Below are 97899 nucleotides of genomic sequence, written 5' to 3' on the forward strand. Positions count from 1 at the left end.
CTCTATTCGTCGGCAGCGTCAGATGTGTATAAGAGACAGTTATAACTGATGTCCCGAAGCCGGTGGCTTCAGTGGCTGCTACCTGTGCCCAGCGCTTTGTGACTGCTGTTATGAGCACCCTTGAAATCTTGATCGGAAACGCTTCTGCATATGTATCTTCAATTTCTACTCCATTGATTTCCATGAAAATCCCCTAGTTTACTTTTCATTATTAATTATTATAATATCCAGGCTTGACATTTGTGCTTGAAATCTGCTACAAATTAGCATGTTTTAGCATATTCTTAATCCAGCACAGTCCAGCATAATGCATTATTTTCTTTTAGCCTGCTTTAGATATTTTTGAACTATTTATGCTGTGTTCGTGCTGTGTTCGAATTGTTTCTGCTATGCTGGTTGTTCATGCTCAGTTGGATTGTTTATGCCGTACAGAAAAAGTCACATAATCGCAGCGTTACTTAATCTCAGGCATACACTTAAAGTTTTATGGTACTTTTATTTTCGATGGTTTAATTAATCGGTTTAATCGGTTTAATCGATTAGCTAATGAATGTCTATTATAATATTTATATCAAATATATAATTTTTCAAAGAAAAGAACTTAAAAAAAGTTGAGTATTATGTTAGGATGAATCAGAAAATAGAATTAGGAAATACGTTCTGCCAGATAAACCATAAATAAATTGTAAAGAAAATTTTAAAAAAGAAGGTATTTTTAAGGATTTTTATTGGTTTTTAAGGATTTTTATTGGTTTTTATTAGTTTTTATTAGTTTTTATTAATTTTTATTAATTTTTATTAGTTTTTATTAGTTTTTATTAGTTTTTAAGGTCCTTCTAAGGTCTTTCTTATTCTCATATTACTTTATCCCCTCTGAGAACTGTCTTTATGAGGAGGTCGCCAGTAAAGGTATCAAATATTATTGTACGTCCATAGTTTTTCCCTATATCTTCAGCTATGATTGACACTCCCAATTTTGTCAGGGTTTCTTTCGCACTCTTTATGTTTCTCTCACCTATATTCATGTGTGAGTTTTCGAACATGCTTGCTCCCCCGACAATTTTTGCTTCAAGTTTTTTTCTGGAACCACCTTTTTTTATTATTTCGTCCACCAGGTACTCTATTCCTGCGTCTGTAAATTTGGCGGGATTATCCTTTATCCTTGCTTCTTTTATATTCGGAAGCATGGTATGAAGAAGGCCTCCTATTTTTTCCTGCCTGTCATAGAGGGTTATTCCCAGGCAGGAACCCAGTCCGGAGGTTTTAATTTTTACAGGGCTTCTAACTATTGCGCAGTCCCCTATACCCACCATAACTATGCCTGAATAGGCCAATCTGTAAAAACCTCCTGATGATTTGCTCATAATTTTTCATAATTTGATGGTTCATATTCGGTACAGGGTGTTTGATCAATCATTGAATTAATTTTTTTTAATAGATGGTTCAGAGATTCCGGATCAAGTAAAGTCAATATATTTCCGTTAATTTTATTTTCTTTTATGAGGAACTCTGCATCAAGTATAAGTGCAAAATCTGCTATGCAGCTCATCTCTGTAACTGCTGAATTGAAAATGGAGTCAGACATATCATATGCTGCGTAAGGTGTTGAAATAGAAAGATTGAGTTTCAAAAATTTCGCAAGGGAAGTTATGTAGGTTCCTGCCAGGATATGGCTAACTTCTTCAATTAAAGACAGGTTCATAGGATTTGTCAGGTCCCTTTTTTCTTCTTCACCTGAGAGGGTCAGGCAGAGACTTCTTGCACTGTTTTCAGGAAAAAAGACAAGGATATAACCATTGAGATCATCTTTGATACGCATTAATGTACCTAGTACCGGTAACTCTGAAAAGCCTGCTATTTTCGGTATATTTTCGATTAATCCAAACTTCGTATCGAGAACTCTGGTACAGACAAGACTGTTTACGAGTCTGGAAAGAGAAACAGCTGAGTTTCCGATCCCTATGTTTCCTATCTCTTTCAGTGCTCCGTATTCAAATTCGCTCAAGCTTCTTATCTTTTCCATGAATGTCCCCTTTAATTCTCTTCAGGTCTTTCAGGTCTTTCAGGTCTTTCAGGTCTTTCAGGTCTTTCAGGTCTTTTAGATCTCTTTAATTATTCTAAGTTTCTTTTATATACAGTCGTTCTCTTGCATTGTAAGGCTTAAAACGGTTTGAGGCGGTTCCCAGCAGTGTTTCTGCTTTTCCTATCACAAAGAACCCTCCTCTGTTCAATGCATTATGAAAATTAAGCTGCAAATGTTCCTGAATTTCTTTTTTAAAGTATATCATGACGTTTCGGCAGATTATAAGGTCAAAATGGTTTGTACAGGATTCTGATATCATATCCTGGCGTTGAAAACGTATCATACTTCTTAACTGGTTGGAAACCTGGTATGTCTCCCCCTGCTGTACGAAATAGCTTTTTATTATACTGGCATCCACATTTTTAAGCACATTTTCACGGTAAACCCCTTTTCGGGCCTTTTCAAGGCTGAAATTGTCAATATCAGTACCTATAATGCTTATTCTATACTTCTCGAAGTCTCTTCCAAGAACTCTATGCAGCAAAATAGCAAGAGAATAGGCCTCTTCTCCTGTTGCACAGCCTGCACTCCAGATACGGATTGATTTTACAAGTGAATCTGATTTGGATTTTATCAGAAAGGGAATAACTTCTTTTTCAATTACTCCAAAGGTTTCCGGGTTTCGGAAAAACTCACTGACGTTTATGGTAAGGGTTTTAATGAGATTCTCATGTTCTGCTGAGTTCTTTTTCAGCAGCCTGAGGTATTCTTCGTAATTCTCTGAATTGGTAGCTCTGACCCGAACGTTAATTCTACGCCTGAAATGGGCTTCTTTATATTGCTCACAGTTAAAACCAGTACTTTCCGTAATCACTTTTTTTAATAGTTCAAATCCCGGGTCTTCCTCGAGATTTCTGCTCGCCTTTATTTTATCTTCAACTATCTGTCTTCTCTCTCCGTTTACTTTTACTGCTTCTCGACTTGCTTTTACTGCTTCTCGACTTGCTTTTATTCCATCTTTACTTCCTTCTACTCTCTCTTCATTTCCTTTTATCCCATTTTTACTTCCTTTTAATCTCTCCTCATTTCCTTTTATCCCATTTTTTCTTCCTTTTATTCCTTCCTCACTTACGTTTATTCCACCTTTATTCTTCATTCATTTTTATCCCATTTTTACTTCCTTTTACTCCTTTTTCACCTGTAATTTCTCTGCTGAAGATTATTACTGGCGTTTGCTGAAGATTATTACTGGCATTATTAGTCCCTTGAATTAAGATTTCAGATTATGGAGTTAACATCAAGAATTAAAATGACACTCCCGTCTCCCATAATTGTTGCTCCTGCAAATCCCCGGGTTTTTTCCAGCAGCCTGCTTTTAAAATTTTTTATAATCACTTCCTGCTTTCCAAGCAGTGAATCTACAACGAGTCCTATATATCGTCCGGCTTTTTCCACTATAACAATGATCAGACTTTCTTCTTTCTGGACAGCAGGCAATTGAAACAACTTACGCAATCTCAGGAGAGGGAGCGCTTTTTCGTCTATCACAATAACCTCTTCACCCCTAATATGCCGGACTTCTTCTTTCCTGACTGAGATACTTTTTATTATGCTGGTGAAAGGAATCGCATATCTTTCCACCCCGACCTTTACAAGCATAGCCTGATAAAGAGCGATTGTTATGGGCAGCCTCAGTTCGAACTTCGAGCCGGATCCGGGGTTTGACTCTACTTTTACGGACCCTCCCAGACGTTCAATCCGGTTCTTTACAACATCCATTCCAATTCCTCTGCCTGAAAGATCTGTGACTGCGCTGGCAGTACTGAGTCCCGGTGCAAAAATTAGCTGTATTGCTTCTCTTTCCGAAAGCTGTTCAGCTTCCCCCCTTGAAATGAGTCCTTTTTCCAACGCAGCTTTCCGGATTTCTTCTGTGCTTATTCCTCTTCCATTATCTTCTATTTTGATAAGAACATAATTTTGCTGCTTTGAAGCTGTAATCATTATAGTGCCGCTTTCCTCTTTCCCAAGCTCCCCACGTTCCTCGGGAATTTCTATTCCATGGTCCACTGCGTTTCTTAACAGGTGCACCAGAGGGTCTCCGATTTCTTCCATAATAGCTCTATCGAGCTTGATTTCTTTTCCTTTTATTATAAAGTTAATTTTTTTATTTTGCGCCCTTGCAAGATCCCTTATCATTCTAGGAAAAATATTGGTTATATGATCCAGAGGAATCATTCTGATCTCTAACACTTCTTCCTGAAGCTCCCTGGTTAACTTCTGAAAATCGGAAAGTGCAAGCTCCAGATCCTTTGATTTCGATTCCCCCGTAAGCTCTTTTACCCTGCTTCGATTGATTACGAGCTCACCAACAAGATTCATCAGTTTATCTAACTGTTCCGTGCTGATCCTTGAACTCTGTATCCTTGTAACCCGTGTCTTTGAATCCTGTATCTTTGAATTCTGTATCTTTGAATCCTGTATCTTTGAATCCTGTATCTTTGAATCCCGCATCTTTGAATCCAGTATCTTTGAATCCTGTATCTTTGAATCCTGTATCTTTGAATCCTGTATTCTTGAGTTTTGCATATTTTTTACTTTGAAATCCAGTCCAGAGTAAGTAAAGCTTTTCTTTTCTTTTAGTTCCTCATTTATACTTTCGAGTTTCTTTTCTTCTTCTCTTTCTTCTTCTCTTTCTTCTTTTTCCTCTACTTTTTCCTCTATTTTTTCCTCTATCTTTTTGTCTGCAGAAAAGGACTCGAATTCACTTTTTAGAGGGAGAACTTCTTTTGAGGAATTATTTATATTCCTGAGAGTTTTCAGGACTTCTACTGCATCAGGATAATACTTATTACCTTCACTTCTATCGTTTTTTCTCTCTACGGTTTTACTTTCCATGCCCTTGCATACATTTTCAACAAGTCCCTCCAGAGCATCCAGACATTCGAAGATGATATCAATTAAAGAAGAATCAAGGGTTAGCCTTCCCGTACGGAACCTGTCAATAAGGCTTTCCATTTCATGTGTTAGTTCGACAATCTGCTTGAACCCCATGGTCGCAGCCATGCCTTTGAAAGTATGGGCTGCACGGAACATTACATTCATCTGCTCCATATTTTCAGGGTCCTGTTCGAGCTCCAGCAGGGAATCACTGATCTCTTTTATATTTTTCTCAGATTCCGATCTGAAAATGCCTATATATTTTGACATATCCATGATTTTCCCTGCCTTTTATAGTCCTGAGAGGTACCCGGATTTCCGAAATGTTTTAAATTTTTTATCTCTCTTTACTTTCTCTTTACTTTCTCTTTACTTTCTCTTTACTTTCTCTTTACTCTCTCGTTATCTTTTTTCCTTTGTTTTTTGTCTTATTTTTACTTTTTACTTTTCCGGTTAATTCGCTTTTTCAGGCTAATCTTGCGGTAAATAAAAGATATTCTATTTTTAACTTCATTCTACGATTCTGATAATTTCTTCAGCCATTCTGTCCAGAGGGAGCACGAGGTCTGCCAGGTTTCGCCTTACTATTTCTCCGGGCATTCCGTATACCACACATGAACTCCGGGCTTCTGCGATTACTTTGCCCCCCATTTTTTTAATCTCTTCAGCTCCATCTGCTCCATCGCAGTTCATTCCTGTAAGGACAAGGGAAATAACTCTGGATCCATAAACCGGTGCAACTGATCTGAAAAGGACATTTACTGAAGGTCTGGACCCCAGTTCTTTAGGGCTGCAAGATAAATGTACTACTTCTTCTTCAAGGCCGTTTACTTTATTTCGTACAATTTCCATATGATAATTACCCGGGGCTATAAGCACAGTTCCTTCCTCTACTCTATCCCCTTCCTGTGCCTCTTTTACCCTGAGAGCTGACTTTTCATCAAGCCTTTTTGAAAGAGATGCTGTAAAACCCGGGGGCATGTGCTGTACTACAAGAACTGCAGCTGGAATCTCAGCGGGAAGTGAGCCTATAAGTTTTTCCAGGGCCCGTGGACCTCCTGTGGACGCACCTATCGCCAGTATATTTCTCACAGAGGTTACTTTCTCCCGGAGCCTGTTATCTTTCTTCTCCTCTTTCTTCTCCCCTTTCTTCTCCTCTTTCTTCTCCTCTTTCTTTTCCCCTTTCTTTTCTCCTTTCTTCTCCCCTTTTTCCGGATTCCAGGGTTCTAAATCTCGCATGCACTCCAGGTTTTTAAGGTTAGCTTTTGTAGCTGTCCTGACTTTCCTGCAAATTTCCTCTGCCATTTCAGGCATGCTCTGACTGAGAACACCTGAGGGCTTTTCGATTACATCCACTGCTCCGTACTCAAAAGCTGTAAGGGTAATCTCTTCAGCTTTTTCCCCCAGAGCTGACACTATTATTACTGGAGTCGGATATTCTTTCATGATACGGGAAAGAGTCTTAAGACCGTCAAGAACAGGCATTACATTGTCCAGAAGTACTACATCGGGCCTAAGTTTCTTGATTTTTTCAAGACCGTCATTTCCGTTGACTGCCGTTCCGATAACCCTTATCTTCGGGTCTTCTTTGAGAATATCGGAAAGAACCTTGCGAATTAAAGCAGAATCATCTACTATGAGTGCGCGGATAGTCATCTCAAGCACTTTTTTGTTGAATCGGTTTATTTAAAATTCGTTTTTATTTAACTCAAGTATTTCGATTCACTCTGTCTTGATCCAGAACTCAGTTACGTAATCTAAAAACTAACTGTTTAATCCAATAATTGAATACTTAATCCGGTAATTGAATGCTTAATCCATAAATTAGATATTTAATCTAAAATTAATCTAAAATTAATCTAAAATTCAGATATGTAATTAGAATCGGATGCTTAACTTAATGCTCTTCAGTTAATTTGGCTCAGCAATTTTTTTGATTACATCCAGCATGCCATCTGGCTCAAAAGGTTTTACTATGAAACCCATGGCACCTATTTTAATAGATTCCGTTATCAGAGCCTGCTGCCCAAGAGAAGAGCACATTACCACTTTTGCATCAGGGTCCATTAAAAGAAGTTTTTGCAATGCCTCTTTCCCATCCATATCTGGCATTATTATGTCCATTAGCACAAGGTCAGGTTTTACCTCTAGGTATGTCTGAATTGCTTCTTCTCCATCACCTACCTCAGCAACCACCTCGTGTCCGTGCTTTAAAAGAATGTCTCTGATTACCATCCGCATAAATTCGGCATCGTCCACGATCATTACTCTTGCCATCTATTTGCCTTCTTTTATTTTTTATTAAGTGAGTGACAATATCTTTATGACAATGTCTTATGTGACGATATTTGTTCGATTGTATATTTGGAACCACCCTGAAGTTATCTGACCACTTAATTTCATTTTTGAGAATACTCAGAGTTTCAGAATAATAATGAATTCTATTGAAGCAGTCAACTGAAGGATTCCTATTGAAGCAGTCAACTGAAGGATTCCTATTGAAGCAGTCAACTGAAGGATTCCGATTGAAGCTATTAATCAAATAACTTTTGTCAGAGTACACATAAGGTTAACGCAATTGATTAACGCAAGTTTTTTTGCTAACGTAAGTCTTTCTTGTTAATATGAAAAAATATATGCGAGACGTGCTATATTAAACTTTTTTAATTATCTTTCGCAAATTATCTAGCTTTAAACCCGTCTCTATTTTGGAATGGTTGCATGTTAACAAAAAGTTTCTAAAAGTTTGTTAAGTTTTAAAAATCCTATTTAAATTTATCAGGGTCTGTTACTGCATAGAATAACTTCTACAGGGTTGAAGGTGCTTGTTTTCATACCATGCGTAGAATCAACTTTTCCTGGAGACACATCAATATAATATAAAATGTTTTCATCCTCACTTTATATATTAAAACAGTGGTATAAATATTAATAAATAACTTTATATTCTACGGGAATTCATACTATCTTTATTAAGTCGGGGAATTTACTGCTATCTGCTATATCGTTATGTAAAGGATCAACACTGGGAACTGAATGTCTTCTTTTTGTCACTGAAATCCACTTATTTGGTGTTAAAATTTAGTTGTAAGTGTTTGAGTGCCAGCCTGCAAATTCCAACCGATTTGCCTTCAAATCTTACAAATTATGTTCAGAAATGTAATATATAATGGAAATTTGCTTGCGATAGAAAATTTATCAGGGTATTTAATAGAATTTTTTCTAAGATAAGTGAGGATAAAATATTCCATATAATTAAGCCGTTTATCTGTTCCCACCAGTAAAATTCGTTTCACAAAATAACCCCCTATAAGAACGATATCTCTGTAAGAATAGCATCTCTGTAAGAAGGATATCGTTCAGAGGAAGGATATCGTTCAGAGAATTCTTAAGCAAGCACAGGAGTTGATCAAATGCCTGAAATCCTGATCGTTGAGGATAACCTGCTTAACCTTGTCATTGAAGCTGACCTTCTGAAATCATGCGGATATGATCCGAAGAAGGCAAAAAACGGCTTTGAAGCACTGGAAGTTCTCAGTAAGGTCAAAGTTGATCTTGTACTGATGGATATGGAACTTCCAAAGATGCATGGACTTGAACTGCTTCAACGGATAAAATGCAACCCTGATACACGAAGCATAAAAGTGGTTGCTGTCACAGGACATTGTGATCCTGAAAGTGAACAGGAATTCCTAAAAGCCGGATGTCATGCTGTCCTTTCCAAACCCATAAATTTTGATATTTTTGGATCGCAGGTCAAAGAGTTCCTTACAGTAACGAGTTCTTCACTGAATTTTCCTGAGTAATATCTCCAGAAGGAGTATTCTTGATGAATGCCGAACCTCCAATTCTCCTATTATTTGAGGTTCTTACTCTTTTCAAGAATCAGGAAATTTATGAATTCTTAAATAATCTATATTGAGCACTAGTTGGGAAATCTGGATAAAGACCTTTATAGTTCGGTTGCAGGAGAGAAAGGGCGCAAAGGCGAAGAAGCTGGAATCACGGGTGAAAAAGATGTACAAAAGCACAAAGATGGGGCATGTGGTGATAGGATTTGCCCTTCTCCTCGTTTTGATCTTTTTTGTAGGTTATACGGGTTATCAAGGCATGAACGAAGTCGAGGAGAAGAGCCGTGCTATCCAGAATATGACTTTTATCATGAATAATATGCAGGGCGCCCTGCAAGCAGAGGAAAGCTACATTATTCACGGCGATCCTGCTTACAAAGAAGAAGTTTATTCCCATCTTAACCTTGTGCCCACACAGGCAGCGATATCCAAAGAAATATACATAGGCTATATTGATCCTGCGAACCGCGACCGGATGGATTTAGTTCTTGCAGCTTCCAGCGATTTCAGGGAAGCTTTTGACAGATATGTTGAAGCAGATGACGAACAGGCATATGTGAGAGACAATCTGACAATATATAGTGAAACTCTACTAAAAAACGCAGATGAGCTTTCTAAAAATCAGATGACTCAGTACAGAGAAGAGTTCGAGAAGGGCTATTCAAATGAAACTCTCGAGAAAAAGTTCTCCAACGCCGAGAGCGCTCAGAGGATCATTGTATTGACAATGAAAGCCAGAAACGAGTATCGAAATTATGCTATGAGTCCTGATCAGCAATATGCAGATAAGTTTGATACTTTTATGGAAGAGATTATTGAACTTTCTACAGACTTGAACGGACGAATGGAAAGGCCGGAAAATATTGCTGCAGGAAAGGAAATACTTACAAGTGCGGAAAATTTCCAGGATGATTTCGAGCGGTTTAAAGCTCTGGAAGAAAGAAAAGCGATCGAAGAGGCAAATATGACAGATATAGCTGCGCAGGTTGGAGAAGTAGCTACAGCTGCCAGTGCTGACCAGAAAGTAAAACTGGATACACTGATCGTGAACTCTATAAATAAGATATTTCTGGTCACTTTTCTTTCAATGCTTATTGGTGCTTTCCTTGTTTTTGTGATTTTGAACATCTACAGAAAGCCTATCTACGAATTGCTTGAAGCTGCTGACAGGATCTCTGGAGGAGATCTTGATGTTGATATTAAAGGTTCCTCGAGAAGCGAGATCTTCCAGCTTTCAGAGGCTTTTAAAGCAATGGTTGAAAACCTGCGCAGCTTGATTAAAGAAATTCAGGGAGGTTCACTGCGCCTTGCCACACTTTCGGAAGAAATATCTGCCTCTTCCGAAGAAGTGGCATCTGCATCAAGGAGAATTTCAGAAACCGCAGCTGAAATCTCTAACGGGGCAGAGATGCAGAGTACAAAAATTGTTGATATAACTCATGCAATGCAGGATATGACCCACAATATCCAGGAAGTTGCGGATAACACCCAGAAAGTTTCTAAAAGTACAAATCTGGTGAATGATACCGTTCGTAATATCGGAAACGTTTCCAGAGATGTCCTGTTTAAGATGAATCTTATCAGTTCTTCTGTTGATGAAACTGAAGTTGTTATCAAGGAACTTGACTCCAAGTCTCAGCAGATCAATGAGATCATAACGCTGATAACCAGAATTGCAGACCAGACCAATATGCTTGCACTGAATGCCGCAATTGAAGCTGCAAGGGCAGGCGAACACGGCAGAGGATTCTCTGTTGTAGCCGATGAAGTCCGTAAACTTGCCGAAGAATCCGGAAGCGCAGCCAAAAATATTTCCAGGCTGATTGATGAGATCCGGGAGAGTATCAGTGATACAGTGGAAAGCATAGAAGCAAGTAAAAAGAATGTGAAGAACGGCTCAGTATCGGTTAGTGAAGAGGTTGAGATGGTTACCGGAATCGTCTCCACAATCAATGAAATCACAAATATGATAGAAGACGTTGCAGCTGCTACAGAAGAACAGTCCGCATCCATTGAAGAAATTACCTCTACACTGGAAGATATATCCTCTATATCGGAGCAGTCCGCTGCAGGCACCCAGGAAACTGCCGCAGCTCTTGAAGAACAGAGTGCCTCAATGTCTGAGCTTGCCAGCATGGCGAATGATCTCTCTTTGCTTGGGGAAAATATGAAAAAAGCCACTGAAAAATTCAGGCTTGGCAATTCAAAAGGAGAGCCCGAGAATATTGCTGACTAAATATTGCTGACTAAATACGGCTGGCTAAATATTGCTGACTAAATACGGCTGGCTAAATATTGCTGACTAAAGTACGGTTAGCTAAATACGGTTGGCTAAATATAGAGGGTTAAAATCCTTAAATTGGCCTGAGGGATTAAAATGTTTGAGGAAACAGCAATAAAGGAAGATCCTACACTTCCAGAAGAATCGCTTCAGTTAGTGGTTTTTGAACTGTCAGGAGAAGAATTCGGAGTCAATATCATGCAGGTCTCCGAGATCATCCCGGTTTCAAAAATCACTCGCGTTCCTCAGGCGCCGGAATGTATAAAGGGACTAATTAACCTGCGAGGAAAAATTATCGTAGTAATAGATCTCAACAGGCGCCTTGGTTTCAGCTCCAAAGAAAGGGACAGTCTGTCCAGAATTATTATAGTGGAAGTCAGGGATACAATTATAGGAATGCTTGTAAACTCCGTAAGTGGGGTGTTGAAACTGCCTATTACTTCTGTTGAACCGACTCCAGATATGATTAAATCGAAAATTAATGCAGAATATCTGATCGGAGTCGGGAAAAAAGGGAACAGGCTTCTTATCCTCCTGAACCTTGCAAGGGTACTTGGAGAAGAGGAAATTGACGAACTCAGCCAGCTTTCTTCTTCCTCTTCCTCTCATTCTTTTGAGCAATTTCCTGAAGGGGATATTTAAAAATTTATCCTTAAGATCTGACTGATGAATACTATCTATTGTCGATAATTCCTTGTTTATGATTTCAGAAGAATTTTATGATTTCAGAAGAATTTTATGATTTCAGAAGAATTTTATGATTTCAGAAGAATTTTATGATTTCAGAAGTGATTTATAGCTTCAGAATAAATTTCAACGAATATGCACCCTGTCCTTATTTTCCTTTTCGCCCTTATAGCCATACTGCTTCTTACAGCAAAACTCAGGCTTCACCCTTTCCTTAGCCTTGTCTTTGTATCTCTTTTCATAGGAGTGCTTGCAGGAGAACCTATGGGGGCAGTTGAAGCGGTAACGAAGGGACTTGGTAATGTTTTTTCCCGTTTTGCTATCATTATCACCAGTGGTAGTATCATCGGACTTCTGCTCCAGAAGAGTGGTGGAATGTCTTTAATAGCTTCTGACATTATGCGTTTTTCCAGAAATCCCCTGCTTGCCCTGAACATTCTTGGTTTTCTTTTTTCCGTGCCAATGATGTGCTATATCCTTGCCTATGTCATCTTTATTCCGATAGCAAAAGAGTTGGCTACCAAGCTTAATTACCCCCCCATTTCCACTGCAACTGCACTTGCACTCGGGGCTGTTGCCTCATTTAATCTGGTATATCCTTCCCCTGTAATTATTTCGGCAGCAGAAGAACTTTCAGCAAATACGGACTCACTCATTCTTCTGGGATTTTTTATCGCTGTTCCTACTTCTACTGCAGGTTATCTCTACGCCAGAAGATTGGGGAAGACTGAAACCGCCAGAGTTTCCGAACACGATAATCAGGGACAAGCTCAACCAGAATTTACAGAAATTACAGAAACTCCACAAAAGAAGAAGACAGGAGTAATGCAGGAAAAAGGTATCGAAGTGCAGAGAAAAGATGGAGTACAAAGGAAAGATGGAGTACAAAGGAAAGATGGAGTACAAAGGAAAGATGGAGTGCAGGGAAGAGATACTGGAAAGTCAGGCAGGCTTGAAGCTTATGCACCAATCTTTCTTCCTTTGCTTCTTATCCTTTTCCAGGCTGGCTTTGAGCATCCCCCTCTTCTGTTTTCTTTTCTGGGAAACCCAAATGTTGCCCTCCTTATAGGAGTTCTTCTCTCCATTTTTTCCAGCCGGGCGCTGGGGTTGGAAATGGTCAGGACCCTGGTTGAAAAAGCCGTAAGGAGAAGTGGTGTTGTCCTTCTTGACCTGTGTGGGGGAGGAGCTCTTGGTGCAACTCTTGCCATGACAGGAGCAGGAGAAGCCCTTGGCAGGTTTTTCCTGCAGATTAACCTTCCTCACATCCTTGTTCCTTTTCTTGTTGCAGCAGCCCTTCAAACCGTGCAGGGGTCAAGGGTTGTAACAATGCTTGTTGCGCCATCCCTTTTGCTTCCTCTGGTTCCGGAACTTGGGCTTCCTGCGGAGATTCTGATCCTTGCAATGGCGTCAGGTACTTTCGTGATTTCGCATGTCAATGATCCATTCTTCTGGATTTTCGGAGAACTGGCAGAACTTGAACCCTCCGAGGTTTTCAGGGCAAATACTCTCGGGGGCGCTCTGATGGGCGTGGTAAGTTTCCTGCTGGTTTCCGGCGTGTATGTTTTCTTCTACTGAATTTTCTCATACCTGCTAGTTTCGCTAGTTTCATACCTGCTAGATTTCTATTCTTGCCGGTTCTTTCATATTTTTTATGTTTTTTATACTTACTGAGTTTTTCATACTTGCCGGTTTTTTATACTGGAACCTAATTCCTTCGATTTTAATGCCTTTCATTTTTTACCGGAGGTATATTCCGGTGAGCTCTAAGTTTGATATACTACAAATATATATTTGTAATTTGGTACATGACAAACAATAAATACCAGTTTTTTATATTTATCTATATGAATGAGCAAAATTATCCTGATTTTACGGGCCTTGAGCTCTCTCCGAGAAAGGCAGATTACCTCAAGTTTATTTTTGAAAAAAGAGGCACTGTAAAAACTACTGAAATTTCCTCCTGCCTGCAGGTCGACCCTTCAACAATAAGCAAGACCTTAACTGAACTTGCAACTGCTGGCTACCTGAACCATGTTCCATACAGGGGTGTGGATCTGACAGAAATGGGAAAGGCATATGCAGAATTTCTTGTCCGGAGACACAGGATTTTGAGTCTTCTCTTTACTCATTACGGCCTTTCGACAGAGGATGCATGTGCTGAGGTTTCTCGCTTTGAAGCTTTTGTTTCCAGGGATGCGGTAAACAAAATCTGCAACTCAATGGGTCATCCGATGGTCGGTGTATGCGGAGAAATAAGCCACGAGAAATGCTTTCATGAGGAGCATTGTCATTAATTGCCAGCATGAATGGGGAGTTGAATAAAGCCTTTGATCCGGTTTTGAGATAAAGTTGGGTTAACCCCAAGAAATCTTGTATATGAGTTAAATTATTGGGTATATCCCAAATTTATCTTCCTTATTTCATCCTTATTTCATCCTTATTTCATCCTTATTTCATCCTTATTTCATCCTTATTTCATCCTTATTTCATCCTTATTTCATCCTTATTTCATCCTTATTTCATCCTTATTTCAGTCTTATTTCAGTCTTATATCAGTCCCTTCCAGAAATGAAACTGATTGAAGCAATGAAGTAAAAATGAAAGTGAAAAAACAGGAGCTCAATTATGAAATTAAAAATCATACCTATATTAGTACTTTTGATTGTTGGTCTGAGCATTTTTATCAGTGGGTGTACAGATGCCGGCGATTCCGGAGATAATAAGACTAAAGAACAGGAAACTGAAATGTCAGGAACGGACGAGCCCACAACAGTTGCCGTAAGTGTTGTTCCCCTGGCTGAATTTGTAGAAAAAGTCGGAGGAGATAAAGTAAAAACCGTTGTCATTATCCCTCCCGGAGCAGATCCTCATACCTATGAACTTTCTCCAAGGGAAGTCCAGGAAATTAGCAAAGCCAGCATGTTAGTGACAGTCGGGGTTGGTATGCCCTTTGAGAAAGTCTGGATTGACAAATTCGAGACCATGAATAGTGGCACTCTGATTGTAAATTGCTCCAAAGGGCTCGAACTGAGAGAGCTTGAGAAACATGATGAAGAGCTTGAAGCCGGGAACAAAGAAGAAAGCGATGAGGATCATGAAGGACTGGATCCCCACATCTGGACATCTCCTGCAAACGCAAAAATGATGGTCGAAGATATTTATGAAGGCCTTGTGGAACTAGACCCTGAAAACAAAGCTTACTATACTCAAAATAGAGATGCTTACCTTGAAGAGCTGGATGCTCTGGATGCGAGGATTCGGGAAAAGCTGGAAGGAAGCGAGGAAAGAAATTTCATGGTTTATCATCCATCCTGGGGATATTTTGCCGCAGATTACGGGCTTACTATGATTCCTGTTGAGGTTGAAGGAAAAGAGCCGAGTGCGCGGGATCTCGCGAAGCTCATAGATCTTGCAAAGGAAAAGAAGGTCAAGGTTATCTTTGTCCAGTCTCAGTTCAGCCCGCGGAGTGCGGAAGTTGTAGCCCAAGAAATTGGCGGCGAAGTTGTGGCTGTTGACCCTCTTGCAAAGGATTACATTGCAAACATGGACAACGTGTCCGATGTCTTTGCCAGAAACCTTGTGTAAAATCAGTATTCAGGTTCTATAGCTAAATATAAAAAGAACATAATTCGGGATAAGATAAAAACGATAGTCTGAAGGAAGGGTAATGGAGAAGGTTATAGAGCTAGAGGATGTCTGGGTCCGCTACGGAAACCAGACAATCCTTGAGGCCGTAAGTCTGGAATTAAAAGAGCCCAATGGGTTGCTTGGGATTATTGGACCCAATGGTGGGGGAAAGACCACATTTCTCAAAGTGCTCCTTGGGCTTTTGAAGCCCTATAAAGGCAGCGTGAAACTCTTTGGGAAGCCTCCGGAAAAAAGCAGAGACCTTGTAGGGTATGTCCCTCAGTACAAAGGTTTTGACTTTGATTTTCCGATCAGTGTCTGGGAAGTCGTCCTGACAGGCAGGATGAGCCATACGGGTTTTCTGAAAAAGTACAGTGACGAGGACAAAAAGGCTGCTGAAGAGGCTCTGAAAACAGTGGAAATGTTCGACCTTAAGGACCGGCAGATAGGCCAGCTCTCGGGTGGGCAGCGGCAGAGGGTTTTTATTGCCCGTGCTCTTGCAACGAACCCTAAACTCCTGCTTCTTGACGAACCCAATACCGGGCTTGATCCTCACATGCAGGATGAACTCTACCGACTCCTGGACAGGCTCAAGCAGGAAATGGCAGTCATTATGGTCACACATGACCTCAGTGCAGTTTCTGTCTATGTGGACAGGATAGCCTGCCTGAACCGCACGCTTCACTACCATAACTCAAGAGAAATCTCGGTTGAGGACCTGGAAGCCACCTACCAGTGCCCTGTCGAACTAATTGCTCATGGAGTGCCCCACAGAGTGCTGGAAAGGCACAAAGGGAGTTCCTGAAGATCAAGATTGGGTTCGAAAAAAGTCTCTCAAGGAGAAATAAAAAATGTTTGATCTTCTGCAATATACTTTTATACAGAACGCCCTTATAGCCGCAATTCTTGCAAGCGTTGCCTGCGGAATCATAGGCGCCTACGTTGTCGTCAAAAAGATCGTCTTCATCAGCGGTGGGATTGCCCATGCCTCTTTCGGAGGGGTCGGGCTTGGTTATTATTTAGGGATAAACCCCATGTTCGGAGTTCTTCCTTTCAGCTTGCTTTCCGCTCTTGTCATGGGCATCGTAAGCAAGAAATCTAAAATCCCGGAAGACAGTGCAATAGGCATTCTCTGGTCTCTTGGAATGGCTCTGGGAGTTATTTTTGTCTATCTTACTCCCGGATATGCCCCTGACCTGATGACCTACCTCTTTGGAAATATCCTTACGGTTCCCCGGCTTGACCTATACCTGATGCTGGTTCTTGATATCGTCATAGTGGGTGCGGTCTATCTGTTCTATAAGGAATTTCTCTCTTTATGCTTTGACGAAGAGTTCACAACTGTACAGGGTGTCCCTACCGAAAAGCTCTACCTTCTCCTGCTCTGTATTATTGCCCTTACAATTGTTGTCCTTATCAAAGTCGTGGGAATTATCCTTGTGATCGCCCTTCTGACCATTCCTGCTACTCTGAGCCGCAAATTCACCAATAACCTGAAGCGGATGATGCTTATCTCCATTGTCTTCGGGATCGTGATCAGTGTTACCGGAATAGGCCTTTCATATGCTCTGGATGTTCCATCGGGAGCCACTATTATTCTTGTACTGAGCTTTGTATATGGGTTTGTAGCTTTCGGGATGGATATACTCGAGAGCAGGCATGTTTCGAAGAGCTGAAAACATGCCGTTGTTTTTTAAAGGTTTTTTGAACTTGTCGGCACCTCTATTATAAGTGTATTTAGTGAACATGTCTGACTGTTCACTAAAAGTTCAAAAATAAATTAAGGTTCAAAAATAAATTAAGGTTCAAAAATAAATTTTTTCTGAGATTAATTCTAATGTACAGGACTCGGGCATGAGGCTCAGATATATATTCTATCATCTTTCAGTATATTCTGCACTTTCCAACTTTCTTTTCGCAGAACTAACTGCAACCAACTATAAAATTATATTTCGTTAGTTTTATTAAGACATAATTTTATATATGGTAAAATGCAAGAAGCCTAATTGTTAAATCAAGTTTATTTTATACGACTTCAGGATCAGAACTGCAAGATCAGCATCTCTGGAGTTAATTGGTAATGGAAAAACGGAGTCCAAAATGGAATTCAAAAACGGAGTCCAAAGCTCCATGTGAAATGCCACAAAGCCGCTTCTAGTGGGGAAGCGATGCACTTGTAGCAGGTTAAGGCAGCCTGCACAGGGCATATAGTACTTGGATGCACTTCAACTGATAAACTTATGCCACCTCCATAACAAGCCAGCAGGTGTATCCGAAAGCCACCTCTAAAAGGTAAAAGACTGGTTCCGTTGCTATAAAGCGGAAATAGCCAGATCCACCTATTAAAATATAAACCCTTAAATATAAACGTCATACCAGGGTGATAAAATGGACCGTGAAACAACCCGGGATCAAAATATTGAAGAAAACGAAACATTTGATGGCGAAAACCTCAATCTTCCGGATATCCTCCTTCCGGAAACCGATAATGTGCTATATTCAATCCTAAACTCCTTAAATCAGAACATCGCAGACTTTTATACGTTTGTGAAATTCAACAGCTACCTCTCTGAGGGTCACCTCAACGTTGAGCTGCTTAAAAGAAGCATGGGTATCCACAGGGACTTTACAGCTCTTTTCCTGCACACCAAAGAAGAACTGTTATTTACCTATCCGGAATTCATAGAAAAGACAGAAAAGCTGCTGTTTAAAGGTGAAGTTGGTACCGACTGCATAAAATATACACACAGGGTATGCAGAGCAATAAGTGATTATAAGATTGCCCTTCACAGAGAAGGTTATTTGCCAGACCTTAGAAGGCAGCTGCCCTTAGTTGACATTTAATCCTCAGGCAGCTTACTTTTTTCTATTTTTTTTCGATTCAATTTCACTTCTACACTTCTTCTCTTTTTGCCAACGTCTAAAATTTTGTAAAAGATAGGTTTTACAAACCTGAGCTTTGTAAAATCCATGCTTTGTAAATTTAAAATTGATCTAAATCTAAATCTTTTTAAGGAGCTAAGATCCACTTAAAAATTTTGAAAAATATACACAAGCTCTTCTGTTTTTGATTTTAGTTTCATACTTTCTGATTAATTTACAGTACCTCTGGAGACTTATATCCAATTTTCAGTACATCCGTAGTCTTATATTTAGGAAAAGATATTTGGCGTACAAGGCATCTGTGAAAAAACGATATCCTAAAAAACGGTGTCTTGAAAAACGATATCCTAAAAAACGGTGTCTTGAAAAACGATATCCTAAAAAACGGTATCTTGAAAAACGATATCCTAAAAAACGGTGTCTTGAAAAACGATATCCTAAAAAACGGTGTCTTGAAAAACGATATCCTGAAAAACGATATCCCTTAAAAACGGCACAAAACGGAATCTTTGAAAAATGGTGCTTAAAAAACGGCATTACAAAACAGATGCCTATACCATTCGATGTATAAATCTTTTTTAGGTTTAGTTAGTTTCGAAAGTAGTTATATGTCTTTGTTTTTTAACGGTTTAACGCCTCTAACGCCTCTAACAATCCCTCGTTTTTCCTCGCTTGCTGCTCTTTGAAATGGACCAAAACAGACAGCACATTTCTTGCATATCTTTTCTTGAGCCGAGAATAAAAATGTACAATTAGATGAAGGCTTAATTCCCTCATCTAATTTTTTTCTAAGCCTAGTTCTCTTTTAATGCTTTTTTATCTGATTCGCTTTGTTTTTACTTCCTTCTATACAGGAATATTGCAGCAAGTAGTCCGACTGCACCATAAACGATTTCAAACCCAGGTATACCTGCGCTTTCCTGCTCTGGTTCCTTTTCAACATCTGCTTCGGCACTTTCAGTGTTTTGTTCAAAGTTTTTAATATCAGGTCCAAGCTGCGTTTCAGTGTCAGTTTCTTTCCATGTAGTTTCGTTCACTTCAACGTTTTTGGTAGGTTTAGAGATGATACGGGCGTGACCAGTGCCACCATTACTGTGGTGGGCGCTACGAGTATCACCACTGCTATCACTATCGGCTGAGCTAAGGACGATCAGTTGTTGTACACTGCTGCTTTCATCAGGAATTTCGTTGCAACTTACTATTGCCGTATTTTCGATAAATCCGTCCCCACCACCGTTACTGTTAATATCGTCCTGGGTTAACGTATAGTTTCCGAAGAATTTCCATGTCTCTCCCGGATTCAACACTCCTGAGTCAACATCGTCTCCAGTCGGCCCTGTCAATGTAATCATCGGGTCACTTACTGAAACTCCTGTTAGGTTCGCGCTGCCTTCATTCTTCACCATTATCTGATATTCTATTATGTCTCCAGCTTTGTTGACTATACTATCTCCGGCTTCATCAGCTCCGATTATTGATTTGTATATAAAATAATCCGGGTTCCCTTCTGTCGAATCATCTCCTGTTGAATCATCTCCAGTCGAATCATCTCCTGTTGAATCATCTCCTGTTGAATCATCTCCTGTCGAATCATCTCCTGTGGATGCTTCTATCAGTACCCTGGCACTGTCACATTTTGGCTCCAGCTGATCACAGTCTACCATTGCGACGTTATCGATGTATCCATCACATCCCCCGTTGGTGTCTATGTCTTCCTGCGTTACCGTGTAGCTGCCGGTATATGTCCATATCTCTCCTGCATCCAGAACTCCATCGGCATCCTTTGACTTTGTTGGCCCTGTTAGAGTTTCAATTAACTTGTCTGTGACAGTTACATTTGTCAGGTCGACATCTCCGGTGTTAGTCACTGTTATCCGGTAGGTTATGATATCTCCTGCCTTTTTTACACTGGCTTTCGATCCACCGCAATTTACGTCTGTAATGCACTTTTCTATTCTATATGCCGGACCGGGTTCGCAAGCCGAAGTTACTTTTATAGGTGCTGTTTCACTGTCAGATTCGGTTTCCAGTTGGTCGGAGGATGCGGTTGCCGATGCGACTTGCATAAATGGTGCCGCATTGGACATGATCAGCATCACTGAAAACATCAGCGAAAAGAGCGAATATATCCTGTTTTTTCTCATCCAATGGTTGATGGATAGCATGGTCATCCCCACAAAGCTTGTAATATTCTTTCTCATTTATTCACTTCCAGATTTTCTTCTCAAAATTTGAATCTATATTTAGAATTAATCTCAAAAAAATCAACATTTGTCGAAAAGATAATCTAAGCTGGACAAACACCAGTTTTTAATTCCTCACTCCTTATTGAATAAATTTTGGAAATAATGTTGAGACTAAATAAGTTTAGAAAATCATTTTTTTGAACAGTAAAACCAAAGTTAAACAAATTCTAATTTCTTATTCTTTTTTCCCTTCCCATTGAATCTTTAATCGTCAGACTTATTGTATTTTATTGTACAATACTAATGACAATATTAATTATAAGATACCTTGTAATATATAATTTTAGATCTAAAATATTTGATATAATTTAGTCTGTTTTTTAGGATTTTAAAGCTTTATTTTTGCTTTTTAAGAGCTTTTAAATGTTTTTTCCATTCTATTTTTTTTGAATGTTTCTTTTTTTCGATCTTAAAAACTCTTTATCTAATCTTTATTTAATTCACATTGTCATGGAGGAAAAAATCAATTTTTTTTCAAATGATGTTTATGATTTTAGTTTTTAAAATTTTGACACAGCTCAGCAATATCTCTCCCCTTATAAGGCAAAAAACCTGAAAAAAAGACGAACGTTTCCTTTTAAATAATCATTCTTGACTAAACTTGGGATGATTAAAGGGGGGTCGAATCAAAAAAGTAACATCCAGAAATCATACCCTGATGATCTAAAAAATCAAAAAGATTAAAAAAACTCAATAAAAAAAATAAAAGTAAAATAAAAAAGTAGAACTTCAGTTTTTACTGAAGTCCGTAGTGTTTTATGTTCCAGTCTGCAGCGGCCTGGATCTTTGCGATTTCTTTGTCTCCGCCTTCCATGGTGAAGAGGTGTTTGAACCGCTTCTGGGCTCTGAGGTATTCCTCGACAGGCCTTGGGTCCTTGACTTTTCTGACCTGGGTGATCTCGCCGTTTTCCATTTCGTACATCGGCCAGAGGCAGGTTTCGACTGCGAGTTTTGCAAGTTCGATGGTCTTGGAGCCGTCAAAACCCCAGCCAGTTGGACAGGGAGCGTGGGCGTGGATGTAGGTCGGGCCCACAGTTTCGGTGGCTTTCTTGACTTTCCTGATCATGTCCCGCGGGAATCCGATTGAGGTTGTGGCCACGTACGGAGAACCGTGGGCTACCATGATAGCGGGCATGTCCTTCTTCGGGCGCTGGTTTCCAAAGGAGACTTTGCCTGCAGGGCTTGTCGTTGTGGAAGCGTCGAAGGGGGTTCCGGAGCTTCTCTGGATCCCGGTGTTCATGTAGGCTTCGTTGTCTACACAGACGTAGGTGAGGTCGTGGCCCCGCTCAAAAGCGCCTGAAAGGGACCGAATCCCTATGTCCATTGTCGAGCCGTCGCCGCCGACTCCGATGACCTTGGTGTTTCCTTTCCTGCCGAGGGCCTTAAGAGCTGCCTCGACACCTGATGCCACTGCGCCTCCGTTTTCGAAGAGGGAGTGTATCCACGGGACCTGCCAGGCAGATTCCGGGAAGGGTGTAGTCATAACTTCCAGGCAGCCTGTTGGGTTAATGATGATGCAGTCCGAGCCTGCGCCCATAAGCATGAACTTTGCGGCAAGGGCGTCACAGCAGCCTGCACAGCCCCTGTGTCCCGGAGCAAGGTAGGTTTTTGGTGCGGGTTTACTCATAGCAATTCCTCCCTGACATCAGCAAACTGGCTTTCAACCGTAATTCCGTCCTTTGCGACTTTCTTGGCTTCTTCTATGATCTTGCTGACAAGCTCCATGCGTACATCTCGGCCGCCATGGTTTAAGGTGTAGCCGATAATCGGGATATCGCACCTGCTGTTGTACATGCAGCCCTTGGTCTCGGTAAAGAGGGCACCTTCGTTGGTTCCGAGGGAGATGTTCTTGTCGAGCACGACCACAACATTGGCTTTTGCCAGTGCCTTTCTTATCTGCATCTTCGGGAAGGGCCTGAAGGACCTGACTTTCAGGATACCGATCTTCTCGCCCTTTGCCCTGTACTCGTCAACTACATCCTTGAGGGTGCCCACAAGGGAGCCCATGGCCATGATTACAACTTCAGCATCTTCAAGCTGGTAACCGTCGATAAGGCCTCCGTGATCCCTGCCAAAGATCTCTGCGAATTCCTTGGAAACAGCCTCGATCTTCGGAAGGGCCGCCTGCATTGCCTTTTCCTGCAGGTATCTGAATTCGGTGTAAGTCGAGGGGTCTGCAAAGGCTCCGAAGGTCATCGGGTTTTTGGGGTCAAGCACATATTCCGGCTCATATTTGGGCAGGAACTCGTCGGTAAGGTCCTGCTCAAGCAGCACCACGGGTTCGTAGACGTGGGAGAGGATAAACCCGTCCATACAGGCCATGCCCGGCAGGAGCACATCTTTGTCCTCTGCGATCTTGAAGATCTGAGGGATCATGTCTGCTGCTTCCTGGACATCCTCGGCATAGAGCTGGAGCCAGCCAGTATCCCTCTGGGAAATTGCATCCTGGTGATCGTTCCAGATATTGATCGGGGCGCTGACTGCTCTGTTTGCCACGGTCATGATGATGGGCATCCTCATTCCTGCGGCGTTGAAGAGTACCTCGTGCATGAGCAAAAGCCCCTGGGAGGTGGTTGCGGAATATGTCCTTGCTCCGACAGCTGCTGCTCCCACAAGGGCAGAAATTGCCGAGAATTCGGATTCCACGTTGATGTATTCACAGTTCGGGATTTCCCCGTCTGCTATAAACTGAGATAAGTCCTCAACGATATGGGTCTGAGGGGTGATAGGATAAGCGGAAATCACATTTGGACGGGAGACCTTTGCTGCATGGGCAACTGCGTAGGAGCCTTCCACGACGACCATTTTGGCCTTGTCAGCTGAATTGAGCGGCATTATTTCTCCTCCAGAATCATTTCAATTGCATCTGCAGGGCATTCATTTGCGCAGATGCCGCATCCCTTGCAGTAGTCGTAGTTGTATTCGAAAAAGCCGTCTTCTTTGAGATGGATTGACATGTCAGGGCACACAATCTCGCAGATTCCGCATTTGGTACATTTTTCGTAAATATATACGGGACGGAAGTTTCTCCAGCCTCCGGTTTTGTTTACCAGGGTTGATCCCGGTTCACAAACTCCTCCTATTGGGATCTTCATGCTTCTCTCCTCCTGATAAGCTCATAGGCTTTCTGGATAGCCTGTGAGTTCTTTTCGGCTACTTTGCCGGAAAAGCGGTCCCTTACGGCTTTCTTAATGGATTCCACATTGATCTCTCCGGTCGCGCCTGCAAAAGCTCCCAGGAGGACAGTGTTCACAATAGGGAGGCCTATGATGTCCATTGCCACCTTTGTGGCGTCCACGGTCATAACCCTGGCTTTTGTGTCAAGTTTCAGGCTCTCCGGCTTTTCGGTGGTGTTTACTATGATGACTCCATCATCTTTTATCCCGCTTGCAACATCAACGGTTTCAAGCAGAGTGGCATCCTGGACAATAACGTAATCCGGGGCGTAGATCTGGCTTCGGAGCCTGATAGGACTATCACTGATTCTGGTGAATGCCTGCACCGGGGCACCTCTGCGCTCTACCCCAAAAGCGGGGAAGGCCTGGCTGAATTTTCCGTCTTCAAAAGCTGCAATGGAGATCATTTCAGCCGCAGTAACAGAACCCTGGCCTCCTCGACCGTGTATTCTGATTTCCTTCATCTGGATTCTCCTTCTAAACGCGGTTTTAATTTAATGTTTTTCTAATATTTTTCGTTGTTTTCGGCAGTCTGTATGGCACCTTATAATTTAGTTGTCGGCACACTGCTGTTAATCGAGTTAACCTGATGTTAATCTCTATTAATTCTTGTCAGATTAGGAACTCCGTACCTACCCTTGTACGGGTCCGTATCTGGTTTTTTTCTTCAGGCACCACTGCAATATGCAAAAGCAGATTTGCAGTAATTCGAAACTTTGGACGGCAAATTGTTAACCTGAAAGTATTCATAATTAATGGATCATAGGTATCTCGAGTGTAATATATTTTCAATTATATGTTTACGCCGTTTTGTGCCTGATAGTTCATGGATAATTGTGTAGATTATTATTAGTTTTTCGGTGAAAGTCGAAAAATTGTTTATATATACTTCTAACTCCTAATTATTTTTTAGATGTTTTATTATTATTTTTCACCGGTTAACATGTCTCCTAACCATGTTTTTTACTAATACTGTTGTAAACAATGTTCATTTCTAAAAAGATAAGATCTTTTAATATTTTTTCTGGCAGGAACTTCTCATCAGTTCAGTTATGGCCTTTCCATCCGTCAAACCATTCATTTTTTCCCTGACCTGCCGCGAGCCGGGCAGTCCTTTGGTAAACCAGTGTGCGTGCGTCCTGAGGTTTATGGATGAGAGCAGGTTGTGTTCCTCAAGGAGGGCAATATATTTTTCAAAATCCTCCAGTTGCCGGGACTGCTCATTCGCTTCAAGTTTTTCACCGGTTTCCAGGTAGTGCCTGATCCTTCTGAAAATAAAAGGGTTTCCCATTGCTGCGCGACCTATCATAAGCCCGTCACAGCCTGTCAGTTCCAGAGTTCTTTCTGCCGACTCCTCATCCCTTATGTCCCCGTTTGCAATAACGGGAATCGAAAGCTCATTTTTGACGGCCTTTATTTCTATAAGGTTCGAGCTGCCTGAGTACATCTGTGTTGCTGTTCTGCCGTGCACGGTCAGGGCCGAAGCCCCTGCTTTTTCTATCAGGCGGGCAATTTCAAGAGTTTTTTCCTCTCTCCCAAGGAGGCGGATCTTTGCGCTGACAGGTGTCTTCAGGGCATCTGTAAGCTCTGAGATTATTGCATAGATAAGTTCCGGAGAATTGAGGAGAGCTGAGCCGCAGCCAGCTCCTGTGATGCATCTTGCGGGGCAGCCCATGTTAATGTCTATAACTTCAGGACTGTATGCCTCTTCAATAATAAGTGCAGCTTCCCTCAGTTTCTCAGGGCAGCCTCCCACAAGCTGAACCCCGAAGGGCCTGTCTTCAGGAGAACTCAGCCCTCTAATAAAAGATTTCCTGCTTTCATTGAGCAGGGCATTTACATTGATCATCTCTGTGTACGTCAGGTCAGCTCCGTACTGCCTGCAAAGCAGTCTGAAAGCCAGATTTGTTACATCTGCCATAGGTGCAAGGAGAAGGTTTCCGGGAAGCTCTGTCCCGCCAATTTTCAGTTTTTTAAGTTTCATGTTTCTTATGATTTCAGCTGTTTTTTATTCCTTATCTTCTGCTTTATCCATTTTTATTTCTAATCTCTTACCTGCTACTTCATTTTAAATTAATTCTATTTTTTAGGCTTATTTTCAGTTTAGATTCACTTATAGTTACGGTCTACTCTGATTTGTTAAAGCTCAAAAAGATTTCGCAAAAACGTACGGAAAAGGTTTGAACAACTGCCGAAGGTGAAAGTTTGAGGGACTATTCTAAAGTGAAACTATTTGAAAGTGAAAAGAATAGAGAAATAAGTTCAGATTAAGGAATAAATAGACAAATAAGAAACTATCTGAAGGAAAATAAGTTAAAAACAAGATGCTTGAACCAGATATTAAAAATCTGGTTCAGGATCTTTATGAAGAGTACGGAAGTTGATTGAAGTTAAATGTACAGCTAAGAGATTATACAACTCAAGAGGCTCATGAAAAGAAAAGCCTGATATGTCCAAGATAGGGAATCCTGTATCTTGCAACCCCTATTACCCATTCATCCTTCACAGGCACATAGTAACTTATCTGTCCTTCCTGATCAAAGTGCTTGTTGGTCACAGGGTTATCTCCTTTGGTAATGTATCCTGAGTAAGGGGCAGCAGGACCGTTTTTCCACATAGGTTCTCCGGCTTCAACCCTGTACATAGCTCTATGTATTATAGGAGTTGTACTTTCCTGCCCATAGGGTCGATAGAGGATCACGTCTCCGTAGTCACCAAAGGTCATATAGCCTGAATCTTTCCCATCCTCATTGGTAACAAGAGCAACTCGATCGATGTTTTTGATGAAGATAATATCTCCTACCTGCATATGCGGCTCCATACTTCCGGACTCCACTGCGACCATGGGTGTCCAGAGCCCGAACGCCAGTTTGGAAAGAATCATAAAGGCTATCAGGACAGCCGCAACTGACAGCAAATCCTTTCCAAGGGAAACCAGGAAGCTTTCTTCCTCCCGGGTACTGTTTTGTGTATTAGTTTTGCTCATAGTAAGCCTTTATTCCCTTTATCTTATTCTTCTGGTACTGTATTAAATTTCATAAACCCTCAGCAGGAAACCTGTTAAATCTTCAGATTTAGCGGGTAGTTGACTTGATATGTATTGCCTGTGCCAGCATTTCATCAGCTATGTAATTTATATTTTTGTATGAATGTCACTCTCACGCTTTTAACTGTACATGACTTTTTTGTTTTATTATACGACTCTTTTCAGTATATTTGCCTATACAATTTGTTTTTATCCTATATTTAACTTACAATTTATCATCAGGTTATGATATTTTTATATGCAACTCCTGAAAAAATAGACTGAAATTCCATGGAATCCGAATAAGTTGTTTAGATATCTGAGTTGTTTATAGATCTAAAGTTGTTTAGATATCTGAGTTGTTTAGATATCTGAGTTGTTTAGATATCTGAGTTGTTTAGATATCTGAGTTGTTTAGATATCTGAGTTGTTTAGAAATCTGATTATGCCGATACCTGGGAAAAATTATGATGTTCAGGAAATTGAGTTTCTGGAATGCTTGCATGTTCCTGGCAGTCTCCGGTGGTCTTAATATTTTTTCAACGCTTTCGAAGTGGTCTGGATAACAACAAACATTGGCTCTAAGGTTGACAACGAAGATAAACATCCAATCAGAATCTAAAATACAATTCTGTTGATAGGTTATTCTCACGAGAATAAAAACTGATAATACTTTCTAAAAATATATAAATGTTATTTTGCTGGCATCGAAGCAATTTTGTATGTGTTTAGTTTTTATATTTTAAGTGGGTCTTTGCCTTAAATCTTTTTGACCTCAGGTTGATTGATCTTAGGTTAAATTAGGTTCAACAGACGCTGGTATCCATAAGGCCAGGTCGAGAAAGTCAGGTAGGAATTATGAATGAGATCGATATTGTACGGGCAGTTATAGAGGAAGGGTACCAGATAAGCCCGCAAGCCGTAGAACTAATCAAATTAAGTAATTCCCCTGAAAGCCTTCTGAAATATATCCTTTCAACTATTGATGACTGTGTTTTCGTTATTGAGCCTGAACATGTCGACCTGAAGGGCTTTAAAACTTCTAAAACGGTTTCCGGGCCTATCTCTGGAACATCTCCCGGGACAGTTTCCCAAATAGCTCCAGATAAAATTTCCTCTCCTGCCTTAGAACCTGCAGACTCTCACATTGTAAACGCTTTTGACTCTGCTTTGGATGCCCTTAAGGAACCAGAATCTTTCTCAAGTGTTGAACCGGATATGGTTTCATCGGCTGAAGTCTCGGACTCCAACCTGAAGACTAAACCTTACATTCTTTCTTCTCAGGGTTCTGATTCTATTTCTAATTCTATTTCTGATTCTATTTCTGATTCTATTTCTGTTTCTGATTCTGTTTCTGATTCTGTTTCTGATTCTGTTTCTGATTCTGTTTCTGATTCTGTTTCTGATTCTGTTTCTGATTCTGTTTCTGATTCTGTTTCTGATTCTGTTTCTGATTCTGTTTCTGATTCTATTCCTGGATCTCTTTCCAATCCCTTTTATCCTTCTGCTTCTTCAAGAAGTGTAGATAAACCAGTTTCCTCTTTTTTCGGGCATGCAGTTTCTCCTTCCACCTCTAACCGTGCTTCCAGGGAAGATTCTCTTTTTTCAAATCATGGAAATTCTTTTCCTTCGAGTTCCAGGAACGAGGAAGTCAGGTATCTTCCAGGCCGCAACCCTGTTACCGTGCTTTCCGACATCACCGGGCATTCGACCTGTGTTGGGGAGTATATGCAGTTTGTGCAATATTTCAGAGACAGGTACAGCCGGCTCTCTGAGATCATCCGGGGCAGGATGAATGCACGCCCTATAGAGAGTTTGAAAAGGAGGAGTTTTCGCCGCGGATCAGACGGAAACACTGAAGAGATATCCATTATAGGGATGGTTTCTGATATCAGCACCACCACCAACGGACACAAAATCTTTTCTATTGAAGACCCTACAGGTTCTTTTTCAGTTCTTATCCGAAATAGCGACAAGGAACTCTTTGAGCTGGCTTCGAAGCTTCTTCTGGACGAGGTCATAGGGGTAACAGGCTCGGTTACTAATGACGGAAAGCTTATGCTTGCCACAAAGCTCCTCCAGCCTGATGTTCCGAACAGTGTTCAGCGCAGGACAGGAAGCCACGGGAAAGCCGTACTTATTTCGGATGTTCACGTGGGCAGTTCTCAGTTCCTGGAAGACTCCTGGCTGGATTTTCTGGACTTTTTGAAAGGAGAATCTGACTCAGAAGACATGCGGGAGATTGCAGCCCAGGTCCGTTATCTCGTTGTTGCAGGAGACCTCGTGGACGGTATCGGGATTTATCCTGACCAGGAAATGGAACTGGATATTCTGGATGTCTATGAACAGTACAGGAAAGCAGCAGAGTACTTCAGAGAAGTTCCTGAACACATCCACGTGATCATAAGCCCTGGAAACCACGACGCTGTACGTCAGGCAGAACCACAGCCTGCCCTGCCTGAGAGGATCTGCGCGGATTTCCCGTCGAATGTCACCTTCGTAGGCAACCCTGCTCTTGTGGACCTTGACGGAGTTCGAATCCTTATCTACCACGGCAGGTCTATTGACGATCTGGTGGCAAGCGTTCCTGGCGTCTCGTATCAGGAGCCTGCGGGTGCAGTCCTTGAAATGCTTAAGCGCAGGCACCTGGCTCCAACGTATGGGAGCAGGGTTTCCATATCCCCGGAGAAAAAAGACTACTTTATAATTGACCCTGTTCCGGATATCATTCATACAGGTCACGTCCATACCCTGGGAGTCCAGCGATACAAAAATGTCCTCCTGGTCAATTCCGGGACCTGGCAGGCGCAGACTGAGTTCCAGAAGCGTGTAAACCTGATGCCTGTGCCAGCCAGAGTTCCGGTTGTGGATCTTGCGGATTTTGACGTGAAAATCCTGGCATTTGATTAAGTCCAGGTCCGAAAACTCAGATCCGGTTAATTCGGTAGATTGTAAGGGCAGATAACCTCTTCTCAAAAAATTTCGATCAGCCCTATGACCCATAAATTCTTCATTTCTTTAAATCTCCATTTCTCTAAATTCTCTGGCCCTATGAAGTTCTCTAAAATTATTTTCCGATCCTTATATATACCACAAAGATTTAATATTCGGAAAATGCCTCTTGAAGAAAAAAAGGAAGAAAAGGAAGACTCCGGGGAAAAGTTTCCGGAAGTCCAGGGAGAAAACCGGGATGAAGAGCAGACCTCTCTTCCCTTTGATATCCCTGATTTTACAACTCTCCTGAAGAAACAGGGTTATGCCCTTGCAGGCCGCCATTCAGCAGTAAAGACCTGCCTCTGGCTCAGGCATGCAATGAATGACCAGGGTTTCTGCTATAAGTCCAGGTTTTATGGAGTTCAGTCCCACCGCTGCCTCCAGATGACCCCGACTCTCATTTGCAACCAGCGCTGCCTTTTCTGCTGGCGTCCGACTGAGGTCCCGGTTCCTGCGCCCGGGGAGTGGGATTCTCCTGAAAAAATAGTTGAGGAAAGCATCGCCTGTCAGCGCAAGTTGATCACAGGTTTCGGTGGCTCTCCAAATGCACTCAGGGAACGCTGGTTGGAAGGCAATGAACCGAATAACGTTGCAATCTCCCTGTCCGGAGAGCCAACTTTTTACCCTTACCTTCCTGAACTTATCGAAGAATATGATAAGAGAGGGTTTACTACCTTTCTGGTTACAAACGGAACTGTCCCTTCAATGCTTGCAAAGGTCAACCCTTCTCAGTTATACATGAGTCTCGATGCTCCGGATCTTGAGACCTACCTCAGAGTCTGCCAGCCAAAATCTCCTGCCCTCTGGGACAGGATTAACGAGTCTCTGGATATTATGAAGGAGAAACGCTCAAGAACAGTCATCCGGACCACACTGGTCAAGGGGGAAAATATGTTCAATCCGGAAGGTTATGCCAGACTAATTAAAAAGGCCTCACCGGATTTTGTGGAAATAAAGGCTTACATGCACCTTGGGTTTTCACGCCTCCGTCTTGACCGCTCTGCCATGCCAACCCATGCAGAGGTGCTGGAGTTTTCAAAAGAGCTTGCAAAGCATCTGGGGTACGAGATCACAGATGAATCAGATATCAGTCGGGTTGTCCTGCTTTCAAAGGACGGAAAAAAGTCTCCTGTGAAAAATATTTCCTGCCTGGATTAAACCCTGATTTGCGAATCTTTTTTTACCTAACCTTTTTTCTGTTTTTCTCTATTTCTCCTTTGTCCGGAAGCGAATTCTAAAGTAGAGATCAACGTACAGGAAATCTTTTATAGTCGCATGAATATATAAAACAAGTCTGGGATAGAAACAAATATAAACCTAAGTTTCAATTAGGATATCGTCCCGGCAGGGGTTAATCCAATATTAATTTAAATCAAGGCGTTAATTCTTATATACAGTTTGAGTAAGATTATGTCTCATATTATGTCTCATATCTAGTGCGATCAAAAGAATGCGAAACCTGGCAGGTTTATGCAGCATAAATACAAGCTTTAGCGACTTGCTGAGATACCGGTTTCTAAAGGGTGTATTTCTCACTCTAAGGTTCTTCGTGTTCCAGGCGGTTTTTATACCCGGATTTCGGGTGAGACAGGAGCTCACTGTGTGATTATCTTCATCAAATCCTCCAGTTATCCGTTGTATGCCAACCGACATGCTAAACAAATATCATACTGAATACCTAAATTTGCTATGATGCCGGATTTGATAACTTTTTATCGAAAATCTGCACTGGATCCAGGAATCTCAAACTAAGTTAAACAGACCTAACCCGTTCACCTTAAGTTTGCCAGCTTGAAGATTAGCTTAAAAAGCTCAAATCTCAAATCTCAATTTACTACCAGACTCACGATAATAACGAATCTTACTGCCTTATTCATCGGGGAATTCTTAAAATGACTGAACAATCCGCACACGACAAGTACGAATTTAAAAAGAAGCTTGAGGGCCTCAGGAATAAGAAAGGAAGGAGCACGGAGCTTATTTCCCTTTATATTCCTGCTGACAAGCAGATTTTCGATGTTACAAACCAGTTAAAAGACGAGCACGGACAGGCTGCAAATATAAAGTCCAAGCTTACGAAGACGAATGTGCAGGGAGCAATTGAGTCTCTGCTCTCAAGGCTCAGATACCTGGACAAAGTACCTGAGAATGGGATAGTGTACTTTACAGGAGCTGTGGATATCGGAGCCAACAAGACAAGTATGGAAAGCGAGGTAATTGTCCCTCCTGACCCCATCACTGTCTACAAGTACCACTGTGACTCATCTTTCTATCTTGAGCCTCTTGAGGATATGCTTAAGGATAAGAACACCTTCGGGCTTCTGGTTCTTGACCGCAGGGAAGCAACCGTAGGGCTTCTGGTCGGCAAACGAATCCAGGCTTTCCGCAACCTTACCTCAACGGTCCCGGGAAAGCAGAGGAAAGGTGGTCAGAGTGCCCATCGTTTCCAGCAGCTCAGGCTCATTGCAATTCATGAGTTCTACAAGAGGATAGGAGATGCTGCAAGTGAGATTTTCATGGCTGTAGACCACAAGGATCTCAAAGGCGTCCTGATAGGAGGCCCCTCTCCGACAAAGGAAGAGTTCTATGCGGGTGAGTTCCTGCACCACGAGCTCCTTAAGAAAATCCTTGGGCTCTTTGATACGGCATATACCGATGAATCAGGGCTTTCCGAGCTTGTTAACGCCGCAGAGGATAAACTCAAGGACCTTGAGCTTATGGGAGAGAAGAATGCCGTCAGAGACTTTTTCAAGGAACTGATTGCCGATTCGGGTAAGGTAGCTTACGGGGAAGCCCAGGTCAGGGCAAATCTCGAGATCAATTCAGTGGATGTGCTCCTGCTCTCCGAAGACCTGCGTGCAGAAAGGGTAACTACGAAATGCAGTGTCTGCGGATATGAAAATAAGTGGACACGGCGCTGGAAACCGGGAGAACCTGCTCCCACAGCTGGGAACTGTCCCAAATGCGGCTCGTCCCTTGAGGTTACGGATGTTACGGACATTGTGGACGAATTCTCAGAGCTTGCCGACAAGAGTAATTCAAAGTTGATCTTCGTATCCACTGACTTTGATGAAGGTTCCCAGCTCATGAACGCCTTTGGAGGCATAGCTGCAATTTTGAGGTACAGTACTGGAATCTGATCTCACTCAGGGGCAAGGTCCCCTATCCAGTAATTTTACCCAATACTTTTTTTAATTAAATTGTCCTTAGATCAGTGGATCAGAAGTTGGTAAATTAAAGTATGTCTTAAAGGCTATCACATTAATCAGATCAGTAGATCAGATCAGTAGATCAGAATTTGACAGATTAAATCTATCACATAAGAATTTCATTAAAGACTTTTAGTTTTTTACGGTAATTTATACAGGTGATTTATCTTGTTCCTGGAACTCAAAAATCAGGCTACATTAATCTTAAAAGAAGCTATCCGAAAGGCCGGGTTTGAGGTTGAGGATTCCGAACTTCAATTCGAAACCTCTTCCCATGCTGACCTTGCGAGCAGAGTCGCCTTCAAGCTTGCAGGCAGGCACAAGCAAAACCCAAAAGAGCTTGCATCCCGTATAGTTTCTGCAATTGAAATTCCTGAAGGCTCATATATAGGAGAAGTGAGTGCCGCAGGTCCTTACATTAACTTCCTTGCGGGCAGGCACTACCTGGACAGAACTGTAACTGCTGTCCGGGTAGAAAAAGAAAAATTCGGTTGTGGGGCTCCAAAGGACAGAATACTCCTTGAGCATACCTCGGCAAACCCGAACGGCCCCCTTCATGTAGGGCATATCCGCAACTCGATTATAGGGGACACTCTTGCCCGCATCCTCAGGCGCGCAGGGTACGATGTGGAAGTCCAGTATTATGTTAACGACATGGGGCGTCAGATTGCGGTAGTTTCCTGGGCATGCGAACGCTTTGAGCTTGACCTTTCCAGAAAGTCTGACTCCGCAATTGCTGATGTATATATCAAAGCCAATGCCGAGCTGGAAAAAACCCCTGAATATGTAAAGGAAATCGATTCCCTTATGGAAAAGGTTGAAGCCGGGGATGTCAGGACCATTGAACGTTTTGAGAAGGCAGTTTCCCTGGCTGTTTCCGGGATCAAAGAAACCCTCCTCCGCTTAAATGTCGTTCATGATAAATTCGTAAGCGAATCCAGTTTCCTCAAATCCGGGGCAGTGCACGATATTGTCGAGCGCATCAAGGCCACCGGTAGGACAAAGACGGACAAAGGAGCCCTTGTAGTTGACCTTTCGGATTACGGGTTTGAAAAGACCCTTGTTATCCAGCGCTCGAACGGCACCTCCCTTTACACAACCCGCGACCTTGCCTATCACGAATGGAAAGCCGAGCAGACAGACCGTATAATTGATATCTTCGGGGCAGACCACAAGCTTATTTCCGGCCAGCTCAGGGCTACGTTGAACTCAATTGGAATCAAGGAGCCTGAGGTCGTAATTTTTGAGTTCGTCTCTCTCCCTGAAGGCTCAATGAGTACCCGCCGCGGACAGTTCATAAGTGCAGATGACCTCTTTGACAGGGTAACTGAAGCTGCATTTGAGCAGGTAGAAACCCGCCGCCCCGAAGCCTCAGCTGAGTTTAAAAAACAGGTTGCAGAAATGGTCGGAATAGGAGCAGTGAGATACGATATAGTCAGAGTCTCCCCTGAAAAATCCACAGTTTTCAACTGGAAAGAAGCCCTGGATTTTGAGAAGCAGGGCGCTCCCTACATCCAGTACTCCCATGCCCGCGCCTGCAGTATCCTTGAGAAAGCAAAAGAGGAAGCAGCCTGGGACCCTGCAGAAGAGATTAACCCCTCTCTCCTTGTCGAGGACAGCGAAATCGATCTCATCAAGAAAATGGCAATGTTTGACAGCATAATCGACCATGGGGCCCGTGAACTTAAGCCTCACGTCCTTGCTATCTATGCCCGCGAACTTGCCGACGCCTTCAACCAGTTCTACCGCTTTGTCCCGGTCATCGCAGCCGAGGATGAGGGGGTCAGGGCCGCAAGGCTTGCCCTTGTGGATTGTGCAAGGATTGTACTTGCAAACTCTCTTGATACTCTGGGAATAGGTGCTCCGGAATCAATGTGAAAAAGAATAGAGAAAGCGGAAGTGACAACGAAAAAAAGAGAAAAAAGGAAGATAGTATAAAATATTCTTTTTCCCTTTCCTTTTTTCTTTATCCTCTCTATTTTTTTATTTTTATTTTTGATTCTCCGTTTTTTATTTCCCTTTTTTTATTTTTATTTTTGATTTGCTTTTTGGTTTGCCATTTGAAACACTATTAAATAGAAACAGTAACAGTAGTTTTGTACTCAACATCTCTAGAAAAATATAAGATCTTTTATAGCAAATTGATAGTACTCTACAAAGTACCGTTGCAGAGATAAGTATGATCACAATAAATGAAACTTTTCGGACATTCTTGAGTGAACAGGAAGCTTGTTTAAAGCCTGATGCCTTCATGGACTGTGAAGATGTGATTCTTCTTTACGAGGAATTCCTTGAACTCAGTGCTGAAGATTATCTGTCAGAAGAAGACATGGCTCTTTGTGCCGCCCGACCTGAACGCGAAAACAAAAATTACTTTGATGTTTTTGGCCCTGAGCATCTCAGCCCCGTCGGAATTAAGGATTTCCTTGACGATTACGTGGTTGAAGTAGGAGGAGGTAAAAAATTTATCGGGACAGCTGCAAAGGTTCTCCAGAGCTTTTTTGAATGGGCCCGGGAAAAGGGTTACATTGAAGAGAAAGCTTTTGAGGCAAATAGAGAAGTCCTTGCAAAGTACAAGAAAAGGTATTGAATATCTGAAAAATGGGATTTCTTGCTTTTCAGTAACCTATTGTTAGGTAGCCGCTTTATTTTTTCTTTTTCATTCATTTATTCTTCTTTTTCATTTTGGTTTTATATGGGGGAAAATCACTTTCAAAGGTTATAGTTGGAGGATGTATGTTGACAGACGAAGATGAAAGGGAATCAAATAAAGAAACAAAGAAATAGAAACAAAGAAATAGATTCTACAAGCCAGAAAAGAGATCGAAGAAGGCAGGTAAATTTCTCTGCCTGCCTTTTTCAAACCTGAGAATTAATTTTGCTCCGCTTATGTTTTTCAAGTTCTACTAGAATTTCATTAAAGAGGCCTTTTTGCCGGGAAACCAGCCCGCTTCATAACCTTCTTGCTTCTGGGCGAATAAGCTTCTCCCTTGATGCCTGCCAGGTATTCCAGAGCACTTATTCCGTTCACTGACAGAGGGTACTTTTCTTCGTTTCTGTATTCCATAATCGTTTTCAGTAGTGGATATTCTTCAATAGTTTCGTTCTCATATCTGGAAATTTTAATTCGAAGTCTCGAGATAAGAGGGTTTTCAAAGTATCTTCCCCATACCGGGTTATTCACTTTTTCATCATAGTAGCTGTGAATGAATGTACTGTAATGAAGGAGTTTTTCATACCTTGAGCGCTTTTCCAGGATCTTGAGGTTCAGTATATCGGTAGTACAATCGATTTTTTTAAGTATCTCCAGATCCCCTGAATACAGACAGTCTCTGGCATATTTCTTGTAGAGGTCCTGGTTTATTCTGTATTTTATCGGAACTTTCAAAAAGAAGTTGATCAATTCTGTGTCCCAGAACGGAATTCTCCACCCAAATCTGAAAAACTCATAGGCTCTGACTGAATTGATAATAAACTTTGCCTGTCTTTCGTTAAAATCAAAGTATTCTATTGCGTTTGCAAATGTTTCATTATCTTTGATTTCCAGTCCGGATGTTGATTTGCTTATCCTCTGTTTGAAGATGTTTTCAAGCTCCTTCTCACAAGGCCATTTCCAGAGATTATAATGTTTTTTCAAGGACGCTGCCAGATAGGCTTCCGAATTGAAATCCGCGGAATTGTCGAGGCAGTATGGAGGAATATGGCTGCCTGCAAGCATATCTCCACTGTGTCCGGGGATGAATACTGAATTTTCTGGAATCTTCCCCTGAACCTTCAATTCTTTTACTGCCGGAAAGTCCTGCATATGTGGTAGGGATGATAGGTTTCCAGCCCATATCCGGAATAAGTCGGCTTCTTTTGAATTATAACATTCACGCCATTTTTTCGCTGTGTATTCTACGAAAAACCACTCATATCCGAGGGCTTCTGCAACTTGTTTGCTTATCTCTGATTCTCGGCTGCCCTTCCTTCCATAACTCATACATATTACATCATTAACTCCAAGCCTTTTCAGCATTGCAACAATGATGCGCGAATCAAGCCCCCCGCTTAAAGGTACTACCAGCCGCTTTCCCTGCTTGCTGGTGCTGTCTATAAGCCTTGAGAAGGTATTTACAAGGGTTTTGTCCAGCATCTCAAGTAATTCGGTCTCAGGCAGTTCGTAGTAGTCTCCATGTAAAAATCTGAAGTAACAACAGGATTTCAGACTCTTTTCATTTTTCTGATAATTTAAAAATTCCCCGTTTCTTATCTGCTTTATGTCTTTAAAGAGTGTCTCATTACCTGTTACGTATCCTGCAACCATGAACTCTGCTGCATTTTCCTCATTCAGGTGCTGGTTAATTTTATCTTTTAAATAGTAGGCGCTGTCTGATACAATAAAATTGTTTTTTGTTTTTATATAAAACAAAGGAATGCTTCTTGTTTTATCAACAGCGCAAAGTATGGTATTTTTAGTTTCGGCAACAAACGCAAACTCCCCATTTAATTTCTTGAGAAGATCTCTGGTTTCTTTTTCCTTGCCCTGCCCCTCTTTACAGATTAAAGGGGATATCAACTCAGCAAGTTTTTCCGGACTCAGGAGGTTATTCTCGAAAAAGATGTTTCCTTTTAGATAACATCTGGCTCCCTTAAATTTTACTTCTTTCCAGGGATAATATTCATTCAGTAACTTTATTTCATTTTTCATCGTTCATACCCCCAAATTGGACATTTTACAGTATGTAATAAAAGTCAAAGCTCTCTGCTGTGTACCTGAAAATAATTTTTTCTTACAGCCACTTCGTAAGGAAACTTTTAAGCTGTAAGAAAAAAGGTTACTGTTTGAAAAAATGTTCCGGTATGAAAAAATGATATTAAGTAACCCTGTCCGTGGCAGCTGATTGGATAAAACAGAAGTTATTTTCTGCATGCGCAAAAGCAGACCAGGTATCGTTATTGCTCCAGATACTTCAGAGCTACAACTTATTTTAGCTAAATATCTGACAGGCACATTCAGAGTCTGTAAGATGGTGTTTACTGATACATATTTTATAGTGTTTCTTATTAATTTGGACATCATGTCTCCAGCTTTAAATTTCGATGGCTCTAAATAAACTATAAAGCCGGGGTTTTGTTGCATCCAGGTATAGTTTGGTATTTTTCTCGTAGTGTATTTTGGTGGTTTTCTGTACCCGGATATATCTGGTCGAAGACACATTTTTGGTTGAATTCTGAGGATTATTTCAACAATATCAGGAAAGGGCTGAAAGTATGGGATTTTATTCTTGATCTGGTTCTTGATCCAGTTCTTGATTTGGTTCTTGATCCAGTTCTTGATTTGGTTCTTGATCCAGTTCTTGATTTGGTTCTTGATCCTGTTTCCTGGGTCAGTCTCTGGAAAACTTAATTTCCGAAAAAACTCAGTTTCTGGAAGCTCTTCTTTCTGGATCAGTTTCCAGAAATGACCTCAAAGAAGCATCTTTATTTTTTCCATAAAGTGATGCGTCTTTTATGGAGTTACATATACTCTTTTTTATTCCAGTTAAAGCCATATACAGCTATTTTCCCCCAATCAAGCCTTAATTTATTTCCCTTTAATTTTCTCATTTTTCTTATAGGAAACTTTTAAGGGAATATTTCCCTAAATTTCTCTTTTATTATATAATCTTCAATACTTTAAATTTATTTCTATACTAAGCTAGTTAAATAATTTATACTTTCTTATTTTTAGAAACCTCAGGATCCATTCTTTAATTAAAAAAGCTTCAGCATCCATGCTTTTAAATTTATTATTCAGAGTAATTCCAATACTTATAATACCCGATCTGTCTTACATTACACATATGCAGGACATCACTTTTATCGACGGAGGCAGCCTTCCCACACCTGAGGGTCTCACGAGGGAATGGGTGAAAGTTGCAGCTGAAAACCGGGACGAGGACGAAAAACTCTTTTCTCTGGTAAGGGAGACTTTCCAGAGAAAAATCGACGTTGGAGTGCACGTTCCTACTTATCCGCAGTTTCGGGATATGATCGGGCAGTTTCTGGACATAATCAAAGATGAAAAGAACTGTTATGAGCCTTATGTGGTAAAAGAGGAGCACGCAAAAATCCTTGAACTGGAGATAATTGACGAGGTTGCAAAGCAGTACCGAGAAGAGACAGGTGAAACTCTGGGGGTTAGAGTTTGCGTTGCTGGCCCTACGGACCTGTACCTTCAGGCTTTCGGAGCAACTGCTTTTTCAGATGCATATCATATCATGGCTCTGAATATCGAGAATTTCATAAAGCAGGCTTTTAAAGCTGCGAAAAATTTCAAAATCAGGGTTATTTCTCTGGACGAACCAAGTCTTGGAATGAACGATAGAATCCAGTTTTCTGACTCTGATATCATCTCTGCCCTTACCCTGGCTTCTACCTACGCGCGAAAACAGGGAGCAGATATGGAAATCCATCTGCACTCTCCATTAAAGTATAAACTTGTTTGCGAGACCCCTATCAATGTTATCGGGTTTGAGTATGCTGCAACTCCCTCTTACATAGATCTCATGGACAAAAAAGTCCTGGAGGATTCGAATACTTACATAAGGCTCGGGGTCTCGAGGACTGATATTTCCAGCCTTATGGGCATGGTTAACGAGACCTATGGAGTCAATGCCTGGAAGGAAAAAGAGTACATGCAAAAGATTATAACTGACATGGAAACGCCTGAGGTCATTAAAAAGCGGCTTGAGAAAGCCTCTTCTATTCTCGGGGACCGCATAAAATATGCAAGTCCGGACTGTGGGCTGGCATACTGGCCTGACCCTGAACTTGCTTTCAGGCTGCTTGAGAATACCGCAAAAGGCATCAACGCATTTAATGCAGAAAAGAAGCAGCTCCTATAACGATTCTCCCTGGTTAATGAATTTGTTTCACGGGAATTTGCTCTGAGAGGTAAATTCCCCGGTTTTCCCATCTGTCTTTTTATTATTTTACTGTCTTTCCAATAATGCTAAATTCTTAAAGGTATACTAAGAGGGCATGCAAGAAATCATCTTTGACGATATCGGAAGCTATCCCCTCCCTGAAGGAGTCGGCAAGGAATGGGTCCGAAACGCCTTTAAAACAAGAGCAGAAGATGAGAAACTCTTTACTGTAATCAATGATGCCTTTCAGCAGAAAATCGATGCAGGCGTAGAGGTCCCTACTTATCCTCAGTACCAGGATATGAATGAACAGTTTTTGAAGGTTATCCGGGACTCTAATTGTACTGAAAGCCCCTTTGAGGTAAAACTGGAGTGTGCAAGGATCGAAGAGCTTGAGGCTCTGGAAACGGTTGCAAAAGCCTATAAAGAAAAATTCGGGGAAACCTTAAAGGTCCGGATCTGTGTAACCGGTCCAACAGAACTTTACCTGAAGGAATTCGGGGGCACCCGGTATACGGACATATATTCTCTTTTTGCAAAAAACGTAAACAAATTCGTCCGGAACTCTATGAAATCTGCAAAACATTTCAAGATAGCAACAGTTTCAATTGATGAGCCAAGCATAGGGCTGAACCCTGAACTTGCCTTTGAGGAGAACGATATAGTCTCTGCCCTTACCGAAGCCTCCAAGGCAGCGAGTAAGAGGGGGGCTGATGTGGAAATCCATCTTCATTCACCCCTCTACTACAATTTTGCCTGTGAGACTCCTACAATCAATGTGATAGGGGTGGAGTCTGCAGGCACGCCTTCCTATCTGGAGCTTATTGACAAAAAAGTGCTTGAAGACACGGATTCTTTCCTGAGGCTCGGAATCGCAAGAACAGATATCTACTCCCTGGCAGGGGTCCTGAATGAGAAATACTGTACCAACGTCTGGAAGGATCAGCAGTATCTTCCCGAAATTGTTACACAACTGGAAACTCCGGCTGTTATTGCAAAAAGGCTGAAGCTGGCTTATAGGCGGTTTGGCGGCCTGATAAAGTATGTGGGTCCTGACTGCGGTCTGGGCGCCTGGCCCAATCAGAGGATAGCTTTTATCCTGCTTTCGAACGTTGCGCAGGGCATCAGGGATTTCAGGGAAAGTTGTTAACCCTGAAACCATTTCTTTTTGATAAGTCAACCAGAAATATTCAGAAAACTCTCTTAACTATATCCAGGTCAGCCCTCATTTTTCTTTCCAGTGGAAACTCTGCTAGATCCTGTAAATCTCATAAAATTAGTCCACTGATGTCAAAACACAGTAGAAATAATGGGGTGTTTTTTCAGGCGTCTCCGATAATTTTCAAAAATTTTCTGGTTCAGATCAGCCTTCTGATTAAGTTTTTGTTTTTTGCTTCCGCATGACTTTTCCTGTCTTCTGGCTTCATGAGCTTCTTTTTTAATTTTACAAGTTACTCATTCAGCCTTCCGCGTCTTCTATCTATGTCGTCCATCATGTCCAGCATTTTACGAATGGAAGTTCGGATAGCATCAGACTGGCTGACGAATTTTTTGTTATCTCCCACATGCCTGTTGAGGTCATCCAGAAGTTCCTGAGGGATTTCAACACTTACTTTTGGCATCAGGGTCGTACTCCAATATTTTTTTTGATTTCGAATTTTGTCTTTCTGGTTGATAACTTCTTCCTTTAACTCTTATTTCTCTCTTCCATATTCGATTGGTTCTGGCTCGATTGGTTCTTTTACTGGGAGAGGGTTTCAGAAAGGTCTTTAGAGTTGTTTAGAAAGATATCTGTTAGAGTTGCATAGATCTGAGAGTTGTACAATGCTTAGGAGAGCATAGGGCATAAGGTTTCTCCTCAGCATACTGCTTAAGACTTCAGAAACACTCTTTAGCCGGGTTATCTGAATCATCTGCGGCTAAGATTTAAAGAGTCGGATAAAGGTTTGAAACAGATTTCCGAAAACGAATTCTAAGAAAGAAAACTATAAAAAGAGATTAGTGAAATTAGCGGGCTCGAAGGGATTTGAACCCCCGGCCTATGGATTAAGAGTCCATCGCTCTGCCTGACTAAGCTACGAGCCCACGCATTGTAGTTCTCATTTTATGAGCGACTCTCACAATGTATTTCAATTATTTATAGGTTGCGCTTAAGGAAGCACTCAATACATTTTTTAGAAAATGAACGCAGAGTTTTTTTATGCGTTCCCTTAAGATCCGGACGAATCTTTCTTTTATATGGACACATTGCTTTTTATAGAAAAACTGCTTTTTATTGCGGGCAGTTTTATTTTTTATATTATTTATTAATGACTGTCATTACTTATTGTGTTTTTGAAGTAAGAATCCTGAACTCTAGAAATCAATTTTCAGATAATCTCCCAACTTCTTTACTTTTCTTTTTTGAAATGTATTAAAGCAAAATATTATATACAAGCGGATATGAGTATGACCAATTAATTAACTTATCTGAAGCTCTATTGGGGATTAGTTCACCGTAATAGATTAAGTAGAATGCGTACTTCCTAAATTTGGTTTTTCAAGTTTGGCTTGTTAAGTACTGTTTTTACTCTTTTCTGTTCTATCGATGGAGCTTTCATAAGCTGATTAAAAAAGTCAAAGGAATGAATCTAATGTTTAGAGAAGAACGTATTTCTGTGCCCGTTGAAGAGGGCGAAACTTACGACGTAACTATTCAGGATATCGCTCGCCAGGGAGACGGCATCGCCCGTATCGAAGGCTTTGTAGTTTTTGTCCCGAATACAAGTGTTGGCGACGAAGTCCAGATTAAGGTCGAAAGGGTACTTTCGAAATTTGCATTTGCAAGCGTTGTCGAGTAAGTTTGGGTTGAGAAATCAGTTAATTATGTTAAGTTTTAATTAAAGTAATATTAAAGGAATGATTTATAATGTTCAGAGAAGAAAGTCGCTCAGTCCCTGTCGAAGAGGGCGAAGTTTATGATGTTACAATTCAGGATCTCGCTCGCCAGGGAGACGGCATCGCTCGTATTGAGGGTTTTGTAGTCTTTGTTCCTAACACCAGTGTTGGAGACGAAGTCCAGATTAAGGTCGAAAGGGTTCTTCCCAAGTTCGCATTTGCAAGTGTCGTCGAGTAAGTGTGGGTAAAAGAATCAATTTAATTAATGCTAAAAATTAACTCAAATAATTAAGGAATGGTTTTCATGTTCAGAGAAGAAAGTCGCTTAGTCCCTGTAGAAGAGGGCGAAGTTTACGATGTTACAATTCAGGATCTTGCTCGCCAGGGAGACGGCATTGCTCGAATAGAGGGCTTTGTAATCTTTGTCCCAGGCACCAAAGTCGGCGATGAAGTTCGCATTAAGGTCGAAAGGGTACTTCCGAAATTTGCATTTGCAAGCGTTGTCGAGTAAGTGCAACCGAAAAAACGGCTCTGTTACGCCAAATATTACTAAATTAAAGGAATGATTTTAATGTTCAGAGAAGAAAGCAGCCCTGTTCCTGTTGAAGAAGGCGAAGTCTACGATGTTACAATCCAGGACCTTGCCCGCCAGGGAGACGGTATTGCCCGCATAGAGGGCTTTGTAGTATTTGTCCCGGGCACCAAGGTCGGCGACGAGGTCAGGATCAAAATCGAAAGGGTACTTCCCAAATACGGTTTTGCCAGCCTCGTTGAGTAAGCAGGACAATTTAATATAAGGACAATAGGACTGAAAAATCATAAATAAAGCATTTTTCAGTCTTTTTGTTGCTAATTTCAGATATTCTCACTAATTTCCGGCTTCCAGAATGTGTCGAAATCTCTTTTTTTCAGTCTGCTCTTCCTGGTTTAGTTTCCTTTGTTCATACATTAACCTTTACCAATCTTTGTTGGGACCTCCAATAGTGAACATTCGATGCTATTATATAATAGGTGTTCAATCATACTTTGAAATCCAATTGACAAAGTTTTTCCCGATGTCTTAAAAACCAGTTGTTTGCGGCTTTCTTTGATTGATAGTCGGGGACAGTAACCCAGAGTGATTTTTAATGATGCGCTTTATCAAGTACCACCCCCGGTCTAACACTTATGTGATTGAAAAAAGAGCTTTTTTTGAAGAGGACCTTATGCTGAACGGCAATGTTATTGTCGGGCAGGAAGTGAAGTTCTGGAAAAGTCTCACCGTATCGGGCAGGCTTGAACTCGGGAAAGGTTCGATTATTCAGGGCAATGTGAAAGCCGAAAGTGCCCTTATCTCTGCGGCAGCAAAAATTCTAGGGAGTATAGAAACGGTTTCCGAACTTGTTCTCCTTGACAGAGCAAGGGTAAATATTGCGGCCTGTGAGGGGGACATCCGTGCAAGACCTGGCTGCTCTTTCGGTTCAGTAAAAGCGGGAGGGACTCTTGAGCTTGTGGGGAAGGTTGCCGTGAAAAGAGTAGAGCCGCTAACAAAAGTAATTATTCGGGCCGAACAATGATCTTCGATTTGTTCACGATTTATTCGCACCTTTTTCAGTAAATTCCTCTTTAGCAGCTTCCTCTTTTTCAGTAAATTCCTCTTTAGCAGCTTCCTCTTTAGCAGTTTCCTCTTTAGCAGTTTCCTCTTTAGCAGCTTCCTCTTTAGCAGTTTCCTTTCCTTCAAGCCTTCAAGGAGCTCCTTCTTCGATAACTTCCTCTTGCAACTTCGATAACTGCACTTTTTTCAACAATTTACCTGCTGAACCGTTCCTCTTCCAGAAGTTTGAGGACATGATCCCTTAAACTGTTTACTTCCGGACTTGTGCGGCTACGTGGGCGTGGTAAGTCCACCTTTACAATCTCCTTTACCCTTCCGGGCCTTGAGGTCATAACCACTATCCTATCAGAGAGGAAGACAGCTTCGTCCACGCTGTGCGTTACAAAAATGAATGTTACATGTTTTTGTTCCCATATCTTCAGGAGTTCATCCTGGAGTACATTTCGAGTCTGGGCATCAAGAGCTCCGAAGGGTTCGTCCATAAGGAGGACCTCAGGCTCGTTAGCAAGAGCTCTTGCAATGGCTGCTCTTTGCTGCATACCTCCTGAGAGCTCGTGTGGATAACTGTTTTTGAACTGGCCCAGACCCACAAGGTCCAGGTACTTTTCCACCTGTTTCCGGGCTTCGCTCTTTTTGATTCCCTGCATTTCCAGCCCAAAGGTGATATTATCTATAACGGTTCTCCATGGAAAGAGAGAATACTGCTGAAAAACCATGCCCCTTTTGGGATCAGGGCCTGTTATAGGAACTCCATTGAGTGTAATCTCCCCTGAGGTCAGGGTCTCAAGCCCTGCAGTTATCCGGAGCAGTGTTGTCTTCCCGCAGCCCGAAGGGCCGAGTAGGCAGATAAACTCTCCATCCTGCACATCAAAACTTATGTTAAGCAGAGCTTCGGTCCCGTACCCCTCTTCTTTTTTTCCGAAGATCCGCGAAACCTTTTTTACACTTACTTGCCCCATTTTATACCACAGTTCCTGATTTCCATTTTAACATTTTTTCATCCACATAGTATCTGAAGAAGCGGTCTATTAAAAGACCTATGAACCCCAGCAGGAGCATATAGACGAGTACAAAATCCATCCTGTGCAGGTAATAATTGTGCCATATCTGGTAGCCGAGCCCCATGTTGCTGACTCCGAACATCTCTGCAGCTACAAGGCACATCCAGCCTACACCCATTGCAATCCTGATTCCTGCAGCAATTGAGGGCATGGCTGAGGGAATCGCAACAAAGCGGATGAGGTCTATGTTCCGGTTACAACCGAGAACCTTTGCTGCCTCAACATAAACCCTCGGTACATTTTTGAAACCCGTATAGGTATTGATGATAATGGGAAAGATCATTCCTGCAAACACAACAAAACCTGCTGCCTGATGGGTAAGCCCGAACCATATTATTGCAAAGGGGATCCAGGCAAGAGGAGGAATCGGACGCAGGATTTCTATTATAGGGTCGAGTGCCCTGTTTGCTGCTTTGAACCATCCCATGGCTATTCCCAGAGGGATTCCGAGTATAAACGCAGCAGCAATACCAATTGAAAAGTGAAGTAAACTTGTCAGGGTATCCATAAAAATTAGCCCGTTTTTGACAATCACGGAAAAAGCGATTACCACATCATAAAAACTCGGCAGAAGCAATTTGTTCTGTACGATCCTATCCGCGACAAGTTGCCATACAGCAACTACGAATATAAGTGATAATGCTTCAACGCCTTTTTCTTCAATTGTTTTTATGAAATTAATTTTCATGTCTTATTAAAAGGATTCTTAGTTTTTTATCTTTCCGGCAGTTTTCCGTTTTTAGAACAAATTGGAGTTCAAACTGCCCCTTCTTGTAATAGAGGCAGTTGAACTTATCTCAAAAATTTTCTTTAAAACTCTTTTTTATTCCTCTTTTACGGTTGCTTCGTAGAAGCTGGTGTCAAATATTTCTTCTTCTGTCAGATTTTTCTCGTTATATTTGAGTTCATACTGAATGTTAGCATACTCAACAGTTGAGTTTTCAATCAGTGCAGGATCTGTAATCCAGGCTCCATCCCATTCCTCAAGAGAAGTCTTTACAGTTTCAAGATCTGTAGTAGTCTTATTTGAATATATCTGGGCAGCTTCATCGATGTTTTCCGTGTTGTATTCGGTTGCCTTGATATGGGTCTTCACAATCTGCTCCACAAGATCCGGATGTTCTCTGATAAGTTTTCCACTAACCAGGAGCACACAGCAGGCATGGTTTGGACTCATCTCTCCAGATTGTACGATAGTACGCCCATTACCTTCTTCTTCGATAATTGTGGGGGAGGGGTGAGGCAGGAATACCGCATCAACCTGCTTGGCTAAGATAGCAGTAACAGCGTCTCCGGGGCCCATTGGAATGATTGTTACATCTTTCTCAACGTCAAGTCCATTTTTCGCGAGCCAGTCTCTGAGCAGGGTATCCTGAATTGTTCCTGGTGGGAAGGTGGCGATTTTGAGTCCCTTCAGGTCTTTAGGGCTTTCATACTCGTTCTCAGGCCTGAGAACCAGACTTGAGCCATTTATCTGGACAGGTTCAATAATCTTTGCATCAAGTCCACTGCTAAGGGCTTTAATAGCAGGGGCTGCCCCAACATAGGCTACGTCCAGATCTCCAGCCATCATAGCCTGCATTTCAGGAGCGCCTGTTGGAAACTGGTATTCATTTATTTTTTTAATTCCGTAAGGTGCAAGATCTTCTTGCCACCATCCTTTCTCATAGGCAGTCATGTATGCAATCTGGTGGGTACTCGGCTGGTAGCCGATGTTCAGTTCAGTAATTGCAGGAGCCTCTCCAGTTACGTTTTCATCCGTATCGTCGGATACACAACCGGATATGAATATAGATGCTACCAGCAACAAAGTCAGGATAAGTATGCTTGATTTTCTCAAAACTTCACCTCAATAATTATCTCTTCTAACAATAATATCTCACCTGCTAAATAAGATATACTGGGATCGGGTTTTCTTCGGGAAAATCTGCAGGTCTTTTCCCCTTTTTTTGTTGACTTTTTAAAAGGCCTTTTACAAATATGTTTAAAAAGCCCTTCCCTCTCCTCCCATTCTTTCATTTTTTGCTTGAAAGAACAATTCCCGTGATAATAAATTGTATTCCCTTAAGTATTAATATTCTTTGAAATTTGCTATATATAGTTTCTCAAATGCCTTCTTATTATGACCCAAATGTATTAATACATCTGGAGATATTTCTCATTCAGGAACAAAACTCCGGTGAAACGTGAATCCTTTATGCATATATCACAAATATACAAATTATTTATAGTGTACGAGGTTGAATTTTTATGAATGTTGCAGACAAGGTCATTAAATCCGCATTCGAGTCCGATGAAGTGTTTCAGAAAACACTTTCCGCTGTAATTAAGGAGGACCTTAATCTGACTGCCGTGGATTTTGCGAAAAAAGCAAGTATCCCACCGAGTACCCTTTATAAGATCCTATCGGGTAACCGGGATCCCAATATCAAAACTCTCCGCCAGATTGTAAAAACGATCCGTGAAATTAAAGAGTCCGACAGCGGAGACTTTATCGCCGTAATTGCTGCCCGCTCGGTGCTCGATAACATCGTTGAGACGAAGAAAAAGATCGGTGGCCGGCTTGTCACCATCAGGGAATACTCGGCAACATCTATGGAAGAAGCAATTATCTCAGCCGTAAATGCCGAAAGAGACGGAGCAAAAGCCCTGGTCTGTGCCCCAATCGTGGGTCCCACCGTGGAAAAAATACTGAACATCCCCGTCACAACCATCGCCCCGAAGAACAGCCTGATAGATGCCATCGAACGTGCGATCAAGAAGATGGAGTGAACGACCTGCTCAATCTAAATATTTAAAATAAATTACTTAATAATCGAATCTCTTTTTTAAAAATAGAAAAAAACCCGCGTTTTTCAGTTAACGCGGGAATTTAAATTCTTTTTTGTTTGAGTTTCCTGTTCTCTCAGCTTTTCTATTACTTTTACTACTTTTACTTTTTCAGGTTTGCCGACCTTATAAGTTCATCTATCTTTGCCTGCATGGTTGCTGCATTCCAGCCGCCTTTGGTAAACATGTAAGCCATCCCGCCGCCCAGTAACAGGATAATAGTTATCAGGGAATAAAGCAGCATAGAAGACTTTTCTTTTACCGTATAGGTGGCCTCCTGCCCTCCTATTTTTACAGTATAGGTGCCTGGTACCTCTTCACTGTGTTTGAAGGTTACTGGTGTGCTTTCTCCTATATCAAGGGAAATCTTCTGTGAATCAACTGAACTTCCGTTCACAAACAGTTCCACGTCGTATTCCCCGGCAGCATTACCCGTATTTTCGGCATCAATAGTGATTGTTGTTTCCTTTCCTGCTCTGACCTCTATGGGGTCAATTACCAGGTTGGAGAACTCGAAGATAGCTTCATAGTCCTTCACATCGACTTCAACGCTCTTGTCAAGGAATCCCTCTCTGGCAGCGCTTATTTTGATTTTGCCGACGTCTTCCGTGGTGAACGTAATCTTTCCGTCGGATCCGGTTTTTCCAAGGGCTTTACTATTGATTGAGACGTTTACACCTTCAACAGGGTCTCCACCAATTGTTTTTAATGCCTCTATGGTAATCGTATCTCCCTTATACACTGTTTCAGGAGAGACATTGAGGCTCATCTTCTCTTTCGGAGGAATGACTTTTGCGTTCTTGTTTGCGGTGGTGTACCCGTCCTTTTCGGCGGTTATCTTAAAGGTCCCTTCCTTTTCTGCAGTGTACTCAACAATTCCATCTGCATTGGTTTTGCCTGCGCTAGCCGTGTCAACTTTTACGTTGACGCCTTCGATTGGATTTTCACCTGCATTCACCTTGATCTCAAAAGTGTCGCCTACAATAATCTCATCAGGCAAACTTATCTTGAGTTCCTTGCTGGCTCCGCCTTCTGTTTCGACTTCAACTAAGGGGTAGAACCTGAGGGTGTTGGAATCAGCTGTCTTGAACTTGACGTCGCCCATAATGTCAATGGTATCGTCATCACCAAGCCCGATATCATCATCGTTCTTCATTGTGATGCCGCTTTCTGAGACGCTGGTGATCTCCATCTCGTCGAAGGTATCCCCATTATTGATTTCAATATAATCATCCGAGATCTGGAAGATTCCCTGTGTGAAGACAGCAGAGGTCTCCTGGCTTGCAAAAACCGTGCCGAAATGGACAATAATTATGGGTACGTCTTCTGCTTCTCCGAGTGTCGTTTCATAGATGTAGTCCTGGCCAGAGGTGATGAAATCATCGTCTACCACGTCTCCGTCCTTTTCAAGCTGTACCCAGACAGATTCTCCATTAACATCGACTTCTTTGATCTTCAGAGAATAGCCTTCCTCAAGCACAAGGTCAGAACCCGAGTACATGGACTCTTTGTCGTCGCTGTCTGTAAGGACTTCGGCAAGGACATTATCCGAAAGAACACTCACATCATTAATTTTTCCTTTGACGGTACCTTTTGGATATCCTGCAAAGTATTTTTCTGCCATGAACCCGACAACTGTGAAATTGCCCCACTCGGAATGTTCAAACTCAACAGGTTGGGGTGAGGACGTGTAGATCAGATTTCCTGAGGGGATTTCTCTGCCATTAAACTGCTTGATTTCCAGCTGTTCGGTTCCTATTCCCTCATCTATGTTGTAATAGAAGCCTTCAAAGTTGTAGGGCGTCCAGGTTGGTAGAGAGTCCCCAGCGGCATCTTTATCGTAGACTGTTCCGCGCAGTTCGTAAGTTCCTGCCTCTGAGGTATCAAGGACCGGGGCAAAGCGCAGTTTGCTGTCATCAGCCACCTGAATCTTTATCTTGCCCATAAGGTCGATAGTGTCACCTTTGTCAAGGCTTATATCGTCCTCATTCTTCATTCTTATTTCACTGCTGCTAAGGGATGTTACTTCCATTTCCCCGTAGGAATCTCCTTTTGTAAGTTCCACATAGTTGTCCGAGACCTGGAAGAGGCCCTGTATGAAGACCGCCGAGGTCTCCTGGCCTGAAAAAACCGTGCCGAAATGGGCAATGATTATGGGTACGTCTTCTGCTTCTCCGAGTTCTGTTTTATAAACATAGTCCTGTTCCGAAGCGATGAAAGCGTCGTCCACCACGTCTCCGTCCTTTTCAAGCTGGACCCAGACGGATTTTCCATTAACATCGACTTCCACAATGTTCAGGGAATAACCATCTTCAAGTACAAGGGATTCTCCTGTGTATGCGGACTTTTTATCATCACTGTCGATCAGGATCTTGGCAAGTATACCGTCGGATATCAGGCTTACATCATCGTTTATAACAGAAGAGTTCGTTTTACTGTAACCTGCGAAGTATTTCTCTGCCATGAATCCTATTACCTGGTATGAACCCCATTTCCCGTATTCAAACTCGGTTTTAGTAGGTCTTGTGATGTACTCGATGTTTCCATCTTTTATGTTTCTACCTATGTCCTTGATCGTCATCTCTTCAGAGGACACTCCGGTATCAAGGTCATAGTAGAAGCCTGAGTAGCTCTGAGCATTCCATGTGTATGTAGTGGCCATCCCAAGGCTTTCATCCCAGATCCTGTTCCCGCTTGAGTAGTACTTGGACTGGACTTTTACAGTCCATGTTTTTGTCGATGAAGAATAAGTGTTGCTGGGGTCGCTGACCACTGCTTTAAGAGTGTACTCGCCGGAAGTGTCTCCTTTAAATGCATATGAAGCAGAAAGTCCTTCTTGGGGCCCTTTCGTTTCGTTATTGACAAACCATTCAACCTTTATATTCTGGCCATTTGTAGAATTGACATAGAAATTCCTGGTCACTCCCTGAGCTACTTCAACTTTTTCATCTGAAGGATTAAACTCTACAGGTACGCCGTTTGTCCCTACCGTCCAGTCCCAGATTTGTTCTGCAGTTCCGTTAACGTTCGTTGCCTCCACTTTGATTGTATGTGGACCCGCTGTTGCAGAACTGTTTGTATATGAAGACGAATCTACAGACTGATTTGTGTAAAGGAAATTTCCATCAAGGTACCATGTCATATTCGACATCTGGTTTACAGTTGCGGTGAATGTCTTTGATTCTCCTACGTTACTGCTGAAAGGTGACGAAGGGTTAGATGAAGTGATCGCCGGAACTGCTGTTCCTACTGTCCAGTCCCAGATTTGTTCTGCAGTTCCGTTAACGTTCGTTGCCTCCACTTTGATTGTATGTGGACCCGCTACTGCAGAACTGCTTGTATATGAAGACGAATCTACAGACTGGTTTGTGTAAAGGAAATTGTTATCAAGGTACCATGTCATATTCGATATCTGGCTCACAGTCGCGGTGAATGTCTTTGATTCTCCTACGTTATTGCTGAAAGGTGATGAAGGGTCAGATAAAGTGATCACCGGTTTATTTGCTGTTCCTGTTACACTCCAGGTTCTGCTTTCTCCAGTGGACTGAACACTCGCTTTAACCTCATATGTGCCAGACTGAATGGTATGTTCGAGAGTAGAGGTGTTAGTTTCAGTATTATAGGATGTTTGTGATTTAGTTTCTCCGTTAACCAACCAGTCGATGGTTGCTAACTCGTTTGTTTGGATGCTTAATGTTTGAAGGTCACCCGCTATCCCTGTAACAACAGTCGAATTATCCGGGGGTGATACTATACTTGGAACTGCAGTTGCAGTCCCACAGAATAGCCCCAGCATCAGAATTGCTGTTAATATTTGTAAACTAGCTTTTTTCATATTCTATCCTTCTGAACCTTGTGCATAAATTATATAGTTACGAATTTTATAGTTACGAATTTAGTCTGTTTAGCCTGAAATTTGCTCTATTTTTGTGATCCTGTGAGCTTTATCAGCCAATTATTTTTAATTTTTTTTCTCTCACTCCAGGCTTTTAGTTTATGGGGGAGTTAACATCAGTTTATTCAGGAAAGCTAATCAGCCGGTTCGGCTTTTAGCTGCTGGTATCCCCTCTGTTCTATAGTTGTTAGCTTGAATTCCGGGGATTCGAGTACAATACCCGTTTCGTACTTTGTGCATTCCCCTATGATAGTCAAGTTACATATATTTTGTACTTTTTTCAGCCGTTCCGGGTCAACTGTAAAAATGAGTTCGAAGTCCCCTCCTGTGTAAAGGGCAAGTTCCAGCAGTTCCCTGGGACCTGAGGCAAACTCTCTGACTTCCGGGAGAACGGTGAGGGCATTTTCCCGGACCTTGAAACCTACCTTACTCTGCCTGGCAAGGTCGTAAAGAGACATTGCAAGTCCGTCACTTGTATCCATCATGGATGTGACTGCACCTGACTCAGCAAGTTTCCTGGCTTCTTGCGTGCGGGGTACAGGTTCAAAAAGAGCCTTCAGGACGGTTTCGCTGACCGACTTTTTTGACTGAATCGCTTCAAGGGCGGCTCCGGCTGACCCTGCATAGCCTGTAACACAGACAAGATCTCCGGGCTTTGCCCCTTTTCGCAGGAGGAGCTGACTTTTTTTAACTCTTCCCAGAGCTGTCCCTGTAATTGTCAGTTCTGCGTGGGTATCGAGGTCGCCTCCTACAACAGCAGTCCCGCAGAACTCGGCGCACGCCTGTATGCCTTTTGCAAGTTCCTCTACAAAAGCAATTTCAGTGTCTGCAGGCATGCCTATTGCCATAAGGAGCCCAGCAGGTTCTGCGCCCATGGCTGCAATATCGCTCAGGTTTACGGCTGCGGACATCCATCCCATCTGCCAGGGAGTCATCTCTACCGGAAAGTCCGTGGTCCTGTGCAGCATATCAGTCGTAACAACCAGACAGTCTTCACCTTTCAGGTCAAGGACGGCACAGTCATCGGAACCAGCGCCTATAATGATTCCTTCCTGTCCTCTTTCCTTTCCTTCAGGGGCATTGAAAATCTCAGATAAGCGGGAGATTAGAGAGCGCTCTCCGATTGAAGATACTTTTGTTTCTTTCATGGTCATTTTTTGGAAGCGATTACTTCCGCTTTCCTTTTTTATAGATACGTACCCTTTTCCGGGCTAAAATGGACTGAGTCTATCTCCTTTATGTAACTTTTGTAACCCCGGAGGTTACACAAAAGTTTGGTGGCGTGCATACAGGAGTTTTCGATATATTGGCAAAGTACAGCAGGAATATCCCCGGAGATACTTTGGGGAAACATTCCGGGTATCTGTACTTCCAGATACAGGATAATTGAATTTCCAGATACAGGATAATTGAATTTCCAGATACAGGATAATTGAATTTCCAGATACAGGATAATTGAATTCCGGGTAAAGGGGGTTTTACCAGGGGTTTAATCAGTTTCCTTTATGCTTTGGCATGTATAAGACTTTTGTAAACTTCAAATTCATTTGAACCTTAAACATATTTTTTTCTGTAAAAATGAATCCGATAAAAAAGAATCAGATAAATATTAATAGAAAGATGAAAGAGTGAATTGATCAAAATCTGTTCCGGGGAATACAGGCAAAAAAGGGAAAAAGTGCCAGTAAAATGCCATAAATATTGTAATAAATATCGGTAAATATCAGACACCAGTAAGATTACTTAATGATGCTAGACAATATCAGATAATTTCTTCCCCTTCTTCTTTTGTCCTTATCCTTACGTTTTCCAGGAATCCTTTTGCTATTTTCCCTAGTTCAAGAAGTTCCTCTCTCTCCAGAACCCTGTTTTTCCTGAGGTCTTTCTGCAGGCTGTGTTCCGGGATTCCCTGCTGCAGCACATAGGTAACCTCTCTATTTTTTATATGTTCCGAAATCCAGGCTGCTATCTGAGAGATTTCCTTCTCGTTTCCGATAAAACCTCTGATTGCTGTTGTCCGGAGTTCCAGTTCCAGGCCGCTGGCATCTGCAGTCTCGATCGTTTTTGCAATGGCTGATGTGATCTCTTCTGGAGTCTTTTTGACGTTACTGCTTTCTCCGTTGTACGCTTTCCATCCGGTAACCTTTCCATAAAGCTCGGGATCGTCAAGAGGGGCTTTTACGTCGATAAAGAACTTATCAACCAGTTTCCGTTCAACCAGTTCTGCTGCCCTTTCAGGGTAACAACCGTTTGTGTGGATCCCAACTGCAAGCCCTAGATTTTTTGCAAACTCTGCAAGGGGGACAACAGCGTCCTGCATGAGAGGCTCCCCTCCCGAAAAAACAACCGCACTTACAAAAGGTTTCGATGTTTTAATCTGCTCTTTCACAAAGTCAAGTTCCACAAGACCCGGCCCTTCAAGGTACGGATGGTTCTGGCAGTAAGGACAGCGAAGAGGACATCCCCTAAAAAAGATGGTGACTGCAGCCTTTCCTATCCAGTCACAGGTTGAGATCGAAACAGTGCCTGCGTAGTTTACCTTCATAGCAGTTACCATTTCCAGTTTGCGTAAAAAGGGTTAAGGGGACTCATTTGAGTTCCCTTGTGCTGTAGCGTTTTCTGTCCTTGAGTTCCTGGCGCTTACCTTTGTTCCAGCCTTCCACGGACTGGAGATAGCCAGTAATCCTTGATAGGTGCTGCACATTTTCAGATCCGCATTTCGGGCATTTGTCAAGCAGGCCGGCGGCTACATATCCCTCGTCAGTGCATACGGTCATGTCCCGTGTGAAGGCAAAGTACCCAGTCTGTGTGTTCTTTGCTATATGCATGGCAAGTTCCTGCAGGCCGTCAGGATCCGGTTTACCTTCTCCAAGCCAGATATGCATGATGTTTCCACCGTCTACTATCGGGAAGAAAGTGTGCTCATACTTTATCCTTTCAGGCAGAGAGATATCGGCACCGGGTGGGATATGAGTTCCGTTGGTATAGTAAATGGGCAGATCGTGGGTCTCATTGAAATCTTTCTTTGCGGTTTCCAGGTCCCCTTTAATTGTGAGCTCGGCTTTGTCGGCATATTCCCTGTGCAGGAGATCTGAGACTGCAAAACGCTGGGCTGTAGTTTCCGCAGGAGTCCTTGCAAGGGCAATTTCCATATCGTTTTCCTTTGAGAGCTTCTGAGCATGCATTTTCATTTCGAACATAGCCCGGATGGCGAGCTTATATGCAACAGGAGATTCGTGGATCTGGTAGCCGGTGTGGTACTGGACCATCTCATTAATTCCTATTACTCCAATAGTATACACAAGGCTGTCGAAGTCCACAGCCATTGCTCCTTTTTCTCCGGTGTTCGGGTCCTTGGGACACTGGGCTGCAAAGGGAATCCTGTTTTTCTTGATCAGGCTGTTCATCCATTTTCGCTTGATCTTGAAAACTTCCACACCCCTGTTCATAAGGGTCTTTAGTTCGGTGAAAAGTTTCTCATCATCATATTCAGCCCTGTATGCAGCCCTGGGACAGTTTAAGGACAGAACCATCCATGAGCCCATAGAGAAATGCCTTCCATCTTTGAAATGCAGCTTGTCACCGAAGTCTTCATCGTCGGTAGGGTTTGAAGAGAACTGGTAGGCACAGCACTGGTAACATGAAATTCCTTCTCCTGCGCCCCTGTACTCGGGAAGCTGGTTGTCAAAGTAGGGAGTTCCGAATTTGGCAGCCAGTTCAAAGGTCATCCTGTAAAGCCCTTGATATGTCGGAAGCTCGGGGTGAGTCCTGTTGAACTCCTCATTTTCTTCCATAAAGTCAGGTTCGAGAGAAATTTCCGGCTTCGGGAAGCTGAAAGGTTTGCCCCAGGCATCTCCTTCAAGCATGACATCCATAATGGCCTTAAATCCAAGCCGGACCTCTTTTTCAAATTCTCCGTAGGTTCTGAGGGGAGCCTGCTTGCCGTCCCAGACCTTACCCATGGCAACAATTGGAATGTTTCTCCAGAGCTTCGGAACCCCAGGGGAAAGCTGCACGGATGAAAAGACAGTCTGTCCGCCTCTTGCGCACATCATCTGCATCATTTCATAGACGAACATCTGCATAAGCTGCCTTATCTCAACTTCGGACTTGCCTTCCAGATAGGGGGCCATAAAGGTCAGGAAATTGTAAAAGCCCTGCCCGCCTGCAAAGTTGGTCTGAGCCGAACCCATTGCCTTTACAGCATGAAGGAAAGCTACCTCTGCATTCTTTGCAGGTTTTGCAACACTTGATTGGGTGCCTACTCCATCAGGCATCAGTCCATAATAAAAGAAGTAGCGAAGGTCCCAGTCCTGGCAAAAAGGCCTTGTTCCCATGTATTCGAGGTCGTGGATATGGAAGTCTCCGTTCAGGTGCAGGTCTGCAAGCTCTTTTGGCATCAGAAGGAGATTTTGCTCTTTGGACATTTTGTCGGCTTTTCTTTTGTGGGATGTCTCAGCGTTGTTCAGCTGGTTTGCATTATCGTTTGCCCCAAAGCCGTATCCGGAGTCGATTTCGTAGGCATCGTAGACCGAAGCTCCGACTCTTGTCATGATATTTCTCCATTCTACACGCCCCCTGTCAAGAAGAATATTGTTGACTATTTCCCGGATAAGAGGTCCTGAAAGAAATTTGATATTCATCTTTCGGATGATCCTTTCCGCTTCTTTTGCAATATCAACAGCTTCTTCTTTTGTGATTGCAGGCTTGTTGTAGAAGATCTCACTTAATTTTGTTTCTTTCAGGAGCTGGCTTACAATGATATTCCTGTCCCAGTTAAGGATGAAACCTTCTGTTGTCCTTACTTTGGGTAGGGGAGAGACGGAAAGCCCATCAAGTGTCTTTTGTACGGGCTGATTATCAGATAATTGGTCTTTTTTGGGGAGGGAAGAGGTGGAGAGCCCGTCAAGTGTCTTTTGCACTGGCTGATTATCAGATAATTCATCATCGGTTAAGAGAATATCGCCTGTCATTTTCTCATCTTCAGTTGTTGTTTTAAGGAGGGATATGGAAATTATTTAAGTCGTTTTGAAGCTTAGCGGGGTTTGTTACAGAATTCCCCGGAGCTTTTCCGGATTCACTTCTTCCCCGCGGAATATTTCAGTATACGTGAGGAATTCACTATTGATCTGTAATACAGGCGCTGTTACTGTGAAGACCCCATTGAAACGCAGTTCGGTCAGAGCTTCCGGGGTGGACATATCTGCTACTTCGAAGGGTACTGAATTTGCTTCCAGGAATTTTTTCAATTTATTGCATTTCGGACAACGTTCCGTTGTGTAAACTATTATTTTTGCCATAATTTGCGCCCCTCTGATTTAATGGTACAGTCTTTTTAACATGTTTCTTACATGCCTTTTACATGTTTCGTTATTCACTTACTCGTTTTATTTACGGTGTGCGGAGAGTGAGTATGCCGGCGCAGAGCGCATCAAAGCAATAAAACAAAACCCCGCATGGGTACTATTCCTTAGCCAACCCGGTTTATTCTATAATAACTCTCCCAGACTAGTCAGCAATATAGGAACAGGGCATGCTTATTATAAAGAGTGCCCCTCTTGATGTCATTTTTTCACTCTATTGAGTGAAGGTTCTCTTAATTTCCAGGTAATTATTCTAAATGCCAGATCTTACTTATAATGGTTTTTCAACTCATCTTTGAATACAATTACCCTCTTACTTTGTATTCAAAGACCGTTGTTTGTTATCAGATCTGGTGACAATCTTATGGGCTTCTGTTTTTTTAAAATACCTGATTTGTGGGACTATTTTCAAGTACAGAAGACTTTATTTTATATGGGTGGTACTTTAATGGATATAGGTATGGATACCATCTATATGGCTTTATTCCTTGAACACATTGCAATATATTAGTAAAGGATATTTTCAGTTTCAAGATATTCATGAAAATTTTTTTCTCCGTTTCTTCAGGTCTGAGAATTCAAACCTGAGCATTTCTTCTATGTCTACTTAAATACTTTTATTCGTCCTTGAAAATCTTTATTCTGTCCAAATATGTTGAAAATTATGAAAAAAGCATTATATCATGGGTCTTTCATACTTCTGTCAAGTGCAAAGAGAGGTGTCACGCCATAGAGAAACTATTATCTTCCGGTTGTAAACCCCTTGATGACCTCCTGGGAGGAGGTTTCGAGAGAGGGATCGTAACTCAGGTCTTCGGAGCCGCAGGAACCGGAAAAACAAATATCTGTATCCAGCTTGCAGTGGAATGTGTAAAGCAGGGACAGAAAGTCATTTTCATAGATACGGAAGGGCTTTCTCCTGTTCGTTTCAAGCAGATTGCAGGGGAAAATGCCAAGGAAATAGCCAGGAGCATAATTATCTACGAACCCCTGAGTTTTGAAGAGCAGTATGCGTCCGTAAGAGAGGTGGAGAGGATCGCAGGTGAGAATATCGGGCTCGTGATTCTGGATTCTGCAACTTCATACTACAGGTTTGAACTCGAAGATGAGGAGACCGGCATAAAAAGCCGCAGAGAACTTGCTAGCCAGATAGGGTTTCTGCATGCTCTGGCTCGCAAACACGGTTTTGTTGCAGTTATAACAAATCAGGTATACTCAGATATTATTGCAGGAGGGGTGCGTCCATTGGGGGGCAGTTCCCTGGAACATATCTCAAAGACGATCATCCAGCTGGAAAAAACAGGTGAAGGGACAAGGCGCGCCACTCTCTTCAAACACCGCTCCCGTCCCGAAGGCACAAATGCGGAGTTTAAAATTACGGCTGAAGGAATCCGTTAAATAGTAAAAACATTGAGATAAATTCTGTTGAGATCAATTCCGTAGAAAAATTTCAGTCAGCAGGAAATATTCAGGAACAGAAAAACGTAAAATTCCCGGATGTTTCCGGGATTTTCTGGCCTCAAAACTGTCTTCAATAAGAATTTCTTCTCCTTCGGGAATTTCTTCTTCTTCAGGAATTTTTTTTCCGTCTTGCTTTAACGTTCTCGTGTTCCGGCTATGAACTCTTCGGTTCTGCGGTATGCTTCATCATCAGGGTACTGGATAGCCGGATGCTTCATGAAGTAGGAAGCCGGGGAGTACAGCACTCCTCCTATCCCGCGGTCAAGAGCCAGCTTACAGCAGCGAATGGCATCAATTACCACACCTGCGGAGTTAGGGGAATCTTCTACCGAGAGCCTCAGTTCAAGGTTCATGGGCACGTCCCCAAAGAGCTTGCCCTCCATGCGAAGGAAACAGACCTTGTTGTCTTTCTGCCAGGCAACGTAGTCGCTCGGTCCGATATGGATATTTTCATCCTCAAGCCTATGCGAGAGCACGGACTGGACGGCTTCCGTCTTGGATTCACGCTTGGAAACAAGCCTGTCCCTGTTGAGCATATTGAGGAAATCGGTGTTTCCGCCAGTGTTCAGCTGATATGTCCTTTCGAGCTTTACACCGCGTTTTTCAAATAGGTCTGCAAGGACCCTGTGGGTAATCGTTGCTCCAAGCTGGGCTTTGATATCGTCTCCGATAACAGGAATATTCTTTTCTTTAAACCGTTTTGCCCACTCAGGATTGCTTGCAATGAAAACAGGCATGTTGTTGATTAAAGCCACTCCGGCTTCAAGAGCGCATTCGGCATAGAAACGGACAGCTTCTTCAGAACCGACAGGAAGGTAATTAAGAAGCATTTCGGCTCCTGAATCCTTCAGTTCTTTTACGATGTCTGCTTTTGTGGCTTCAGGCTCTTTGCTGACAACAAATGTGTAATTTTCCCCATAATTCTTCATGTGGTCAGAGAACCCGTCAAGAACTCTGCCCATCTTAACCTTCACACCTGTGGAGGGGATATCAGGACAAAAAACCGCGGTGCAGTTTGGGGGAGCAAAAATGGCCTCGGATACATCTATTCCTACCTTCCTTGCATCAATGTCGAAGGCAGTAACAACTTTGATATCGCTGGGCTCGTACCCTCCAATGTCCCTGTGCATAAGTCCTATGGGATCCTTATCTTCGGTTTTATAGTACTCGATGCCCTGTATCAAAGAGCTTGCACAGTTCCCGATTCCTGCAATTGCTATTTTTATTTTTGTCATAAGCGCTTACTCTCCGATGAATACCCTGACTCTCATAAACCACAACGTGCATGAAACGACAGATTCTCAAAACTTCCAAAACTTTCATAATTTATGGATCCAGGGATTTATGGATCCAGGGATTTACGGATTCAAGGTCCATGAAATTTATAGGAAGAAGTGTAAAACCTCCAGGTCTTTAGTCTGGGGGCAGTTAATGAAATTATGATTCCTGAAATTACGAATCTTCCTGTGTCTCAACTATGGATTTTAAATATTTTCTTATTTGTACTGTTACTTTATAAATCTATTATATTCTAACATATCTAACATATCTAACTTTGCTCTTTGCTAAATAAATATCATGTTTGTTTATCTATATCTCAGACTTACTCTATACATGCTTGCTTATAATGAAATAAAATTATTAATCTGATGCTCGGCTTCTAAACATCATTTGTATTGTTATCTTGTATTGTTATCTTGTATTGTTATCTTGTATTGTTATCTTGTATTGTTATCTTGTATTGTTATCTTGTATTGTTATCTTGTATTGTTATCTTGTATTGTTATCTTGTATTGTTATTTTTAATCCGAAACAGATATTTTTATTTGAGCCCCTTATTCAAGTTTTCAGGTTGTCTGATAGTGATCGGGAAACGAAACACTCACACCTGTAGAAGGAAGAGTCGAATAGGTTTTTATTGGATGGGTGGCTTGAAAAGGAAGTCGGAAGATTTTCCGGCAGAACCTGATTTTCACATCGGAAAGTGATTTAATGAGGACAATTGACTGGAACGAAGAGTCCAATTCTGTGGTGCTGGTAGACCAGACCTTGCTCCCGCAGGAGTACAGGGTAATAGAATGCAAAACCCTGAGTTCGCTCTGTGAAGCTATAAAATCTCTCAGGATCAGGGGTGCACCTGCACTCGGTGCTGCAGGAGGTTTTGGAATTGCTCTGGCAGCTTTCCTTAGCGGGGCAAAAGATATCGAATCCATAATCTGTGACCTCGAGGTTGCGGCAAAAGCACTTAAATCGACCCGCCCTACGGCCGTAAACCTTGGCTGGGGTGTGGACAGGGTTTTAAAAGCAGTTTCTGATGCCTTCAATGTTCAGGGAGTACGGGATATTGCCCTTCAGGAAGCCCGGGATATTGCAGAAGAGGATATCGAAACCAATAAGCTCATAGGTAAATACGGATCAAAGTTCCTGAAAGATGGAGATACCGTACTCACGCACTGCAATGCAGGAAGGCTCGCTTGTGTTGACTGGGGTACAGCCCTCGGAGTTGTACGTTCGGCTGTTGCAGAAGGCAAAAATATCAAAGTTATTGCCTGCGAGACAAGACCTTTGAACCAGGGGAGCAGGATCACCACCTGGGAACTCATGCAGGATAAAATCCCTGTGACCCTTATTGCAGATTCGATGGCTGGCTGGGCAATGCGCCAGGGGCTCGTAAACAGCGTGCTCGTAGGAGCCGACCGAATTACCCAGGATGTTGTTTTTAACAAGATCGGTACCTATACGCACTCTATCCTTGCAAAAGAGCATGAAATTCCCTTTTATGTGGCAGCCCCGGTCTCTACTTTCGATTTCGAAGGCTGGGAAGGAAGTGTAAAGATTGAAATGCGAAATCCTGACGAACTGCGGTTCTCAGGCTGCGAACAGCTTGCCCCAAAAGATGTTGAGGTTTATAATCCCGCTTTTGATGCAACTCCCATGGAAAACGTGACTGCGGTAATCACTGAAAGGGGCGCATTTTACCCGCCTTTCCTGCTGGACGAGGTTCTGATCTAAGGTCTTCAGTCTCTGGTTTTTCGGATCCTTAGATCCTTAAGATCACAGGTTTCTTTTCCTGTCGCAGGAGTGCTCCGGAATAGCTCTGCAGGATTTATATATGAGAACTGTAAATTATCTGATAACTATCTAAATGAGTAGTTCAAAACTAACAGTAAATTTACAGTTGAGTTACATTTTCTAATTTCAAGATAATATTCCTAAATAAATAAGTAAATATATAAATAAGTAAATGTATAAATAAGTAATTAAATATATATAAACACACGGATAATTTTATACCTAAATACATATTCCAAAAATAATACTTCATATGGTTATCACAGGATATCACGATAACGAATATTGATCCAATGAATCCAAAACTTAAACTAAATTTCTAATTAAATGTAACTTCCAATCAAGAACGTAACTTTTAATCAATTAATCAGTATCACATGATCAATATCACATAATCAGTATCACATAATCAATATCACATAATCAGTATCACATAATCAATATCACATAATCAATATCACATACATTCATAAGGTGTTTTACTCATGGCTAAAAAATCAGGTACCGGACTTCAGTCCTCAGCAGGGCTCATGCGCTACTACGAAGCTGACAAAAATGCGGTTCACATCCAACCCAAAACAGTTCTGATTGCCGGCGCCCTTGCGGGCATAGTAGTATTATTCTTAAGTGCTGTAAACGGCTTCTGGCCGTAACTACGGTTTTCTGGCAGGGTTCCCTTGAGCAAGCATATTTCTGGAAAAAAAGAACTCAAGAAAACGAAGAAAGCTTCTTCAGGCGCCAGAATCCCGAAACCCTTAGTTTTTTTTCTGGGTTTTCTCCTGATAGCTATGGGTATCTTCGGGGTCATGTACAACCCCTCTAATTCCATAGGAGAAACTCTTCCGTGGGAGATTTCGAAGGCAGGCACATTATCTTTTCCCCCGAGGGACGAGCCTGTGTTTACGGTTCAGGAAATTGAAGACCTGTACTCTCCTGAAGATCCGGATATTCTGAAACTGGTATCTTTTGAGAGCAGAGGCGAAAAAGTCCAGGCTCTACTGAGGGTTCCTGCAAACTCTTCTTCTTCTTCCGCCGGCATAGTTCTGCTTCCGGGAGCAGGAGTTAGCAAAGAAGGTGAACAGGGGCTGGCTGCCGAACTCTCTAAAATGGGGTATGCAACCCTTGCCCTTGACCAGCGTAATCAGGGCGCAGTAAACATTAAAAGAGATCTCGAACTTTTCAGGGCAGGGCTTGAACCTGTTGAATACCTTATGGTTTATGATACCCTCAAAGCCGCAGATGTGCTTTCCATCCAGCCTGAAATAAATCCTGAAAGGCTTGCAATCCTCGGGGAAAGTAACGGTGGAAGGTTTGCAATTATTGCCTGTGCCCTTGACCCTTCCCTTAAAGGAGTTATAGGGATCAGTACTTCCGGGTACGGCACTGAAGAGGGTGACCCTGCCGGCATAGCTGACTCCGAAGCTTATCGTTTCTCCCGCTCAATTGACCCTGACACCTACTTAAGTGCCCTGCCTCCTTCAAGACTTGTGCTGATTCATTCTTTTAATGATACTGTAATCTCCCATGAACTGGCACTCAGGACCTTTGACCTTGCAAAAGAACCGAAGGCAATGTATAATGTTACTGAAAAAACGCACGGATACACAGCTTCCATGCGCTCCGATCTTGAAAAAGAACTTGAGCTCCTCCTGAACTGAAAACATTCGGGCATAGGACCCGGTTCAATTGATTTTCTAAAAGTGTTTTGAATATGGCATCTTCTCAGCAACTCTCAGGCTTACGGGAACTTCATGGAATAGGTGAGCGAGTAGCCGGCAGGCTTGTCGAGCATTTTGGAAGTGAGGATGCAGCTCTCCAGGCAATTCTTGAAGGAGACATAGCTTCGCTTTCCGAGGTAAACGGGGTCAGCCATACATTTGCTCTTTCCCTTGCCAGGGATGTCAGGGCCCGGGCTGAAGGATGTGCAATTTCCGATTTTCTGAAGACAAAAGAAGCCCTTGACCTGTACTCCCGCCTGCTTGAGTTGATAAAGACGTTTGCTCACACGCCGCATGCGAGGGACAAGCTAGATCTCTTTTACCCGTTTCCTGCGTCCCGTATGGACCTTATTCAGGAGAGGAGAGCTTTTGTAGGAGAGTACCTGGAGCTGGCAGATGTTCTCTCTGCAGATAAGGCGTTCCTTAATCTCCTTTCCAGCGTGAAAAAGCTCAGGCCGATCCCGGGAAACCTGCGGGTAAGAGACAGGATCATCCTCTCTGGGGACCAGAAAACTCTGGATGCAGCCAGGGAAAGGTTCCAGGCATTTTTGCCTATCCAGGCGGTGGAGAGTTTTTCAGAGTTCGTAGATCTCGCGAGAGGCTACTCAAGTGTGATTATTTTTGATGATACTTATCTTAGTTTTGACCTTCCTGAAGGGCTTGATCCCGAATTTCTCCAGGACCCTTCAAAAGCGGAATTCTGGCAGATCCTGCCTGAAGTAGAGCTGGCTTTTTTTGCAAGGAACCTGGCCTGCATTCTTGCCTGCCTAAATATAGCATCAACTCTGCGGTCTTCAGGCTTTGATTTCTTTGAGGAACTCTCAGAAGAGGATCTTGAGACCCTTAAAACAGCCCTTCTAAAAGTGGGAGAGGATGGAAAGCCTGTTGAGGGTTTTGACCCCGAACTTGACAGGCTCGGAGCTGCCCTGAAAAACCTTGATCCTGTGCTGACCTCTGCCTTAAATGAGGCAAACCAGCACATGAACCTGAAACTCGAAGCAAGTTCCCTTACCCTGAGCGGGCAGGAACTCATCAAGCTTGTGAGCGGGGGAATGGAAATTAAAGACCTGCTTGCAAAAGAACTCCACAGGGTCTACACAGGCGAGGTCGGAGCCGTAAAAGAGGGACTCGCAGAAAAGCTCAATTTCCAGAAACAGGAAAAACTGATGCTTGACTCTCTCTTTTCCGACGAAATTTCCTATCCTCTCAGGGTAGAACAGGCTCAGCTGCAGCTTTTCAGGCAAAAACTGAATATGTCCCTTGAAAAAGCAAGGCTTACTCGCAAAAGGGAGCTTGCAAAAGTCCTCTCAACCTTCCGTCAGCCTGTAGAAAGGCTTGTCAGGGAGGTCCTTGACTTTGACCTGGGTTTTTCCATAGCCTGCTTTGCCGCGCAGTTCCGGCTGAAAATGCCGGAGACCGTCCCTGAAGCTGGAATTGGCTTTGAAGAGGGAGAAAACCTTTTCCTGAAAGCCAGGTACGGAGAAATTGACCCTGTCAGTTATTCCGTCGGAAAAACGCGTTTTTCTCCGGAGGGCCTGGAAAACAGGGTTGTACTTTTGAGCGGTGTGAACTCCGGGGGCAAAACCTCTTTACTTGAATTGCTTGCCCAGTGTGTAGTACTCGGCCACATGGGTTTTCCTGTCCCTGCAAAAGAACTTGAGCTGGGACCTGTAGAAGAATTCTATTATTTTGGAAAATCAAAAGGAACGCTTGATGCAGGAGCCTTTGAAACAACCCTCAAGCAATTTTCCGTGCTATCCGAAGCTTCTGGAAAACTTGTGCTTGCCGATGAGCTGGAATCAATTACCGAACCCGGAGCTTCAGCCCGGATCATAGCAGGGATCCTTGAATACCTTTCCCGGAGCGAAGAGAGCCTTGGGGTTTTTGTCTCCCATCTTTCGGAATTGATCCTTGAAAACACCGGGACAGACATCAGAGTGGACGGAATCGAAGCCGAGGGTCTGGATTCCAGCCTGGAACTTATAGTAAACCGAAACCCGGTATACAATTGTGTGGCAAGAAGCACTCCTGAGTTGATTGTAGAAAGGTTACTGAGGAAGACCACAGGAAAAGAGCAGGAATTTTATGCCCATTTAATGGACAAATTTAAAAATTAAAAGGCAATTTGAATGTTAATGGATATTTTTTCAAGTCAAAATCTATATCTTATATTCTACTATCAGGGCAATTTATAAATTTCTTCTAACATATATTTATTTCAAACACGTGTGGTATTTTCTGGCGGTTTTTGACGGTTTTCCCTGATACTATCTTGTTGTTTTCGGTTTTGTAGATACGCTATGTTCTTTTTTGTGGCATTGTGCCCAATTTTTTGTTTATTTTTCTCTGTTTTCTAAGAGATAATATTATAAGTCTTTAGTACTATATATTAATAAATAGTAGTGAGTTGACTAAGATTTCGGGCAGTTCTTACATTCCTGTTAATCCAAACGTTTATATACGTCTTAGTGTCAATGCATCTCCGATAACTTTATATGAAGATGCGCCTTGCCTCGGACAGGGGATAGAAAACTCAGTCGGCTAATGGTTATTGAAAGGGTTGATACGCAGTTCAGGGAAAATTTTTCCGAAAACTGGCTATTTTAGCTGTTGAGTAGATTCGAGGTTATCTTCTTTTAAACCCTGCTAATTATACTGAATGAACATCTGATAATAATGTCAAATAATGAAACAGGCAAAAATCTTATATTCCGATCTTCTTATATTTTTGAGGATGGCTCTGAAGAAACACAAAACCCAGGCTACGCGTGATAGGAATGGAGCGTAACTTCCCAATTCATTGTGCAGATTTTGATAGATTGGTTACGGATAGTGTTGATGGGGTCCGGGTTGAAGTATCAGGTATGCCTGACCTGAGTGACCCATGCCTTTATGCGGACCGGGAATACAGCTGGCTCCAGTTTAATGACAGAGTACTCGAAGAAGCTCTGGATGAACGTAATCCTCTGTTTGAGAGAGTTAAGTTTCTTTCCATCTTCGGGAGCAACCTTGATGAGTTTTTCATGGTCAGGGTCTCCGGGGTCAAGAAACGTATTACTGAAGGGGCAAAGGAAGACCGCGCAGATGAACTGGCTCAGGAGCAGCTGCAGGTCATCCGGGAAGAACTTCTAAAGCAGCTTCCTCTAAAAGACAGATGCTGGAATGAAGTGCTCGAACCGGCTCTAAGGGAAAAGGGAATTAAAGTCCTTAACTACTTTGAGCTTTCCGGAGAAGATAGAGAAAAGCTCAGGGACTACTTCGAAAGAAATATTTTTCCACTACTTACTCCCCTTGGTTTCGACTCAGGTCATCCTTTCCCCCATATTTCAAATCTCAGTCTTAACCTTGCCGTACTTATTGATGACCTGGAATACGGGGAACGTTTTGCCAGGGTCAAGATCCCCCCTATGTTCACAAGGCTGATCGTTGTTCCTGAAGAAGGTCAGGAAAAAATAATTTCCAGTTTTGAAGAACTAAAATCAGGGCGTTTTGTGTGGCTCGAACAGCTGATTGCTGCAAACCTCGATCTGCTGTTCCCCGGACAGCGTATCCTCGGAGCTTATCCTTTCAGGATCACAAGAGATGCTGATCTCGGCTTTGACGAGGACGGGGACAAGGACCTTCTGACGGCTGTTAAGCAGAGGGTGGGGAGAAACTACTTCGGGCCTGCTGTCCGGCTTGAAACCGACTATACTATGCCTGAAAGGGTTTCTGATATTCTCCTTAAGAACCTGGAGCTAACTCCTCCTCTTATGTTCAGGGCAGCGGCCCCTCTGGGCCTCTCAAGCCTCATGAAGCTTACGCAAATCAATCGGCCGGAGCTTAAATACGAGCCTTTTGAGCAGAGAAAACATTCCTCTCTGGCTAATAAGGAAAATATTTTTACAGCCTTGAAAAAGAAGGATGTCCTTCTCTATCACCCTTACGACAGTTTCGAATCGGTAACCGATCTGGTTGAAGAAGCCGCTGATGACCCGGATGTTCTGGCAATTAAAATGACGTTATACAGGGTAGATGACAACTCCAGGATTATCCAGGCTCTTATGAAAGCTGCGGACCGGAACAAGCAGGTTGCAGTCCTTGTCGAACTTAAAGCCCGCTTTGACGAAGAGAATAACATTGGATGGGCAAAGGAACTCGAACGTAAGGGCGTTCACGTAGCCTACGGTTTTCCAGGACGCAAAACCCATGCCAAGATGTGCCTTATTGTAAGAGCCGAAACAGAAGGCATCAGATATTATGTGCATATGAGCACGGGAAACTATAACGCTGTCACAGGAAGACTCTATACTGATTTCGGCTATCTCACAAGTGATCCTTTCATAGGCAAAGACGTCTCTGACCTTTTCAATGCCCTCACAGGTTATTCCAGAAAGGACCATTATATCAAGCTCCTGGTAGCTCCGCAGAATATGAGGCATCAGATCCTTGAACGCATCAGGCGCGAGATTGACCTGCACGAGAAATTTGGGGACGGTCACCTGCTTTTCAAGATGAATTCCCTGGTGGACTACCAGTGCATCCGGGAACTCTACAGAGCTTCACTGGTTGGAGTAAAGGTAGACCTCATTGTCAGGGGCATCTGCTGCCTCAGGCCCGGCATTTACGGGCTGAGCGAAAATATCAGAGTCACTTCTATAGTCGGGCGTTTTCTTGAGCACTCGAGAGTATATTATTTCAGGAATGGCGGAAAAGAAGAGATCTTTATGGGCAGTGCCGACCTTATGCCCCGCAACCTTGACAACCGGGTCGAAGTTCTCTTTCCAGTATCTTCAGATTACATTCCTATCATGCGCGATGTCATCCTCGGTACCCACCTGAAAGATAACATAAAAGCTCGCCTTCTCCTCCCTAATGGCAGGACTGAAAGGATCTACCCGCAGCCCGATGAAGAAGAACTGGATTCTCAGCTCTGGATGCTTGAGAACAGAGGCGTCTGGGAGCTTAAAACGGAAAACGGCTGAAAGAAAACTTTCATAATCTTTTTTTGTTTTCTCTCTTCCCTCCCCTTTTTGTTTTCTCTTTTCTTTCCCTTTTCCATTGTTCCTTTAGTTTTCTGTGTTTTCCTTTCCCACCTGAAATTTTTATGCTACTCTCTGGAGTTTCATAAACCCTCAGCAGGAAACCCCTGAGTCTTTAGCTCAGGGGTAATTGACATGGGCAGGGTTTTTGAACTTACAATTTCACATATATAGAAAGATAGAACTCAGGAAAATACTATCCGGAAAATAAATCTCAAATTGAATCAAAATGTGAACTGATATTGTGGAGTTTATGAAGCTCTCTTAATCCTTCTAGAAAAACGAAAGGAAGGGCTTTCAGGTGGTCATAAATGGAACCCGAGAAAAATTCCGACGGCAGGGTTGTTGCGTTTATTGATATAGGGACTAACTCAGTCCGGCTTCTTCTGGTCCGGATCAATTCCAATGGGTCTTACCAGCCCCTGACCAAGCAGAAGGAAACGGTGCGGCTTGGAGAAAAGGAGTTTATAGACAGGATCCTGCAGCTAAAAGCAATGGAGAGGGCAACCGTTGTCTGTAAAAAGTTCATGGAACTTGCAAGGGCTTACAGGGCAGAAGAGATCATAGCTGTGGCAACCTCTGCAACCCGGGATGCGAGCAATAGGGTCCAGTTTCTTGAAATGATTAAAAGAGAGGCAAACCTTGAGGTCTGCACGATTTCGGGGTTAGAAGAAGCCCGCCTGATCTATCTGGGAGTTTCAAGTGGGCTCCGCCTTGGTTATTCAAAAGCCCTTTTTATTGATATCGGGGGTGGGAGCACTGAAGTGTCGGTAGGGGACCAGAGCCAGTGTTACTTCCTTCACTCCCTTAACCTCGGGTCAATCCGCCTGACAAACATGTTTCTTCCGGATGAAACAGGTCCGGTTTCCGAGGAGCGTTATGAGCAGATCAAAGCCTACATACGGCGCAAGACTGCGGATATAACAAAAGAACTTTCCAGGTACAGGGTAGGCTGTGTGATTGGGAGCTCGGGGACCATCGAAAACCTTGCAAAAATCGCTTTTGTTTACCTTCATAAAACAGCCCATGAAAGTTTCGAGAAGCTGGAGTACGAAGACCTGAAGAAAATTGTCCGGGCAATGTGCGCCTTGCCGCTTGAAGAGAGGCGCAAATTTCCGGGGATAAACTCCCAGAGGGCAGACATCATTCTTTCAGGCGCTGCAATCATCGAGACCCTTATGGAGGAACTCGAACTTTCAGAGATTACGGTCAGCAAGCGCGGGCTCAGGGAAGGGCTGCTCGTGGACTATATCTCAAAGAGCGAATTCTCTTATATGGTCACACAGATGTCGGTAAGAAAACGCAGCATCATGCAGCTTGGCCTTGCCTGCAACTTTGATGAAGAACATGCACATATCGTTACCAGGCTTGCCCTTGAACTCTTTGACAGCATTCAGGCTCTTGGGGTCTATGAGTTTCAGGAAAGTGAGAGAGAGCTTCTCGAGTACGGTGGGATCCTGCACGATATAGGGACATTTCTCTCATATGATACCCATCAGGCACATGCCTATCATCTCATAAGAGAGAGCAGCCTCCCTGGCTTCCAGCCTGAAGAAATAGAAATCATTGCAAACCTTGCGTATTTCCACAGGAAAAACACCCCTAAAAAGAAGCATCCCAACCTTGCAGGGTTAAGTAAAGAAGCTGTAAAAAGTATCAGGGCGCTCAGTGCCCTTCTCCGTATTGCCGAAGGGCTTGACCGTACCCATACCGGTATTGTATCCCATGTCCGTTTCTATATTGCTTCCACCGAAGGTCTTGTGCTTGAAATGCACGCCCAGCAGGAGTGCCAGCTCGAAATCTGGGAAGTTGAGAAACAGAAAAAATTCTTTAAGAAGATTTTTGGATACTCTCTCCAGTCCAAAGTACTTATAGAACAGGCTGTGGGAGCCCCAGTAGTTTTTGAAGGGGGCGTCGAAGTTGAGGAAGTCCCACGGGACTGAAGCTTATTCAGGAACAGAATTTCCTAAAAAGTGGAGCCTTTTCAAAAATTGAATTTTTCCAATTTAAACTGGTTTTTAAAAGTTAATTGAAATCCTTCAGTGGCCTTCATACAGGTTTCTGACTGCACTTTCAATTCTCTTCCTAAAATCTTCGGTCCGGATTTTTTCCCAGGCATCCGGAAAAGTGTTGAGCAGGGTTAACAGTTCTTCCTCCCTGTAAGCAAGGTAAGCTTCCACTCCACCAGGGCTTTCGGAAATCTGCATTTCACTCGATGCCTTTTCACTCGATGTCTTTTCATTTTCTGAAGGGCCCCAGGTCCCGGTCTTCAGGTAAGATTCCAGCATTCCGGTTGCAACTGCTGCATCGTGCAGGTCTCCAAGGTGGTCCTGCAAAACTTTGAAATCTTTTATTAAGGTCTCAACTTCTTTCCCGAGCACGCCCTCAAAGAACTCTAAAGTATAACGCAGTCCTTTGGCCGCAATCCTGAGCCTGTGTAGCCTCTCAACTGAAACATAGGGTCCCTCTACCCATTCGGAGTAGGCACTTATGTCGGCTAAACGGGCATAGAGGATCGAAGGAAGTACATCCTTTACCCGGTGCGGCAGAGAGTCATGTTTCTCCGTAGTTGTGGGGAGAGCCCAGGTTTCCGGAAAGTCCAGAAACTCCGAAAAGTCCTTCTTAAAACGGCTGTACTTTTCACTGTCAAGGTAATCGAGCATATCTTCCCTGGCTTTTTCTCTCTCCTCCGCAAGTGTAAGAAAAAGAGGGTCAAGGTCATGTTCACGCCCGGAAGGTAGGGTTTTCAGGTAAGTTTCCGCTTTTTCCCGGAAAACGTCCAGGTCCCGGACTCCTCCCATGGCACCAAGTGTTCTCTTGAGCCCTTTAAGGTGAGGCTCCAGTTTTTCGGAGTCAAGGTATTCATCAAAGACTATTGTTGCTGCCCTCATCCTGCGGACCGCAACGCGCATGTCATGCAGCTCTTCGATGTCTTCTCCTTTTCGGGTTCCCTTTTCATGGGCGAGCATCTGGGAGAACTGGTATGTAAAGATCCTGTGCGCAACAAAGGCCATGGAATCTTCCGGGATGACCGTAAATTTCTGAGTTTCTTTTCTTTTTTTCTTCTCAATTCTTTTTTCAGTTTTGTCCTCAACTTTCCCCCTGGTTTTTTTTCCTCCTTTTTCTTCAGCTTCTTCTTCAGCTTCTTCTCTCTCTTCTCGTGGTTTTTTTTCTGAGGCTCTTCCCGAGGCTATTTCCGGGGCTCTTTCTAAGTCTCCGGATTCAAGAGGTTCCCTTGCCTTCGTAAATCGGATTTTGGTGCTGAAGAGATATTCCCAGAGTTCACTTCTTTTTTCCGCTTTTTTTGCAGTTTTTTCTGCATCAGGTCCCAGCAGTTCTATTTCGACAGATCCCTCAAGTTGCCTGAACCTGCAGGGCAGAAACCACTGAGCTCCTTTGTCGGAAAGATTTGCAATCCGGAGAAAAGCTGTAAGAATGAGGGCTTTATTCTGAAAAGCCGGAGAAAGACCTGTATTCTCTTCTTCAAGGACTACAGAAAGCTTTTTTTCACTTATTTCGGGGTTCTGAAGCTCCATGATAAGGGCAAGCATTTGCAGGTCATCTGGTTTCAGTCCTTTAATCGGATGGGTAAGGAGAATTTCTCTGCTCATTATGGCTTCTTCTCCTCTGTATACTGAACTTCCGATATCCTGCAGGAGGGCTGCAAGGCCGAGCAGTTCCTTTTCCTCCTTTCCGAGCCCGTGATAAGCAGAAAGCCCGTCAAAGAGGGCGAGGGTCCCTGCCCTGATATTTTCTGCTCTTTCTCTGTTAACTCCATACAGTTCCATAAGGGCTTCAGGGGTCCATTCCTCAATGCCCATCTCAGTCCAGCCTTTATGGGGCTCCCCTCTTCCGGATTGAAAATGAAATGCCAGGCTTTTTCCAGGGGTTTTTTCTTTAGTTCCTGTAAAAGGAAAGACTGAAAGTCTTTCTTTTTCAAACCTCGAGAGCAGAGCTTCGATTTCCGGTTCCGGGACTTTAAGTAGAAGGCTGAGTTCTGCAGGATTACTGCCCCTGTCAATTAATAGAAGAATCTTGGCTTGCTTTCCGTATATGTTTTTGTGACCTGCAAGCTGTGCGCAGACCGCTCTTTCTTTCAAGTTCAGGAAGGTTTTTTCCGGAAGGTTTTCCCTGAAAATATAGGCTCTTTCAAATTTGGAAAAAGGGCTCTCTACAAGGCTGTAATGACTGAGCAGGAAATCCCGGATAGTCTCAAGGTCATCAACAGTCCCTCCGCTTTTAAGTTCCACCTCAAACTCATTGTAGAGTTTTTTCCTGCTTTCGCTTTTGAGGTTTACCCTGTCCAGATAGAGGTCAGCTACATGCTTTTCTTCAAGATTTAACTTGCGAATTATCCTTTTCTGTTTGAGAGTAATAAGTGGAGACAGGTCAAGCCCCGAGGTAAACTCAAAAATCATATTTCTGATCCGGAGAGTGGGGCATTCAAGCACGGAAAGCCCTTCCGGCAGGAAACTTACATATTCTTCTCTTCTGTGGGTCCCGCCTTCAAAACCTCCCAGACTTTTGATTGTCACCCATTTCCCTTTTTCTCCTGCAGCTTTTCTTACTCTCAGGTAATACCCGGCAGCCATAATGTCTTTATTTTCAGTATCAAGAAAAGTGTCCTCAATTATCTGGATCTTAGCTTCAGAAATAATATAAGATGCAAGCCTGGAGAGATTTTCAAGCGCTTTAAAATCTGTCTCTTCCGGTACCAAAAATTTTGACTCAATTTCCATATTAATTCTCCCCACCCTGCTGTGAATACTGAGTATATATGTACTTATTCTTCAACTGTGAACACTGAGTATATATGTACTCATTCTTCAAATATGTAGCCAATCTTCAAATATATACTCAGGAATCTATGATATTTTTAATTATTCTCTAATGATTCTTTAATTAGTATTCTAGTAATTATTTATAAAGTATCTTAACTACCGTCAACAGGGTTAAATCATAAGTTTTTTCTTTACCCGGAGATTGGTTGCTATATTACTGGATTATTAATTTTCCTGGATGATTACTCAAACTACAAAATAATGGTTCAAAAGTAGTTATTAATCCAGTAAAAATTCAAAAAAGCTAAAACGTAATAATACATATTTATTAAAAATTTAAACAGAGCAATAGATATATTTACCAAAAATTTCACTTATTTATATTAAACAGGGAGTTTGACCTTTTAAAACCTGTGTTCAAACTGTGGAACTCACATTATTTAATTGCACTGCACTCTCTTGAGATCCAGCCATTCAAACATACTTTTACAGGCCAGCCCTCAATCAGTAGTATCCGGCAATTGCAAGGATCCCGTGACAAAAATCCAGCAGCAAAAGGATACATTATAAAGGATACATCAATAACAAAGGAGCAAGTTTCCTTGACAGGCAACGATATACTACTCTGGGACGAAACCCTCTTTAAGGACCTTTCGGTACTTGAGCCGGATTATCTCCCGGAATATTTTCCCCACAGGGATTCACAGTTAAATGCGCTCAGGTTTGCGCTCAGACCTGCCCTGCGCGGCATGCGGCCTTTAAATTGTTTGCTGGTCGGCCCTCCAGGAACAGGGAAGACCAGTGCGGTTATGAAGGTTTTCAGAGAAGTTGAGGCTCATGCTCCGGGTGTTGTGGCTGTAAAGGTCAACTGCCAGATTGATTCCACACGTTTTGCCGTAATTTCCAGGATTTACAGGCAACTGTTCGGGATCTCTCCTCCGAATTCCGGGATTGCTTTTCGGAAACTCTTTGAAAACGTTGTAAATTTCCTGATTTCTTCTGAAAAAGTGTTGATTGTGGCGCTGGACGACCTTAATTATCTCTGCTGTGAGGGACACGCCAACGAAGTGATGTATTCCCTGCTCAGGGCTCACGAGCAGTACCCCGGAGCAAAGATAGGGGTTATCGGGATCGTAAACGATGCATCTGATCTTTATTGCCTGGACGCAAGGGTCAACTCTGTTTTCCTGCCTGAAGAAATATCCTCTCCAAGGTATGGGGAGGCAGAGATTCTGGACATCCTTAAGGACAGGGTCAGGTACGGCTTTTACCCGAGAGTAATCTCTGACGAAGTGCTGGAACTTGTTGTCTCGTATGTGGAAAAAACAGGGGATTTGAGGGTTGGAATCGATCTTCTAAGACGTTCAGGGTTCAACGCTGAGCGCAGGGGAAGCCGCATGATCTTATCAGAAGATGTGGAAAAAGCCTACGAGGCTTCCAAACTTCTCCACCTGTGCAGGGGCATAAGCCTCCTCTCAGACCCTGAAAAACAGCTGCTTGAACTGATAGCAAGGACAGATGATGTTAAGGCTGGAGAACTCTACAAATCTTTCCACGAGCTGACACAGCTAGGATACACCCGTTTTTACGGCATGGTCAACAGGCTTCAGACTCTCAACTATGTGGACGCTGACTTTACAGGCAAGGGCAAGCGAGGCAGGACAAGGATAATAAAAACAAGGTATGAAGCTGAGGACATCCTTAACTGCCTTAAAAAAGGCTGAAAAATGATTTAATTCGCAAAAAATTCTTTTATAAATTATTTTTAAATTCGTTTATAAGACTTTTGTTGCAAAAATAGCCTGATTATTCAAAAAACCTGAAAAGAAGCCTGAAAGAGAATAAGTGAACGGAGATTCACATGGCTTTTCCGGTGAGAGGCCGGAAACAGGCTTTCAGGCTTAGAATATTTCCTGATTGAACTTTAAAAAAGGAGCAGTAAAGAAACTGCACCTTTTTTGGATTCAATCACTTTTCGGTTTTACCTTATTTTTCAGGAATTTACATCATTCCTGGGGGCATTCCGCCCATTCCCGGCATTCCGCCCATTCCTGGGGGCATTCCGCCCATACCCATATCTTCAGGGCCAGGGGCTGCACGGGTAGAAGCTATGATGTCGTCGATCCTGAGGATCATGACTGCAGACTCTGTGGCTGCGTTGATGACCTGGGTCTTGACTCTGAGGGGTTCGACTACGAAGTTCTTCCACATGTCAACGACCTTGCCTTCATAGACATCAAGCCCTGCGGTCTTCATGCCTTTCTCGTGCTGGGAGCGCAGCTCCATAAGCATGTCGATTGGGTCGAGACCTGCGTTTTCTGCAAGGGTTCTGGGGATGACTTCGAGGGCTTCGGCATAGGCCTTAACCGCAAGCTGTTCCCTTCCTTCGAGGGTTGCTGCGTATTCCTGGAGTCTGAGGGCAACCTCAACTTCAGGGGAGCCGCCGCCTGCAACGAGCTTTTCGTCTTCGATTGCAACGCCTACAACGCGGAGAGCGTCTTCGAGAGCGCTGTCAATGCTGTCAACCACATGTTCTGTGCCGCCGCGCAGGAGGATGGTTACGGCCTTGGGGTTGTTGCAACCTGTGACAAAGGTCATGTTGTCGCCGCCAACCTTCTTCTCTTCCACGAGTCCTGCGTATCCGAGGTCTTCGGAGGTGACTTCATCCATGTTGGTGATGAGTTTGCCGCCTGTTGCCCTTGCGAGCTTTTCCATGTCGCTCTTCTTGACTCTGCGGATGGCAAAGATGCCTGCCTTTGCGAGGTAGTGCTGGGCAAGGTCTTCAATACCCTTCTGGCAGAAGACAACGTTTGCACCGCTGCCGATTACCTTCTGGACGATCTTCTTGAGCATCTGCTCTTCCTGGTCAAGGAAAGACTGGAGCTGGTCAGGAGAAGTTATTGAGATTTCGGCGTCTACTTCAGTGTCTTTGAGTTCGATTGCACTGTTAAGGAGGAGGAGCTTTGCGTCCTTGACTTTCTCAGGCATATTGGAGTGGATTCTTTCCTTGTCAATGATCATGCCCTTAATAAGCTCGGAATCCTCGACTCTGCCGCCTACTTTCTTGACAACGCTGATGTTGTCCTTGTCCACTGTCTTCTTCTTTTCGTTTGTGTCCACAACGCTTGTGACAGCGTCCACGGCAATTTCGGAGAGGAGTCTCTTGGAAGCCTCTGCACCCTTTCCGGTCATGGCGGTTTCCGCGATGCTGACCAGCAGGTCATGGTTAGACATATCTACATTCATTGCCAGGGAGTTAAGGACTTCAACAGCTTTTTCGGCTGCCAGCCTGTATCCGGATGCAATGATTGTCGGGTGAATTTCCTGTTCGATTAAGTCCTCAGCTTTCTTTAAGAGTTCTCCTGCGACTACTGCTGCACTGGTGGTTCCGTCTCCCACTTCATCATCCTGGGTCTTGGATACTTCTACCACCATCTTTGCTGCAGGGTGCTCGATGTCCATCTCTTTGAGAATGGTTGCCCCGTCGTTTGTGATGACCACATCACCCATTGCGTCCACAAGCATTTTGTCCATACCTTTGGGACCGAGGGTTGTTCTGACTGCTTCGGCTACTGCCTTTGCGGCCATAATGTTGTTACTCTGGGCATCCCTGCCTCTTGTTCTCTTACTTCCTTCTTTCAAAATGAATATTGGCTGTCCTGCCATGATTTAAATCCTCCATTAGTGTGAATTTGGAATAGCTATGGAATTAAAATCGCATTTTACATGTTTGTACTTCTATATAAACTCATCCCGCAGGTCTCTCTGTAATAAGTGTACTTTGGTATTTGTTTCCTTTAAAGAATAGCCTGGGATGAACTCGTTTTATACCGGATTTCTTTAACAGAAAAGACCAGATTAAAAAGACTCAATCTATATTTCAGTAGTCAATCTTTTTCCAGAATAACCGGAGCAAATAACCCGGAAAATTACCTGGAAATTACGCGGAAAAACAAATGATAAAAACAAATAAGGACAAATAAGCGGAAGCAAAGATATATTCATTTCTCTACCTGGAATACGAAAACAGTGATCTTTTCTCTTGTTAATTTCAGGTTAAAACAGGCAAAAGTAACATGTATCCCGGCACAGAAGTATCAGGTGATACCGACCATTCTCAGGTAAACGGTAAAGCTGTCATGTTTAAGTTATCACATTAAGCTGTCAGGCAATTTTAGCAAGTATCATAATTTAGTAAGTATCATAATTTAGCAAGTATCATAATTTAGTAAGTATCATAATTTAGCAAGTATCATAATTTAGCAAGTATCATAATTTAGTAAGTATCATAATTTAGTAAGTATCATAATTTAGCAAGTATCATAATTTAGTAAGTGTCATAATTTAGCAAGGCATCATGATAATGTACTTAATGTATTACTCTCAAAATAAATATACTCTCTTCCATGCCTTACCCTAAAATTTATTTAATCAACTACTATATAATCTTACTCCCTCTTTCTTACATAATATTTTTACTTGTTATATCTCGTCACTTGCTAACGATTTTTCAACTTCCATTCCAAGTGTAAATATTTAATTCCAATTAATCCTATGTTCTTTTCTGCAACTGCAAAACATATTTGCTGATGTGGGAAATGTGCCGAAGTCTCTTTTTTCTATGGTTTTGTGACTTATGTTGTTAATCTTCATGCTTTACCTTTTCTTTGAAAAAGGTTAAGATTTTGACGCTAGATTATTTCTCTCCAGCGAAAACTTTTTTTAATCTAATTTCCTTTGTATTAATAAAAAATCTCAAGAAGAATCTTTTATACCTAAGTAAATATTATATTTTATGTTTGCTCAATATCCGCAATTTAATTCACTATATATACTTATCACATTATTAGAAAACTTAATATCTCTGGAACACATTATAAATTTTTTGGGGGCGCGCCAACGGCAAATATCAGAGGAAAAGTACTGGGCATCGACCTGGGAACCACCAATTCTTGTATGGCGATAATTGAGCTTGGTGAACCCAAGGTCATTACCAATTCCGAAGGAAAAAGGCTTACGCCTTCAGTTGTAGGTTTTTCAAAGAAGAATGAGTTACTTGTAGGAGATCTTGCAAAAAGGCAGATGATTTCCAACCATGAGAATACTGTCCAATCCATAAAGAGGAATATGGGGAAACCCGATTACAGGGTGTCACTGAATAATGAAAAATATACTCCTCATGGAATCTCCGCAAAGATCCTTCAAAAACTAAAACATGATGCGGAGAAATACTTGGGGGATGCCGTTGAAAAAGCGGTAATTACTGTCCCTGCTTACTTTAACGATTCTCAACGCTTTGCAACAAAAAAGGCAGGCGAACTTGCAGGTCTGGAAGTGCTTAGAGTCATAAACGAACCTACCGCAGCTGCGCTCGCTTACGGCCTGAAAGATGGGATTGATAACCGGAAAATTCTGGTTTACGACCTGGGGGGCGGTACTTTTGATGTTTCAATTCTTAAGATTAAAAACGGAATTTTCGAAGTACTGGCTACCAGTGGGGATACCGAACTCGGCGGCGATGATTTCGACAGGCGGGTTGTTGAACATCTACTTGCCGAGTTCCAGAAGGCTGAAGGCAAGGACCTTGCAGATATGCCGCAGGCGATGCAGCGCATTAAGGAGGCCGCAGAACGCTGTAAGATTGACCTGTCCACTCTCACAACTGCAAATGTTAACCTGCCCTATATTTTTGAAAGTAAAACCCTGGAAATAGATGTAACAAGAGACCAGTTTGACAGGATGACAGAGGACCTTGTTAAGAATACTTTATCAATTATGGAAAAAACCCTGCAGGATGGAAAGCTTTCTCCTTCAGAAATTGATGAAGTTATTTTTGTAGGAGGCTCTACCCGAATACCTGCTGTAGTGAAAGCTGTAGAAGAGTTCATGGGAAAAAAGGCTCTTCAGAACATTAACCCTGACGAAGTGGTAGCAATGGGGGCTGCTGTTCAGGCAGGAATCCTTGGAAATGAATATCTTAAGTCTCCCAGGGAAGAGGTTGACGCAGGCAACCTTGTGCTTCTTGACGTAACCTCTCTTACACTCGGGTTTGAAACCGTGGGAGATTTGATGGCGCCAGTAATTCCAAGGAATACAACAATTCCAACAAGAAATAGTAAAATCTTTACCACCCATTACGACAATCAGAGGGTCGTGAGAGGGAAAATCCTTCAGGGAGAGGAACGAGCTGCATCAAAAAACGTTACCTTAGGAACGCTTGTTCTCGATAATATCCCCTCTGCCCCAAAAGGCATTCCGCGTATAGAGGTTACTTTTGACATTGACGCTAACGGATTAATAAATGCTACAGCCAAAGACCTTGGGACCGGAATCATGCGAAGTGTTACTATAGAAAGGCCAGAAGGTCTCAACGATTAATTGGTTAATCGATTAACGGCTCAATAATAGATATACAGGTTCAGAGGGTGAAAAGCAGTGGACTATTATCAGTTGTTCGATATTCCCAGAGGTGCAAGCCCTGAGGAGGTCGAAGACAGGTATCACTATTTTGCAAAAAAATATCATCCGGACAGAGCTAAGTCCCCTGATGCCCATGAAAAGTTCATAAAGATCAAGGAAGCTTACGAAACTCTCAAAGACCCCCAAAAAAGAACGGCATATGATAGGTCTTTGCCCCCGGAAGAAAAGGCAACTGAAGTTTTTGCCACTCCTGGGAATTCCAATAGCCAGGAATCTGCCCATGACTCTCAGGGTCCGGATATTCCCGATATGCCGTCAGGCTCTAAATCTCCCTTTAGATCGACTACCATTTCCTATGTTCCGTTCAAATCTTCCAGTGATCCTCTAAACTCTGGCCAATCCAATTCCCCTTCCGAATCTAAAACTATTGACTGGTCCAAATATGTCTCTTCCGGAAAGCACCAGGATTCTGAAGACGGAAACCCTTCAGGCAAATCAAACAGAGATGGTGCCGATTGGTCAAGTGTAAAAGTCAGATATGAAGGACTCGTAGAAGAAGTTGATGACAGCAAACGCAAAAAGAGTTTTTCAGTCAGCTCTTTTTTACTGAAAAGTTTTGTCTACGCCCTTGTTTTGATCTTTCTTCTGGGAACCGTTGCAGTTGTTTCTCCGGATCAATTAAAAGCTGTCGGGCTGGAAAGTGTAGTAGACTTATTCGATAAAATAATCTGACAAAAAGCTGACAGGTGCCTGTTATTTCTTCGTTTATTTCTTCGTTTTTTATCCAGCGCCTCTTAATGAGTTGTTTCGGGAAGTTTTGAAAGTCCTTCTTCAATTTCCTCGACTTTTTCAAAAGCAATCCCGAGGGGAACTTCAAAATCCTCATATCCGCTGTGTTTTCTTGACCCTTTACACCCGAAAGATAAACCCATGCCCTGTTCCAGGGCCAGTACAGTACAATCTCCACAGATTGAAGCTGCACCCATTGTGTCCATTACTGTCCTTTTTCCTTCAGAATAGGCATTCGCCTGGACAATGCGCATGGCTTTCTCAGGTTTAAGGAAAAGAATTAACACATCAAAGTTACCCCTGTTAAGGGAAAGCGGCTCGATCACTATGGAACAAAATTTTCTCTTTAATCTTGGAAGGGAAAGGGCTGCTTTTTCTGCAGCCTGCATATTCCTGTATCTTCCGGATTTAAGGTAATATTCAGAAGGGCTTTCCTCAGAGAGACCCAGGACATAGTCTCCGGGAGAGCAGCTCTGTCCGGAAATCCGAAATTTCTCTCCCATGCGGGCTTTCTGCACAAGTTCGCAAAAGAGAAAGCCGGATTTTTCAGGAAGCTCTTCACTTCCTTTTCCGGCTACTTTTTCTTTTGTCTCTGCTTCCTGGAATGGTACTGTTCCCTGGAATGGTACTGTTCCCCGGAATGGTACTGTTCCCCGGAATTCTCCTTTTGTATCCCCTTCTTCTATCTCAAAGGTTACACATACAGGCTCTCCAGTTTCCATCAACCTTTTAAGTTCCGGATATCCTGAAAACGGTACTTCTTCTCTTTGCATACGGCCCATTCCTGTTTTTACTGCTTATTTCACTTGAATTCCGCTTTTACGGAGGTGAAGATCGGGCCTCTGAAATCTATTTTTTTATTTTTACCTGTGATATACCGCTGGACAGTAGAGCCTATTTTAATGTTGACTTCAGAGGGGACCTTGACAATTCTTACCCTGACAATATGCTCATCTGCTCCGGACATTGCGGCTTCTTCAATTTCCCGGGCAGCCTGGGCAGCAAAAGCCTCTATAAAACGTATGCCTGCCCTTGCAGAGTGGTTTTCAAAAGCTTTCTGCCATTTCTTGTTATTCGGGATTCCCAGAATGTCCCCCTGATAGGCAACGACCTCATTAAAGGCTGCAGGACCGCAGAGTTTTGTATTCTCTTCTGGTTCGATTACGGAGACTTTTACTTTCCTTCCGCAAATCTCCCCTTCCCAGGCAGGGAACTCACAGGGGCTTGGCTCTTCTCCGTGCAGTTCGCACTGAGAAACGATGCCATCTACAATAGCCTGCCCTTCCGGAGTCTCAGGCATTTTATCTACAAAGACCTGCTTTGCAAGTTCACTGTCAGGCATCTCCCACTCGCTGTACTGCGGAATCTGTGGGTAGGTCAGGGAGCGGACATCGGGGGCATCATGCAGGATCATGGCAAGCCTTTCGACCCCAAGCCCGAGGTTCATGACAGGGTACGGAATATCATATTCTGCGAGGGCTGTTGGAGAGTATATTCCGAAAGTTGCAACCTCAATCCAGCCGTCAGAGTACTTGGAGTTCGAGCCCACGAGTTTCGGGTGGAAGGCAAAGACCTCGATCTGGGTGTCAGGCACATAGTATTTGCTGCGTTTTTCATCGGGCCTGAAGAGGAACTTTTCAAAGCCGAACTGGGAGAGGAGCCCCTGGGCAACGGCTTTTCCGTGGTCTACGGTCACGTCCTCGTCCATGATCACGCAGGAAGCTGAGTAGTAGGTCATGAGCCTTGAGGCATCTTCCTGCTGCTCTCTCCTGAAACAGCGGTCTATCGAGAAGAAGTGGAATGGAGGCTCTTCTCTCTCAAGGAGGGAACTGAGGGAAATGAACCAGCCGCTTGTCATATGGCTGCGCAGCGTTTTTGTGCTTGCCTGGGGTACAAGCTCTTTGAATTCAGGAAAAACCCTTTCAATCATGTCAGCTACAAGGGCATCGGAAACCCCGAGAGCTGCTGAGATCTCGGGAACAAGGTCATCTCCCTCAACCTTCCCTTTTTTGTAAGCGTGGAGTTCTTTCCTGATTTTGTCTATTCCTTCGTCCCCTATGTCGCCCAGGATTTCTGTTACCTGTGCAATGCGCTCGTCAGAAATCCCTACATTGGGGCGGGGTAGCCCTGCAAGATAGAAACAGCGGTCAAGGACTGCGAGGGCTTCGCTTCCGAACTGCTTGTGAACCTCTTTTTCATCAACTATAAGAGGGTTCATCATTTCTTCAAAACCCATGCGCAGATAGGCTTCCCTCAATTTCTGGATTGTATCATAAACAGGGTGAGCCTTCCCGTATCTCAGGGTAGTTCTCGGGTAGCGTTCGTTAAGGGTAGGTGTTTTGACCATTTTTTTACCCTCGTTCCAGGCAAGGTCAAAATTCTCTTTTGCATCCTTTTTTATTTTTTCTGGATCAAATCTCATGGATATCCTCTTGTAACTGATTATTGGAATTCTGGATCTGTCAGACCCTTACGGTTTTATCGTTTATATGCATATGTTGAACTGCTTGGCGACCCGGCGAAGTGCATTGGACAATGGACTTCAGGTATCGGAGGGCTAAATTGATCTGAGGGTTAAATTGTAATTTAACTACACTAAATAGTAAATGATTTTAGTGGTTATTGTGAAATTTATTTATCTCTCCTTCTCAGCCTGTAGTTCTGCCAGGCTGAAAAGGAGATAATTATCTTACAGTTTGGATTTCAGGCTCTGCATTGCAAGCTCAAGCTTTTTCTGCTGAATTGAGTTTACCACATCGCCGCGTGTTTTTTCTATCAGGGAGCGGGATACATCTGTCTTTCGCCTGAGCCCTCCGGTTATTGCGTCAGGGTAGTCAAAGTCCATAAGGACTGCATGGATATTTTCCATGATCCCTAAAAATACTTCGGCCTTTTCAAAGGAATCTTCCCTGATAAGGTCAAGGACATGTCTCCTGAGTTCTCCCACTACATCTCCAAGCCCGTTAAGATAGGCAGCGTACTCAACTCTCAGTTCATCCGGAGACGGAAGATTTTGTGTCTTTCCTTCGTCTTTTAAAAGGATGTAGAGAACTGAAACTTCCGTATATTCCTGCTGGGCATGTTCTACAAATCCGGCGTGGTAAATATCAGCATGTCCTTCGAACCGGGATTCAAGCTTTTTTAAAGCTCTTCCAGCCGCCTCTATGCTGTTACCGGCTTTTTCAAAGTCCTTCCCATGCAGGGCAAAGCTTGCTGTCCGGCATTCCCTGACAGTTTCCCTTGAAATTTTCAGTCCTTCTTCTCTGATCTTATCTTTAACCTCGAAATTCTCCCTTATCCGTATAGAAATTTCTTTCAGCATTACTTTTGCCCCCCTGTAAGCTTTTTATATTTTTATGTAATGAAGCGTAAAACCCTCAGGTTTTGGCCTGGGGAAGTTCACGATACTGGCTTTCCACCGGTATCAAGTTATTCTCTATTTTTTTACACATTTAGATGTGTTTTCGGTTTTTATATGCTTTTTCAAGCTTCTATGCCTATATCTCAGCATTCCCTTCTAATTGTATTATGTCTATTTTAACTGTATTATGTCTATGGCCTGAACCTGTTGCCCTGTATAGTTTATAATTTTCTTTATTCTGTATAAACTGATTATGAGGTTCTTTATATCTTTATTCCTCTTTTTATCTCTTCTTTCACGTATAAACTCTATACATTTATTATCCTTTTGAAGCCCTGGTCATAGTATGAATTTGAAATTCGATTCAGAAAAAAATCGAGAAAAGATAATAGTTATGTCGAAAAAAAATGAAAAAGGTTTTTACCTTATCGGTATCCCTTATCATTTAAGTTGATTCGAAAAGCAGCTGGAGGCGACTATCTTACTAAGTCGCTTCCCTTCGGCTCTTAGTTTAGAATCAAATAAAGTTCGGGATTTTTAACAGAATCGTCTCAAGAAACGAATCTGAGCGTTTTTCTTTCCGGGAGCCAAATTCTTTCTTTAAGATACTCTCAGAAAAAATCCTTTTTACAGGATTAGAACAATTCTTTTGTTTTCTCTGGCTTTACTCATCTACTGGAATGGTTTCAAGCTGGCTTGAAAGATTCCATATCAGAGTCCTCGTGTGCAGAGGAAGGTTCGGGTCGTTGCTTACATCTTCGAGAATGGAAATGCTTGATGCTGCTCTAAGGAACAGAGGTTCGGAGTCTTTGTTCAGGATATCTATGATTTCATTCACAGAACGCCTGATATTTCTTGGAACTGAAGAGTCACTGGTTATGCTTTCTAGGACATGAAGACATTGTTTGATAACTTCTGCTGAATCATTTGATGACATTTGAATCACCTTCGCAGTCAATTATGATTAAAAATTAGAGCTAATAAATTAGTGTTAGACAGGCTCGTTATATAAAATATTATCGGTAATCCGTGTGCCCGATTGTGTCCGCGTCTTCTCTATACGATTCTGGATACAGACCCTTTTCCGTTTTGTGCATGATAAAGGTAGTTTCATATAGAGGGAGCTACAGGAAAAATCTTATTAAATAAGTGATAAACTGTGCAAAAAGGAATGTTAGGCATATGGATTCTGAAAAAGACCAAAAAGTAAAGCGTATAGCCCGTTTCCTGGAACTCGGAGGCACAATGCTTGCCGAACACTGCAAAGTCTGCGGAGCTCCAAAATTTCGTTATCAGGGCACGGTAATCTGTCCTATCTGTGATGTCCGGGAAGAAATGGAAGAAACTCCGGCTCCCGAACCTGCGGCAGAAGTCCGGGTCCCAGAAGCCAGATCTTCTACTGAGAGAGACAGATCCTCTTTTGAGACCAGAAATAAAGTACAGGCACGCAGACAGAAAGCAAGGTTCGGGCAAAGAACGCCGGATGCCGAAGATGAAGAAGATGAAGTTCTCCCGTCTGTGGAAGAAGAGATTCCAGAGACTACTTATGAGGCTGAAGAGGTCGGAAGAACGGTTCCTGAAGTTCGGACTGCACCCGCAGTCCGGGCAGGGAAAAGGACTGCACCATCCATGGTTTCTACAGCTCATGGAGACCGCGATGTGCTGGAAAACCTTCTCTTTAAAAAAATGGTCAGTATCGCAGATTCCCTTCAGGACGAAAAGAATCCGCGCAGCATTGCTGAGCAATTCGAGCTGATCGAAAAAGGCATTGGTCTGGTAGAGCGGCTGAGGCAGGTGTGAACTGCCCCCAGGCTAAAGACCTGGGGGTTTTACGCTCCTTTCTATAAAATCTAATTGCAGGCAAAGCTGAAATAGATAGGGTAAGGGATAGGCGAGCCAGAAATAAGATCAATTCAAGTTAAGATCAATTCAAGTTAAGATCAATTCAAGTTAATAATAGGTATAACTAGTGTTGAGAATATGCAGGCTCGAAGATCTGCCGAAAAACATTCCCTGAAAGAGGACGCTCGGAAAAAACGGTTGCATCTAACTTATATAATCGGAAGAAAAGTTCACAATAGAACGGGGTCGTATAAAAATAATCTGTTATAAGGTATAAAAATCAAAAAAGAAGATTTTCCGGACAAGATCTGGAAAAAAAAGCTCTTCTGAAGATTTGCTTGAGAAATCTGGTTTTCCCTGTTTCTTTTCCGTCTTCACGAAGTTTGGTATGCCCTGACTGGCAGGAATTTCCCTGAAAAACCGATTTTTTTCTCGGGAAACTTTGGTCTTGATGTGTACCCTTTCTCTCCCATGCCTGCGGCAAAGTCCGACGAATGTCGATTTTGCTCTATGGGGCATCTTTTCAGGCTAGTCTTATTTTTATGCAGGCGTTTTAATTCTAATCCTACGATATATTTATTATATATTATATACCTATTATTTTTATCATATTTCCTGATCTTTCATTATAGTTTTACACTTTTTGATTATAGGAATCCGCGTTTCCGATTTCAATTCCACATGGGGCACATTTTTGAAAATTATGCCTCTTCACCACACGATGCTGTTTTTCTTAATAACTCCGTTAACTTCCCAAAGGTGATACAGGATGAGGTTTTTTTCTATAATTATTTATCGTTAAGGATTCTGCAATTATTTTTCAAATCTGCATTTTGAAACGGCACAGATCTATCACGATTTATCATAAATTTCTTTTAGGTGTGTTTATATTTATGACCAGCTGAATGTATATTGAGAGGTGATGAAAGCATGAGAGAGATATACAGAGACCTGCTTTCATGTCTTATTACCTTTTTGAGGTTGCTTGGAGCAATGATCCTTCTCTTCCCGTTTGGGTGGGTTTTCATTCTCCTTGGGGTGTTGCCTGAGCCAAAATGCACAGTTCAAAGGCGGCATCTCGAAAAAATATTCTGCAACGTCAAAAGGTATTGATAGGACAGGTTTTTTTCTAGTGGGATTTCCCCAGGGAATTCCTCTTTAAAAAACGATTTTTTCCGGAGCCTACAGGTTGAGCACTGTTATTTCAGGCTTATAGTATGCGGTTTTCCTCGAATGCTGTTGCCGGCTATCCTCCTATAGTCATAATAGGTCTTTTTCAGCCTGAATCTCGGGAAAATTTATTTTTTATTTATTTTTCACTTAATTTTTTCTTTTTTTCATTCAGTTCTAACTGTAACTGATGAGATACCGGACTTATTCCCGTCAATTTGCTTTTTTTCTGTTTATCCTTTATATGGGCTTTCGAGCACTTCTCTGATCCTGGCTGCTGCTTTAGGCCCTATTAGTTTTACTTTTTTCAACTCTTCAGTGTCAGCCAGCATAATAGCCTCTACGGAGCCGAAGTGCAAAAGGAGGTTTCTGGCGGCCTTTGGCCCGATATTCGAAATAGAAGAAATAAGGTATTCCTGCTGCTCTACAAGGGAGCTGGCAGATTTCTTCCCGTGCGGATTGATTTCATGTTTGTTTTCTGTTTGCTCCCTCTTTGCGAGTATTTTCAAAATAGAAGCTGTTTCTTCCTCATCCCTGGAATAAAGGATGGCTACTCTAAAGTCGAGTGCAATGGATGCAAGTGAGCCGTAAATGGCGTTAGGGTTGATCTGCCTGGAAGTGAAAAGGTCTTCTCCTTCAATAATCAGGACAGGTTTTTCATAAACCCTCGCAAGGTCCGAAAGCTGGGCAAAGAGGTTGCGCTTTCCGTCGATCAGAGAACTTGCAAAGTCATCCGTGCGCTTTCTTTCTACTGCAAGACGATCGCTTACCACATAGTCCCCTACTTCGAGAGCCGCAAAGCTAAGTTCCATCCCGAGCCTGTCCAGGGTTTTTGCAACTCCGCATTTTGTCTCCCTGTGGTCGATCACTATTCTGAGAGGCTCGGTTTCGGGTTCTGTTCCGGATATTCCCGGTTTATTTACAGATTTCCTTCCGGAAAGAGCTTCGAAGTCTACCAGGGTTTTTTGCCTCTCTTTTGCATTTACATCTGCTTTTTCATTTTCGTCCTTCTTTCCAGTCCCATCTGCGCCTGTTTCCAGGTATATGTCTTTATCTTCCTCGTTTTTCCTAATATCCCCCGGACTGCTATTGAAACCGTTTCCGTCTTCATCCTCGTTTTCCATTTCGATTTCTTCCATTTTCAGCTTCGAGTCTGAATTACAGGATAGGTTTTCGAAATCCGAAAGTTCTGCACTCTTCTTTGAAGCCTTTGGGGTAAGAACTGTTTCAAGCCCGTGCATGCTGTTAAGCATCTTCTTTTCCTTGTTTTTGCTGCTCCAGTAGTAGGCTTCGTCCCGTGTGCCCTTTGTCACAAGCACAATTACTCTGCCTTTTTGCTGCCTGCCGGTCCTGCCCTTACGCTGGATGCTGCGGATTTCCGAGGGGATGGGTTCGTAAAATAACACCATGTCCGTGGAGGGGATATCAAGCCCTTCTTCAGCAACTGAAGTAGCTACAAGTACGTTGTATTCCCCTGCCCTGAATTTATCGAGGATTCCCGCTTGCTGTTTCTGCGTAAGTCCTTTGTCTTTATGCCGTGAACCCTGCCCCACAAAACGGATAGGGATAACTCCTGGAGCCTCAGAAAGGGCATTTGCCACTATTTCGGCAGTGTCCCTGTAGTTGGTAAACACAATTACCCGGGAATCAGGGTTTTCTTCCAGCTGTTCGGATACGATCTTCCGTGCAAGCGCGAGTTTAGGATGTTCGACATCACATTCCTTTACCCTGTACAGGGTTTTTCTCATATAGAGATCGTCCATGAGCCTTTTTGCAGCCTTGCTCGAACTGCTGGAAGAGGCTTCAGCCTCCAATTTTTCCAGGTACTTTCTTAGAGTCTCAAGCCCCTGTGTCTCCACCATTTCCACAGCATGGTTAACCTTCATCATCTCAGCAACCACAGACATGGCAGAGAAAATTGCAGGGTCTCCCCCTATACGGATTTTATCCTGGAGTTGTTTCTGGAGAAGCAGGAGGTCTTTTTTGGAGACGTATTTTCCACTGCCTGCAGAAAACCCCAGTTCTCTTATGATTCCGAGCCTATCATCCAGGATCTTCTCCAGATATCCCCGAATTTCGGCCATTTCGGCAGGAAGCTGGACCTGAAGCCACTCTAATTCTTTTTCCTGCACATAAGGGCGAACATCCCTGTCTTTCTCGGTTTTCACAGCTACATTTTCAACATGCAAAGCCTGACAGACCTCTGCGATTTTCTCATCTGAGCTGCCCGGGCTTGCGGTAATTCCTAGCACATGGGGATTTTTTGCGCTCTCAAAGTACTTTTCCGCAATAAAGGTATAAGCATAATTTCCGACTGCCCTGTGGGCTTCATCAAAAGTGATATGGCTGACGTCTTCAAGGCTGATCCGTTTCGTAAGAAGGTCGTTTTCAATAACCTGGGGAGTAGACACTATCAATTTTCCCTGTGCCCAGAGCTTTTCCCGCTCAGCAGGGGCAATGCTGCCTGTAAAAGCCAGAATTTCTTCTTCGGGAAGGGTCATCACCTTTTTAAAAAAAGCGGCATGCTGGTCTACAAGAGGTTTTGTAGGAGAAAGGATCAGGGCTTTTCCCCCGAAACGCTGGAGCCTGGAAGCAATTACGAAAAGAGCTATAATGGTTTTTCCAAGTCCCGTGGGGAGCACAACCAGGCTTGAGCCCTCCAGGGCTTTTCCTGCAAGGTTGAGCTGGTAAAGTCTCTGCTCAACTGTGTCGGGCTTTATCAATGGATGCTTCATACATGCCTGTTTCTCAGGAAAAAGACTCTCGTTCATTTTGCGTCAGGATTATTGTGTTTCAGATTTATCTTTGTTTCAGCCTTATCTTTGTTTCAGCCTTATTTCATTTCAGCCTTATTTCATTTCAAGGTTCTTTTGTTTCAAGGCTTTAATTCAATTCTAAAAAAGTAATATTAATCCGTAATAAAAAATAAAAGTTTTGCTGCAGGCTTCTCAGCCCGCAGCTCAGGAATTGCAGTATCCTTTATTTTAAAAGTTAAAAGGCTTGCCTGCGGATTCGAAATCTCTGCCCCTGTAGATCAATTCGTAGAGCACGTTTTCGATTCCGTCGATCGGGGCCCGGACCTGGCGCATGGCGTCCCTGTCCCTGATTGTAACGGTCCCATCTTCAAGGGTGTCGTAGTCCACGGTAACTGAGTAAGGAGTCCCGATTTCGTCGTTTCTCCTGTAGCGGCGCCCGATGGTCCCGGAGTCGTCATAATTGACAAGCAGGTTCTTTTCCCTGAGTTTTGCAATGATCTCTTTTGCAGGGTCTGCAAGCTCTTTACGGGTCAGGAGTGGAAGGACTGCTACCTGCACAGGTGCGACTGCGCTTGAGAAATGCATCACAAGGCGGGCTTCCTCTTCCCCTTCTCCTTCATTTTCACCCTTTTCTGCTTCGGGTTCTTTTTCTGTCTTTTCTGCTTCTCCTGCACCTTTAAGTCCGGATTCGCCTGCCTTCTGAGCAACGTTTTCTTCGTCAAAGGCGTGTTCCATGACACCGTAGAAGATCCTGTCTATACCATAGGAAGGCTCAATCACGTGAGGAATTACGTTTTCTCCGCTGACTTTTACGGTCTCCTCAGCAAAGTCCACCACATCGGAGCTGACTGTCAGTTCTTCCCCATCCACGGTGACCTTGATTTGATCTTTTGAGATCGAGAGCTCTGCTTCTGAAAGCTGCTTTAAGGCATCTGCAACGGCTTTTGCTTTGCCCTTGAAGAGTGGGCCGAGCTTTCCCATGGTTGGTTTTACAACAAAACGGGTCACCATTTTGGGCTCGTCGTATTCCACATAAACGTAGAGCTCGGTCTTGCTGACTTTTGCATGGGCTTTAAGGTCATAGTCCGTCCTGTCGGCAATTCCCACGATCTCTACCCAGCCGAAGCGTTCTGTCTCGATTTCAGCATCCCAGCAGTCGATTGCATAATGCGCCATCTCGTCTTTCAGGTGCTGTCTGAACCTGAGTCTTGCAGGGTCGATACCTACCTTTGTCAGGAACTCGTTCGTGAGCGCGATGTTGTAGCCCAGAACCTCGTGGGCAATGATTCCCTTTTCCACGGCCTCTCTTACGGTTATCCTGAATGGTTCGCCCTTCTGCTGTGCCTCCTGCGAATAAAGACTAAGTTCCCTGTCTGCAAAACGCTCAAAGTTGGGGTGTTTCTTGTTCCTGGGGTCAACGAAGATCTCACACTCGGCCTGCGTGAACTCCCTGAGCCTTATTACGCCCTGCCTTGGCGCAATCTCGTTCCTGTAAGACTTGCCGATCTGTACTGCTCCAAAAGGCAGCTTGTCCCTGTAGAAGCGGGACAGCCTCTGGAAGTCCACAAACATCCCCTGCGCCGTTTCCGGCCTGAGGTAACCCTGCCTTCCGGTGCCGGGTCCGATTGTGGTCTTGAACATCAGGTTAAACTCATAGGCGTCGTTGAATTCTCCGCCGCATTCAGGACAGGTGATCCCTTTTTCTTTTATGACCTGCGTGAGCTGTTCTGCACTCAGGGTTCCTGCCGCATTCATTACGTTTTCCACAAGGTGGTCAGCCCTGAATGCTTCCCCGCATTTTTTGCATTCGCAGAGGGGGTCAGAAAAGCCGCCCACGTGCCCGGATGCGACAAAAACATCTTCGATTCCTATGGTCGGGCATTCGATTTCCATATGCCCTTCCTGGATAACGTAAAACTCTCTCCAGATCTGCTCAATCCGTCTCTTTAACGTGCTCCCGAGAGGCCCGTAATCATAAAACCCACGGCTTCCGCCATACAGCTCAAAAGAGTTCCACAAAAAGCCGCGGCGCTTTGCCAGCTCGAATACCTTCTCGTACTTGTCCATTTTATAATCCTCGTGAAATTGATTGGGGGATATAGGGTAATTGTAAATTCTTGATTTGTCCGAAATATTAGATGGATAAAGGGAATCATTATATTAAATTTGCACTGCTCTGGGGCAGGTTGTTGAAAAGGTTGAGTCGGATTTTCCGGGGAGCCGGACAGAAATATAATAATAAAGTTGTAAAAATTCGGCAGGACTTGCTTTATTTTGAATTAGTTGGGAGAAGCCTCATGGTAAAGGCTGTCAACAAAGCACTTTGAAAAGGATTCCGAAGACCATTCAAGGAAAAGAATGGAGGTCCCTTGATACTCCCGCATTTCAACTCTTATCTTATGATAACCGGCAGGGAGATATATTGTTCCTGTTTTTGTGGTAGTGGGATGCCTTGCTGAAGAGCTCGGTTCTTTAATGACAGTTGTGCCGTCAATATAAAGCTGTGCCCAATCATCTGAAGTCAGATAAAATGTATAACTGGAATTCTGCTCTATTTTGATAAAGCCTTCATAAACGACACTGAAAGTATCCAGCGTATTCAGGATACCATAAGGCCAGTTTTGGATGTCGCTGCCATGAATACTGGCGGCTAAATATGTATTTTCTGCAAACTTCAGCCTGGAATCAGTATGTTTAACTGCGGGGCCATTGAAATGCGTCCCCTGGTAATAGTAACCAACAATCTCTGGCTTGTATTCCGTATCATTCCCTGGTCTGTATTTCGTATCATTCCCTGGCCTGTATTCCGTATCATTCCCTGGCTTGTATTTCGTATCATTCCCTGGCTTGTATTTCGTATCATTCCCTGGCTGATATTCCGTATCAATCCCATTCATGAACCTGATTTCCTGGATGAAAACAGGTTTTTTGGTCCTGAGATCAATGACCTTAAATGTCACAAGGTCTCCTGCATTTATCGGTATCAAATTTCCGTTCCTGTCTTTAAGAGGCAGCAGTTTAATATCGCCTGCCTTCAAAACTTCAAGGTTTGAAGCCTCAAGGAGGTTATTCTTTCCGGCCATATCAAGGATTACGGAAGTCGTTGAATTGCTGAAGTCTATAGAGTCTCCCCCAAGGTGCTCAATTTTCAGCGTACTGGTGTTATATTCATAAACCCTGAGGTCTGCAAGCGGGGCCGGATCTAAATTATCCGGATTATTTCCAGCAAAAAAAGCAGATGCTATAAGAGCCACAATCAAAAAAACAATAGCAAGCATAAGAGCTGTTCCTATTAGTGGGGCAAGTCCAGCTCTGTTTTTCAGCAGATTTTCCGACATCATGTATATCTTTTAAACAAAAGTCATCAATCACAGTACGAAATATTATTACATTTATGCTGTCGGTTTTGGATCAAATTAAACTGTATTCCAGGGCCCAGGCATAAAACCGATCTTTTCGGTCAGTTTATATTACGACTATTATAATTCTTCCAGTATAATAACCTATTATATATTTTTAAACACTGTTTATATACTTTTCTACTCTACAATGGACTTTCCACAGATGTCGGTGTACTTTTCTTTTACCTTATTTTGTCCTCAGCCGGATTTGCACTTAAATTTCGCTTTGCATGATAAATGCAGGTAAAGAATACATCTCCTTCAACGTCTTCTTTTTTCGATCCCGGGTTTATAAGCTATGCTCCGTTTTCGTGGCCTTTTCTCTTTTGCTATTAATATTCAGCTTTTTTTTCATGCTTGATCCCTGAAAGGTTCATTGGAGGGCCTGGATATTATTTGAGTTGTCATATAAAATTCTCTTATACAAGCTCAACAACTTTTAATATCACAAGCTTCTAAAGCTAGAGTCGGTGGGGTAAACTAGGGCATTTTCACTATGGGGATGCCTCTTTGAGATTACGTCGGATAGTGTATACTATGCAGGGTGCCTTCGAACAGAAGGCTCCTTTTTGAGATAGAGTTGGGTAGAATACGTTATACACCGGGCATTTTCAAACAGAGAATGCTTTGAGTTAACGTCTGATAGAATACATTATCAGTGGGGTTATGGTAAAAATGCTATTAAAAAGTTTAAAAGAAATCATAAAAACCTTAATAGAAGAGAAAAGTTTACAAACGGAAACGATTATGGAAATCGCGGAATGGGTCCATAGTCTGGAGTTTCTAACAATAAAGGTGATAATGTTTTCTTTAACTGTTTATCACCTGTATGAATACACGGTTCAAAATGTACTTTGAAACTGTACTTTAAAACTGCAGTTAATATGGTACTGCAGGTTTGCCTCCTTTCGAGGTTAAATTGAAAAATCTGCTTTCTACTGAAACGAAATGTTTCCGGACTACAGTTAAGGGGGACCCTGTGGGGCACCAGTGGTCAGTTAAAGCAGACAGACGGCTGCCGCTTTTGTTATGGCAGTACTTATGCAGCTCAATCGTACTCATATGAAACGAGAACGAAAATGAGAAACGTAAATCTGAGGCCCCAAACGTTAAGGCAAAATGCTTTTTCAAAGCTCATGTCTGTCAGGTTCCGTTTCATAACTGTGTAAGTCATCCGTAGAAAAGGGGGCTTTGCTTCAAGCATGGCTTCAAAACGCCTGGGGTTGAAACAATCTACATAGGGTGGATCAGACACCCTACTCTAATACCCCGCCTGTTTCAAAAACCCTCAGGTTAAAAAAGCTAATCGGAACTAAAATAACCGGTTAATAGCCATAAAAAGAAGCATTCTCAAATCAAAAATAAACCTTCTCAGTCCAAAAAGAACCAGGGCTCAGCAAATGCTAAACAAACAGCCCTGTGATTTATTTTTTGCTTCGGCACTTTTGCCGTTGCATTTTTTTGTTTTTAATTTCCCTCTCATGTTTTATTTATTTCCCGTTGTCACTTTTTAGGCTTTGTCATCCGATAGGGATGACTGTTCTTCCATATGAAGCCCTTTTCCATAAATTTTAAATTATCCGGAAACTTATGGGAACGCTAATGGTCCCAAAAATTCTTGTTACAAATGATGATGGTGTTTATTCGACTGGCCTGAAAGCTGCCTTTGACAGTGTTTCGGACCTGGGGGAAGTTACGATTTCGGCTCCTTCTGTCCAGCAGAGCGGGGTCGGACGTTCTATTTCTATCTTTGAACCCCTCCGGATTACAAAAACCGATGTAGGAGGCGCACCTGCTTATGCTGTGGGTGGGACTCCAACGGATTCTGTAATTCTGGGCATCTTTACCATCCTCAAACAAATGCCAGACCTGGTGCTCTCGGGCTTTAACATTGGAGAGAACATCAGCACGGATACGATCACCACCTCAGGGACTATCGGAGGAGCCCTTGAAGCTGCAAGCTATGGCGTTCCGGCAATTGCCGCCTCCATGCAGGTGCTTGACGAAGGGCAGAAATTCGACGATCCCAGGGACTACCACAGAGAACGCTTCGAAGCCGGGATCAAAATCGTAAACAGAGTGGCTCGAAACGTCCTCAGGTACGGTATGCCTGAAAATGTGGACCTTTTAAACATCAACATTCCCTACCATGCCGAAGAAGACACCCCCATAGAAATAACCCGCCTTGCGCGGAAGGTCTTCAAAACTGACGTTGAAGAGAGGCGTGACCCCAGGGGCAGACCGTATTACTGGATTGCAGGAGACCTTATCCGCGAAGAAGAGGAAGGGACCGATGTGCATGCCATCATGCAGAAAGGGCACGTCTCAATAACTCCGATTACCCTGGACTCAACGGCAAGAATAGAGTTTTCAGAGATCGAAAAATATCTCTGAGCCCTTGAGCCCTTAATAGTCTCTGAAACAGAAGGAAAGGCGCACTGAAAAAAGAATAAAATAGCTTTTAAAAAAGAAGGATAAGATCTTTCCTGAGAAAATACTGGTTTTCCCCTTTCAGCCGGGAGCCCCGTTTTATTCTTTTATTTTATTCTTTTTCCCTGTTTTATTTTTTGTTTTATTCTTTTTTCCGTTTTGTTTTTTGTTTTATTCCTTTTCTACTTTTATGGAAATTTCCTTCCATTCATCGTCAATGGTGTGGAGCGACTCAACCATCGCTTTGATCACGTTTCCTAAGATTTTCTGGACAAACTCGTTCGTGGGAATTTTTCTGTCGTCTACTGAAAGTTCAATTTTCATTTTTTTCCTCCTTATTTTCCAGATTTTTCTTCTTTTCTTTCATCTACTTTTTTATGTCTTCTTTTGTCTTTTTCCTTATTTCGATCCCTATTACAGGAGTACAGTAAGGTTTCCTCCGACTTACTGCAAGCCTGAGAAGTTTTTCGATCTCTTCGGGGCTCTTTGCTTCCCGGGCATCAACAAGGTTATCATGTACAAGCAGGCAGGGCTTGAACTTTCCATCGGCTGTGACCCTTAGCCTGCTGCAGTGGGCGCAGAACTCCGAGTTGTCCATTGGCCGCACGAATTCCACTTCCACTCCGCCGATAATGTACTTTTTCCGGTGGTGCAGGTGCCGGACCCTAACCTCGCTTGCCCTTTCCTCAAGGCTTTTTTCGAGGGCTTTCGAGTCAATAGTATACTTTGAAAGTTGCGGGCCAATATCCATGAGTTCAATCAGCTGCAGGATGACTTTTCCTTCATAAGGACGGATAAAATCCATCATTGCATCGATTTCATTGTCGTTTATGCCTTTCAGGAGCACCATGTTCAGCTTTACAGGTGTCAGTCCAGCTTCAACTGCGCTGTCGATACCTTTTATTACTTTCTCAAGAGAGCCCTTAGGAGCTCCGGTAATCGCTTCGTATTTTTCTGGGACAAGAGAGTCCAGGCTCACATTTACCCTGTCCAGGCCTGCAGCTTTCAGGGTTTTTGCACGCTTTTCAAGCAGGATGCCGTTTGTGGTTGCCGAGACTTCTTTAAGGGAGGGGAGACAGGCAAGGATTTCTTCAAAGTCCTTTCTGAAAAGAGGTTCCCCCCCCGAGAACTTTACTTTGCGGACTCCGAATTTTTCTGCTTCCCGGACAATCCCGCAGATAAGTTCCGGGCTCATCTCGTGCCCTAAGGGGCCGCAGGTGCAGCAGTCTGCTCCTTCATTATGGCAGTACATGCAGGCAAGGTTACACCTTTCCGTGATGGATATGCGAAGCCCGGTTACTTTGCGCCCGTAAGGGTCAACCAGGATTTTTTCTTCTTTTTCTTTCGGAAGCAGGGAGTTTTTCCCTGAATTGTTGTCCTTCATATTTCCTCGGCGGATTTATATAATCGAGGTAATAATATTTTTCGGTAGAATCCTAATCTGATCATCTGGAGTGATCAAAAGTATAATGACTAAAAAGAATAGCTGCTAGCGATATGTTTCATCTACTATAATACATAATTGCAGCTAATATAAATCGATAGCGCATATTATTTCGGAAATTCGCGGAAGAAAAATATTGAAGTTTGATTCTTTACTCTGGCTTTCTTCAGGTTTAATTACTTTGGAGGGGTGGAGGGTCATGAATACCCCGCCTTGCAGGTCGGGGATGAAGTTAACTCTCGCTGGCTTTTCTTTTTGTTCCTTTAGTTCTATCGATCCGTTGGAAACGTGACCTCTTACGCAATCAAGCGCTATATTAAGGAACCGCAGAGGACACCGAAAGCCGAGTTTCAATCGCATAATTAAGGAAATCTATGCAAAGGAGAGTCAACGAGTTTTGATATATCCAAAAATCAGGTAAATTTACGATTTTAAAAATGTTAAAAAAGTTATCTGAAAAATAGTTACATCCAATGGTTGCATTTTAACTTTTTGTGCGGAGAGTGTGTCTAACCCTCCGGCACATAAGTTATTTTCTGGCCAATTGATTCTACTTATTCAATGGTCTTGTATAATATCTGCAGGGCTTACCTGTTCAGAGATTTTCTTATTAACATTCTTTTGCTGGAGTTTCTGCAACTTCCGGGCAGTCTTCTGCTTCATCTGCTGGGGTTTCTGCAACTTCCGGGCAGTCTTCTGCTTCCTCTGCTGGAGTTTCTGCAACTTCCGGGCAGTCTTCTGCTTCATCTGCTGGGGTTTCTGCAACTTCCGGGCAGTCTTCTGCT

General features: G+C 42.8%; 74 protein-coding genes, 1 tRNA gene and 4 pseudogenes. 37 read left to right on the forward strand and 42 right to left on the reverse strand.

All coding sequences use genetic code 11. From position 1 onward, the window contains the following. The 9 genes and pseudogenes from EO92_RS00945 to EO92_RS00975 all read right to left on the reverse strand — a co-directional run. Positions 1 to 184 (reverse strand): annotated as a pseudogene (locus EO92_RS00945) (hypothetical protein); the annotation flags it as partial. Between the two features lie 670 nt (positions 185 to 854). Next, positions 855 to 1313: a chemotaxis protein CheD gene (locus EO92_RS00950; RefSeq protein ID WP_369793102.1), complete on the reverse strand. Its 459-nt coding sequence runs from the start codon at positions 1311 to 1313 to the stop codon at positions 855 to 857. Positions 1314 to 1360: 47 nt separating this feature from the next. Then, the gene (locus EO92_RS00955) at positions 1361 to 2023 is read right to left on the reverse strand and encodes a chemotaxis protein CheC (RefSeq protein ID WP_048138650.1); all 663 of its coding nucleotides are present in this window, start codon (positions 2021 to 2023) and stop codon (positions 1361 to 1363) included. Between the two features lie 94 nt (positions 2024 to 2117). Beyond that, a complete protein-coding gene (locus EO92_RS00960) occupies positions 2118 to 3179 on the reverse strand; it encodes a protein-glutamate O-methyltransferase CheR (RefSeq protein WP_235283110.1) in 1062 nt (353 codons plus the stop codon). 122 nt (positions 3180 to 3301) lie between these two features. Beyond that, positions 3302 to 4474, reverse strand: a complete 1173-nt coding sequence (locus EO92_RS18895; protein ID WP_369793103.1) for a chemotaxis protein CheA — start codon at positions 4472 to 4474, stop codon at positions 3302 to 3304. Beyond that, positions 4407 to 4547, reverse strand: a pseudogene (locus EO92_RS18900) (hypothetical protein); the annotation flags it as partial. The pseudogene EO92_RS18900 and the gene EO92_RS18895, both read right to left, overlap by 68 nt. Before the next feature lie 410 nt (positions 4548 to 4957). Further along, positions 4958 to 5236, reverse strand: a pseudogene (locus tag EO92_RS18905) (Hpt domain-containing protein); the annotation flags it as partial. 234 nt (positions 5237 to 5470) lie between these two features. Then, positions 5471 to 6616 carry a chemotaxis response regulator protein-glutamate methylesterase gene (locus EO92_RS00970; protein ID WP_048168804.1) on the reverse strand — a complete coding sequence of 382 codons (1146 nt, stop codon included), beginning with the start codon at positions 6614 to 6616 and terminating at the stop codon, positions 5471 to 5473. Between the two features lie 255 nt (positions 6617 to 6871). After that, the gene (locus EO92_RS00975; protein ID WP_048135272.1) at positions 6872 to 7237 is read right to left on the reverse strand and encodes a response regulator; all 366 of its coding nucleotides are present in this window, start codon (positions 7235 to 7237) and stop codon (positions 6872 to 6874) included. A gap of 1136 nt (positions 7238 to 8373) precedes the next feature. Here EO92_RS00975 and EO92_RS00980 point away from each other — a divergent pair. The 9 genes from EO92_RS00980 (at position 8374) to EO92_RS01020 (ending at position 18250) form a co-directional block, all read left to right on the forward strand. After that, complete coding sequence (locus tag EO92_RS00980; protein ID WP_048135269.1) at positions 8374 to 8766, forward strand: response regulator; 393 nt, start codon at positions 8374 to 8376, stop codon at positions 8764 to 8766. A gap of 211 nt (positions 8767 to 8977) precedes the next feature. After that, positions 8978 to 11047 (forward strand): methyl-accepting chemotaxis protein, encoded by a 2070-nt coding sequence (locus tag EO92_RS00985; RefSeq protein WP_048168805.1) that lies wholly within the window; start codon positions 8978 to 8980, stop codon positions 11045 to 11047. Positions 11048 to 11188: 141 nt separating this feature from the next. Continuing rightward, the gene (locus EO92_RS00990; protein WP_048168764.1) at positions 11189 to 11734 is read left to right on the forward strand and encodes a chemotaxis protein CheW; all 546 of its coding nucleotides are present in this window, start codon (positions 11189 to 11191) and stop codon (positions 11732 to 11734) included. A gap of 180 nt (positions 11735 to 11914) precedes the next feature. Beyond that, positions 11915 to 13354, forward strand: coding sequence for a GntP family permease (locus tag EO92_RS00995; RefSeq protein WP_048168765.1), 1440 nt, complete (start codon positions 11915 to 11917; stop codon positions 13352 to 13354). Positions 13355 to 13623: 269 nt separating this feature from the next. Beyond that, a complete protein-coding gene (locus EO92_RS01000; RefSeq protein ID WP_048135293.1) occupies positions 13624 to 14073 on the forward strand; it encodes a metal-dependent transcriptional regulator in 450 nt (149 codons plus the stop codon). 331 nt (positions 14074 to 14404) lie between these two features. After that, positions 14405 to 15364 carry a metal ABC transporter solute-binding protein, Zn/Mn family gene (locus EO92_RS01005; protein WP_048168766.1) on the forward strand — a complete coding sequence of 320 codons (960 nt, stop codon included), beginning with the start codon at positions 14405 to 14407 and terminating at the stop codon, positions 15362 to 15364. 82 nt (positions 15365 to 15446) lie between these two features. Further along, complete coding sequence (locus EO92_RS01010) at positions 15447 to 16211, forward strand: metal ABC transporter ATP-binding protein (RefSeq protein ID WP_048135259.1); 765 nt, start codon at positions 15447 to 15449, stop codon at positions 16209 to 16211. Between the two features lie 46 nt (positions 16212 to 16257). After that, positions 16258 to 17082 (forward strand): metal ABC transporter permease, encoded by an 825-nt coding sequence (locus EO92_RS01015; protein ID WP_048168767.1) that lies wholly within the window; start codon positions 16258 to 16260, stop codon positions 17080 to 17082. 712 nt (positions 17083 to 17794) lie between these two features. Further along, on the forward strand, positions 17795 to 18250 hold the full coding sequence (locus tag EO92_RS01020; protein ID WP_048133162.1) for a hypothetical protein: 456 nt from the start codon (positions 17795 to 17797) through the stop codon (positions 18248 to 18250). 875 nt (positions 18251 to 19125) lie between these two features. Here the strand turns inward: EO92_RS01020 and EO92_RS01030 are convergent. The 7 genes from EO92_RS01030 to EO92_RS01060 all read right to left on the reverse strand — a co-directional run bounded on the left by EO92_RS01030 (position 19126) and on the right by EO92_RS01060 (position 26697). Continuing rightward, on the reverse strand, positions 19126 to 20490 hold the full coding sequence (locus EO92_RS01030; RefSeq protein WP_082107901.1) for a PGF-CTERM sorting domain-containing protein: 1365 nt from the start codon (positions 20488 to 20490) through the stop codon (positions 19126 to 19128). Positions 20491 to 21271: 781 nt separating this feature from the next. Further along, positions 21272 to 22162, reverse strand: coding sequence for a pyruvate synthase subunit PorB (porB, locus tag EO92_RS01035; RefSeq protein WP_048168770.1), 891 nt, complete (start codon positions 22160 to 22162; stop codon positions 21272 to 21274). Then, on the reverse strand, positions 22159 to 23370 hold the full coding sequence (gene porA / locus EO92_RS01040; protein ID WP_048168771.1) for a pyruvate synthase subunit PorA: 1212 nt from the start codon (positions 23368 to 23370) through the stop codon (positions 22159 to 22161). The genes porB and porA overlap by 4 nt, the downstream gene beginning before the upstream one ends. Continuing rightward, complete coding sequence (gene porD, locus EO92_RS01045) at positions 23370 to 23630, reverse strand: pyruvate synthase subunit PorD (RefSeq protein WP_048133149.1); 261 nt, start codon at positions 23628 to 23630, stop codon at positions 23370 to 23372. Before porD ends, porA begins: the two co-directional genes overlap by 1 nt. After that, positions 23627 to 24175, reverse strand: coding sequence for a pyruvate ferredoxin oxidoreductase subunit gamma (locus EO92_RS01050; RefSeq protein ID WP_048138621.1), 549 nt, complete (start codon positions 24173 to 24175; stop codon positions 23627 to 23629). Before EO92_RS01050 ends, porD begins: the two co-directional genes overlap by 4 nt. Positions 24176 to 24723: 548 nt before the next feature. After that, positions 24724 to 25695, reverse strand: a complete 972-nt coding sequence (dusB, locus tag EO92_RS01055; protein WP_048168772.1) for a tRNA dihydrouridine synthase DusB — start codon at positions 25693 to 25695, stop codon at positions 24724 to 24726. A gap of 444 nt (positions 25696 to 26139) precedes the next feature. Further along, entirely contained in the window at positions 26140 to 26697 is a 558-nt protein-coding gene (locus EO92_RS01060) for a S26 family signal peptidase (protein WP_048161075.1), read from the reverse strand. 897 nt (positions 26698 to 27594) lie between these two features. On the opposite strand from EO92_RS01060, the gene EO92_RS01065 reads away from it, so the two are divergent. From EO92_RS01065 to EO92_RS01090, 5 genes are all read left to right on the forward strand, one after another. Then, positions 27595 to 29646: a DNA-directed DNA polymerase II small subunit gene (locus tag EO92_RS01065; protein ID WP_048168773.1), complete on the forward strand. Its 2052-nt coding sequence runs from the start codon at positions 27595 to 27597 to the stop codon at positions 29644 to 29646. A gap of 204 nt (positions 29647 to 29850) precedes the next feature. Beyond that, positions 29851 to 30888, forward strand: a complete 1038-nt coding sequence (twy1, locus tag EO92_RS01070) for a 4-demethylwyosine synthase TYW1 (RefSeq protein WP_048168774.1) — start codon at positions 29851 to 29853, stop codon at positions 30886 to 30888. 734 nt (positions 30889 to 31622) lie between these two features. Then, entirely contained in the window at positions 31623 to 32870 is a 1248-nt protein-coding gene (prf1, locus tag EO92_RS01075; protein ID WP_048168775.1) for a peptide chain release factor aRF-1, read from the forward strand. A gap of 237 nt (positions 32871 to 33107) precedes the next feature. Then, on the forward strand, positions 33108 to 34817 hold the full coding sequence (gene argS, locus EO92_RS01080; protein ID WP_048168776.1) for an arginine--tRNA ligase: 1710 nt from the start codon (positions 33108 to 33110) through the stop codon (positions 34815 to 34817). A gap of 301 nt (positions 34818 to 35118) precedes the next feature. Continuing rightward, positions 35119 to 35529, forward strand: a complete 411-nt coding sequence (locus tag EO92_RS01090; RefSeq protein WP_048168778.1) for a hypothetical protein — start codon at positions 35119 to 35121, stop codon at positions 35527 to 35529. Between the two features lie 327 nt (positions 35530 to 35856). On the opposite strand, the gene EO92_RS01095 is transcribed toward EO92_RS01090, so the two are convergent. Further along, on the reverse strand, positions 35857 to 37629 hold the full coding sequence (locus EO92_RS01095; RefSeq protein WP_048168779.1) for an asparagine synthetase B: 1773 nt from the start codon (positions 37627 to 37629) through the stop codon (positions 35857 to 35859). A gap of 516 nt (positions 37630 to 38145) precedes the next feature. Between EO92_RS01095 and EO92_RS01105 the strand changes: the two genes are divergently transcribed. Further along, positions 38146 to 38328 (forward strand): hypothetical protein, encoded by a 183-nt coding sequence (locus EO92_RS01105; RefSeq protein ID WP_048168781.1) that lies wholly within the window; start codon positions 38146 to 38148, stop codon positions 38326 to 38328. Positions 38329 to 38341: 13 nt separating this feature from the next. Here EO92_RS01105 and EO92_RS18720 read toward each other — a convergent pair whose 3' ends face one another. Then, the gene (locus tag EO92_RS18720; protein WP_255350314.1) at positions 38342 to 38473 is read right to left on the reverse strand and encodes a hypothetical protein; all 132 of its coding nucleotides are present in this window, start codon (positions 38471 to 38473) and stop codon (positions 38342 to 38344) included. Between the two features lie 291 nt (positions 38474 to 38764). Here EO92_RS18720 and EO92_RS01110 point away from each other — a divergent pair, with 291 nt between their 5' ends. Both EO92_RS01110 and EO92_RS01115 read left to right on the forward strand, forming a co-directional pair. Next, a complete protein-coding gene (locus EO92_RS01110) occupies positions 38765 to 39808 on the forward strand; it encodes a methionine synthase (RefSeq protein WP_048168806.1) in 1044 nt (347 codons plus the stop codon). Positions 39809 to 39944: 136 nt separating this feature from the next. After that, positions 39945 to 40979 carry a methionine synthase gene (locus tag EO92_RS01115; protein WP_048168782.1) on the forward strand — a complete coding sequence of 345 codons (1035 nt, stop codon included), beginning with the start codon at positions 39945 to 39947 and terminating at the stop codon, positions 40977 to 40979. Between the two features lie 301 nt (positions 40980 to 41280). On the opposite strand, the gene EO92_RS01120 is transcribed toward EO92_RS01115, so the two are convergent. Beyond that, positions 41281 to 41451, reverse strand: a complete 171-nt coding sequence (locus EO92_RS01120; RefSeq protein ID WP_048128601.1) for a CopG family transcriptional regulator — start codon at positions 41449 to 41451, stop codon at positions 41281 to 41283. A 389-nt stretch (positions 41452 to 41840) separates the two neighbouring features. Beyond that, positions 41841 to 41914: transfer RNA gene (locus EO92_RS01125), tRNA-Lys, on the reverse strand. A gap of 548 nt (positions 41915 to 42462) precedes the next feature. Between EO92_RS01125 and EO92_RS01130 the strand changes: the two genes are divergently transcribed. From EO92_RS01130 to EO92_RS01150, 5 genes are all read left to right on the forward strand, one after another. Continuing rightward, the gene (locus EO92_RS01130; RefSeq protein WP_048130083.1) at positions 42463 to 42669 is read left to right on the forward strand and encodes a TRAM domain-containing protein; all 207 of its coding nucleotides are present in this window, start codon (positions 42463 to 42465) and stop codon (positions 42667 to 42669) included. Positions 42670 to 42737: 68 nt separating this feature from the next. Beyond that, positions 42738 to 42944 (forward strand): TRAM domain-containing protein, encoded by a 207-nt coding sequence (locus tag EO92_RS01135; RefSeq protein WP_048133129.1) that lies wholly within the window; start codon positions 42738 to 42740, stop codon positions 42942 to 42944. A gap of 66 nt (positions 42945 to 43010) precedes the next feature. After that, entirely contained in the window at positions 43011 to 43217 is a 207-nt protein-coding gene (locus EO92_RS01140) for a TRAM domain-containing protein (RefSeq protein ID WP_048133127.1), read from the forward strand. 60 nt (positions 43218 to 43277) lie between these two features. Continuing rightward, positions 43278 to 43484, forward strand: coding sequence for a TRAM domain-containing protein (locus EO92_RS01145; protein WP_048133125.1), 207 nt, complete (start codon positions 43278 to 43280; stop codon positions 43482 to 43484). Positions 43485 to 43833: 349 nt separating this feature from the next. Continuing rightward, positions 43834 to 44262, forward strand: a complete 429-nt coding sequence (locus EO92_RS01150) for a polymer-forming cytoskeletal protein (protein WP_048168783.1) — start codon at positions 43834 to 43836, stop codon at positions 44260 to 44262. Positions 44263 to 44494: 232 nt separating this feature from the next. On the opposite strand, the gene EO92_RS01155 is transcribed toward EO92_RS01150, so the two are convergent. The 4 genes from EO92_RS01155 to EO92_RS01170 all read right to left on the reverse strand — a co-directional run bounded on the left by EO92_RS01155 (position 44495) and on the right by EO92_RS01170 (position 47380). Then, positions 44495 to 45259: an ABC transporter ATP-binding protein gene (locus EO92_RS01155; protein ID WP_048133121.1), complete on the reverse strand. Its 765-nt coding sequence runs from the start codon at positions 45257 to 45259 to the stop codon at positions 44495 to 44497. Between the two features lies 1 nt (position 45260). After that, entirely contained in the window at positions 45261 to 46049 is a 789-nt protein-coding gene (locus EO92_RS01160) for an ABC transporter permease (protein ID WP_048133119.1), read from the reverse strand. Between the two features lie 135 nt (positions 46050 to 46184). Continuing rightward, positions 46185 to 47201: an ABC transporter substrate-binding protein gene (locus tag EO92_RS01165; protein WP_048168784.1), complete on the reverse strand. Its 1017-nt coding sequence runs from the start codon at positions 47199 to 47201 to the stop codon at positions 46185 to 46187. Beyond that, positions 47198 to 47380: a hypothetical protein gene (locus EO92_RS01170; protein ID WP_048161082.1), complete on the reverse strand. Its 183-nt coding sequence runs from the start codon at positions 47378 to 47380 to the stop codon at positions 47198 to 47200. The genes EO92_RS01165 and EO92_RS01170 overlap by 4 nt, the downstream gene beginning before the upstream one ends. A 231-nt stretch (positions 47381 to 47611) precedes the next feature. Between EO92_RS01170 and EO92_RS01175 the strand changes: the two genes are divergently transcribed. Then, positions 47612 to 48133, forward strand: coding sequence for a helix-turn-helix domain-containing protein (locus EO92_RS01175; protein ID WP_048133115.1), 522 nt, complete (start codon positions 47612 to 47614; stop codon positions 48131 to 48133). Positions 48134 to 48293: 160 nt separating this feature from the next. On the opposite strand, the gene EO92_RS01180 is transcribed toward EO92_RS01175, so the two are convergent. The 5 genes from EO92_RS01180 to EO92_RS01200 form a co-directional block, all read right to left on the reverse strand. Next, positions 48294 to 52025 carry an S-layer protein domain-containing protein gene (locus EO92_RS01180; protein ID WP_048168785.1) on the reverse strand — a complete coding sequence of 1244 codons (3732 nt, stop codon included), beginning with the start codon at positions 52023 to 52025 and terminating at the stop codon, positions 48294 to 48296. 194 nt (positions 52026 to 52219) lie between these two features. Further along, positions 52220 to 53233: a thiamine-phosphate kinase gene (gene thiL, locus EO92_RS01185; RefSeq protein ID WP_048168807.1), complete on the reverse strand. Its 1014-nt coding sequence runs from the start codon at positions 53231 to 53233 to the stop codon at positions 52220 to 52222. Between the two features lie 614 nt (positions 53234 to 53847). Next, the gene (locus EO92_RS01190; protein WP_235283111.1) at positions 53848 to 54630 is read right to left on the reverse strand and encodes an anaerobic ribonucleoside-triphosphate reductase activating protein; all 783 of its coding nucleotides are present in this window, start codon (positions 54628 to 54630) and stop codon (positions 53848 to 53850) included. A gap of 43 nt (positions 54631 to 54673) precedes the next feature. Beyond that, positions 54674 to 57058, reverse strand: coding sequence for an anaerobic ribonucleoside-triphosphate reductase (gene nrdD / locus EO92_RS01195; RefSeq protein WP_048168787.1), 2385 nt, complete (start codon positions 57056 to 57058; stop codon positions 54674 to 54676). Positions 57059 to 57133: 75 nt separating this feature from the next. Beyond that, a complete protein-coding gene (locus tag EO92_RS01200) occupies positions 57134 to 57385 on the reverse strand; it encodes a glutaredoxin family protein (protein WP_048133108.1) in 252 nt (83 codons plus the stop codon). A 690-nt stretch (positions 57386 to 58075) separates the two neighbouring features. Here EO92_RS01200 and radB point away from each other — a divergent pair. Continuing rightward, positions 58076 to 58846, forward strand: a complete 771-nt coding sequence (gene radB, locus EO92_RS01205; protein WP_235283112.1) for a DNA repair and recombination protein RadB — start codon at positions 58076 to 58078, stop codon at positions 58844 to 58846. Positions 58847 to 59043: 197 nt separating this feature from the next. On the opposite strand, the gene EO92_RS01210 is transcribed toward radB, so the two are convergent. Beyond that, positions 59044 to 60144: an inositol-3-phosphate synthase gene (locus EO92_RS01210; protein WP_048168788.1), complete on the reverse strand. Its 1101-nt coding sequence runs from the start codon at positions 60142 to 60144 to the stop codon at positions 59044 to 59046. Between the two features lie 757 nt (positions 60145 to 60901). Between EO92_RS01210 and EO92_RS01215 the strand changes: the two genes are divergently transcribed. The 6 genes from EO92_RS01215 (at position 60902) to EO92_RS01240 (ending at position 70663) form a co-directional block, all read left to right on the forward strand. Then, positions 60902 to 61921 (forward strand): S-methyl-5-thioribose-1-phosphate isomerase, encoded by a 1020-nt coding sequence (locus tag EO92_RS01215; protein ID WP_048168789.1) that lies wholly within the window; start codon positions 60902 to 60904, stop codon positions 61919 to 61921. A gap of 545 nt (positions 61922 to 62466) precedes the next feature. Further along, positions 62467 to 62634, forward strand: coding sequence for a preprotein translocase subunit Sec61beta (locus EO92_RS01220; RefSeq protein WP_048135448.1), 168 nt, complete (start codon positions 62467 to 62469; stop codon positions 62632 to 62634). A 24-nt stretch (positions 62635 to 62658) separates the two neighbouring features. After that, the gene (locus tag EO92_RS01225; RefSeq protein WP_235283113.1) at positions 62659 to 63639 is read left to right on the forward strand and encodes an alpha/beta hydrolase; all 981 of its coding nucleotides are present in this window, start codon (positions 62659 to 62661) and stop codon (positions 63637 to 63639) included. 53 nt (positions 63640 to 63692) lie between these two features. Further along, entirely contained in the window at positions 63693 to 65816 is a 2124-nt protein-coding gene (locus EO92_RS01230; protein ID WP_048168790.1) for an endonuclease MutS2, read from the forward strand. 660 nt (positions 65817 to 66476) lie between these two features. Further along, positions 66477 to 68663, forward strand: coding sequence for a polyphosphate kinase 1 (ppk1, locus tag EO92_RS01235; RefSeq protein ID WP_052734233.1), 2187 nt, complete (start codon positions 66477 to 66479; stop codon positions 68661 to 68663). Positions 68664 to 69031: 368 nt separating this feature from the next. Next, positions 69032 to 70663, forward strand: a complete 1632-nt coding sequence (locus tag EO92_RS01240) for a Ppx/GppA phosphatase family protein (protein WP_048168792.1) — start codon at positions 69032 to 69034, stop codon at positions 70661 to 70663. Between the two features lie 96 nt (positions 70664 to 70759). Here the strand turns inward: EO92_RS01240 and EO92_RS01245 are convergent, their stop codons facing one another. Then, positions 70760 to 73459 carry a CHAD domain-containing protein gene (locus tag EO92_RS01245; protein WP_048168793.1) on the reverse strand — a complete coding sequence of 900 codons (2700 nt, stop codon included), beginning with the start codon at positions 73457 to 73459 and terminating at the stop codon, positions 70760 to 70762. Positions 73460 to 74103: 644 nt separating this feature from the next. Here EO92_RS01245 and EO92_RS01250 point away from each other — a divergent pair. After that, entirely contained in the window at positions 74104 to 75225 is a 1122-nt protein-coding gene (locus tag EO92_RS01250) for an ORC1-type DNA replication protein (RefSeq protein ID WP_048161092.1), read from the forward strand. Between the two features lie 277 nt (positions 75226 to 75502). Here EO92_RS01250 and thsA read toward each other — a convergent pair whose 3' ends face one another. Next, positions 75503 to 77167 carry a thermosome subunit alpha gene (gene thsA, locus EO92_RS01255; RefSeq protein ID WP_048168794.1) on the reverse strand — a complete coding sequence of 555 codons (1665 nt, stop codon included), beginning with the start codon at positions 77165 to 77167 and terminating at the stop codon, positions 75503 to 75505. A 1257-nt stretch (positions 77168 to 78424) separates the two neighbouring features. Here thsA and dnaK point away from each other — a divergent pair. Then, positions 78425 to 79879 (forward strand): molecular chaperone DnaK, encoded by a 1455-nt coding sequence (gene dnaK, locus EO92_RS01260; RefSeq protein ID WP_255350315.1) that lies wholly within the window; start codon positions 78425 to 78427, stop codon positions 79877 to 79879. Positions 79880 to 79936: 57 nt separating this feature from the next. Beyond that, positions 79937 to 80653, forward strand: coding sequence for a J domain-containing protein (locus EO92_RS01265; RefSeq protein ID WP_048168795.1), 717 nt, complete (start codon positions 79937 to 79939; stop codon positions 80651 to 80653). A 62-nt stretch (positions 80654 to 80715) separates the two neighbouring features. Here EO92_RS01265 and EO92_RS01270 read toward each other — a convergent pair whose 3' ends face one another. The 4 genes from EO92_RS01270 to EO92_RS01285 form a co-directional block, all read right to left on the reverse strand. Beyond that, positions 80716 to 81483: a DUF169 domain-containing protein gene (locus EO92_RS01270; protein WP_048168796.1), complete on the reverse strand. Its 768-nt coding sequence runs from the start codon at positions 81481 to 81483 to the stop codon at positions 80716 to 80718. A 29-nt stretch (positions 81484 to 81512) separates the two neighbouring features. Then, positions 81513 to 83132 carry an O-phosphoserine--tRNA ligase gene (gene sepS / locus EO92_RS01275; protein WP_048161096.1) on the reverse strand — a complete coding sequence of 540 codons (1620 nt, stop codon included), beginning with the start codon at positions 83130 to 83132 and terminating at the stop codon, positions 81513 to 81515. Between the two features lie 267 nt (positions 83133 to 83399). After that, positions 83400 to 84032 carry a haloacid dehalogenase gene (locus tag EO92_RS01280; RefSeq protein ID WP_048161097.1) on the reverse strand — a complete coding sequence of 211 codons (633 nt, stop codon included), beginning with the start codon at positions 84030 to 84032 and terminating at the stop codon, positions 83400 to 83402. Positions 84033 to 84735: 703 nt separating this feature from the next. After that, a complete protein-coding gene (locus EO92_RS01285) occupies positions 84736 to 85008 on the reverse strand; it encodes a UPF0147 family protein (RefSeq protein ID WP_048135465.1) in 273 nt (90 codons plus the stop codon). Between the two features lie 245 nt (positions 85009 to 85253). Between EO92_RS01285 and EO92_RS01290 the strand changes: the two genes are divergently transcribed. Further along, positions 85254 to 85871, forward strand: a complete 618-nt coding sequence (locus EO92_RS01290; protein ID WP_048168797.1) for an Sjogren's syndrome/scleroderma autoantigen 1 family protein — start codon at positions 85254 to 85256, stop codon at positions 85869 to 85871. A 972-nt stretch (positions 85872 to 86843) separates the two neighbouring features. Beyond that, a complete protein-coding gene (locus tag EO92_RS01300; RefSeq protein ID WP_048161106.1) occupies positions 86844 to 87026 on the forward strand; it encodes a hypothetical protein in 183 nt (60 codons plus the stop codon). Positions 87027 to 87316: 290 nt separating this feature from the next. On the opposite strand, the gene EO92_RS01305 is transcribed toward EO92_RS01300, so the two are convergent. The 4 genes from EO92_RS01305 to EO92_RS17370 all read right to left on the reverse strand — a co-directional run bounded on the left by EO92_RS01305 (position 87317) and on the right by EO92_RS17370 (position 94495). Beyond that, entirely contained in the window at positions 87317 to 89854 is a 2538-nt protein-coding gene (locus EO92_RS01305; protein ID WP_048168798.1) for a DEAD/DEAH box helicase, read from the reverse strand. Between the two features lie 213 nt (positions 89855 to 90067). Beyond that, entirely contained in the window at positions 90068 to 91906 is a 1839-nt protein-coding gene (glyS, locus tag EO92_RS01310) for a glycine--tRNA ligase (RefSeq protein WP_048168799.1), read from the reverse strand. Positions 91907 to 92118: 212 nt separating this feature from the next. Further along, positions 92119 to 93180 carry a PA14 domain-containing protein gene (locus EO92_RS01315; RefSeq protein ID WP_082107903.1) on the reverse strand — a complete coding sequence of 354 codons (1062 nt, stop codon included), beginning with the start codon at positions 93178 to 93180 and terminating at the stop codon, positions 92119 to 92121. 1108 nt (positions 93181 to 94288) lie between these two features. Further along, positions 94289 to 94495: a hypothetical protein gene (locus EO92_RS17370; RefSeq protein ID WP_156165693.1), complete on the reverse strand. Its 207-nt coding sequence runs from the start codon at positions 94493 to 94495 to the stop codon at positions 94289 to 94291. A 335-nt stretch (positions 94496 to 94830) separates the two neighbouring features. Here EO92_RS17370 and surE point away from each other — a divergent pair, with 335 nt between their 5' ends. Next, positions 94831 to 95634: a 5'/3'-nucleotidase SurE gene (surE, locus tag EO92_RS01325; protein ID WP_048135481.1), complete on the forward strand. Its 804-nt coding sequence runs from the start codon at positions 94831 to 94833 to the stop codon at positions 95632 to 95634. A gap of 207 nt (positions 95635 to 95841) precedes the next feature. On the opposite strand, the gene EO92_RS18180 is transcribed toward surE, so the two are convergent. Then, entirely contained in the window at positions 95842 to 95994 is a 153-nt protein-coding gene (locus EO92_RS18180) for a hypothetical protein (RefSeq protein WP_200895052.1), read from the reverse strand. A gap of 43 nt (positions 95995 to 96037) precedes the next feature. Further along, complete coding sequence (gene moaA / locus EO92_RS01330) at positions 96038 to 97054, reverse strand: GTP 3',8-cyclase MoaA (protein ID WP_048168802.1); 1017 nt, start codon at positions 97052 to 97054, stop codon at positions 96038 to 96040. 327 nt (positions 97055 to 97381) lie between these two features. Between moaA and EO92_RS18360 the strand changes: the two are divergent. Then, positions 97382 to 97515: pseudogene (locus tag EO92_RS18360) on the forward strand (IS200/IS605 family transposase); the annotation flags it as partial. Positions 97516 to 97899 lie beyond the last annotated feature (384 nt).

This window comes from Methanosarcina sp. 2.H.A.1B.4 (genome assembly GCF_000979385.1).
Taxonomy (GTDB): Archaea; Halobacteriota; Methanosarcinia; order Methanosarcinales; family Methanosarcinaceae; genus Methanosarcina.

Excerpts from the sequence above, each read along its gene's own strand:
- EO92_RS00950 (WP_369793102.1), bottom strand. The coding sequence starts at position 1,313 with ATGGTGGGTATAGGGGACTGCGCAATAGTTAGAAGCCCTGTAAAAATT.
- EO92_RS00955 (WP_048138650.1), bottom strand. The coding sequence starts at position 2,023 with ATGGAAAAGATAAGAAGCTTGAGCGAATTTGAATACGGAGCACTGAAA.
- EO92_RS00960 (WP_235283110.1), bottom strand. The coding sequence starts at position 3,179 with ATGAAGAATAAAGGTGGAATAAACGTAAGTGAGGAAGGAATAAAAGGA.
- EO92_RS00970 (WP_048168804.1), bottom strand. The coding sequence starts at position 6,616 with ATGACTATCCGCGCACTCATAGTAGATGATTCTGCTTTAATTCGCAAG.
- EO92_RS00975 (WP_048135272.1), bottom strand. The coding sequence starts at position 7,237 with ATGGCAAGAGTAATGATCGTGGACGATGCCGAATTTATGCGGATGGTA.
- EO92_RS00980 (WP_048135269.1), top strand. The coding sequence starts at position 8,374 with ATGCCTGAAATCCTGATCGTTGAGGATAACCTGCTTAACCTTGTCATT.
- EO92_RS00985 (WP_048168805.1), top strand. The coding sequence starts at position 8,978 with ATGTACAAAAGCACAAAGATGGGGCATGTGGTGATAGGATTTGCCCTT.
- EO92_RS00990 (WP_048168764.1), top strand. The coding sequence starts at position 11,189 with ATGTTTGAGGAAACAGCAATAAAGGAAGATCCTACACTTCCAGAAGAA.
- EO92_RS00995 (WP_048168765.1), top strand. The coding sequence starts at position 11,915 with ATGCACCCTGTCCTTATTTTCCTTTTCGCCCTTATAGCCATACTGCTT.
- EO92_RS01000 (WP_048135293.1), top strand. The coding sequence starts at position 13,624 with ATGAATGAGCAAAATTATCCTGATTTTACGGGCCTTGAGCTCTCTCCG.
- EO92_RS01005 (WP_048168766.1), top strand. The coding sequence starts at position 14,405 with ATGAAATTAAAAATCATACCTATATTAGTACTTTTGATTGTTGGTCTG.
- EO92_RS01010 (WP_048135259.1), top strand. The coding sequence starts at position 15,447 with ATGGAGAAGGTTATAGAGCTAGAGGATGTCTGGGTCCGCTACGGAAAC.
- EO92_RS01015 (WP_048168767.1), top strand. The coding sequence starts at position 16,258 with ATGTTTGATCTTCTGCAATATACTTTTATACAGAACGCCCTTATAGCC.
- EO92_RS01020 (WP_048133162.1), top strand. The coding sequence starts at position 17,795 with ATGGACCGTGAAACAACCCGGGATCAAAATATTGAAGAAAACGAAACA.
- EO92_RS01030 (WP_082107901.1), bottom strand. The coding sequence starts at position 20,490 with ATGAGAAAGAATATTACAAGCTTTGTGGGGATGACCATGCTATCCATC.
- porB (WP_048168770.1), bottom strand. The coding sequence starts at position 22,162 with ATGAGTAAACCCGCACCAAAAACCTACCTTGCTCCGGGACACAGGGGC.
- porA (WP_048168771.1), bottom strand. The coding sequence starts at position 23,370 with ATGCCGCTCAATTCAGCTGACAAGGCCAAAATGGTCGTCGTGGAAGGC.
- porD (WP_048133149.1), bottom strand. The coding sequence starts at position 23,630 with ATGAAGATCCCAATAGGAGGAGTTTGTGAACCGGGATCAACCCTGGTA.
- EO92_RS01050 (WP_048138621.1), bottom strand. The coding sequence starts at position 24,175 with ATGAAGGAAATCAGAATACACGGTCGAGGAGGCCAGGGTTCTGTTACT.
- dusB (WP_048168772.1), bottom strand. The coding sequence starts at position 25,695 with ATGAAACTTAAAAAACTGAAAATTGGCGGGACAGAGCTTCCCGGAAAC.
- EO92_RS01060 (WP_048161075.1), bottom strand. The coding sequence starts at position 26,697 with ATGAGCAAAACTAATACACAAAACAGTACCCGGGAGGAAGAAAGCTTC.
- EO92_RS01065 (WP_048168773.1), top strand. The coding sequence starts at position 27,595 with ATGAATGAGATCGATATTGTACGGGCAGTTATAGAGGAAGGGTACCAG.
- twy1 (WP_048168774.1), top strand. The coding sequence starts at position 29,851 with ATGCCTCTTGAAGAAAAAAAGGAAGAAAAGGAAGACTCCGGGGAAAAG.
- prf1 (WP_048168775.1), top strand. The coding sequence starts at position 31,623 with ATGACTGAACAATCCGCACACGACAAGTACGAATTTAAAAAGAAGCTT.
- EO92_RS01090 (WP_048168778.1), top strand. The coding sequence starts at position 35,119 with ATGATCACAATAAATGAAACTTTTCGGACATTCTTGAGTGAACAGGAA.
- EO92_RS01095 (WP_048168779.1), bottom strand. The coding sequence starts at position 37,629 with ATGAAAAATGAAATAAAGTTACTGAATGAATATTATCCCTGGAAAGAA.
- EO92_RS18720 (WP_255350314.1), bottom strand. The coding sequence starts at position 38,473 with ATGGCTTTAACTGGAATAAAAAAGAGTATATGTAACTCCATAAAAGAC.
- EO92_RS01110 (WP_048168806.1), top strand. The coding sequence starts at position 38,765 with ATGCAGGACATCACTTTTATCGACGGAGGCAGCCTTCCCACACCTGAG.
- EO92_RS01115 (WP_048168782.1), top strand. The coding sequence starts at position 39,945 with ATGCAAGAAATCATCTTTGACGATATCGGAAGCTATCCCCTCCCTGAA.
- EO92_RS01120 (WP_048128601.1), bottom strand. The coding sequence starts at position 41,451 with ATGCCAAAAGTAAGTGTTGAAATCCCTCAGGAACTTCTGGATGACCTC.
- EO92_RS01130 (WP_048130083.1), top strand. The coding sequence starts at position 42,463 with ATGTTTAGAGAAGAACGTATTTCTGTGCCCGTTGAAGAGGGCGAAACT.
- EO92_RS01135 (WP_048133129.1), top strand. The coding sequence starts at position 42,738 with ATGTTCAGAGAAGAAAGTCGCTCAGTCCCTGTCGAAGAGGGCGAAGTT.
- EO92_RS01140 (WP_048133127.1), top strand. The coding sequence starts at position 43,011 with ATGTTCAGAGAAGAAAGTCGCTTAGTCCCTGTAGAAGAGGGCGAAGTT.
- EO92_RS01145 (WP_048133125.1), top strand. The coding sequence starts at position 43,278 with ATGTTCAGAGAAGAAAGCAGCCCTGTTCCTGTTGAAGAAGGCGAAGTC.
- EO92_RS01150 (WP_048168783.1), top strand. The coding sequence starts at position 43,834 with ATGATGCGCTTTATCAAGTACCACCCCCGGTCTAACACTTATGTGATT.
- EO92_RS01155 (WP_048133121.1), bottom strand. The coding sequence starts at position 45,259 with ATGGGGCAAGTAAGTGTAAAAAAGGTTTCGCGGATCTTCGGAAAAAAA.
- EO92_RS01160 (WP_048133119.1), bottom strand. The coding sequence starts at position 46,049 with ATGAAAATTAATTTCATAAAAACAATTGAAGAAAAAGGCGTTGAAGCA.
- EO92_RS01170 (WP_048161082.1), bottom strand. The coding sequence starts at position 47,380 with ATGAAAGAATGGGAGGAGAGGGAAGGGCTTTTTAAACATATTTGTAAA.
- EO92_RS01175 (WP_048133115.1), top strand. The coding sequence starts at position 47,612 with ATGAATGTTGCAGACAAGGTCATTAAATCCGCATTCGAGTCCGATGAA.
- EO92_RS01180 (WP_048168785.1), bottom strand. The coding sequence starts at position 52,025 with ATGAAAAAAGCTAGTTTACAAATATTAACAGCAATTCTGATGCTGGGG.
- thiL (WP_048168807.1), bottom strand. The coding sequence starts at position 53,233 with ATGAAAGAAACAAAAGTATCTTCAATCGGAGAGCGCTCTCTAATCTCC.
- EO92_RS01190 (WP_235283111.1), bottom strand. The coding sequence starts at position 54,630 with ATGAAGGTAAACTACGCAGGCACTGTTTCGATCTCAACCTGTGACTGG.
- nrdD (WP_048168787.1), bottom strand. The coding sequence starts at position 57,058 with ATGACAGGCGATATTCTCTTAACCGATGATGAATTATCTGATAATCAG.
- EO92_RS01200 (WP_048133108.1), bottom strand. The coding sequence starts at position 57,385 with ATGGCAAAAATAATAGTTTACACAACGGAACGTTGTCCGAAATGCAAT.
- EO92_RS01210 (WP_048168788.1), bottom strand. The coding sequence starts at position 60,144 with ATGACAAAAATAAAAATAGCAATTGCAGGAATCGGGAACTGTGCAAGC.
- EO92_RS01215 (WP_048168789.1), top strand. The coding sequence starts at position 60,902 with ATGAGGACAATTGACTGGAACGAAGAGTCCAATTCTGTGGTGCTGGTA.
- EO92_RS01220 (WP_048135448.1), top strand. The coding sequence starts at position 62,467 with ATGGCTAAAAAATCAGGTACCGGACTTCAGTCCTCAGCAGGGCTCATG.
- EO92_RS01230 (WP_048168790.1), top strand. The coding sequence starts at position 63,693 with ATGGCATCTTCTCAGCAACTCTCAGGCTTACGGGAACTTCATGGAATA.
- ppk1 (WP_052734233.1), top strand. The coding sequence starts at position 66,477 with ATGGAGCGTAACTTCCCAATTCATTGTGCAGATTTTGATAGATTGGTT.
- EO92_RS01240 (WP_048168792.1), top strand. The coding sequence starts at position 69,032 with ATGGAACCCGAGAAAAATTCCGACGGCAGGGTTGTTGCGTTTATTGAT.
- EO92_RS01245 (WP_048168793.1), bottom strand. The coding sequence starts at position 73,459 with ATGGAAATTGAGTCAAAATTTTTGGTACCGGAAGAGACAGATTTTAAA.
- thsA (WP_048168794.1), bottom strand. The coding sequence starts at position 77,167 with ATGGCAGGACAGCCAATATTCATTTTGAAAGAAGGAAGTAAGAGAACA.
- EO92_RS01270 (WP_048168796.1), bottom strand. The coding sequence starts at position 81,483 with ATGCAAAGAGAAGAAGTACCGTTTTCAGGATATCCGGAACTTAAAAGG.
- sepS (WP_048161096.1), bottom strand. The coding sequence starts at position 83,132 with ATGAGATTTGATCCAGAAAAAATAAAAAAGGATGCAAAAGAGAATTTT.
- EO92_RS01280 (WP_048161097.1), bottom strand. The coding sequence starts at position 84,032 with ATGCTGAAAGAAATTTCTATACGGATAAGGGAGAATTTCGAGGTTAAA.
- EO92_RS01285 (WP_048135465.1), bottom strand. The coding sequence starts at position 85,008 with ATGTCATCAAATGATTCAGCAGAAGTTATCAAACAATGTCTTCATGTC.
- EO92_RS01290 (WP_048168797.1), top strand. The coding sequence starts at position 85,254 with ATGGATTCTGAAAAAGACCAAAAAGTAAAGCGTATAGCCCGTTTCCTG.
- EO92_RS01300 (WP_048161106.1), top strand. The coding sequence starts at position 86,844 with ATGAGAGAGATATACAGAGACCTGCTTTCATGTCTTATTACCTTTTTG.
- EO92_RS01305 (WP_048168798.1), bottom strand. The coding sequence starts at position 89,854 with ATGAACGAGAGTCTTTTTCCTGAGAAACAGGCATGTATGAAGCATCCA.
- glyS (WP_048168799.1), bottom strand. The coding sequence starts at position 91,906 with ATGGACAAGTACGAGAAGGTATTCGAGCTGGCAAAGCGCCGCGGCTTT.
- EO92_RS01315 (WP_082107903.1), bottom strand. The coding sequence starts at position 93,180 with ATGATGTCGGAAAATCTGCTGAAAAACAGAGCTGGACTTGCCCCACTA.
- surE (WP_048135481.1), top strand. The coding sequence starts at position 94,831 with ATGGGAACGCTAATGGTCCCAAAAATTCTTGTTACAAATGATGATGGT.
- EO92_RS18180 (WP_200895052.1), bottom strand. The coding sequence starts at position 95,994 with ATGAAAATTGAACTTTCAGTAGACGACAGAAAAATTCCCACGAACGAG.
- moaA (WP_048168802.1), bottom strand. The coding sequence starts at position 97,054 with ATGAAGGACAACAATTCAGGGAAAAACTCCCTGCTTCCGAAAGAAAAA.